The sequence below is a fragment of the Streptomyces sp. NPDC046805 genome, from assembly GCF_040645355.1.
Taxonomy (GTDB): Bacteria; Actinomycetota; Actinomycetes; order Streptomycetales; family Streptomycetaceae; genus Streptomyces.
In genome coordinates, this window is the sequence record NZ_JBEYYC010000007.1 from 57,672 (window position 1) to 173,014 (window position 115,343).

Consider the following 115,343-nt stretch of genomic DNA (forward strand, 5'->3'; position numbering starts at 1 on the left):
CTGCCCGGCCGAGCCGGCCTGGTGAGGGGCCGTGTCGTGCCTGAACGTGTCCGACGTGCCACCGATGGAGTGACAATCAGCTAAATCATCGCGGACGCCCGGTAAGAACCTGGGGGAGCCCCTACCGGTCCCACCGGCCACCGGCTCTACTCACTCCACCCACCCGAGAGGTACCCCATGCCCGCACGCCCCGCCCTCGCAGCAGCAGTCAGTGCCGCCGCGCTGCTGCTCGCCACCTGTGCCGCCGCCCCCGCGATCGCCGCCCCCTCGACAGCAACCCCCACCACCGCCGACTCCGGCGAAACGGTGACGGTCGACTCCATCGGCCGTGTCACGGCGGACGGCACCGTCACCCTGTCCGGCACCTATCGCTGCACCGGCAACACGGAATCCGTGTTCGTCGGCTCCTCGGTCGGTCAGAGTCCGTCCTCGGTCCGCCACGGCATCGGCGCCACGCTGGCCGTGTGCGACGGCGTCGAGCGCCGTTGGGAGAACTCCGGACAGGTGTGGCGGGGCATGATCGCGCCCGGTGAGGCCCATGTCCAGACTGTCGTCATGGAGTTGCGCCCCCAGGGCGGCCTGCCGCTGCCGTACTTCCACGCCGCCCAGCAGCAGGACGTGACGCTCGTCGCCTACTGAGGCGCACCCCTGGCGAACAGCGCACGCCTCACGGCACGCGCCACACGCCGCACCAAAAGGGGCGGGAGCCGGGGCATCGCCCCGGCTCCCGCCAGCGGCGCCCCACCACTCTTTGCAGACGTTCCAGTACGGCCAGCAGGTGCCAGCCGCGGTCGTCACCGGCGAAGGCTGTCAACTCGATCCGGAACGGGGACCGTTGCACGGGACACTTGGGGCACCGCACGCCCGCTTCGGGGATGCCGCCGAGGGGGGTCAGCCGAGCCCGAACTGCTCCCGCAGCAGCCCCGGATGCAGCCGCACGGTACGCCCGTCCGGCAGCGTTTCCAGGACCTGCACGCCGTCGTAGCTGAGCAGCTGGCGTAGGACAGCGGCGAAGCCGTCGGCCCGCGTCGCCGGATGCCCGGCGCGTTGTGCCAGCGCCGTCACGGGCAAGGTGCCACCGGCGTCCAGCAGCGCGGCGACCGCCTTCTGGAACTTGGCCATGTCCCGTTCCGGCGGCTTGCGTGCCAGCAGTTCGGTCTGGCTGTGCAGCGCGTCCGAGGCGAAGAGGCGTGCCACGAGAGAGTCGGCCGGCCTCTGCTGCTCCGTAGAAGCAGCAGACGAGACGCTCGGCACTTGGGAGTGGTCGAAGAGCGAATCGTGTGTCTCGGCGATCTCCGCCTGTGCCTTCATGGCCTGCGTCGGCCGGGTCGGCCGTTGCGCGGGTGCCGCGGGCGACGGACGAGGGGCGACCGGCACGGTGGCCGGCTCGTCCAGGTGCCACCAGGACGGCCGCTGGTCGCCGAGTTCCCGCCAGTCCTTCGGCGCTGCGGCTCCGAACGGCAGGAAGGCCAGCACCGGGATGGCGAACTCGGCGAGGGAGGCGCCCCCGTGGTAACCGGCCTTGAGCGACGTGTATCGGGAGTCGGCGTCCCACAGGGCGACGATCGACGCGCCGGGCTCCGGCCACACCACCCGGGGACCGGTGAGCTCGACTTCGGAGGGCCCGAGGGGACCGCCGGGTGCGCGGTGCCGGGCGGAGCCGGGCGCGGCCGCCTCGGCCTTCGCGCCGTGCCGGTCCACGACGTGGCCGTGATCGCTGGTGACCAGTACGGCCATGCCCTGGGCGGCGGCGACCCGCAGCAGGTCCGGCAGGCCCGGGACGTGCTCGGGCAGCCAGGCGCCGTCGCCGAGCTTCTGTTCCTTGGCGAGCCGGTCGTCGATGGCGTTGAGGACCACCGCGACGTGCGTACGGCCGTCGGCGAGCGCCTCGGTCAGGGCCGGGCCGAAGGTCTCCCCGGCGGTGGCGGCACGCAGGTCGTCCTTGTGGAACACGGCCGCCGGCTGACCGCCCCACAGCTTCAGCGCCGGAAACAGCCGCTTCTCGTCGGCCTGCGAGCCCTTCATCAGAGTGCCGGTCAGTAGCGCGGTGCGGGACACGGCCGTGACGGTGGGCAGCGCGGCGGCCACGGACCGACGGCGCGGCTCGCCATCCGGCAGTGGGTCGAACTCCGCCCAGGTGGCGCGCAGTTCCTCGGCCAGTTCGCTCGCGATGGCCGCGCTCATGCCGTCCAGGACGAGGAGCAGCACGCGCCGTTCGCCGCCCGCCCGCACGACGGGCTTCACGACCCGGCCGAGGAAGCTCTCCACCGTGAGCATGGAGCCGGGCTGTGTCCCCGCCGCCGTCCAGGTGGCCAGAGCCTGGGCGAAGTGCCGGTCGATCTCGTGGCGCCGCTCGCGCACGCGCACGGCGAGCGCGTCGTAGGCCGACTTCAGGACGGGATCGGGGTCCCCGCCCGCCTCGATGTGTTCGAGCGCCTGGTCGACCCAGCCCGTCTCGGCGATCTGGCGCTCTATGGCCGCGGCCACGGTCGCGCACTCGACGGCCGGATCGCCCGCGAGCCAGTGAGCCAGACGGCTGCCCATGCGGGCCCGCTCGATGCGGGCGCGGGCACCGGGGCCGTCGGCGCGCTTGTGGGAGTCCAGCGCGCGCACGGCCTCTGCCACGGTGACCGGCTTGCCCGCCGTCAGGGCGTGCCCCACCGCGGTGAACCGCGCCTCCAGGCCGGCGGGCAGCAGAGGGCTGGTCCGTCCGGCCGACTCGGCGCCGAACTGCCGTGCCAGAGCCGCCGCGCGCTCCAGCACGGTGTCGCTGACGCGTCGCGCCTCACGCGCGTCCTCCGAGGCCGCGGCGGAACCCGGGCGGCGGTCCGCCACGGCGAGCAGCGCGGCGACGTACTCCTCGCAGGCGCGCGCGAACACGGCGGCCCGCGCGTCGAGTTGCTCACTGGTGGCCGACGGCTGCTCCCCGAACCAGCGCTCGGCGCGGCCCCGCGCCCGGTAGGTGTCGGCGTCGGCGGGTGCGTGCAGCCACAGCGCGCCGCAGACCAGCCCGAAGGCGACCGCGTCCGCGCCGTGCTCGGCCTCCACCAGGGCGAGCAGCGCCCGGCCCGTGAGACCGGCCTGGTCCTCCTCGCCGAGGAACTCGGCCAGCCCGGCGCGTTCCGGGCCGCGCAGTTCGAGCAGCAGCTCGGGTCCGCCGGGCGTGAGGGCCCACCGCAGCAGGGAGTGCGGGTCCAGCGTCCCGCCCGCGGGAACACCCGCCGCAGCGCCCGGTGAACGGTCCGCGTCGGTCCCGTAACCGCCCAGCCGCAGCCGTCGCATCGCCAGCGCGGACAGGGCTGTGCGCCGGGACAGGATGCCCCCGGCGAGTGACGGCCAGCCGCCCGGCGGGGTGGCGTCCAGCAGGGCCTCGGCGGCCCAGTCGGCGTCCCGGAGCCGCTGGTCGACCTGCTCGGCGCCGAACGCCTCGCGGACCACGTCCCAGCTGTCCACGGTGTCGATGCGCTGCTTGTGGACGCGGGCCAGGATCGCCGGGTCGAGCTCGCTCTGCTCCCGGTCGGTCAGGACCACCAGCATGGCCGGCCCGGGCCTCTCGGGGCCGGCCGATCGCCCGGCGAGATGGTCCAGGACCAGTTCGTGCACCGCGAGCGGGGACGGGGCGGCGGCGATACGGGCGGTGTGCCCGTCGCCCCAGACCGGATCGGCCGGTCCGTCCCAGACGGGCTCGGAGCGCAGTAGGACCACCCGTCGCTTGTCCTCGCCCCTCAGGGACGCGGCCAGCGACGTGTGCGACGACAGGTACTGCGTGACGGTCGCGAGGTTCAGCCGGATGGCGATCGGCCCGGCCGCCTCGACAGCGGTGACGGTACTCATCAGTCGACGACCCGCCAGGAGATCTCGACAGTGGCGCCGGGCTCCTGTGCCACCAACTCGGCCAGTGACGCCTGGAGTTCGGCGACAGCGCGGGCCGCCGTCGTACGGCCGCCGCCGGACCGGCGGGCCCGGCCGCCGCCCGACGACCTTGCTGCCGCCGACGGCTGCACCGGGATCTCGGGCACCGGCGGGTGGCTGGTGTCCCTCGACAGCGACACGTCCCCCGCGCCGGGCCGCGGCGGGGCGGGCGGCACCGGCAGCGCGGCGGCGCGGTTCCGCTTCACCAGGGCCAGCACCTCGCGCTGGGTGCGGGGCAGCGCCTCGTGCAGCGGGTAGGTCCGCTGGTCGCTCTGCGCCACGTTCCGCAGCGAGTCCAGCAGGGCCAGCCCCTCGGGCCCTTCGTCCGCCGCCAGCTCCAGCGTCGACCAGGACGCCGAGTCCAGCGCCTGCGCGACCGTCCGCGCCTGCTTGACGGACGTGCCGTAGCGGTCCGCCGTCACCTGCCCGAGGTCGAACGACGCCAGCGCCTCCACCGTCTTCTTCGCGCCCGCCGCGCCCTGCCCGGCCGCCTGCGTCAGCGCCTTCAGCAGGTCGACGGAGCGCCGCGCGAGGGCGAGGCGGCCCGCCTCGTCGGTCTCGTCCAGCAGCAGGAAACCGGCGTGTGTTTCCAACTGCCGTACGAGGTCGGCGGCCGGCTCCTGGAAGGCGCGGGCGACGTCGGTGATCCGGCGGGCGAACTGGTTGACGATACGACCGCGGCGCAGCGTCGGCGCCGTCTCGCCGAAGATCGCCTCGAACCGCTGCCGGGCCGCCTCCCAGTCCTCCTCGGACGGCAGCGGCTGGCTGCGCAGCGCGTCCTGCCCCTTGATCTGCGCCGGCTCGGGCGCGGGATCGAGCGGTATACCGCCGCGCACCCACACCCGGTCGTCCATCTCCGCGAACGACGCGACGACGAGCCGGGCGAGGAAGTCGGGCAGACCACGGGGGTGGGGCTCGTCCGTCCAGTCGGTCAGCGTGATCAGGGTCAGGTCGCCGGTGATGCCACGCTCGCGCGCCAGCTTGCGGAAGTGGTCGGCCCAGTACGGCCACAGCTCGAAGTACGCCTCCTTCTGCTGCCCCAGCCGCAGCGGCCCCGCGACCCGCTGCATCAGCCTGCGGTCCACGCTCGGCACCTCGGCACGGCCGTCACGGGCCTCGGCGGCGGCGCGCACGTGCGTGAACACCTTGCGCGCGTCGGCGGGCTTCATCGTCCAGCCCGGGTCGTCGGCCGCGAGGTCCGGGTGGTCGGGGTACTGGCTCACCAGCAGCTTGCGTGCGATGTGCCGCAGCCCCTCGTGCATCGACTGCCCGAAGGACAGCGTGAGCCCGTCGACCTCGCGCAGCGACTGCAGATGGTCGGAGAAGCCCAGCTCGACGTCGGACTCCTTCTTGTCGGCGAGGCCGTAGGCCTGCTTGAAGGCGGCCTTGACGTTCCTGAGCAGCGACTCGCGCTGGGTCTCCAGCAGCCCCTTGGCACGGGCGCGATTGTCGGCGTTGAGGTGGCCGGCGTACTGGCCGTTGAACCGCTGGTCGTCGGCGAGCGCCTTGTCGATGACGACGAGCCGCCGGAAGTCGGCGTACCGCTGCGCGGACAGGTGCGCGGGCAGCCAGGCGGCGGTCCGCGACCGCTCGCCCTGCTGCCGCTCCCGCAGCCGCCGCATCCGGTCGACGTCCTCGGCGGTCCCGTACTCGCTCTCGTCGTACGGCAGGTCGACGACGATCCGCCACAGCCCCTCCTCCTGGGGCGTCAGATCGTGGTCGGGCAGCTCGTCCTCGTCGGCGACGTTCCCGAACACGATCTCGGCGCTGCGCTCGGTGCCCCGCCACACGAAGTCGACGTGCAGCGTCAACTTCCCCTGTTCGACACCCAGTTCCTCGGCCAGCAACCGTTTGGCGAGGGCCTGCCGGTTGGCCGGGTTGTCGTTGACCTGGGCGTTGGCGATGACCGAGTCGACGTCCACGCCGGACAGTTCGAGCCGCACGCCCGGGTTGGCGTCGGTGCCGGTCTCCTTGATCTCCGGGAACCGGCCCGCCCACTCGGCGACCTTGTTCTTCAGGATGCCGTACTCGCGCCCCGGTATCGGGGCCACCACCGAGCCGTAGTTGAGCGCGGACAGCCGACGGATGGTGAGGTCGGACAGCGCGGGCACGCTCGGCGCGAGCGCGGACAGCAGCAGGGTGCCGATGATGCGGTTGTCGCCGACGAAGCTCTTCACTCTGCCGCGCAGATCGGGGTCGGTGATGCTGTCGGGCCCGCGGTGGGTGTACTGCTCGACGTCCTCCTCGGTCACGTTGTAGGTCGCGAGGAGGTAGGGGCGCAGCTTGGTGCGGTACAGCTTGTCCGCGGCCTCGAAGACGACCTTGAGGCTGTCGGTGAACGGCTTGTCACCGCCGGCGGTGATCAGCGGGTACAGGTCGCCCACCGGGATGAGGTCCCCGAGCCGCAGCTCGTCCCGGTGGTCGGCGAGCAGCTGGCCCATGAGCTTCATACCGGTCCGGTTGCGCTGGAGCGCCGAGGACACGTGCACCAGGGTGTCCATGAAGGCGGGCGAGAAAGGGTACGTCAGCCGGAAGCTCTCCTCGTCCGCACCGACCCCGTCGCTGCCCCGCTCGGAGCCCAGCAGCGTGTCCCACACCTCCTGGCGGACCTTGCGGGTCTTCTCGAACTCGGCGTTGATCCGTGCGGCGGCCTCGGGGCTCCTGGGCCGGAGCAGTCGGGCGTGGGCGATCTGCGGCAGGTTGCGGTCCTCGAGCGTGATCTTGTCGAACCGGCCGGAGGCCTGGTTGAGGGTGTCCTGGACCGACGCCTCCGCGGCGCCCGACAGCTCCTCGCCGACCAGCTCGCGCAGATCGCGCTGGCGGGCTATGAAGGACACGATCGGGATGGCCCGGCGCGCGTCGGCCCCCTCCACGAAGTTCGTGATCTTCCCGGCCTCACGCCCCACGAACTTCTGGTCGTGGATGAGGGTGGCGAGCCACAGGATCAGCTCGTCGAGGAAGAGGATCAACCCGTCGTAGCCCAACTCCTTGGCATGGGCGGCGATCACGGACAGACCGGCGTCGAGCGAGATGAACCCGTGCTCGCTCTCGGCGGCGCTCTTGGCGAAGCCGGGCAGCAGGTTGGTGCTCGCGTCCTGTACGAGACGGGCGCGTAACTCGGCTGGCGTGGAAGGGCTGACGAGGTTGAGGGCCTGCCCCGACTCGTGCACCTCCTCCGCGCCGAGCGCGGTGTCGAGGAGGGCGGGCGTCCACGCGAAGGACTCGCCCCACTCGTCGTCCCCGTCCTCGGCGCCCGCCCCGTCGGCCGAGGCGAGCCCCTCGACGATGAACGTGTCGCCGTGGCGGGCCCGCAGCGCGCGGATGTCCTCGAACAGCGCGTCGGTCCGGTACACCTGCGGGGTCGGCGCGTCCGGATGCAGCTTCTTGACGTGGGAGACGTAGCCGCCGAGGACCCGCTGCTCCATCGCCTTCGCACCGAGCATGTGGTACGGCACGAGCAGGAACCTCTTCCCGTCCGTGGTCAGCCACTCGTGCTTGGTGAAGAGCCGGTCGAACTCCTGCCGCCCCCGGGCGGCCGGCCGCCCGCTGAGCAGGGCGTGCAGCACGGCCATGAAGTGCGACTTACCGGAACCGAACGAGCCGTGCAGATAGGCCGCCTTGGAGGTGTGCCCGTCCAGCGCCGACTTGATGAGCCCCAGCGCCTCGTCGAAGTTCTCCCGCAGCCGCTCCGTGACCACGTAGTCCCTGAGCGCGCGTTCAGCGCCGTCGCCTGTGGTCGCCTCGGATAACCGCAGCACGAAGTCCGACGTCGATATCGACTCCTTGATGTCGATCACATCGCGGAGCAGGGACGGCTGTTGGGCCTGAGTCATCAGAGGTCTCGCTCTCCTTCGCCGGGCCGATGACTGGCGGCACGGCGTGTGGTACGTGCCGTGCGCACATTCTCGGGTATGGAGGCAAGGCGGGGGAACTGTGGGGACGGCCCTCATCTCGCCCAGTCCTACGACGAGTTCGGCCACCGTACGGCCGTCACCGATCAGATCGCCGCACGACAGGTGTAACCACCGGCACGACGGCGGCCGGGATGGGCTTGGCCTGCGGCTGACGTCGCTTGTCGAGCAGGTGTTCGGGGTGCGACCATGCGGCTCGTGACAATCTCTTCAAGATCATCCTTTGGCAGTACAGCGCCGCTCTTCCGCTGGGTGGCCGCTGCCCGTAAGGCCCCCATCAGCCCGGCGAAGGACGTGGCCGACTTCCACCAGGGCGTCGAACTCCGCGTACGTGCACTGTTCGTCACGCCGGACAGCAGGATCAAGGCGCAGTGGGGCGAGTTGCGCCTCTCGAACTCCGCGGACGCCGCGTGGAAGGCCAAGGTCGGCAAGGACGCGTTGACGATTCCGCTCGCCACCACCACGATCGCCCCCGCGGCCAACCACATCTACATGGGCACCGCCGCATTCGACCTCACGCTCGCCGACGGGAACGTGCAGCGCATGCGGGTCTACACCCGAGACGCCGCGCTGGTCACTGCCTTGTTCGGCAACGCAGTCGCCTAGCTTGGGCGCCCGGCATCCGCCCCCGCGGCCCGGCGTGATCATGTCACCAGTCTGTGACAGCGTTGTCCTGGAACGGAGGCGCCGCGTCCGTTCGGCTCACAGGCCCCTCATAGTGATCAGGCGACCACCGGGAGCCGAAACGGCTCCAGTCGCAACTGCTGGTGACCAAAGGGGATTTCATGTTCGGCAACCGTCGCAAGGCCCTCCTCGTCTCCGCCGCCCTCGTCGGTGGAGCCATGCTGATGACCGCATGCCAGGACGGGCAGGCGGCCACGGACACGGGTGCCGCACAGGGCTCTTCGTCCGCCACCCCCGTCGGTGACGCGGCCGGTACGTCGGGGGCGGCGGGCAGCGGTCAGGGCACCGGCAAGGGCTCCGGCTCCAACTCCGGCTCCGCTTCCGGTACCGGAAGCGGCAAGGGGGAGCCGGTCGGGCAGACCTGCGGTGCCAACGACATCTCCTGGAGCACCAAGTCCGAGAGCCAGGCCGGCGGGTACATCCTGATCACCGCCAAGGCGAAGCCGGGGATCACCTGCTACCTGCCCGCCGCGCTTCCGACCGTGGCGTTCGGTTCCGACGGCACCGAGGCGCGTGCCGCGGAGCAGGGCGCCGGCAAGCAGATCAAGCTGAGCGGGAGCGCTGCCGCCTACGCGGGGGTGAACCCGAAGACCACCAAGGAAAACGGTGGCAAGGAGCTGGACTCCATCATCGTTGCCATCGGTGACGACGACCCCAACCCGGTTTCCCTGCCCGTCGGCACCATCACCGTCGACGACCCGATCGTCACCAACTGGCACACCGCCCCGGGGGACGCCGTTCCTCTCGGCTGAACTGACCCGCAGCACGTGATCCGTGCCGGAAACGGCCCACCGCCGGGCGGGCGCTTGAGCGCGGTGGTGACCCAGAGGTCGGGCCCTGGTAGGCGCGGTCGGCGAGGACCGGGACGCCTTGTCGCTTGTGCACCGTGTTCACCCTGATGCGTCGCACGGCGGCGGGGCGCGGTGACGCACACGTCGCGGTGTCATTCACCGAAGCCCTTGAGTCAGTGCTCGCGCCCAGCGGTTCGGTCGAGCGGGTCAGGCCGTGGTAGGGGCGGCTCGCCCCGGATGCTGCGGTCCCGGCGGCTGCGTGAGTTCACCTCCGCCAGAAGGGTGCGCAGGTTCTCGGACTGACTGAGCGGCTGAACATGGGCCGGGTCGGCGTCCCACTCCCGCCCTCCGGAGAGCGGGCGGAGCTGGAGTAGGGGCCCTCGGTGCCGCCCATCGGCTGCTGCACCGGCGTTCAGATTTCGGTACCGCCGCCCGCGAGGCGGACGGGAGAGACGAGCGCGATGCGGATCAGGCCCGGTTCGGGCGGCGGAGCATCGTAGACGTAGGTGACGGTGAGGGCTGGCCGGGTATTCGTGGCTTCGAGACGGGTTGTGTAGATCTTCATGCCGCCGACGGCGCTGCGGGCGCGCCGTCCGAGGGTTGGGGACTTCTCCAGTTCGGCACGCAGGGCCTCGACGGCTTCGAGGGCTCCCCCTCCGATGGCCAGACAACGGTCATATGCCTCACGCGTGATTTCGGCGACGACCGGCTGTTGTTCCTCGGTCATTCGGAGTTCCCTCGGACCGCACGGATGTCGGCGATGGCCGCGGCGAGAGCGGTGTCGAATGCGGGATCCTGTCGGGCGACGACCCGGCCGCGGAACTCCTCCACTAGGCGGACGACACCGGAGAGGTCGGCGGGGTCTGCGTGATTGATCTCGCGAGCGAGCTCGGCCTCGAAGTCGTCGGCGTCGCCAGGAAAGCCGTAGCCCATGACCAGGGCCGCGCGGAGTTCCCCGATGGTGCGCATCGGAGGCAGGTGAGGCGCTTCGGAGGCTGCCGGGTGCGTGGTCATGGCGATGCTGGCTCCTTCTTCACGATGTCGGTTTTCACCGTACCTGGGGCATGCCGCGGTATTCACCTGATCCGGGGTCCTGTCTCTGCTGAGGTGCGGGGGAAGGGGGTGCCGGTGCGCAGGGGCATGCCGGCATGGGCGCGGTCTATGGCGGAGGCTGAACCATCGCACCGTTCGACCCGTTCAAGCCCAACTTGGTCCGGCTGTGGTCATTGGCTTCGGCGAGGCGGGCGTGCAGCAGCTCGGCCGGGGTGAGCGGCTGGATGTGATGCGGATCGACGTCCCACTCCCGGCCGCCGGAGAGGGGGCGGAGCTGGAGATACGGTCCCTCGTGGCCCATGACGACGCCGACGCGGTCGCGGGTGGTGTCGCGTACGGCGGTGCCGGGCGGCGGAGGGGGAGGCGCGGGCTCGGGTGTGGGGCCGGCCGGGCCCGTGGTGGTCATCGAGCGGCGCCCTTGGCGATGGCGGCGGCGAGGGCCAGGGCGACCGGGGCGGAGCAGACGCCGAGGTGGACGAGGGCGTAGCGGGCGCTGGCGGGGGTGCGGGCGTAGTCGTCCTCGGCGTTCTCGTCGCCCTGGGCTGTAGGGCGCTCCGGATCATCGGGGAGCGGGTCACCCCACGGCGTACGGACGTCCATCGAAGGGAGCTGGATGCCGGCCTGGGTGAGGGCGGTGGCGAGGGCATCGCGGGCGGCGGTGGCTTCCTGGAGCTTGGGGGTGGGCTTGGGCATGGGTTCCCCTTCGGCGGGCGGGAGTTGGCGTTGCGCCTGGATTCGTGTTTCGACTGCGGCTTTCGTGCTGCGTGAATTACGGTGAGTAGCCGATGCGTTACGAGGATGCCGCCTGGAGAGGGCGGACCGCGTGGTTGGCGCGGTCTCGTTCCCCGTCGGGCGGCGCACGTTCCACAAATTCCACAGGGAGGTCGTGGGCGTGCGGGCAGGTGTGTACGGGTGCAGGTACGTGTGTGTGCGTTGGAGGGAGCCGCGATGCCGCAGCGACGCGTCGTCACGGGCCGCAGTCAGGAACCGCGCCAACGGTTCGCCGAGGAGTTACGGCAGTTGCGGGCCGTGCGGGGAGAGAGCCTGCGGCAGCTGGGGGAGCGGCTGGGGTGGGACTGGTCGCTGTTCGGCAAGATGGAGAAGGGGGAGACGCTGGGCGGCCCCGAGGTCGTTCAGGCGTTGGATACGTACTTCGGAACGCCGGGGATGCTGCTGGCGTTGTGGGAGCTGGCGCGGGCGGACAAGTCCCAGTTCCGGGAGCAGTATCGGCAGTACATGGTGCTGGAGGCTGAGGCGGTTAGCCTGTGGCACTTTGCGGTGAGTGTGTTGCCGGGGCTGCTTCAGACGTCGGGGTATGCACGAGAGGTTCTGGTTACGGGTGGGCTCAAGGGAGCTGAGCTGGACCAGCAGGTCGAGGCTCGGATGGGCCGACGCGAGCTGCTGGAGGGGGTGGAGGCGCCGCCGTTCCGGACGATCCTCTCGGAGGCCGCGCTGCTCACCCCGCTGCGGGACGCGGGCGAGTGGCGTGCGCAGTTGGAGCACCTGTTGGAGATGTCAGATCGCGACAATGTGACAGTCCATGTCCTGCAGAACAACGCCGGACTGCATGCTCTGTTGGGCTTCGACGTGTGGTGTCTGCTTCTGCCCGACGGCCGGACTGTTGCGTATACCGAGAACGGGTACAGGGGTGAACTCATCGGAGAAACAGCACCAGTTGTGAGCCTTCAGAAGGCGTACGATTCGGTGCGCGACATGGCACTGTCCCCAGCCGAGTCGCGGAACTACATCTTGCGCAAGTTGGAGGAAGTGCCATGCGGATCGTCGACTTGAGCGCTGCTTCGTGGCGCAAGAGCAGTTACAGCAACCAGGACGGTGGCGCATGCATCGAGGTCTCCGACGACTTCGCCACTGTCGTTCCCGTACGTGACAGCAAGCACGCTCACGGCCATGTGATTACGTTCCCGTCCGACGGCTGGGCCACGTTCGTGTCTGCCGTGAAGCGTGGTGAGCTGGGCGCCTGACGGGCGCAGTGGCACACGCGACGGCCCCACACTCACCGACTGGGTGAGCGTGGGGCCGTCGGTGTTACTTCTTGGTGGTACGGCGTCCACGGGTCGCCGCAGCCGGACGCCACGCCCTCAGATCCTCATCCGTCAGGCCGTGCTCGCCCTGGGCCATCTGCCGGTCACCCTTGATGAAGACGGCAGGTGAGACACCGAAGGTCGGGTCGACCTCGCTGTGCCACTGGTCGAGCCACGGCTGAAGTTCCAGGAGTCCGGCGAGGAACGGTGTCACATCCTCGGTGCTCATGGCCTCGCGGGTGGCGATGTACGTGTCGATAGCGTAAGCCTGCTCGCGGTGGTCCCAGCCGGCCCAGCCGTAAAGCCCGGGGCTAGGGGCGTTGGCGTTCCCGTACGAGATGAAGCGCTCCTTGGGCACGTCGAGCTTGCCGCGGGCTCGCCAGAAGGAGGGGCGTAGGAAGTCGGCGGAGGTGTACTTCGGCGGTACGGGGATGGAGTTCCGGATCTTCATCTTGGCAGGCTCGTCAGGCGCGGCGTCCTCCTGGCGCTGAAGATCCCAGACGTGCTCCCAGTCCTCGCGCTTCTTCAGCCCGGAGGGCTTGTAGCGCAGGGCGGCGAGGAACGGCACGTGCTCGTCGGGCATCAACTCGGCAACGACGACAGGCAGTTCCTTGCGAGGGGCGTAGATCTTGGCAACGGAGACGAAGTCCTCGTCGCGAGAGAGGATGTCGGTAAGCCGGGAAAGGGTGATGAGGGCGGGCATCCCGTTCTCGTCGTACCAGTGCTCCCGCTTCTCGATCCGATCGAGCAGCCAGGACCGCAGGGCCTTCTCCTGGAGTACGTCCCAACCCTCGGTGGCCCAACGCCGCTTGTACTCGGGCCGCTCGATCATGCCGATGGCCTGGCTGGACTCGATGGCGTCGATCCGCTTCTGCACGACCTCACGGTAGGCGGCGGGCCAGTGGGCCGGGATCTCCGTGATGGGCGTGGACCCGTGCCGCTTGAACCACTCGTCACTGGCCTCGCCAGCGGCCACGCGCCGAGCGAGGACAATCTCGAACGCCCGTTGGCCGAGGTTGAGTTGGGGGATTTCGGGGGAGTTGGGGTCCTCGGAGGCGCGGAGGTCTTCGGGGTGCAGGTTGTAGAGCGAGTAGACCTGCCAGTCCAGCTCCTCTTGGAGGGCGATCATTCGGGCGCGGACGGAACGCCAGGCGTCACGGGCTTTGCGGAGGGCCAGGGTAGTCGGAGCGGCTTCCACTAAGAGGCTGGCGGGGCTCAGTGTTGTGAGCTCCTGGGAGAGATTGTCGATCTCGACGGTCAGGTCGACAGGGAATTGCAGCGGAAGCGGGCATCTTTCCACGTTGCCGCCGTTGAATTGGTAGCTCCAAGACCAAGGTTGGTCGGATTCCCCTCCGCCTGACTCTGGGCTGCCGCCCTTCTTGTGGCAATTCATCTTGAGCCACAATGCTGCCGTGGAGCTGTTCAATACCCCAACCAGCTGCAGGTGTTCTGCTTCGGTAGCATCGACACTGAGCTTTATGACAGGCGCTGTTTGCTTGAAGACCTTGCCGCCCCTGTCGAGAGTGAAGTGGTTGTGCGTAGCAACTTCGGCGAATGTGACAGCCCATTCATGAGCGTCAACATCTTTTGGGAGTTGATGCCATTCCCACCAAGGTCGATGGGCCGCGTAGTAAGTCCCTCCGGAGAAGGTTGCTCGGTTGCCGAGCTCGGTCCGGTATGGCCACAGACCTGGCGCCTCAGCGATTGCCGGTGGCAGTTGTGCCAGAGATCTATCCGAAGAGTAGGGGTAGAAGACCTGATTGCTGGTTGAGGCAGTCCAGTCTCGAACCTCTTCCCCGGCGGTGATCTGGCGAACGAAGCTGGCAAACTCGGCTGGCCATGCTCGACGTGCCCGGATCATTACGTCATCTGCATGAGTCATTCCGACAAATCCGATGCGCGCTGCCCGCTCCCTCAGCGTGCAGATGGAGTGCCGACTGACAGCATCGCTTAGTTCTTGGCCTCCGTCGACCAGAATCCACGGCCGCTTTCTGAAGTAGCGCTTCCGCTCCAAGTCATCAACGGAGACCCACTGGCTGACCGACCCCGGCTTGTCAATCTGCTGCTTGATGGCATTCCAAACCAGCCCTTCCCCGTTTTCCGGCGCAGAAGGCTCCCCTTGGATGCTGCGCACCGTTCGGACTGTAACTGCACGGCTGGATCCCCCGTGGCGCCTGCCGATGAGGATGATGGTTGGGGTTCCGTGCCCCGGAATGTAGGCACCGGAGGTATCAATGACTTCTGTTAGCTCTACTTCGTGGCCGAAGTAAGTTTCGGTCAGTCGTGTCCCGAATTCCCGTTTCATGAAGGAATTGGCGGTGATTTGCCCGACCGAGCCATATCCGAGACTGCTCTCGGTATCTCCGACCTTCGCAAGCTCAAAGAATCGCTGTGCGAACGGAACCGATAGCGCATATGTCCCTGTGCATGCGTCATAAAGTCCCCGATAAAGCTCATTGAGCTTCTTGTCCTTAACCGTTATATAAGATTCCCCACCACCACGTGATACCGCCCCGGCGTCAAAATATCCGGGTGTTCATGCACATCCTCAGTCTCATACTTGAAGTCGGCGAGTTCGTCCGCGCCCTCCTCCACAAGCCCGTCAAACAAGTTGCCCTGCTTGTGCCGGTGCTTGATGAGAGAGTCACCCACCGCCAGATGAATCGGCCACTCATACTTCCCGGCCTCGGCCATGCTGGTCACCCCACTCGCAGCCATAGCCGCCACCAATAACCGGAACCGAGCAATAGCCACAGCGAACGGATTCAGGTCCACCCCGTGCACCGAATCCAGCGCAGCCCGCACCCGCTCGTGAACATCCCGCCCAGGCTGCCCTTCCCCCCACAGCCGAACCAGCCGCCGAAACGCGCCCAGCACGAAGTGACCCGACCCGCACGTGGGGTCGATCATCTTCAGGCCCTCGTAGCCGAACTCCCGCACCGCCGGATCCATGGTCCGGTCGAGGATGAACTCCTCAACGAACTCCGGCGTTTGAAGCAGCGCGTACGTCTTACGAGCCGCCTCGCTCAAGTCCTGATACAGGTCACCCAGGAACCGCGTGTCCCAGCCTCGCGTGCCGTCGCCGTCCTTCTCCAGCGGGTCGGTGAAGTCGTGCACCAGCGCGCCTGACTCGTCCCGCTCCCGCCAGAAGTTCACCAACTCCTGCGCACCGTCATGGGAAAGGGGTATCTGGTACAGCGGGTTGTGCCTGCGGTCGAACAGCAGCCGACCCGCCTGCCCCGACCCCAACTCCGCGAACGCCAGCTCAAGCCAGCCGCGGTACGTCGGGTCCGGCGAGCTCGACACGTACTCGTCGAAGCGGGCACGCGCCAGCTCACGCTCGTCGTCGTCCGGTGCCGTGACGTACGGCTCGGGGATGAGGCCGTTGTCCTCGCAGAAGCGTATGAAGACCGTGCCCAGCACCCACGCCACCGCGACCTGCGTGACGCGCTCGTCGAGCCACGAGTTCCACGTCGCCCCCGTACGGCCCAGCTTGCGGGCCTTCTCGTACTCGAACCTCAGGCGCGTTCCGACCTCGGTGATCGCCCTCACCTGTTGGCCGAGGTCGGTCTCGACCGCCTTGACCTGCTTCTTCAAGTCCTCTAACAGGGCCTTGCGGTCGATCACTTGTCGTCTCCCTCGCTCAGTTCCCCACCCACGACGGACCGGTGGGCGTTGTTCACCCACGAGTCCGGAAGTTCGATCCACTCGCTCAGGCCGGCCTGATACGGCACCGCCACCTGCCCGAGCCTCGGCTCGCGCGCCGGGTCGCCCTGCGGCACCAGCAGCCACAGCCCGCGCCCGCCCTGCCGAGCGACCTCCGCCAGCCGGTCCAGGACGCCCATCGCGTCGTACCGCGAGAACACGGCCGCGTCCGTCAGGAGCACCGGACCCGAAGCCGCACCCGCCACAGCCCCCGCACCCTCCAGAAGCTCCCGCACCCGAGGCTCCACCGCCCCCCAAGCCGTCCGCGCGTACTCCGCGAACTTCACCGCTCCCCGCGAACCGGGCTCCGCCACATCCGCCTTGAGCAGCGTCCCCCACGTCGGCTTGGTCCCCGGCGGGACGAGCGCGTGCATCGCCTCCAGGAACAGCTCCGTCACCGAGACGACCTCCGCCCCGGTGCGGTCCGCGCGGCCCAACTGCTCCACCGCCGTGCGGGAACGCTCGACCCGCACCGTCAGCACCCGGTAGCCGTCCCGCCGCGCCGACGCCGCCAGGCGTTCCTCCGCACGGACCGCCCCCGCCAGGGTCGGGTCGTCGGAGTACCGCGTTATCGCGCCCACGTCCGTCGTCCGTCGACCGGCGCGCGTCGTCACGTAGCTCGACGCGTTGTCCATCCGGGTCGGCAGGTAGCGCAGCGTCTTCTCGCCCTCGTGGGTCGAGAGGGCCAGGTCGAAACCCGCGTCCCGCAGGGCCTTGGTGAGGGCGCCGCCGAGCGGCAGGTCGTGCGTGACGCCACCCCGGCCGTCGGGGACGACCAGCTTCGGGAAGCGCGCCCGTATCCGCTCGTGGACGGCGTCGGGCGTCAGGCCCGGCTGGAGCCCTTCCCGCATGCCCGGCGTGAGCCGGACCAGGCCCGCCTGCGTCAGCCGCAACGCCCGTACGAGAGACAGGTCGCGCGGGTAGATCTCCAGGCGAGGCGTCGCCGCCGCGTTGAGCGAGGCCGCCGCGGCCAGCTCCACCAGGCGGCGTTCGTCCCACTCGATCGCGCCCGGCGGCGGGGTGAGCGTCGTCAGTTCGCCGAGCACGGTGGCCGCCGTCGGCAGCGTGTCCAGCTTGGCCAGGGCATCGGCCTTCCTGCCCAGCCGCATCGCGTAGTCCAGGAGACCCGGAGCCGTCGGGGTGTCCGGCGGGTCGCCGGGCGTGCCTGCCTCCTCGTCCGCCTCGCGGACGTCCAGTGCGAGCAGGCCCGCGCCCAGGGACTCCTCCGTCGCCCTCCGGTTGGGTATGTGCTGGAACTGGGCGCTCTCCGGGTCGAGTTGCTCGACCTGCACGACCGCACGCACCGCCGCCAGGGCCAGCGCGCGCCGCTGCTCGCGCTCGGCGAGCTGGGTGCCCCGGCGCACCGCCAACGCGTCGGCGATCTCCGCCGCCGAGGCGACCCGGCCCAGGCCCTCCAGCAGCTCGATGATCTCCGCGCGCAGCGCCTGCACCGCCGGGTGCTTCTTCCAGCGCTTGCGTTCCTCCTTCATCAGCCGCGACACCTGGGGCGCCGACTGGCCGATCCGGTCGGCCACGTCCTTCTGGAACGGCCATACCCCGATGTCGGGCAACTCGCCGCGCTCGTCAGGCATGCGCAGCAGGAGGCTCACGGTCTCGACCTTGTCGCGGTTGGCGCCGTTGTTGTTCAGTTCCGGGACGAAGAGCGTGGCCAGGGTGTCCAGGCTTAGTCCGCGCAGGGGCGATCCGGGCCGGGTGCCGGCTGCCTCGCCGGTCGGCGGCGCACCGGCCACGGCGGACTCCGCGCCCGTCACCTGCTCCAGTTCCTCCTTGCTCTCCGCCCGGCCCTTCGGCGTCAGCGGCGACACCGGTGCCGTTCGCAGAAGTTGGCCCCACTCGCGCTGGCGGCGCTGCAACTCGGCGCGGGTCGTTCGAGTCGTACGCGGTGCGCGTCAGCGTGCCGATGAACGGGTCCAGGTAGCCGTCGGTGCCCGCCTCGTAGTCCTTGGCCGGGTAGCCCGCCAACGAGAAGTCGATCAGCACCAGTTCGCGGGTGCGGTTCGGGCGGACGCGGATGGCGATGTTGTCCGGCTTGATGTCGCGGTGCCAGACGCCCTCGCCCTCCAGGAAGTCCACGGCGCCGAAGAGGTAGTCGCCGTACGCCTCCAGCTGGTCCATGGACAGACGGCCCTGTTCGCGCAGTTGGCGCGCGACGGTCTCCTCACGGCGGCGCGTGCGGCTGCCGCCGGACTCGGCCTCCTCGGCCGACTCCTCGCGCTCGTCGCCGACGTACTCCAGGACGAGGACGGTACGGCCGCCGATGCGCAGCGGCTCCGGCTCGACCAGGCGGATCACGCGGGAATCGGGGCGCAGCCGGCCCATCACCTCGGCCTCGCGGGTGAGGATCTCGCCGCGCGCGTCGGTCAGTGCCACCTTCAGCACGGCGAACGTACGGTTCCTGCGGGCCTCCGCCTCTAGGTCGCGGACGAGGAAGGCGCGACTGGTGGAGCCGGTGCCGAGGCGGCGCAGTACCTCCCAACGGCCCGCGAGGACATCGCCCTTGGCCGCCTCCAAGGGGTCCTTCTCGGGCGTCTCGGGGACGGCGGCCGGTGCGGTCAGCGCGTCCTCGACGCACTCCAGCATCTCCAGGAACTCGTCGACCGTGGACAGCCGTTGCTCGGGACGGTACGCGGTGGCCGCCTGCACGAGGTCGTCGATGTCCTCCGACAGATCGTCCACCAGCGAGCTGGGCCGCAGGCCCTCGCCGGCCTCCAGCCGGGCCAGCAACTCGGCCTGGCTCGCGGCCGGGGCCTTGCCGGTCACGAGGAGGTACGTGAGGACGCCGAGTCCGTACACGTCCAGATACACCGGGTCGGCCTTGAGGGCGGTCAACTCGGGGGCGAGGTACGGGTCCGCGTCGTCGGACAGGTGCAGTGCGGACAGCGCCGTGGGTGCGAACCGCGTCATGCCGTGGCCGGTGCCGCGCTGCGTCGCTATCTGCCAGTCGGATATCTGCAGGTGAGGGGTGAGCCAGGCGGCCTCCTCGCCGTTCGCGTCGCCGCGGGGGCGGCGGCCGCGCGGTACGACGTGCACGGAGCGGGCGGCCAGCGCGCGGTGGTAGATGCGGCTGGAGTGGGCCGACCGCATCGTCTCCGCCAGCTGCCGCACCAGTGCCATGCGGCCGAAGACGTCGAGCTTCGCACCGTACTGGAGCAGGTAGTCGTCCAGGCGGAGGGTCCCCGGGTGGTAGTCGAAGATCAGGGCCGGTCCCGCGGAGTGCCCCGAGGGGTCGTACTGCTTGAGCTGGACCACGCCGGGGTGCTTGAAGCGGCGCAGGACCGCCGCCTCGCGCCGTGCCGCGTTCTCCACGGACTGCCGCATGGCGGCGTCGGAGCCGCGCTCACGCAGATAGATGCGCACGCGCGCGGTCTCCGGTAACTCGCTGTGCCGGGCCGAGTAGTCGGCCCAAGTCCGGCCGGTGTCCAACGCCTTGCGTTCGAGGAGATAGGGGCCGACCTTGTACTCGGCGTCGCTGCGCCGGATGCCGACCCGTTCCAGCGCGGCCTTGATCTCGCGGGAGTCGATCGCGGTGATCCGATGGCGTGCGTCGCGCGGCGGCTGCTTCAGCATGGCCACCAGGTCGTCGACCTTGTACACGCCGTTCTGGTCGTGGGCCGTGAGGCGTATGCGCAGGGAGCCCTCGGTGAAGCAGACGGCCTCACCGACCCACACCCGCTTGCCGTTCTGGCCGAGCAGGCCGGCCAGTTCCTTCGCCTTCTTGTTGACCAGGTGCAGCGGATTGCCGTGCGGGGCGCGGCGGCCGCCCGGCGTGATCTGCACCCAGGTGCCGTTCTCATGGGTGACCGAGCCGTGCCAGTTCTTCAGCTCGATCATGTAGACGCCACCAGGGGCGACGACGAGGAGGTCCACCTCGCGGACGTGCCCCGTGGTGGCGGTGAACGTGAAGTTCGACCAGGCACGCCACGGGTCGGAGTCGGGCAGCCTCTCCCGGATGGCCTCCAGCCCCCGGCGCTCGTGCTCGAACTCGGAGTCAGTGACGGTGCTCCACCGGCCGTCCCGCATGCGTTGCCCCCACCTCTTGAACGTCGTGAACGGCCCCCCTGGCCCACTGTCTGCCCGTAACACGCCGGTCAGGCGGTGATGGTTCGGTGAAATGTCGGTGACGGGTCCGGCACCGGAGAAGCCGCGGGTCGAGGAGCTGGGCGGCTTGCGGTGAACCTCGACCCGACCGCCTTCCCCGAGTCTCACCGCGGGACGGCGCCCCAGCTGGGCCCGAGCCCAGGCACAAGGTCGGCACAAGGTCGCCCCCGACGGTCGGCTCCGTGGGCACCGACCGTCGGTCACGACTTCTCGAGTCCCCGCCGAGTGACGGTCAGCGCCAGCCGAGTGCCGGGGCGACGTGGGTGAGGATGCTCTCCAGTACGTGCGTGTTGTAGGCGACGCCGAGCTGGTTGGGCACGGTCAGCAGCAGCGTGTCGGCCTCCTGGATCGCCTCGTCCTCGGCCAGCTGCTTCACCAGGACGTCGGGCTCGGCGGCGTACGTACGGCCGAAGATCGCCCGCGTCTTGGCGTCGATGTTGCCGACGTGGTCGCTACTGTCGCCGTCGCGTCCGAAGTACGCGCGGTCCCGGTCGTCGGTGAGCGCGAAGATGCTCCGCGACACCGAGACGCGCGGCTCGCGCTCCCAGCCCGCCTCGGCCCACGCCTCGCGGAACGCCCGGATCTGTGCCGCCTGCTGCACGTGGAACGGTGCCCCGCCCTCGTCGTCCTTGAGGGTCGAGCTCATCAGGTTCATGCCGAGCTTGGCCGCCCAGGACGCGGTCGCGTTGGAGCTCGCGCCCCACCAGATCCGCTCCCGCAGCCCTTCGGAGTGCGGCTCGATGCGCAGCAGCCCCGGCGGGTTGGCGAACATGGGGCGCGGGTTCGGCTGGGCGAAGCCCTTGCCCTGGAGCACCGTCAGCAGCACCTCGGTGTGCTTGCGGGCCATGTCGCCGTCGGTGTCGCCCTCGCTCGGCTCGTAGCCGAAGTACCGCCATCCGTCGATGACCTGCTCCGGGGATCCACGGCTCACGCCGAGCTGGAGCCTGCCGCCGGAGATGAGATCCGCGGCGCCGGCGTCCTCGGCCATGTACATCGGGTTCTCGTAGCGCATGTCGATCACGCCAGTACCGATCTCGATACGTGACGTCTTCGCGCCGATCGCGGCGAGCAGCGGGAACGGTGAGCCGAGCTGCTGGGCGAAGTGGTGGACCCGGAAGTAGGCGCCGTCGGCACCGAGCTCCTCGGCCGCCACGGCCAGGTCGATGGACTGCAGCAGGGTGTCCGAGGCCGTCGGGGTCTGGGAGTGCGGCGTGTCGGACCAGTGGCCGAAGGAGAGGAATCCGATGCGTTTCATGTCCCGGCAACACCAGGCCGAACTAATTGATTCCTAAACTACCAAGGCGCCGCTACAGGGATGCGACCACTGGGCGCGTCACGCATACGACCGGTCCGTCACACGCCGAGCACGGTCATCGTGCGCTGCTCGAACAGCCACTCCCCGTCGACTCGCACGACCCGGTCCTCGAACTCGGCGACGGCGGCGACACGCGGCGTGCCTCTCTTCGGAGGCGCGACGGACGTGATGACCAGATAGCTCCACACCCTCGCGGTGTTGTCATCGATCTTCGTGATGAGGTGGTTCACCGTGTAGTGCCGGTTGCCGAGCCGCTCGGCCTCGAAGTCGAGCAGCCACTGCGCGAGCGCGTCGCGTCCCTGTGTGACGCCCGTGAAGTTCTCGAGCTTGCCGTCCTCGGTGAACGTCTCGGCGAATCCTCGCAGGTCACCGTGGTCGACGGCGTTCCAGTAACGGGCTGCCAATTCCAGAATGGCGAGCTGGTCCTCGGCGCTGAGCCGCTCGGCGGCACCACTCACGGAATACCTCCCTGGACCTACTCGAAAAGTCTCGGCGCCGTCCCGCTCCCCCGCAAACGGACGGCGGCGAAGAGGAGTGGCACGAGGAGTAGCACAGGGCGAAGCATCGCCGAATCGGGCATAACGTGCCCATAGCGGATGAAGAGCGGGAGCTGGACCCGCCTCCGCGTTCGGCACTCGACCGCTTTCGACCTGGAAAGTAGGTAGGTGAGCATGAATCAGCCTGTGGCGGTCCTGGGCGCGACCGGGGGCCAGGGTGGTGCGGTTGTCCAGGCTCTGCTGGCGGAGGGTGTGCCGGTGCGGGCAGTCGTGCGTTCGCCCCGTTCGGCACGGGCGAGAGCGCTGCAGGAGCGAGGAGTGGACGTGGTGCCCGGCGACCTCGAGGACGCGGACAGCCTCGTTCCCGCCTTCACCGGTGTGCGAGCGGTGTTCGCCGTCACCACGCCGTTCGAGGAAGGAGTGGAGGCCGAGGTCCGGCAGGGCAGATCGATCGTCGCGGCAGCTGTCAGGGCTCAGGTGCCGCACCTGGTCTTCTCGTCGGTGGCCGGAGCCGACCGTGACTCCGGGGTGCCGCACTTCCAGAGCAAGTACCTCATCGAGACGATGATCGGTGAGACGCGACTCCCCTGGACGGTGATCGGGCCCACCTACTTCTTCGACAACATCCGTGGTGACACGGAAAACCTGCTGAACGGCCTTCTTCCCCTTCCGCTGGAGCCGGAGCAGCGCCTTCAGCAGTCGGCCCGGCCGGATCTGGGGGCCTTCGTCGCACACGTGATCAAGAATCCCGAGCCCCATCTGGGCATGCGGATCGAGATCGCCTCCGACGATCCGACTCTGGCGCAGATGGCCGAGGACGTGGCACGCGTTCTGGGACGGTCCGTGCAGCCCGTGACCGTGCCGGTTTCCGACGTCTACGCCTCCAGCGCCGACATGGGTGCGATGTGGGACTTCCTGCACAGCGAGGGGTACCGGGTCGACATTCCGGCCCTCAAGGCGTCGTATCCGTCCGTGCGCTGGACGAGTTTCGCCTCATGGATCGAAGAGGCGTTCACTCACGCATGATCCATCCATCACCGGGAGCAGGAATGTCGGACGACCTTCGGTACAAGATGCTGATGGCGCTCAGCGCGGCGGACCTCGGTGGTCCCGTGTGTGAACAGGTGGCCGAGATCTGTGCCGAGATCGCCGAGCAGCACTGTCGGCAGTTGCATGTGCCGGGCACGGCTCTGGAGAACGTCCCTGAGGTCGTCGTACCGCCCGATGCCAGAAGCAGCCGCTGAGAAACCGGACGAGTGTCCAGATCACCAGGATTCCAGAACACCAGGAGAGTTGAGGACATCATGGGGTCTCCGGCCTTGCAGCCGACCGTCGACGTCAGGCGCGCCTCGGACCGTTTCGCGACGGAGCTGTCGTGGCTCCGCTCCAGGCACTCCTTCTCGTTCTCGGAACACTTCGACCCGAACAACACCCACCACGGGCTGCTGTTGGTGAACAACGACGACGTCGTCACCTCGGGGCAGGGATTCGAGACCCACCCCCACCAGGACATGGAGATCGTGACGTGGGTGCTGCGTGGCTCTCTCGTCCACCAGGACTCGACCGGCCACTCCGGGGTGATCTACCCGGGACTCGCGCAGAGGATGAGCGCCGGGACCGGGATTCTCCACTCCGAGAAGAATGACGCATGGCGCCTGCAGGGCACGGAGAACACCAACGAACCCGTCCACTTCATTCAGATGTGGGTGGCCCCTGACGAATCCCGCATCAAGCCGGGGTACGAACAACTGGAACTGCCCGACGACTTGCTCCGCGGCAAGCTGGCCGTCGTGGCATCCGGAATGGAACGTGACGCCGACGCCACAGCCATTCGCATCAAGAACAAGTACGCGGCATTGCACGTCGCGCGGCTGAGCGAGAACCAAGCCGTCGAGATTCCGGACGCACCGTTCACCCACCTCTTCGTGGCGCGAGGATCGGTGGACATGGAAGAGACCGGGCAGCTCTACGAGGGCGACGCCGTACGCCTCACGGCGACCGGTGGCCAACGCGTCCGGGCCCTCTCCCACGAGACCGAGATCCTGGTCTGGGAGATGCATGCCACCGTGACGGGTTGGTAGCCCCGACGCTCCGCTCCACCCGCGCCTGCGCCCACCGAAGACGGACACCACGCGGCCGGCACGCTGCCTGCTGATCCGCCACCCCCTCCCATCCGGCGCACACAGGTGTCGTGCCCCCTTGCCTCCAGGGGGCACGACACCGCGCCGTTCAGATGTCCCGGAAGATCTCGATCTGCGCCCCGATCGAGTTCAGGCGCTCGGCGAGATCCTCGTAACCCCGGTTGATGACATACACGTTGCGCAGCACGGACGTGCCCTCGGCCGCCATCATCGCCAGCAGCACGACCACCGCGGGACGCAGCGCCGGCGGGCACATCATCTCGGCCGCGCGCCAGCGGGTCGGACCCTCGACCAACACCCGGTGCGGGTCGAGGAGTTGGAGGCGGCCGCCGAGGCGGTTGAGGTCGGTCAGGTAGATCGCGCGGTTGTCGTAGACCCAGTCGTGGATCAGGGTCTGGCCCTGTGCGACCGCCGCGATGGCCGCGAAGAACGGCACGTTGTCGATGTTCAGCCCGGGGAACGGCATCGGGTGGATCTTGTCGATCGGCGCCTCCAGCTTGGAGGGACGTACGGTCAGATCCACCAGCCGCGTACGGCCGTTGTCGGCGAAGTACTCCTTGGTGCGGTCGTGGTCGAGGCCCATCTCCTCCAGGACCGCGAGTTCGATCTCCAGGAACTCGATGGGGACGCGCCGCACCGTCAGCTCCGACTCCGTCACCACCGCGGCGGCCACCAGGCTCATCGCCTCGACCGGGTCCTCGGACGGGGAGTAGTCCACGTCGGCGTCGATGTTCGGGACGCCGTGGACGGTGAGCGTGGTGGTGCCGATGCCCTCGACGCGGACGCCCAGCGCCTCCAGGAAGAAGCAGAGGTCCTGGACCATGTAGTTGGAGGACGCATTGCGGATGACCGTGACGCCGTCGTGGCGGGCGGCGGCCAGCAGCGCGTTCTCGGTGACCGTGTCCCCGCGCTCGGTCAGCACGATCGGACGGCTGGGGCGTACCGAGCGGTCCACCACGGCGTGGTACTGGCCCTCGGTGGCGGCGACCTCCAGGCCGAACCGGCGCAGCGCGATCATGTGCGGCTCGATGGTCCGCGTGCCGAGGTCGCAGCCGCCGGCGTACGGCAGCTTGAACTGGTCCATACGGTGCAGCAGCGGGCCGAGGAACATGATGATGGAGCGCGTGCGTACGGCCGCCTCGGCGTCGATCGACTCGAGCTCCAGCTCGGCCGGCGGCACGATCTCCAGGTCGACCCCGTCGTTGATCCACCGGGTGCGCACGCCGATCGAGCCGAGCACCTCCAGAAGGCGGTACACCTCCTCGATGCGGGCGACGCGGCGCAGCACCGTGCGCCCCTTGTTGAGGAGCGAGGCGCACAGCAGGGCGACGCACGCGTTCTTGCTCGTCTTCACGTCGATGGCACCGGACAGCCGGCGGCCGCCGACCACCCGCAGGTGCATCGGGCCCGCGTAGCCCAGTGAGACGATTTCGCTGTCCAGGGCTTCACCGATTCGGGCGATCATCTCAAGGCTGATGTTTTGGTTGCCGCGCTCGATGCGATTGACGGCGCTCTGGCTGGTGCCGAGCGCCTCCGCGAGCTGGGCCTGTGTCCAGCCCCGGTGCTGTCGCGCGTCACGGATGAGCTTGCCGATACGTACGAGGTAGTCGTCTGACATGAGGGTGAGGCTATCTCAGATATGAGATGGCGCCTCTTGTGGGGTCCGTGTGGGTGACGGGGCGTCAGTCATTCCTGGTGGTACGGGGGTAGTGCCATCCGAGAGGTGTCAGTTCGTCACGCATTTTAGTGCGATGTCATGTGGTGTCGTGTGAAAGGCGGGCATAGCGGCCTTAGGGGAGGAGTGGGGCATTGAGGGGGTGGCTGTCGCGTGAGCGCGTAGGCGGGGCGCCCGTGTGGGCGGGCGGCCGTCTCGCCGCACGGGCCGGGCATGACCATCCCGGCCCCCATGTACTACAGTTATCTCGACATCGAGATATCTGCCGAGGCGCACCACGGCCGCCATCCGGTAAGGGTCACCTAACTTAGCCTTACCTTAGCGGACGGGCTCAAGAGACATGGCGGCAGGATTGCGGTGGAACGCGCACATCAATGAAGGAGACTGTCGTGTCGGCGAACAGCTTCGACGCCCGCAGCACGCTGCAGGTGGGCGACGAGTCGTACGAGATCTTCCGGCTGGACAAGGTGGAGGGCTCGGCCCGGCTGCCGTACAGCCTCAAGGTCCTGTTGGAGAACCTGCTCCGCACGGAGGACGGCGCGAACATCACCGCCGACCACATCCGTGCCCTCGGCAGCTGGGACTCCCAGGCCCAGCCGTCGCAGGAGATCCAGTTCACGCCGGCCCGCGTGATCATGCAGGACTTCACCGGCGTGCCCTGTGTCGTCGACCTCGCCACCATGCGTGAGGCCGTCAAGGAGCTCGGCGGCGACCCGGCGAAGATCAACCCCCTGGCCCCGGCCGAGCTGGTCATCGACCACTCGGTGATCGCCGACAAGTTCGGCACGAACGACGCCTTCAAGGCGAACGTGGAGCTCGAGTACGGCCGCAACAAGGAGCGCTACCAGTTCCTGCGCTGGGGCCAGACCGCCTTCGACGAGTTCAAGGTCGTCCCGCCGGGCACCGGCATCGTCCACCAGGTCAACATCGAGCACCTCGCTCGTGTCGTCATGGTGCGTGACGGCAAGGCGTACCCCGACACCCTGGTCGGCACCGACTCGCACACCACCATGGTCAACGGCCTCGGCGTCCTCGGCTGGGGCGTCGGCGGCATCGAGGCCGAGGCCGCGATGCTCGGCCAGCCGGTGTCGATGCTCATCCCGCGCGTCGTCGGCTTCAAGCTGACCGGTGAGCTCAAGCCCGGCACGACCGCCACCGACCTGGTGCTGACCATCACCGAGATGCTGCGCAAGCACGGTGTGGTCGGCAAGTTCGTCGAGTTCTACGGCGAGGGTGTGGCCGCGACGTCGCTCGCCAACCGCGCCACCATCGGCAACATGTCGCCGGAGTTCGGCTCCACCGCCGCGATCTTCCCGATCGACGACGAGACCCTGAACTACCTGCGCCTGACCGGCCGCTCCGACCAGCAGGTCGCGCTCGTCGAGGCCTACGCCAAGCAGCAGGGCCTCTGGCTGGACCCGGCGGCCGAGCCCGACTTCTCCGAGAAGCTCGAGCTGGACCTGTCGACGGTCGTCCCGTCCATCGCCGGCCCGAAGCGCCCGCAGGACCGCATCGTCCTCGCGAACGCCGCCGAGCAGTTCAAGACGGACGTCCTCAACTACGTCACCACCACCTCCGACGAGGCGGGCGAGGAGTCCTTCCCGGCCTCCGACTCGCCGGCGGTCCACCCCAACGGCGGCCCGTCCAACCCGGTCACGGTCACCGCCCCCGACGGCACGACCTACACCCTGGACCACGGTGCGGTGACGGTCGCGGCCATCACCTCCTGCACCAACACCTCGAACCCGTACGTCATGGTCGCCGCGGCGCTCGTCGCCAAGAAGGCCGTGGAGAAGGGCCTGACCCGCAAGCCGTGGGTCAAGACCACCCTCGCCCCGGGCTCGAAGGTCGTCACCGACTACTTCGAGAAGGCGGGCCTGACCCCGTACCTCGACAAGGTCGGCTTCAACCTCGTCGGCTACGGCTGCACCACCTGCATCGGCAACTCCGGCCCGCTGCCGGACGAGGTCTCCAAGGCCGTCAACGACCACGACCTCGCGGTCACCTCGGTCCTCTCCGGCAACCGGAACTTCGAGGGCCGTATCAACCCCGACGTCAAGATGAACTACCTGGCCTCCCCGCCGCTGGTCGTCGCGTACGCCCTCGCGGGTTCCATGAAGGTGGACATCACCAAGGACGCCCTCGGCATCGACCAGGACGGCAAGCCGGTCTACCTGGCCGACATCTGGCCGACCGAGGCCGAGGTCAACGACGTCGTCGCCAACGCGATCGGCGAGGACATGTTCGCCAAGTCCTACGAGGACGTCTTCGCCGGCGACGCCCAGTGGCAGTCGCTGCCGATCCCGACCGGCAACACCTTCGAGTGGGACGCCGAGTCGACGTACGTCCGCAAGCCCCCGTACTTCGAGGGCATGGGCATGGAGCCGGCCCCGGTCGGCGACATCGCCGGTGCGCGCGTCCTCGCCAAGCTGGGCGACTCGGTCACCACCGACCACATCTCCCCGGCCGGCGCGATCAAGGCCGACACCCCGGCGGGCCAGTACCTCACCGAGCACGGTGTGGAGCGTCGTGACTTCAACTCCTACGGCTCGCGCCGAGGCAACCACGAGGTCATGATCCGCGGCACGTTCGCCAACATCCGCCTGCGCAACCAGATCGCGCCGGGCACCGAGGGCGGCTACACCCGCGACTTCACGCAGGAGGGCGGCCCGGTCGCCTTCATCTACGACGCCTCGCAGAACTACCAGGCCGCCGGCACCCCGCTGGTCGTCCTGGCCGGCAAGGAGTACGGCTCCGGCTCGTCCCGCGACTGGGCCGCCAAGGGCACCGCGCTCCTCGGCGTCAAGGCCGTCATCGCCGAGTCCTACGAGCGCATCCACCGCTCGAACCTCATCGGCATGGGCGTGCTCCCGCTCCAGTTCCCGGAGGGCGCCACGGCCGAGGCCCTCGGCCTGACCGGCGAGGAGACCTTCTCCTTCACCGGCGTCGAGGAGCTCAACAACGGCACCACGCCGCGCACAGTCAAGGTGACGACGGACACGGGCGTCGAGTTCGACGCGGTCGTCCGCATCGACACCCCCGGCGAGGCGGACTACTACCGCAACGGCGGCATCATGCAGTACGTGCTGCGCAACCTGATCCGCAAGTAAGCCTTACGGAACAGCAGTCGAGGGCCGCATCCCCGGTGACGGGGGTGCGGCCCTCGTGCGTGCTGTGTGCCCTCAGCCCAGCAACTCCACCTCCGCCAGCGTCGCCTTCCCGCTCAGGACCAGCCGGTACTCCGTGTACGAGCCCGGGTCGGCGATCGTGAACGCCCGGGTCTGCCGGTTCCAGGCGAACGACTGGCCGGAGCGCCGGTCCAGGGTCTTCCAGGCCGTGCCGTCCGTCGAGCCCTGGAGGGACCAGCCCTGGGGCGCCGTAGTGCGGTCGGTCGACGACGTCAGCGTGTACTGGACCGGCTTCACCGCCCCGCCCACCGGCAGGCTCACGGACGTCACCGTCGCCGCCGTCGCCGACGTGTTGTCGAACAGGGCGCCGGAGCCCTTCAGCACGTCCGCCCGCGGCGTCGGGACCTTGTCGTCCCGGGTGACGGAGACCGGGGCCGCGTTCGCCCCGGTGCCCCAGGTCGAGGGCTTCGAGCCCATGCGGAAGTCCAGGACTCCGCCCTTCGCGAGCAGCGAGTGGGGGAGTGAAGTCGACGTCCAGGCAGTGCCGTTGACCTTCAGGCTCTGCACGTAGACGTTCTTCGCGCTGTTCGCCGGTGCGTTGATCACCAGGTCCTTGCCGTTCTCCAGGTGGACGGTCGCCTTCTTGAACAGCGGGGAGCCGATGGCGTATTCGCCGCTGCCCATCACCAACGGGTAGATGCCGAGCGCGGAGAAGAGGTACCAGGCCGACTGCTCGCCGTTGTCCTCGTCGCCGTGGTAGCCCTGGCCGATCTCGCTGCCCGTGTAGAGGCGGGAGAGCGCCTCGCGGACGCGCTGCTGCGCCTTCCAGGGCTTGCCGGCCGCGTCGTACATGTAGATCACGTGGTGCGCGACCTGGTTGGAGTGGCCGTACATGCCCATCCGTACGTCCCGCGCCTCGGTCATCTCATGGATGACGCCGCCGTACGAGCCCACGAACTCGGGGGAGGCCGTCTCCGGCGTGGCGAAGTACGAGTCCAGCTTGTCGGCCAACGCCCCTCGCCCGCCGTACAGGTTGGCGAGGCCCCGGCTGTCCTGCGGGGCGGTGAAGGCGTAGCCCCAGCCGTTGGTCTCCGTGTAGTCGTAGCCCCACACGCGCGGGTCGTACGAAGCCGAGTCCACGCGCCAGTTGCCCTGCGCGTCCCGGCCCTGGAAGAAGCCGGCCTTCTTGTCGAAGAGGTTCACGTAGTCCCGGGCGCGGTTGCGGAAGTACTGGGACTCCTCCTGGTAGCGCTTCTCGCCCGTCTTCTTGTACAGGGCGTCGCCCATCTGCGCGATGCCGTAGTCGTTGACGTAGCCCTCCATCGCCCAGGACAGGCCCTCGTGCGTGTCGGTGCTGGTGTAGCCGAGGAAGGGTGAGGTCGACATGCCCTTGCGGCCCACGCCCGACGACGGGGGGACGACCGTGGCGTTCTTCAGGGCCGCGTCGTACGCCGCCTTCGCGTCGAAGTGGACGCCCTTGACGTACGCGTCGGCGAACGCGACGTCCGAGGAGGTGCCGGTCATCAGGTCGGCATAGCCGGGGGAGGACCAGCGGGAGGTCCAGCCGCCGTCCTTGTACTGCTGCACGAAACCGTCCACCATCTCGCCTGCCTGACCTGGCGTCAGGAACGAGTACGCCGGCCATGTCGTCCGATAGGTGTCCCAGAAGCCGTTGTTGACGTACACCCTGCCGTCGACGATCTTCGCCCCCGTGTGGGTCGGGGTGTCCGGGGCCGGCATGGGGGAGAAGGGCGAGGCGTACTTGTACGTCGAACCGACCTTCTCGAAGCCCGAGTTGGGGTACAGGTACAGCCGGTAGAGGCTGGAGTACAGGGTGGTCAGCTGGTCCGGGGTCGCGCCCTCGACCTCGACCTTGCCGAGCAGCTTGTCCCAGGCGCTTCGGGCACGGGACTCGACCGTGTCGAACGAGGTGCCGTCGGGGATCTCCTGGCGCAGGTTGTCCTTCGCCTGGTCCACGCCGATCAGCGAGGTCGCCAGGCGCAGGGTGACGGTGTGGTCGGCGCCCGCGGCGAAGCGCATGTAGCCCTTGACGCCGCTCGACGTGCCGTCCGTCACCGGCTTGTCGAAGACGCCGTACACGAAGAGCCGCGTCGCCCCCGTCGACAGGCCCGACTTCACGTCGGAGTAGCCGGTGACGATGCCGTGCTCCTTGTCGAGCGTGAGGCCCGCCTGCTCGGTGACGTTGTCGAACAGCACGCTCGCGTCGGTGCCCGGGTAGGTGAAGCGCAGCGCGGCCGCGTGGTCGGTCGGCGTCATCTCCGCCTTCAGGCCGTTCTCGAACCGCACCCCGTAGTAGTACGGCCGTGCCGTCTCGTTCTCGTGGCGGAAGGCGAGGGCCCGTGCCGCGCGGCCGGTGTCGGGAGTGCCCGACGCGGCGGACGGCATCAGCTGGAAGGTCTGCCGATCGCCCATCCAGGGGCTCGGCTCATGGCTCGCGCTGAACGCCTGGATCGTCGGCAGGTTGGCGTCGTTGTTCGCCCGCGCGTACTCGTACAGCCAGCTCAGCGAGGACGCGTTGGTCACCGGCGTCCAGAAGTTGAAGCCGTGCGGCACCGCGGTCGCCGGGAAGTCGTTGCCGCGCGAGAAGCTGCCGCTGGAGTTGGTGCCGCGGGTGGTCAGCGCGTAGTCGGCGAGGTGGGCCTTGGGCTTCTCGGGCGCGACCGCTTTGATCGCCACGTCGTCGAGCCAGCCGCGGAACTTCGCCGGGCCCTTCGGGGAGTCGTACGCCACCAGGATGCGGTCGACGGTCTTGCCCGCGGCGACCGAACCGATCCGCGAGGCCACGTTGTTCCACTGGTTGACGTACAGCGCCCTGGACGCGCCCTGCCCCTGCGGGGACAGCCGGAAGCCGTGCTGGTCGGTGGCGCCCAGGTCGCTCAGGTAGGTGCCGTCGGTGAAGGCCAGGTCCACGGAGACGTTCGTGGCGTCGTAGTCGCGGTCGCCGTCGGCCATGGACGGGAAGATGCGGTACGACAGCCCGGTGTCCGCGCCGACCGGCACGTTCACGTCGAAGACCTTGTTGTACGAGTACGCTCGCCCGTCCGCCGTGTGCCGCCCGGCGTATCGGAGGGCCCGCTTGCCGGTGAAGCCGGCGCCCGCCTTCGCGGTCGGCGAGCCGCTCGGGCCGCGGTCGACGAGCGAGAGCATGTCCTGCGGGACCGGTCCGCCGCTGCCGCCCGTCGAGAACTGCACGTCGGCCAGTTGCAGGATGTTCGAGGCGCCGTTGTTCCCCGTGACGTCGAGCCGGAAGTGCTGGTATTCGGCGGTGGGTTCGGCGAGGTCGTACGTCTTCGTCTGGAAGCGCTCGGAGAAGGTCTCGCCGGAGCGGCCGTCGACGGTCTTCCAGTCCTTGCCGTCCGTGGAGCCCTGGAGGGTCCAGTCCTTCGGGTCGCGCTCGGCGAAGTCGTTGGCCGAGGTGAGCGCGTACGTCGCCAGCTTGATGGGCTTGTCCAGGTCGAACTCGACCCAGCCGGTGGGCTCGAACGTCAGCCACTTGGTGCCCGGTTCGCCGTCGACGAGGTTCTCCTTCACCTCGCCCGCGCCCGCGTTCTCGCCGCTCGCCCGTACGTCGGTGACGTGGTCGGTGACATTGCCCGGGATGCCGGTGCTGTAGCCGCCGTCGACGCCCGAGGAGCGCGGGGTCCCGTCCGGTCCCGTGTCGACGGTGTTCAGCCAGTCCGGCTGCGGGTCGCCCGTCTCGAAGGAGGACGTGAACGTGCCGCCGTCCGCCGGACCTTCGGCAGGCCGGGCGACCGCCGCCCCCTGCGCGCCCACCGCCATGACGAAGGCGGCCGTCAGCACGACCGCCCTGCCGTATCTGTGCCGAGCTCTCCGCTGCATCGGTCGACACCCTCCCTGAGCTCACGTCGGACAACGTTGTCAACTTCCGTGCGCAGTACTCAGTAGGGCGTCAAGTGGCCAGTGATGTCAAGGGTGTTGGCCGTGGCATTCGAGGGTCTATGTCCGCGGATTTTTCCGGCAACGCGGTCGCGGGGGGTCCGAATGGCCGTGAGGTCTCAACTCGGAAAAGACCGATGGCCAACCTTGCGTTCGATCTTGCTCCGTCGACGGGAAATGGACTATACCTGTCGGCGTTTCCTGCATGACTCTGCACGACCCAGCACGACCCGACCGCGGTGCCGGGGAGGATCCGGTTCACCGCCTGAGTCCTGGAGAAGGCGAGGACTTGAGCATGGGATCCACGTCCGCAGCGAACCACGGTGCCGGGGGCGTCGGCCGCCGTGATCTGATCAAGCGGTCCGCCGCACTCGGTCTGCTCACCGTTCCCACGGCGGGCTTCCTGTCCGCGTGCGCGAGCGGTGGCGGCGGCAGCCAGGACAAGGCCAAGGCCGGCAAGAAGACCGCGAAGAACCCACTCGGCGTCAACGACACCGCACAGATGGAATTCGTGCTGTTCGACGGCGGCTTCGGCAAGGAGTACGCCCAGGACGCCGTGAAGATCTACCAGAAGGACTTCCCCAAGGCGAAGGTGAAGTTCTCCGCGACCCAGAAGATCCAGTCCACCCTCCAGCCCCGGTTCAACCAGGGCAACCCGCCGGACCTCATCGACAACTCCGGTGCCGAGCAGATGGACATGGGCGTCCTGGTCGGCAAGAACCAGCTCGCCGACCTCACCCCGCTGCTCGACGCCCCGTCGTACGACGACCCGAACAAGAAGGTCCGCGACACGCTGCGCCCGGGCATCGTGGAGATGGGCCAGTTCGACGGCAACCCGGTCTGGATCCTCTACTACGCCTACACGGTGTACGGCGTCTGGTACTCGCAGAAGGCCCTGGACTCGCTCGACGAGCAGTACCCGGAGACCTGGGACCAGATGCTCAAGGTCTGCGAGAAGGCCAAGAAGAAGGGCATGGCGGGCTGGACGTACGCGGGCAAGTACCCGTACTACCTCCCCTTCTCGCTCTACCCGATGATCGCCAAGGTCGGCGGCCGCGAGGTCCTGGAGGCCATCGACAACCTGGAGCCGAACGCCTGGAAGCACCCGGCGGTCAAGGCCTGCTTCGAGGCCTACTACGAGCTCTACAAGAAGGGTTACGTCCTCAGGGGCACCCCGGGCCTGGACCACATCCAGTCGCAGACCGCGTGGGCCAAGGTCAAGGCGCTGTTCATCCCGAACGGCTCCTGGGTGGAGAACGAGTCGGCGAACGTCATCCCGAAGGACTTCGACCTCGCGGTCTCCGCGCCCACCGGCATCGACAGCTCCGACAAGATGCCGTTCGGCACCATCTGGGCCTCCGGTGGTGAGCCCTTCGTGGTCCCGGCCAAGGCGAAGAACGGCGCGGGCGGCATGGAGCAGCTGCGCATCATGCTCAGCGAGGCCTCCTCGAAGAACTTCACGTCCAAGGTGAAGTCGCTGACCGCCTTCAACGGCGGCACCACCGGCATCCCGCTCACCCCGGGCCTCAAGTCCGGTGTCGCGGCGCTGGACAAGGCCGGCCAGAACGTGGTGAATCCGCGGATCCAGGACTGGTACGTGCAGCTGGAGAAGGAGAAGATCGGTGTGGCCGGTCTCGGCGAGATGATGGCGGGACGCCTCACCCCGGCCGAGGCCGTCAAGAAGATCCAGGGCTTCGCCGACGAGGCCGCCAAGGACACGTCGATCAAGCACTACAAGCACCAGTAAGCGCCTGTGAGGATCCGTCACCAGCGGCGGCGGCCGTCCGCAGATCGGGGTCGGTAGCAATGCAGCACGGCAAGTACCGGTTCATCGTGGGGTTCCTGGCGGCTCCCCTGGGGCTGTACGCGCTCTTCGTCGTATGGCCGTTCATCCAGTCCATCTACTACTCGTTCACGGACTGGACGGGGCTCAGCCCGGACTTCAAGATGGTCGGGTTCGCCAACTACAGAAGGATGCTCGACGACGAGATCTTCTGGAAGTCGTTGCAGCACAGCCTGCTGTTCGCGTTGCTGCTGCCGCTGGTGACGATCAGTTTCGCCCTGTTCCTCGCCTTCATGATCAATGTGGGCGGGCGGAGAAGGAGGGGCGGCCCGGTGATCTCGGGCGTCCGCGGCTCCTCCTTCTACAAGATCGTGTACTTCTTTCCCCAGGTGCTGTCGATCGCGATCGTCTCGCTGCTGTTCGCGTTCGCGTACAACCCGGACAGCGGCGCGATCAACTCGATCCTGCGCGGGGTCGGGCTCGACAGCATCCAGCCGCTGTGGCTCGGCGATCCGAGTCTGGCCCTGTGGGCCGTGATGGGAGTGCTCGTCTGGTCGACGGTCGGCTTCTTCGTCGTCCTGTTCTCCGCGGGTATGGCCTCCATACCTTCGGATCTGTACGAGGCCGCCCTGCTGGACGGGGCGAACCGTTTCACCACGTTCTTCCGCATCACCCTGCCGCTGCTGTGGGACACCGTGCAGTCCGGCTGGGTCTACATGGGCATTCTCGCCCTGGGCGCCGAGTCGTTCGCGGTCGTGCACATCATGACCGTCGGGCCGGGCGGCCCCGACTACTCGACCACCGTCATGGTCCTGTACGTGTACCAGAAGGCGTTCCGGGACGGTCAGGCCGCCTACGCCACCACCATCGGCGTCGCCCTGCTCGTCGTCACGCTCGCCTTCGCCGCGATCGTGATGCGGCTGGGCCGTCGCGAGCGGCTGGAGTTCTGAAGCGATGAAGACGACCGAGACCCCCGCCCCCGTACCGGCCGAGTCCGGCGACGGTGTGTCCGTCGTGAAGGTCGACGTCCCCGCGGGGCGACGGCCTGCGGGGAAGAAGGAGGGAGGCGTCCTCAACGTCTTCTCGCACGGCATCCTGATCATCTGGGCGTTCATGGTGACCATGCCGCTGCTGTGGGCGGTGATGACGTCCTTCAAGGACGACAGCTCGATCTTCGGCTCGCCCTGGGCGCTGCCGGACAAACTGCACTTCGGCAACTGGGCGCGGGCCTGGACCCAGGCCAACATGAGCGACTACTTCCTCAACACCGTTCTGGTGGTGGGCGGTTCACTCATCGGCACGCTGATACTCGGCTCGATGGCGGCCTACGTCCTCGCCCGCTTCGACTTCCCGGGCAACCGCTTCATCTACTACCTGTTCATCGGCGGCATGAGCTTCCCGATCATGCTGGCGCTGGTCCCGCTGTTCTACGTCGTGAACAACATGGGCCTGCTGAACACGATCCACGGCCTGATCCTCGTCTACATCGCGTACTCGCTGCCGTTCACGGTGTTCTTCCTGACGGCGTTCTTCCGCACGCTGCCCACGTCGGTGGCGGAGGCGGCCTTCGTCGACGGCGCCTCGCACACCCGCACCTTCTTCCAGATCATGCTGCCGATGGCCAAGCCCGGCCTGATCAGCGTGGGCATCTTCAACTTCCTCGGCCAGTGGAACCAGTACATGCTGCCCACGGTCCTCAACACCGACCCCGACAAGCGCGTCCTCACCCAGGGCCTGGTCCAGCTGGCGGTCAGCCAGGGCTACAAGGGCGACTGGTCGGGTCTCTTCGCGGGCCTGGTGATGGCCATGCTGCCGGTGCTGGCCGCGTACATCGTCTTCCAGCGCCAGGTGGTCCAGGGGCTCACCGCGGGTGCGCTGAAGTAGGCGGAGGGCCGGCGGCCGGGGCGTACGGCCGGCAGGCCGGGATTTGCACGCGCACATCACTCCGTGGTCACTCCGGGACGGCACCCGAGCCCGGACGGTGACCCTATGGAGCAGGGAGAGCGATTTCCGTCAAGGACTTGACTGCGGTAACCCGTTCAGCAGAGCTTGGAGTTCACAACTTGTAAGTGGCCCGGGTTCCGCAGGCGTGACCTGGGCCACGGGCGGCATCGTGGCCGCCCGGCCGAGGGCAGGAATGGATGGGTCGATGGAGACTCCGGGGTCGCAGTCGTCGCTGCACCGAGCCAACCTGGAACGAGTCGTGCGGGCCGTGCGGCTGGCCGGGTCGCTCACGCAGGCGGAGATCGCGCGGACGACCGGCCTGTCCGCGGCGACGGTCTCCAACATCGTCCGGGAGCTCAAGGACGGCGGAACCGTCGAGGTCAGGCCCACCTCGGCGGGCGGACGGCGGGCCCGCAGCGTCTCCCTGAGCGGCGACGCCGGCATCGTCATCGGCGTGGACTTCGGCCACACCCACCTGCGCGTCGCGATCGGCAACCTGGCCCACCAGGTGCTCGCCGAGGAGGCCGAGCCCCTCGATGTGGACGCCTCCTCCACGCAGGGCTTCGACCGGGCGGAAGAGCTGGTCAACCGGCTGATCGAGGCGACCGGAGTGGACCGCGCCAAGATCGCGGGCGTCGGGCTCGGCGTCCCCGGGCCCATCGACGTGGAGTCCGGCACCCTGGGCTCCACCGCCATCCTGCCGGGCTGGACCGGCACCAACCCGGCCCAGGAGATGCGCCGCCGGCTGGGCGTGCCCGTGCACGTGGACAACGACGCCAATCTGGGCGCCCTCGGTGAGCTGGTGTGGGGCAGCGGCCGGGGCGTGCGCGACCTGGCGTACATCAAGGTCGCCAGCGGGGTCGGGGCCGGTCTGGTGATCAACGGGAAGATCTACCGCGGGCCCGGCGGCACCGCGGGCGAGATCGGGCACATCACGCTCGACGAGTCGGGCCCGGTCTGCCGCTGCGGCAACCGCGGCTGCCTGGAGACCTTCGCGGCCGCGCGCTACGTGCTCCCGCTGCTCCAGCCCAGTCACGGCGCCGACCTGACGCTGGAGGGCGTCGTACGGCTGGCGCGTGACGGCGACCCGGGCTGCCGCCGGGTGATCGCCGACGTCGGCCGCCACATCGGCAGCGGCGTGGCCAACCTCTGCAACCTGCTGAACCCGAGCCGGGTGGTCCTCGGCGGGGACCTCGCCGAGGCCGGTGAGCTCGTGCTCGGGCCCATCAGGGAGTCCGTCGGCCGCTATGCCATCCCCAGCGCGGCGCGCCGGCTCACCGTTCTGCCCGGGGCTCTCGGGGGCCGCGCGGAGGTCCTCGGGGCGCTCGCCCTCGCGCTCAGCGAGATGGGTGATTCGACCCTTTTGGACGGGACACTGGCCGTGGCCGCGCCTGCCTTCACTTAGAGAACGGATGGCACCGTTGCCATCTCGTTAAGTATTTACTTCTTGACGCCGCACGAGCGGCCGAGTTGACTTCCAGCCACCTCGGCCGCAACGACGCGGCCTCGTCAGGGAGGTTTCTGTAGTGAACACGCGTATGCGTCGTGCCGCCGTTGCCGTTGTCGCTGGTGCGATGGCCGTCTCGCTCGCCGCCTGTGGCAGCGCCAAGCAGTCCGGCGACAAGGCCTCTTCCTCGTCCGCGAAGAAGAAGGGCGACAACATCAAGGTCGGCCTCCTCCTTCCGGAGAACCAGACCGCGCGCTACGAGAAGTTCGACCGCCCGTTGATCGAGAAGAAGGTCAAGGAGCTGACGAACAACAAGGGCCAGGTCGTCTACGCCAACGCCACCCAGGACGCGACCAAGCAGAACGCCCAGGTCGACTCCATGATCACCAACAAGGTGGACGTCCTGATCGTGGACGCGGTCGACGCCAAGGCCATCAAGGGCTCGGTGCAGAAGGCCAAGGACGCGGGCATCCCGGTCGTCGCCTACGACCGCCTGGCGCAGGGCCCGATCGACGCCTACACCTCGTTCGACAACGAGACCGTCGGCAAGACGCAGGGCGAGGCCCTCCTCAAGGCCCTGGGCTCCAAGGCGAAGTCCGGCAAGATCGTCATGATGAACGGCTCCATCACCGACCCGAACGCCGCCCAGTTCAAGAAGGGCGCCCACGAGGTGCTCAAGGGCAAGGTGAACATCGGCAAGGAGTACGACACCAAGGAGTGGAAGCCGGAGAACGCCAACTCCAACATGGAGGCGGCCATTTCCGCGATCGGCAAGAAGAAGATCGTCGGCGTCTACTCCGCCAACGACGGCATGGCCGGCGGTATCATCACCGCCCTCAACGCCGCCGGCATCAAGGTCCCGGTCACCGGCCAGGACGCCGAACTCGCGGGCGTGCAGCGCATCATCGCGGGTGAGCAGTACATGAGCGTCTACAAGCCGTACGCCCCCGAGGCCGCCGCGGCCGGTGAGATGGCCGTCGCGCTCGCCCAGGGCAAGAAGCTGGACTCCGTCGCCAAGGACAAGGTCGACAGCCCGACCACCAAGGCGGTTCCGTCGGTTCTGGTCCCGGTCACCTCGCTGACCAAGGACAACATCAAGGACACCGTCATCAAGGACGGCGTCTACACCGTCGCCGACATCTGCACGGCCAAGTACAAGAAGGCCTGCGACACGCTCGGCCTCAAGTAACCCGACCTCAAGTAACCCGGCCTCGGGCAAGCCGAGTCCGGCTTCACCCAGGCAGCGTCAAGTCCCTTGCCGGTCACGGGGATTCGGTTCACGATCCCCGTAACCCGTCCGGACCGCTGCTCCAGGCTCCTCCGGCGCCCCACTCATCGGACAGCCCCGCAAGCTCGTCGCGGGGCGCCGGACGGAACATCCCCCCAAACTTCTGCACAACCTCCCGCCGGGTCAGGCGGCGAAGGAGTTGGTTCACGTGTCCGCTACGCCCGTGCTGGCGTTGCGCGGGGTCTCGAAGCGATTCGGTGCCGTTCAGGCGCTCACCGACGTAGAGCTTGAGGTCCACGCCGGAGAGGTGGTCGCCCTCGTGGGCGACAACGGCGCCGGAAAGTCCACGCTGGTCAAGACGATCGCCGGCGTGCATCCCATCGATGACGGCGTCATCGAATGGCAGGGCGGGTCCGTCCAGATCAGCAAGCCGCACGACGCCCAGGTCCTGGGCATCGCGACGGTGTACCAGGACCTCGCGCTGTGCGACAACATCGATGTCGTCGGCAACCTCTACCTGGGCCGGGAGATCCGCAAGCGCGGCATCCTGGACGAGGTGGAGATGGAGCGCCGTTCACGCGAACTGCTCACCACGCTGTCGATCCGCATCCCCAGCGTCCGCATCCCGATCGCCTCGCTCTCCGGCGGTCAGCGCCAGACCGTGGCCATCGCCCGCTCCATGCTCGGCGAGCCCAAGCTGGTCATCCTCGACGAGCCCACCGCGGCCCTCGGTGTCGAGCAGACCGCCCAGGTCCTCGACCTCGTGGAGCGGCTGCGCGAGCGCGGCCACGCCGTGATCCTCATCAGCCACAACATGGCCGACGTCAAGGCCGTCGCCGACAAGGTGGCCGTCCTGCGCCTGGGCCGTAACAACGGCGTCTTCGAGGTCAAGTCGACCTCGCAGGAAGAGATCATCTCCGCCATCACGGGCGCTACGGACAACGCCGTGACCCGCCGTGCGGCCCGCAGCAACGGGGAGGCCCAGAAGTGAGCAAGACCGAGAACGCGGCCTCCGTGCCGCAGGAGCACAGCGTGGAGAACCTGGACGCGGCGGCCGGCGCGGCCACCGTCGTCGACCCCCGGCTGCTCGTGCGCGAGCAGGGCTTCGCGGGCTATCTCACCGAGTTCAAGCGCAAGATGAAGGCCGGTGACCTGGGTTCCATCCCGGTCGTCATCGGTCTGGCCATCATCTGGATCATCTTCCAGAGCCTGAACTCCAACTTCCTCACCGCGGGCAACCTGTCCGACATCTCCGTCGCCATGGTCGGCACGGGCATGATCGCCGTCGGCATCGTCTTCGTGCTGCTGCTCGGCGAGATCGACCTGTCGGTCGGCTCGGTCTCCGGTGTCGCGGGCGCCGCCTTCGCGGTGCTCCAGGTCACCAACGGCATGAACGAGATCCTCGCGCTCGTCCTGTCGATCCTCACCGGCACGGTGGCCGGCGCGCTCAACGGTTTCTTCTTCGCGAAGATCGGTGTGCCGGCGTTCGCCGTCACCCTGGCCGGTCTGCTGTTCTGGAACGGCTTCATGCTCAGGATCCTGGGCGACAACGGCACCATCAACCTGGACAGCGACGGCCTGGTCGCCCAGCTGACCAGCTACTACTTCTCCGACGTGGCCGCCGCCTACGGTCTGGCCATCGTCGCGACGGTGCTGTTCTTCCTCAGCTCCTACTTCGGCAACAAGCGGCGCGAGGCCGCGGGCGTGCCGTCCCGGCCGCTGAGCGAGATCATCCTGCGCGCCGTGCTGCTGGGTGTCGTCTCCCTCGTCGTCGCGGCCGTCTACAACCAGTACAAGGGCCTGCCGCTGGCCGTCGTGATCTTCATCGCTGTGCTGCTGGTCACCGACTTCGTGCTGCGCCGCACCACGTACGGCCGTAAGATCTTCGCCCTCGGCGGCAGCGTCGAGGCGTCCCGGCGTGCCGGTATCAACGTGGAGCTGGTCCGGATCTCGGTCTTCGCGATCTCGGGCATGTTCGCGGCGATCGGCGGTCTGTTCATCGCCTCGAAGATCGCGTCCGCCAACCAGGGCGCGGGCAGCGGTGACCTGCTGATGAACGCCATCGCCGCGGCCGTCATCGGCGGTACGTCGCTCTTCGGCGGCCGCGGCCGCACCTGGAACGCCCTGCTCGGCGTCCTGGTGATCGTCTCCATCCAGTACGGCCTCGCCCTGGAGGGCATCGCCTCGCCGGTCCAGTACATGATCACCGGTGGCGTGCTGCTGGCGACCGTGGTCATCGACGCGGTGACCCGCAAGACCCAGAAGACGGCCGGCCGCGCGTAAGCGCTCCGCATACCGTCGCGAACCCGTCCCGTGCCCGGCGCCCATGGAGGCGCCGGGCACGGTCGCGTCATAAGTGGATCCGATCACGTGATCGGAAAGTCCATCCGGGGTACGGCTGTTCGCGTGACCCGAGACCCCCTGCCCGAGCGCGGAGGGCAACATCGGAACATTAGACTCGTCGGACCCGGCAACAGCTCGATCAGTTCTACTGCAAGGAGGCACGGGTGCCGCTGCTGACCCGCATCAGGGGACCGCGCGATCTGGACCGGCTCAGCCAGGAGGAGCTGGCCCAGTTGGCAGAGGAGATCCGCACCTTCCTCGTCGACGCCGTAGCCAAGACCGGTGGCCACCTCGGCCCGAACCTGGGCGTGGTCGAGCTCACCATCGCCATGCACCGGGTCTTCGAGTCACCGAAGGACAAGATCCTCTGGGACACCGGCCACCAGTCCTACGTGCACAAGCTGCTCACCGGGCGGCAGGACTTCTCGAAGCTGAAGCAGAAGGGCGGCCTGTCCGGCTACCCCTCGCAGGCCGAGTCCGAGCACGACGTGATCGAGAACTCGCACGCCTCCACGGTCCTCGGCTGGGCCGACGGCCTCGCCAAGGCCAACGAGTTGCACGACCGGGACGCCCATGTCGTCGCGGTCATCGGTGACGGCGCGCTCACCGGCGGCATGGCCTGGGAGGCGCTGAACAACATCGCCGACGCCAAGGACCGCCCCCTGGTCATCGTCGTCAACGACAACGAGCGGTCGTACGCGCCGACCATCGGCGGCCTCGCCAACCACCTCGCGACCCTGCGCACCACCGACGGGTACGAGCGCTTCCTCGCCCGGACCAAGGAGGTGCTCCTCGAGCGCACCCCGGTCGTCGGCAAGCCGCTGTACGAGACGCTGCACGGCGCCAAGAAGGGCTTCAAGGACTTCATCGCCCCGCAGGGCATGTTCGAGGACCTCGGCCTGAAGTACGTCGGCCCGATCGACGGCCACGACGTCGAGGCGCTGGAGTCGGCGCTGGCCCGCGCCAAGCGGTTCGGCGGCCCGGTGATCGTGCACTGCCTCACCGAGAAGGGCCGCGGCTACCAGCCCGCCCTGCAGGACGAGGCCGACCGCTTCCACGGCATCGGCCCCATCCACCCCGACACGGGCCTGCCGATCAAGGCCTCGGGCGCCGACTGGACCTCCGTCTTCGGCGACGAGATGGTCCGCCTCGGCCATGAACGGGGGGACATCGTCGCGATCACGGCGGCGATGCTGCAGCCGGTCGGCCTGAAGAAGTTCGCCGACGCCTTCCCCGACCGCATCTACGACGTCGGCATCGCCGAGCAGCACGGCGCCGTCTCCGCGGCCGGCCTCGCGACGGGCGGGGTGCACCCCGTCTTCGCCGTGTACGCCACCTTCCTCAACCGCGCCTTCGACCAGGTGCTGATGGACGTGGCCCTGCACAAGTGCGGGGTGACCTTCGTCCTGGACCGGGCCGGCGTCACCGGCACCGACGGCGCCTCCCACAACGGCATGTGGGACATGTCGATCCTCCAGGTCGTGCCGGGCCTCAGGATCGCCGCCCCGCGCGACGCCGACCAGGTGCGCGCCCAGCTGCGCGAGGCCGTCCAGGTCGACGACGCGCCGACCGTGGTGCGCTTCTCGAAGGGCGCCGTCGGTCCCGCCGTACCGGCCGTCGGCCGTGTCGGCGGCATGGACGTGCTGCGCGAGCCCGGCACCGTCACCCCGGACGTGCTGCTGGTCTCCGTGGGCGCCCTCGCGCCGATGTGCCTGGAGGTCGCCGACCTGCTCGACAAGCAGGGCATCACCACCACCGTCGTCGACCCGCGCTGGGTCAAGCCCGTCGACGAGGCCATGGCCCCGCTCGCCGAGCGGCACCGCGTGGTCGTCACCGTCGAGGACAACTCCCGTGTCGGCGGCGTCGGCTCGGCCGTCGCCCAGGCCCTGCGGGACGCGGGCGTCGACGTCCCGCTGCGCGACTTCGGCATCCCGCCGCGCTTCCTCGACCACGCCTCGCGCGCCGAGGTCCTGGCCGAGATCGGGCTGACCGCGCCCGACATCGCCCGCCAGGTCACCGGTCTGGTCGCCAAGCTGGACGGCAGGTTCGACCGCACGGCCGCCGAGGTCGACTCGGTCGAGGCGGCGCGCGACTGACGCGTCCAGGCCTCCACATGGGCCGGTTTCTCCATCCGCAAAGGGTGGTGAAACCGGCCCATCTGCGTGAATCCGACCGCGCCGGGGCATACGTACCACGCCCCCTCTCGATCATGTCGAGGACGCCGAGCGTGGGAGGTAACCCCGTGAGCAGTACCCTCTTCCGGACGAAGAAGGTCGAGCAGTCCATCCTCGACACCGAGGAGCCCGAGCACGCGCTGAAGAAGTCGCTGTCCGCGCTGGACCTGACCGTCTTCGGCGTCGGCGTCATCATCGGCACCGGCATCTTCGTCCTCACCGGCAAGGCCGCCAAGGAGAACGCGGGGCCCGCGGTCGCGCTGTCCTTCGTCGTGGCCGGCATCGTCTGCGCCCTCGCCGCGCTCTGCTATGCCGAGTTCGCCTCGACCGTCCCGGTGGCGGGCTCCGCGTACACCTTCTCGTACGCCTCTCTCGGGGAACTGCCCGCCTGGACCATCGGCTGGGACCTGGTCCTGGAGTTCGCGCTCGGCACGGCGGTGGTCGCCGTCGGCTGGTCCGGTTACGTCCGCTCGCTCCTCGACAACTGGGGCTGGCATCTGCCCGCCTATCTCGCCAGCCGCGACCAGGCCCACGGCTTCGGGTTCGACATCCTCGCCGCCGTACTGGTGCTGGTGCTCACCTGCATCCTCGTCGTCGGCATGAAGCTCTCCGCCCGCGTCACCGAGGTCGTCGTCGCCATCAAGGTGACCGTCGTCCTGATCGTGATCGTGGCCGGCGCCTTCATCGTCAACGCCGACAACTACCGGCCGTTCGTTCCCAAGGCTCAACCGGTGGAGGCGGGTGGCACGCTCAGCGCCCCGCTGATCCAGCTGATGGTCGGCTGGGCGCCGTCCAACTTCGGGGTGATGGGCATCTTCACCGCCGCCTCCGTCGTCTTCTTCGCCTTCATCGGATTCGACGTCGTGGCCACCGCCGCCGAGGAGACCAAGAACCCGCAGCGGGACATGCCGCGCGGCATCCTCGGCTCCCTGCTCATCTGCACCACGCTGTACGTCGCGGTGTCGATCGTCGTCACGGGCATGGAGCACTACAGCAAGCTCTCCGTGGACGCCCCGCTCGCCGACGCGTTCAAGGCCACCGGGTACCCCTGGTTCGCGGGCGTGATCAGCTTCGGCGCCGCGATCGGCCTGACCACGGTCTGCATGATCCTGCTGCTCGGTCAGACCCGGGTGTTCTTCGCGATGAGCCGCGACGGCCTGCTGCCCCGTTTCTTCTCGCACGTCCACCCGCGCTTCAGGACCCCGCACCGGCCGACCATCCTGCTCGGGGTGCTCATCGCGATCATCGCGGGCTTCACCAGCCTGAGCGAACTCGCCGAGCTCGTGAACATCGGCACCCTGTTCGCCTTCGTCGTCGTCGCGCTCGGCGTCATCATCCTGCGCCGCACCCGCCCGGACCTGCACCGCGCCTTCCGCACCCCGTGGGTGCCGTTCCTCCCGATCGTGTCCGTCCTCGCCACGCTCTGGCTGATGCTGAACCTGCCGGCGGAGACCTGGATCCGGTTCGCCATCTGGATGGTGATCGGCTTCGTCGTGTACTTCCTGTACGGCCGCTCGCACAGCCGCCTCGGACGGCACGAGGAGACCACGGTCGAGGAGGTGCGCGGGAACCATCCGCCGGAGGGCAACCGCCCGTAGACCGCCCTCCCCTCGACCCGCTTGTCGTTCCGGCCCCGTATGCCCCGGTTCGGGGCGCGGGGCCGGATAGCGTGCTCACCATGCTCGCCGCGCTGCTCGCCCCACCACGGTCCGCAGCCGCCCGGACGGCGTACTGGACGCGGCTGCTGCCCCTGCTGGCGGCGCTGGCCTGCGTGACCCGTGCCCCGTCGTTCGCCCGGCCGCTGTGGAGTCCGGACGAGGGCTATCTCGCCGTACAGGCCCGGATACTCGCAGGGGGCGGCCGGCTGTACGAGACGGTCGTGGACCGCAAGCCGCCGATCGTGCCGTGGCTGTACGAGGGGGCGTTCGCGGTGTTCGGCTCCGACTCCCTCACCCCGCTGCGCGTCCTCGCGGTCCTCGCCCACCTGCTCACCGCGGCCCTGCTGGCCGGGGTCGCCCGGCGCCGCTGGGGCGACACGTCGGGCCGTACGGCCGGGGTGCTGTACCTGCTGATCTCCGTCGGACTCAACCCCGAGGACGCGCAGGCCGCCACCTTCGAGGTGTTCATACTGCCGGGCACCGCCGCCGCCCTGTGGTGCGCGGACCGCCGCCGCTGGGGCGCGGCCGGGGTGGCCGTCGCCTGCGCCTTCCTCGCCAAGCAGACCGGCGGGGCGGTGCTGGTGCCGGTGCTCTGGCTGCTGCACCGCGGCGGCGCGCCGCGCCTCGCGGGCCTGCGCCTGTGCGCCGGGGTGGCGGTCCCGGTGCTCTGTGCGGCCCTGGTCACCGATCCGGCGGGCTTCGTGTTCTGGACGGTCACGGGATCGGGCACGTACGCCACCTTCAGCGGCTCAGAACTCCACTCGCTCGTAAGGGGGTTGACCAACGCGGCGATCCTGTCCGTGGCCTGCGCGGGGCTGATCCCGCCCCTGGTGCGGGCGCCGCGGGCGGCCCGTGCGGGAGTCGCGGACCTGTGGCTGTGGCTGGCGTCCTCGGTCGTCGCCGTGCTGCTCGGCTTCCACTTCTTCGGCCACTACTTCCTGCAACTCACCCCGGCGGTGGCCCTGTTGGCGACGGCCGCGCTGCGCGGGGCGCCCCGGGAGCGCCGGACGGCCGCCGTCCTGACCTCGGCCTGCTGCTGCGCCTTGTTCCTGACCTGGGGCCTGCTGGCCCCGCGTCCCGAACTCACCCACGCCCAGCGCCTGGCGGCCGCGGTCGCCCACCGCACGTCATCGGCCGACCGTGTGCTGGTGTGGGGCATACACCCGGAGACGTACTGGCTGGCCGCCCGCACCCCGGCCAGCCGCTACCTCACCGCGGGCCTGCTCACCAACTACAGCGGCGGCCGCGACGGCCCGCAGGTCGGCGAGAAGTACGCCGTCCGGGGCGCCTGGCCCGTCTTCCGCGCGGAGATGGCCGCGCACGCCCCGGCCTTGGTGATCGACGACTCCCGCGGAAAGCCGTACGCCCCCACCCGTCTGCCGACGCTGCGCCGCCTGCTGGCGGAGCGATACGAGGCGGTGGGGGAGGTGGACGGGGCCGTGCTGTACGCGCGCGTGGGCGCCGAGCGGGGCGGGGGCACGGCAGGCGGCCCGGTCAGCCGAGCACCGTCCGCGGCCCGGTGACCTCGGCGCCCAGGTCCGTGACCCTGCGGCGCAGTTCGCGGTCGGCCGTGACGACCAGGCGGGGGCGGTCGCCGGCCGTCTCGACCAGCTCGACGATGTAGTCGTCGCCGCTCTTGGGCGCCGACTTCACCTCCACGCCGGGCACGGACTCCACGCCGCGGGCCGCGCCCTCGACGACGAGCACGAGCTCCACGGGGGAGGGGCGGCCGGGCAGGCCGTCGGCCGCCAGCCGGTCCCGCAGCCGCTCGGCGGCCCCCTTCCGGTCCCGCCACCAGCCGTCGGGCACCGACCCGACGACGTTCGCGGCGTCGACGATCACGAGCACCGGGGCTTCTTCGTTCATGTCCCCAGGGTCGCACGGCGCACTGCCGCAGGCGCGTCCATGCGGTGACCATGCCGCGTTCACCGAACGCTCACCTATGATGAGCGCGCTCGGCCGCCCGTACAGAGGTTCGGGGGAGAGGCGGATCCGCCGCGCCGAGGCCAGGGGAGGGGCAGGACACCTTATGCGGACGAGATCCGGGCGCGGCGCCATGCGCGCAAGAGCGGTCGTCGCGACCGACGGCGAGGCGACGCGGTACGCCGCGCAGAACACCGTCGGCGGACGCCGGCTCGTCCTGGGCAAGGACGGCAGGCTGACCGCCTACGCGCGCACCGGCGAGGGAGTGTTGCGCTGGACGGAGCTGCGGCCGGGCGGACCCGACTGGAGCGGGCCCGACTTCTTCCCGGTGGCCGGTCTCACCCATCTGACGGTGGTCCAGGGCGCCGACACCTACGTCCACTTCCTGGGGCGGCGTGAGGTGCCCAGGCCCGAGGGGCCGCCCGCGGTCGACGTCGTGCACGCCGTCCAGTACCAGACCGGCCGCCCGGTCACCGAGTGGCGCTCGCTCGGCAATCCGCACCAGGACCGTGAGAAGGCGGCGCGCTTCGGCGTGCCCGTGGCCGCGGTCAGCGGGTCGGGCCGGGTGCACGTCTTCGCGCGCAACGCCGGCCGCGGTGTGATGCTGCGGAGCGAGGGCCCCACCGGGAAGTGGGAGCCGTGGACGGACCTCAAGGGCAGCGGGGTGCAGGACGGGCTGGCCGCACTCGCCCACGCCTCCGGCCGCATCGAACTCCTCGCGGGTGGCGAGGGGGACGCCATGTGGTGGCGGCAGGGCGATGCCGACGGGGACTTCCGGCAGGAGCAGAACATCCCGCTCCGCGTGGCGCCCGGCACGGTCGCGGCGCTGGCGACCGGGCCCGACCGGACGACGTACTACTGGGCCGATCCGGACCACGGCGGCTTCGTCGCGCACCGGCCCGGCGGGTGGGTGGTCCCGCTCGGCGGCGCTCCGGCCGGAGAGCCGCTCACCGCGCTGCGCGCGACGCTGGACGGCTACGACTGCACCGTGCTGGCCCACCGCGACCTCGACCGGCAGGTCATGCTGGCCGCGTGCGCTACGGAGAACGAGCAGGGTGGCCTGTGGTGGTCGCCGACCGGTGAACGCTCCCTGGGCGCACCGGCGTTGGCGCTGGACGGCTACGGGCGGGTCGTGCTCGCCGTGCTCGACGCGGACGGCGCCCTGCGCATCGCCCGCCAGACCGACGCCCCGGGGCTGTCACTGGCCCCGTCGGTCCGCGTCTGACGGCGGGGTCGGCGTGGGCCTTCGGTAGATCAGTACGCGGGCGCGCCACGGGAGTTCACCACCGTGGCGCGCTTCCGCATCGCTCACGGGGTGGCGCCGCCCTTGGCCGGGGACTTCTTCGCCGACGCGGGAATGGTCTCGTCGCGGCGCAGGGCCTTCCACAGCCGGTTCGCCTGGGGCTGGGCGGCCACGACCCGGTTGGGGTCCTGGGCGTCGTACCGGACCGGGAGCATGATCGTCTCCATGGTCGACGGGTCGACCCCCTGCATGCTGCGGCCGAACTCGGCGAGCTTGGTGAGGGAGGCGAGGCCGGAGTCGGTCGTCAGCGACGCGGTCAGCTGGTCGGCGACGGTGTAGAGCTTGGTGGGGCTGCTCAGCAGGTTCTGCCGCTTGATCTCGGCGAGCAGGGCCATCAGGAACTTCTGCTGGAGTCCGATGCGGCCGAGATCGCTGCCGTCCCCGATGCCGTGCCGGGTGCGGACGAACTGCAGTGCCTGAGTGCCGTTCAGCCGGTGGGTGCCGGCGGTCAGGTTCAGGCCGCTGGAGGAGTCGTGGATGTCCTGGTCGACGGTGACGGGCACGCCGCCTATCGCGTCCACGAGCCCCTTGAACCCGGCGAAGTCGATCTCCACGAAGTGGTCCATCCGCACCCCGGAGATCTTCTCCACCGTCTTGACCACACAGGCCGGACCGGCCATCGAGTAGACGGAGTTGAACATCACGCGCTTCGCCGAGGGCAGCGTGGAGCCGTCCGCCTTGGTGCACTCGGGCCGGGTCACCAGGGTGTCGCGCGGGATGCTCACGGCGATCGCCTGCTGCCGGCCCTCGGGTATGTGGATCACCAGCGCGGTGTCGGAGCGCGCCCCGGACGCCTTGCCCGTGTGCAGGGCGGCGTTCGCGCCCGCGCGTGAATCGGAGCCCAGGACAAGGAGGTTCTGCCCGGACGTGGGCAGCTTCTGGGGCCGGTCGTCGCCGAGGGCCGGGCCGAGGTCGACGCCCTTGATGTTGGAGTTGAGGCTGCTGTACATCCAGTAGCCGGTGCCGCCCGCGGCCAGCACCAGCACGAGGGCTCCCCCCGCGATCCAGCGCAACGCGCGACGGCGGCGGCGCGGCGGTTTGCTCGCGCGGCGGCCCTGGGGCGCACGCCTCGATCCGCGGGTGCCCGATTCCGTAGGAGCCTGCGTCATACCGCGGTCCTCTCTCTCACTCGGTGGCTCGATGCCTGGATGCCTGGATGCCTGGGGGCGTAGGTGGGGCAGGGCGCGAGTGGGGGGAGAGACCGGGCCCGTGCGGCGGTCGAGCGCCGCGGTGTGGCGAACTATAGACCGAATGTCAGATGAGATACGGACGGGCTTTGTTGTCCGTCCGTCACCTCATATTCCGTCCCTCGTCGCCTGAGCGTCTGTTTTGTACCCTCTGTGCGTACAGTTGACAGCTAAATGAATATCTGACAATGATGTGCGCGACCTGTGAAGGTTAAAGCGTTATGTGAGAGTGGCACCGCTGTCGGCACGGTTGTCGGCAGGTGCCGAGTGGTCGCGGATTCGAGCCCGGGGGGGCTCAGAGGGCCCACGACCGCTGGTGTTCACCCGGCCCTGGCCGGGGAAAGAGGGAGGGTGGCTGTGCTGCTGCGTGCGTTGGTCCGCGAAGGGCGGCGGTGTGACGGCCGTATCTGATCACGTCGTCGGGCGCGCCCCGGATGTGGTCGGCACGCTCCCGCGCGAGCGTGCCGCACAGCGGCGCCCCGCGGACACCGGCGCCTCGACCCTCACCGTGGAACACGGCGACGTCTACGTGGTGCCGGGGCTCACCCCGCTCGCGGCCCGGGAGGCCAACCGCTCGGCCCTGTGCGCCCTGCTCGACGCGGCCGGCGTCGGCTACTTCGCCGTCCGCGGCACCGTCGACCACGGCACCGTGGTCGCCGTCGCCGAGGAGGACCGGGAGCGGGTGCTCTCCGTGCTGTTCCGCGGCCTGGGCCAGTACCCCGGACATCTCAGCGTGATCGACCCGGACGCGCCCCGGCCGGCCAAGCCCGTCTCCACGCGCGACCCCAAGGCATGGCGCGAGGTCGCCGAGGCCCGCGTGCTCCGGATCAGCTGGTCGCGCACCGACCCCGGCCGGCATCTGCTGCTCGGGCACGAGTACGGCTGCGCGATCGAGTTCTGGCAGCGGCGCGGCACCCATCTGGTCGCCCCCCGCGCCAACCGCGTGACCTGGGCGGTCGCCGCGGACGGCCCGCATGTGCCGGGCGCCGCCCGGCTGTTCAGCCACTTCGTCTCCGACTGGACCCCGCCGCACCAGGCGCCCGCGCTCGCGACCCGGCCCGAGTTCCTGGTCCCCTGCGCGGACGACATCGACTTCGCCGTCGACGCCGTCTACACCTGGGTCGACGGCGACGACCCCGCCTGGAAGCAGCGCAAGGCCGAGGCGAAGGGCGAGGTCTACCACGCCGAGTCGGCCAGCGACGCCCGCTTCATCAGCCGGGACGAACTGCGGTACTCCGTACGCTCGCTGCACCTGTTCGCGCCCTGGATCCGCAACGTCTACATCGTCACCGACGACCAGGTCCCCGCCTGGCTGCGCGAGGACCTGCCCGGACTGCGGATCGCCACGCACCGGGAGATCTTCCGCGACCCGGCCGACCTGCCCGTGTTCAACTCGCACGCCATCGAGAGCCAGTTGCACCGCATCGAGGGCCTGGCCGAGCACTTCCTGTACTTCAACGACGACATGTTCATGGGCCGCCCGGTCGCGCCCCACGCCTTCTTCACGCCCTCCGGCACCGCGCGCTACTTCCCCTCGCGCAACCGCATCCCGCAGGGCCCGGTCGTCGCCACCGACACCCCGGTCGACGCGGCGTGCAAGAACAACCGCGCCCTGCTGGAGGAGCGCTTCGGCAGGGTGATCACCCAGCCCATGGAGCACATCCCCTACGCCCTGCGCCGCACCGCGATGGAAGAGGCCGAGCGCGACTTCCCCGAGGCCTGGGCGCGCACCTCGGCCAGCAGGTTCCGGGCGATGACCGACCTGTCCCCGACCTCGTCGTTCGCCCTCTACTACGCGGCGCTCACGGGCCGGGCCCAGCCGTCCTCGATGCCCTTCACCTACATCCAGCTCGCCGTGCCGGACCTCGCCGACCGGCTGCGCCGGCTGCTGGAGGGGCGCGACAGGGACAGTTTCTGTCTCAACGACGCCTTCTCGACCCCCGAGGACATCGAGGCCCAGCAGGAGCTGCTGGACGGATTCCTCGACGCCTACTTCCCCACCCCCAGCCCGTACGAACGATGAAGCGGAGTTCATGACGTGCCCGACCCGACGTCGATGAACTCAGCGGTTCACGTCTACAAGAGGTTCGTCCCCCAGCCGGTGCGCTCCGCCGCCTCGACCACCGTGCCCGCCGGCGTGCGGCGCAAGGTCAAGGGGCAGCTCGCGCGCACCCTGCGGCGCCGCGAGGCCCGCCTGCACCGCCGGGCCCTGCGCAGGGTGCGCCGGGCCGGGCTCGGCATGTCCGAGCGCCGGACCACGGCGCCCGACGGCCGTATCGGCCATGTGCACCCCGGTCTCACCGCCGACCTGGCCCGCCGGTTCGATCTCGACCTGGTGACCCAGGCCCTCGACCTCGCCGAGATCCCGTGGTTCGCGGTCCCGGCCCTCGACGACCGGCGGATCTGCCTGGCCGTCGACCAGCGCGACCGGGGCGCGGTCCGGCGCGTGCTGCGCGCGCTCCTCGAGGAGCACACCGGCTACCTGGTCTCCGTCTCGCCCGCCCAGAGCGACACCCGAGAGATCCCGGGCAGCCAGGTGAAGGCATGGAAGCACTACGGCAAGGCCCGGGTGATCCGCCTGACCTGGCTGCGCACCGACCCCACCGAGAACCTGTGGGTGGGCGAGGACCAGGGCATCGAGATCGAGTTCTGGGCGGCCAACACCGACCTGGCCACCGAGCGCCTCATCGGCCCGCGCCCCAACCGGGTCCAGCGCGCCGTGCCCAGCGACGCGGCCGGCATCGAGATCGGCCTCGACCGGCTCTCCGGCTACTGCGACATCGACGGCGACCTGGAGCCCACCATCACGCTGGAGACCTTCGACGTCGTACGGCTCGAGGAGATCGGCTTCCCCGTCGACGCCGTCCTGCTGTGGCAGCACCCCACCCCCTGGGGCGAGGAGCTGCTGCGGGCCGGGCTGCGCTCCCTGCACCAGTACGCGCCCTGGGTCGACGTCGTCCATGTCGTCGCCGAGGCCGAGCCGCCGGCCTGGCTGCGCTCCGGCGAACGGCTCAGCGTGGTGCGCGCACGGCCCGGCGCCGAGTGGTACCTGCACCAACTGCCGGACCTGGCCGAGCACTTCCTGCTGCTGCGCCCCGGCGCCCTGCTCGGCAGGCCGGTCCGGCCCTTCGACTACTTCATGCCCAGCGGCGCGAGCCGCCCCCGGCGCGGCCCCTGGAACGCCGAGGAGTCCTTCGCCCCCTGGACGCGAGCGGCCTACGCCGCCACCGGACGGATCACCGCCCACGGCTACGCGCACGGCCCCCAGCCGCACCGCGTCCAGACCCTGGCCCGGCTGGCCGAGGCGGGCAACCCGCCCCTGGAGGCGGCCGACGCCCAGCGGGCACCCGCCGTCCCCGGCACCCATCCGCTCGACGGCGTGGCCCACCACTACGGCTACGTCGGCGGACTCGCCGACCCCTCCGGCGAGACGTCCGTGGCCCTGCACGCGGCCCTCCCCGCCCTGCGCACCCGCCTCGAACGGCTCCTGGTGCGCCGGGACACCCAGCAGATCCAGCTCCTCGGCCTGGGCACCGACCAGGCGCGCGACCGGCGCGGCGACGCGGCGGTGGCCGGCTTCCTGCACCGCTACTTCCCCGTCCCCAGCGTGTTCGAGCTCGACCACGCCCCGGCCTCCCCGACGTCCGACGAGGCGGTTGATCACCCGTGAGCATCGGCAACCCCGAGGCATCCGCCGCGGTCGGGGCGTACCGCACCCTGGTCCCGGCCGGTCTCAGACAGCGCATCGCCCGCCGCGTCCCCCTCCGGCTGCGCACGGTGCTGAAGCAGCTGCTGCGCCGACTGCACGTCTTCGGCGCCGGCATCCGCCTGTTCCGCGGCGTGCGGGCACGCCGCCGCTGGCCCCAGCTGTCCGGCGGCGGCGAGCGGCTCGTCGCGCTGGCCGGTCCCGGGGCCCGGATCGCGCTCGTACGGCCCACCGTCTCGCCGCTCGGCCTGCGCGAGGCCAACCTCGAACTCGTCGTCACCGCCCTGGAGGAGGCGGGCATCGATTACTTCGCCGTCCGCGGCGCCTCCGATTTCCGCTCCTGCCTCGCCGTCGCCGAGACCGACCGCGACCGCGTCGCCCCGGTCCTCGAGAACCTCGCCGGCCTCGGACCCGTCTATCTGCGCGCCTGCCGCGGGCAGGCTGCCCAGGGCCGGGGGGCGCTGTGCGGGTCGCGGCGCGCCCGGCGCCTCGGCCGGGAGGCGCGCGTGCTGCGCGTCGGCATGGTCTGGAGCGACCCGGCCGGTTCGCTGGTGCTGGGTCTGGAGTACGGCTGCGACGTGGAGTTCTGGCAGCCGGACGAGGGCCGGCTGGTCGCCCCGCGCCCCAACCGCGTCACCGAGGACGTCGCCCCGCACGAGCCCCGGGTCACCGTGCCCATCAGCCGGCTGACCGGCTTCGCGGCCCTGCACACCCGGCGCACCCGGGCGGTACGCACCATCCGGCCCTGCGCCGAACCCCTGCCGGAGGACGTGCGCTTCCCGATCGACGTCGTCTACACCTGGGTCGACGGCAGCGACGCCGCCTGGCAGCAGCGGCGCGCCGCGTACGGCGAGGGCGGCTACCACACCGAGTCCGCCAACGCGGCCCGCTACATCAGCCGCGACGAACTGCGCTACTCCCTGCGCGCGCTGGAGCAGCACGCGCCCTGGGTGCGCCACGTCTACCTGGTGACCGACCGCCAGCGGCCGTCCTGGCTCAACGAGGGCTCCCCGCGGCTGACCGTCGTCGACCACTCCGAGATCTTCGACGACCCGGCGGCGCTGCCCACCTTCAACTCGCACGCCATCGAGAGCCGCCTGCACCACATCAAGGGCCTGGCCGAGCACTTCCTGTACTTCAACGACGACATGTTCCTCGGCAGCCCCGTCACCCCGCAGGACTTCTTCCTCTCCAACGGCATGACCCGCACCTTCTTCTCCCCCTCCCAGGTGCCCCGCTGGGACCTCACCCCCGTCGACCGGCCCGTGGACGCGGCCGGCAAGAACAACCGGCGGCTGGTGCTGGAGCACTTCGGCACCGCGATCGTGCAGAAGCTGCGGCACGCTCCCTACGCGCTGCGCCGCAGTGTGCTGCACGAGATCGAGCGGGAGTACGCGCAGGAGCACCGGCAGACGTCGTACAGCCGCTTCCGCAGCCCCACCGACATCTCGATCCCCTCCTCGCTGTACCACTACCACGCGTATCTGACGGGCCGCGCCGTGCCCTCCCAGATCGACTTCGCCTACCTCGACCTCGCCAAGCCCGAGATCCAGCGCCGGCTGGGCATCCTGCTGGCCCGCCGCGACCGGCAGGCGTTCTGCATCAACGACACCCTCTCCGACGGCCACGACGTGGCACGCCAGACCGCCATGCTCAGCGCGTTCCTCCAGGCCTACTACCCCGTGCCGAGTCCCTTCGAGCGGAAGGAGCGTGAGGTCCGATGAAGATCTCCTTCCTGATCAACAACATCTACGGCATCGGGGGCACCAACCGCACCGTCATCAACCTCGCCGAGGCGCTCTCCGTCCACCACGACGTCGAGATCGTCTCGGTGTTCCGGCGGGCGAACACCACCAAGTTCGACATCTCTCCGCGCGTCACCGTCCGCGCCCTGGTCGACCTGCGGCCCGGCGGCGCCGACCGCGGCGCGCCCGGCAGCGACGAACCCAGCGAAGTGGTGCCGCGCCAGGAGGAGTTCTACGCCCAGTACAGCAGGTTCACCGACGGGCGGATCATCCGCGAACTGCAGCGGACCACCGCGGACGTCGTCGTCGGCACCCGGCCCAGCCTCAACCTCTTCGTCGCGGCCCACACCCGCGACGGCGCCCTGCGCGTCGCCCAGGAGCACATGACCCACCTCGCCATCCCCGCGGCCGTACGCGCCGAGATGGCCCGGGTCTACCCGCGGCTGGACGCGATCACCACCGTCACCGACGCCGACGCCCGCTCCTTCCGCGCCAACAGCCCGATCCCCGGCATCCCCGTGGTCGGCATCCCCAACAGCGTGCCCGAGCCGTCCGTGACGCCGTCCGACTGCACCCGCAAGGTCGTCGTCAGCGCCGGACGCATGCACCGCATCAAGCGGTACGACCTCCTCGTCCGTGCCTTCGCCCAGGCGGCCGAGGAGTTCCCCGACTGGCAGCTGCGCATCTACGGCGACGGCGGCGAGGCCGGCACCCTGCGCGCCCTGGCCACCGAACTCGGCCTGAGCGGGCGGGTGTTGTTCATGGGCGGCTTCTCCCCGATCGAGTCCGAGTGGGCCAAGGGCTCCATCGCCGCCGTCACCTCCAGCGAGGAGTCCTTCGGCATGACGCTGGTGGAGGCGATGCGGTGCGGACTGCCCGTGGTCTCCACCGACTGCCCCGTCGGCCCCCGCGAGATCCTGAGCCACGGCGACGACGGCTTCCTCGTTCCCAACGGCGAGGTGGAGGGCATCGCCTGGGGCCTGCGCCGCCTCATGGCCGACGAGCCGCTGCGCCGCGCCATGGGCGCCGCCGCCCTGCGCAACGCGGCCCGCTTCGACCCGGCGGCCGTGGCCGACCGCTATCTGGACGTCTTCGCCGAGGCCGCCCGGCGCCGCGCCGTCACCGGCCGCGGCTACCGCGCGCCCGCAGGCGCCCGCAAGGAGGGCGCCGAACGCCTCACCGTGCCGCCCGTCTCGCTCGGCATGGCCACCGTCGACGTCACCGCCGACGACGCGGGCTGGCTGCGGCTGGCCGCCCAGGGCCCGGGGGAGGGCCGCCGGCGCTGGCAGTTCGTCCTGCGCCACAAGCCGTCCGACGACGACCCGCGTCCCGACCTCCCCCTGCGCACCTCGCGCAAGGCCCTCGACAACGGCGGCACCCAGTACACGGCCGTCCTCACCCCCACCGCCCTCGACGAACTCGGCGACGGACGCTGGCAGGTGACCATGCGCACCGCCAAGTCGGCCGCCGTCCACATGAAGGCGGGCCTGCGCGACACCCGCGCCCTCATCGACGCCCGCGCCCGGCTCGTCGGCCGCCCGCCCACCGGCTCCGTCGTCTGGAACCTGCCCTACGCCCAGCCCAACGGGCGCCTGATGCTGCGCACGGTGCTGCGCGAACAGCACGCCGAGTGCACCGGCGTCGAGGTCGGCGACGGACGGATCACGCTGCGGGGCGTGCTGTGCGGCGGACGCCGGATCGAGCCGGGCGCCCTGTTCGTCGTCAGCCGGCGCGGACCGCACACGCAGAACGTCACCGTCCCCGTCGAGGTCACCGGCCGCCAGGCGTTCCGGGCGGAGGTGCCCGTACGACGCGTGGTCGACCACCGGCTGGAGCGCTGGGAGGACTGGGACTGGTGGCTGCAGCCCGACCCGCACGACCGGCGCAAGGTGCGCGTGTGCCACCTGCTGGAGGACTTCCCCGACGTCAAGGGCGCCTACGCCTACCCCTCCCTGCCGCTCGTCGGCGACGAGGACTCCGACTTCGCCGTGGTCCACCCGGCCCGTCCGGTGTGGGTACGGCCGTACTGCTCGGCCTCCGGCGCCATGGCGATGAACGTGGTGGACCGATGAAGGCCCCCGCACGACCGACGTGTTCCGCGACGACCCTGGAGCCCCGATGACCGCTACGCCCCGCTCCGTCCTCCACATCGTCGCCCACCACGACGACGACCTGTACTTCATGAACCCCGACCTGGTCCGCGCCCTCCAGGACGGCGACCCGGTCACCACGGTCGTGCTCACCGCGGGCGAGGGCGACGGCGTGAACGTGGACACCGGCGACGCCGGGCGCACCGCCGTCGCCCCCGACTTCGCCCGCTACAGCACCGAACGCGGCTGCGGACTGCGCTCCGCCTACGCCCGCATGGCCACCGGCGACCGCGACCGCCCCTGGCAGCGCGAACCCGTGGACCTCGTACCGGGCTTCACGGCCGAGCGGTTCACCCTCCCCGGCCACTCCGTGTGCCTGTACTTCCTCCAGCTCCACCAGGGTGCCCCCACGCACGGCGGCTCCCGCACCCGGATCCACGACCTGTGGGACGGCGCCCTGCGCACCCAGGCCACCCTCCCCGCGCACGGCAGCACCGTCGGCGAGGTCCAGCACGTCACCCGCGAGCAGGTGATCGCCGCACTGACGGCCCTGCTCGCCCACGTCCGCCCGAGCACCGTACGCACGCTGGACCCGGATCCCGAACACGACGGCGGGAAGCAGGAGTTCGTCTGCTCCGACCACGTCGACCACAGCACCACCGCCCAGTTCGCGCTGGCCGCCCTGACACGGCACCGGGAGGCCGGCCACAACCCGGTCGTCGAGCACTACCGCGCCTACGCCAACCGCTTCTGGGGCCAGAACCTCGACTCGGCCGCGCTGACGGAGAAGGCCGAGTACCTGGCGACGTACGCCGGACTCGACGCGCCCGCCGTCTGCCCGCACGGCACCTGCGAACGGTGCGGCGACCGCCAGCTCGGCCCGAACCCCTACCGCAGCACGCATATGAGGAGCACCGCCTACCGCTACTCACCGGCCACCGGTTGGCTGCGCCTGGGCCCGGGCGGCCGGCTCAACGCCTTCGCCGTGCTGGCAGGCCGGCTCGCGTTCTGGACCGAGACGGCTGCGGCCAGTGGTGAGTGGAAGGGGCCGTTCGTCCTCGGCGACGGCTGGCTGAGCCCCACGCTCGCGGTCACCGGGCTGCCGGGCGGCCCCGCCGAACTGGTGGGCCTGCGCCGTCAGCACGTGGTCGGCAGCGGGGTGACCGTCGACGTCGTGCACACCGTGCAGGACCCCGGCGGCAACGGGTTCGCCGGCTGGCAGACGCTGCAGAACCCGGACTGGACCCACGGCGACGGCCGCCGCCAGCGCGAGGCGGGCGTGCCCTCGGCCGCCGTGGACGCGGCGGGCCGGCTGTACGTCTTCGTCCGGGACTTCGCCCAGGGCATCAGCATGCGCCGCCGGGAGGCGAACGGCGCCTGGCTGCCCTGGGAGCACATCGGCGGGCGCTTCGTGCAGGACGCGGGCACCACTCTGGTGACCGAGCGCGGAACCGTCGAACTGTACGTGCCCGGCAAGAAGACGGTGTGGCGCTGGCATCAGACCGAGCCCGGCGGCCCGCTCCTCCTCGACGACACCCTGCAGACGGGCCGGCCCGCCACCGGCGGCGTCACCGCCGTGGACTCGGGCGACGGCCGCACCTGCCTCTACTTCCGGGAGGCCGGCACCCAGCAGGTCATGGCCTACCGCCAGCACGCCGACGGCCGCTGGCCGGGATCCGGCGCCGGACTCGGCGGCCACGGCGGCACCGGCCCGGTGGCCGGTCTGTGGGCACCCGAGCGCGGCGCCCGCGAGGCCTACCTGGCGCACCGCGGCAGCCGCGGCCGGCTCGTCGTCTCCCTGCCCGACCGGAGCAAGGACGTCTCCGGCACCCACTGGCGCGAGTCCGGCGAGATGGTCACGCACGCCCCGGCGATGGCGTACGACGCGGCCGGCGCGGTGGTGGTCGCGGTCATCGGCACGGACGGCCGGCTGCATGTCCGCCGCCAGCTGACGCCCGCGGTGGGCGGCCCGCTGGGCCCCTGGCGCACCTGACGGCGCGGCGACGGGAACACGAAAGAGGGCCTCCGCGCGGAGGCCCTCTTCCTGCGTCGTCAGGACGTGTTACGCCGGGACGCTCGCCAGCCCCTGCTCCAGGAACCGCTTGCCGTTCACGCGCTCCGACACGCCCTCGCGGTCCAGGTACGGCGTGATGCCGCCCAGGTGGAAGGGCCAGCCGGCGCCGGTGATCAGGCAGAGGTCGATGTCCTGGGCCTCGGCGACGACACCCTCGTCGAGCATGAGCCCGATCTCCTGGGCGACGGCGTCGAGCACGCGGTCCCGGACCTGCTCCTCGGTCAGGACGGCATCGCCCTGCTTCAGGAGCGCGGCGACCTCGGGGTCGAGCTCCGGCTTGCCGCTGTCGTAGACGTAGAAGCCGCGCTTGCCCGCGTCGACGACCGCCTTGAGGTTCGGGGAGACCTCGAAGCGGTCGGGGAAGGCCCGGTTGAGGGTCTCCGAGACGTGCAGACCGATCGCGGGACCGACCAGCTCGAGGAGGACCAGCGGCGACATCGGCAGACCGAGCGGCTCGATGGCCTTCTCGGCGACCTCGACCGGGGTGCCCTCGTCGATGACGTTCTGGATCTCGCCCATGAAGCGGGTGAGGATGCGGTTCACGACGAACGCCGGGGCGTCCTTGGTGAGGACCGCGGTCTTCTTCAGCTTCTTGGCGACGGCGAACGCCGTGGCCAGCGAGGCGTCGTCCGTCTGCTCGCCGCGCACGATCTCGAGCAGCGGGAGGATCGCGACCGGGTTGAAGAAGTGGAAGCCGACGACCCGCTCGGGGTGCTTCAGCTTCGACGCCATCTCCGACACCGAGAGCGAGGAGGTGTTGGTGGCGAGGATCGCGTGCGCCGGGGCGACCGCCTCGACCTCGGCGAACACCTGCTGCTTGACGCCGATCTCCTCGAAGACGGCCTCGATGACGAAGTCGGCGTCCGCGAAGCCCTCGGCCTTGTCCAGGACACCGGTGACCAGCGCCTTGAGGCGGTTGGCCTTGTCCTGGTTGATACGGCCCTTGCCGAGCAGCTTGTCGATCTCGGCGTGGACGTAGCCCACACCCTTGTCGACGCGCTCCTGGTCGATGTCGGTCAGGACGACCGGCACCTCCAGGCGGCGCAGGAAGAGCAGCGCGAGCTGGCTGGCCATCAGACCGGCGCCGACGACGCCGACCTTGGTGACCGGGCGGGCCAGCGACTTGTCGGGGGCACCGGCAGGACGCTTGCCGCGCTTCTGGACGAGGTTGAACGCGTAGATGCCCGCGCGCAGTTCGCCGCCCATGATGAGGTCGGCGAGCGCCTTGTCCTCGGCGTCGTAGCCCTGCTGGAGGTCGCCGTTCTTCGCCGCGGCGATGATGTCCAGCGCGCGGTAGGCGGCCGGGGCCGCGCCGTGCACCTTGGAGTCGGCGATGAAGCGGCCCTTGGCGACGGCCTGGTCCCATGCCTCGCCGCGGTCGACGACCGGGCGCTCGACCTCGGTGTCGCCGCTGAGGACGTTCGCCGTCCAGATCAGCGACTGCTCCAGGAAGTCGGCACCCTCGAACAGCGCGTCGGCGATGCCGAGTTCGAAGACCTGCTTGCCCTTGAGCTGCTTGTTCTGGTTCAGGCTGTTCTCGATGATGACCGAGACGGCCTTGTCGGCGCCGATCAGGTTCGGCAGCAGTGTGCAGCCGCCCCAGCCGGGGACCAGGCCGAGGAAGACCTCGGGCAGCGAGAACGCCGGGAGCGCCTTGGAGACGGTCCGGTAGGTGCAGTGCAGACCGACCTCGACGCCGCCGCCCATCGCGGCACCGTTGTAGTACGCGAAGGTCGGGACCGCGAGGCCCGCGAGGCGCTTGAAGACCTCGTGGCCGCCCCTGCCGATGGCGAGCGCGTGGTCGTGCTCCTTGAGGATCTCCACGCCCTTGAGGTCGGCGCCGACCGCGAAGATGAACGGCTTGCCGGTGATGCCGACGCCGACGATCTCACCGGCCGCGGCCTCCGCCTCGACCTGGTCGATCGCCTTGTCCAGGTTCGCGAGCGAACCCGGGCCGAAGGTGGTCGGCTTGGTGTGGTCGAAGCCGTTGTCGAGCGTGATGAGCGCGAAGCGCCCGGCGCCGAACGGCAGGTCGAGGTGGCGGACGTGCGCGGACGTCACGACCTCGTCGGGGAAGAGTTCCGAAGCCTGCTTCAGAAGCTCGGTGGTGGTGCTCACTTGTCCCCCTCGAAGTGCGGGTTCTCCCAGATGACCGTCGCGCCCATGCCGAAGCCGACGCACATGGTGGTCAGGCCGTAGCGGACGTGCGGCTGCTCCTCGAACTGGCGGGCCAGCTGCGTCATCAGACGCACGCCGGAGGAGGCCAGCGGGTGACCGAAGGCGATGGCGCCACCGTACTGGTTGACGCGCGCGTCGTCGTCGGCGATGCCGTAGTGGTCGAGGAAGGCCAGGACCTGGACGGCGAAGGCCTCGTTGACCTCGAAGAGACCGATGTCCTCGATGGACAGGCCCGCCTGGGCGAGCGCCTTCTCGGTCGCCGGGATCGGGCCGTAGCCCATGACCTCCGGCTCGACACCCGCGAAGGAGTACGAGACGAGGCGCATCTTGACCGGCAGGTTGTTCTCGCGGGCGAAGTCCTCGCTCGCGATGATCGACGCGGTGGCACCGTCGTTGAGACCGGCGGCGTTACCGGCGGTGACGCGACCGTGCACACGGAACGGCGTCTTCAGACCCGCGAGGCTCTCCAGGGTCGTACCCGGGCGCATCGGCTCGTCGGCCGTGACCAGGCCCCAACCGGTCTCGCCGGCCTCGGGGTTGGTGCGGCGGACCGAGATCGGCACCAGGTCCTGCTGGATCTTGCCGTCGGCGTACGCCTTCGCGGCCTTTTCCTGCGAGCGCACGGCGTACTCGTCGGCGCGCTCCTTGGTGATGTGCGGGTAGCGGTCGTGCAGGTTCTCCGCGGTCATGCCCATGAACAGGGCGGACTCGTCGACCAGCTTCTCGCTCACGAACCGCGGGTTCGGGTCGACGCCCTCGCCCATGGGGTGGCGGCCCATGTGCTCGACGCCACCGGCGATGACGGCGTCGTACGCACCGAAGGCGATGGAGCCCGCGGTGGTGGTGACGGCGGTCAGAGCGCCCGCGCACATGCGGTCGATGGAGTAGCCGGGGACCGACTGCGGCAGACCCGCGAGGATTCCGGCGGTACGGCCCAGGGTCAGGCCCTGGTCACCGATCTGCGTGGTCGCGGCGATGGCGACCTCGTCGATCTTCTTCGGGTCGAGACCGGGGTTGCGGCGCAGCAGCTCCCGGATCGCCTTCACGACCAGGTCGTCGGCGCGGGTCTCGTGGTAGATGCCCTTCGGGCCCGCCTTGCCGAACGGGGTGCGGACGCCGTCGACGAAAACGACGTCCCTGACGGTACGAGGCACGATGGCTCTCCTCCAGGGTGCGGGATGGCACTGCTGCGACGCGCAGGCACAAGTGCAAGCACAAGTGCTGAGCGCGCGCTCAGGCTCATGCTACTTGTCGGTAACGTAGCTGCACACCCCTACCCCGGGGAGCGGCGAAGGTCACATCAAGGGACCCGCGCTCCAAGGGGGGCGCGGGTCCGTGTGCCGACGGGGGTGCCTAGGCGTCCTTGGCCGCCAGCGCGGTGACGAGCAGCGGCGTCACCAGCTCCACCTGCCAGGGCCGAGCGCCGTAGCCCACCAGGGCGGCGGCGACGGCTTCCGGGTCGGCGGACGGCGGTTCCCAGCACACGCGCCGCACCGTGTCCGGAGCGATCAGGTTCTCCTGCGGCATGGCGAGCTGCTCGGCCAGTGCCGACACCGCGGCGCGGGCCGCCGAGAGCCGGGCCGCGGCCGCGGGGTCCTTGTCGGCCCAGGCGCGCGGCGGCGGGGGTCCCGTGACGGGCTGACCGGGCTGCGGCAGCGCGGACTCCGTCAGTGCCTTGGCGCGGTCCACCGCGGCCTGCCACTGCTCCAGCTGGCGGCGCCCCATCCGGTGGCCGAAGCCGTTCAGCGCGGCGAGCGCGTGCACGTTGGACGGCACGGACAGCGCTGCCTCGACGATGGCGGCGTCCCCGAGCACCTTGCCCGGCGACACGTCGCGCCGCTGGGCGATCCGGTCCCGCGTCTGCCACAGCTCCCGCACCACGCCGAGCTGCCGGCGCCGGCGCACCTTGTGCATGCCGGACGTACGGCGCCAGGGGTCCTTGCGGGGCTCCGGCGGCGGGGCCGAGGCGATCGCGGCGAACTCCTGCAGGGCCCACTCCAGCTTGCCCTGCCGGTCCAGCTCCTTCTCCAGCGCGTCCCGCAGATCGACGAGGAGCTCGACGTCCAGGGTGGCGTAGCGCAGCCAGGGCTCGGGCAGCGGCCGGGTCGACCAGTCGACGGCGGAGTGGCCCTTCTCCAGGACGAAGCCGAGGACGTTCTCGACCATCGCGCCGAGGCCGACCCGCGGGAATCCGGCGAGCCGCCCCGCCAGCTCCGTGTCGAACAGGCGGCTGGGCACCATGCCTATCTCGCGCAGGCAGGGCAGATCCTGGGTGGCGGCGTGCAGCACCCACTCCACGCCGGACAGCGCCTCGTGCAGGCCGGAGAGGTCGGGGCAGGCGACGGGGTCGATGAGCGCGCTGCCCGCGCCCTCGCGGCGCAGCTGCACGAGGTAGGCGCGCTGGCCGTAGCGGTAACCGGAGGCGCGCTCGGCGTCGACGGCGACGGGGCCGGAGCCGGCGGCGAAGGCGGCGATCACCTCGGCCAGCGCGGCCTCGTCGGCGATCACGGGCGGGATGCCCTCACGGGGTTCGAGCAGCGGGACCGGCACTCCTGTCGCAGGAGATCCGCCGTCGTCCGGAGGGGTACCTCCGGGGGTGCGCAGTGGCAGGTCGGCTGCGGTCTCTTGGGCGTCGGTCACATGTCAAGGGTATCTGTGTGTGGACAGCACCCGTCGACGGAACGTTCCGCCGACGGGGGTCCGAGGTCGTAAACCAGTCAGGTCGGTGAAATGGCAACGAGCCAGGTCCGTGAAATGACCTGCTCATGATCGGTGTTCAGTGGATGATTCCGGTCCGCAGCGCGACGGCGACCATGCCGGCGCGGTCACCGGTGCCGAGCTTGCGGGCGATGCGGGCGAGGTGGCTCTTGACGGTCAGGGCGGACAGGCCCATCGAGACGCCGATCGCCTTGTTCGACTGGCCCTCCGCGACCAGGCGCAGCACCTCGACCTCGCGGCCGGACAGCTCGCGGTAGCCACCCGGGTGGCTCGGGGTACCCGGGGGGCGGCGGTGCATACGGGCGGCGGCGGAGCCGATGGGGGCGGCGCCGGGTCGGGTGGGGAGCCCGATGTTCGTACGGGTGCCGGTGACGACGTAGCCCTTGACCCCGCCGGCCAGGGCGTTGCGCACGGCACCGATGTCGTCGGCCGCGGACAGCGCCAGCCCGTTGGGCCAGCCCGCGGCACGGGTCTCGGACAGAAGGGTCAGGCCGGAGCCGTCGGGCAGGTGGACGTCGGCGACGCAGATGTCGCGGGGGTTGCCGATGCGGGGACGAGCCTCCGCGATGGACGAGGCTTCGATGACATCGCGCACACCGAGCGCCCACAGATGGCGGGTGACGGTGGAGCGGACGCGCGGGTCGGCCACGACCACCATGGCGGTCGGCTTGTTCGGGCGGTAGGCGACCAGGCTTGCGGGCTGCTCGAGGAGAACGGACACCAGGCCTCCTGGGGGGCGGGTCGGGGGGCCGGCTCTGGGGATGAAGCCGGGGCGAACCGTGCTTTCAAGGTCACAGTCGTCTTCGGCACCAAACCCGTCCGCCTTTAGAGAATGATCACGATCTGGTGAGTACTTATCCGAGCAATTCGGACACGCGATCGATCATCCGAAGATCGAATCGGTTCGAGCGAGTGCACATGTCGGTTCGAGCGCGTGCGCTTACGGGATCGAAAGTGGCCGTATCGACAAAGAGATGGTCAATGGTTGGTGATCGATCCGGCGGGCGTGCGTGTCAGCGGGACTGCGGTCCCCTGCGCTGCGGCAGAGTCACCACCGACGCGTCACCCGGCGCCGCCGGCGGCAGACCCGCGACCTGAGCCAGCAGGTCGCACCAGGCCGCCAGGTGGGCCGCGGTGTCCGGCACGCCGCCCAGGCCCTCGCGCGGCGTCCAGGACGCACGGATCTCGATCTGCGACGCGGCGGGGCGCGCGGCCAGCCCGCCGAAGTAGTGCGAGCTCGCGCGCGTGACCGTGCCGCTCGGCTCGCCGTACGACAGCCCGCGCGTCTGGAGCGCGCCCGTCAGCCACGACCAGCACACCTCGGGCAGCAGCGGATCGGCCGCCATCTCCGCCTCCAGCTCCGCGCGCACCAGCGTCACGAGCCGGAAGGCGCCGTGCCACGCGTCGTGCCCGTCGGGCTCGTGCAGCAGGATCAGACGCCCGTCGGCCAGGTCCTGGTCGCCGTCGACGACCACCGCCTCCAGCGCGTACGCGAAGGGGGCCAGCCGCTTGGGGGCCGGTGTCGGATCCACCTCGATCTGCGGCCGCAGCCGCGCGGTCCTGAGCGCCTCGACCGCGGCCCGGAACGCCGGAGGTGCCGAACTGTCCGTATGCCGGTCCGCCTTCCCCGTCTCCTTCGCGTCGTCCATCCCGCCAGCGCCGTCCGACAGTCGTCCCTGAGCCGCAGCCATGCGGGGAAGATTAAGGGGAACGGTGGCTTCGCGCAGGGAGAGACACCCTTAACGGCGCGGGTATGGGCGCGGGCGGTCCGGCTCGCGTGTCGTGCGAGACTTTTCGTCGTGAGTGCCAACGGAAGCCCTTCGGGCCAGCAGCCGACAGCGACGTACGACAGCGCCTTCCTCAAGGCGTGCCGGCGCGAGCCCGTACCGCACACCCCGGTGTGGTTCATGCGCCAGGCCGGCCGCTCCCTGCCCGAGTACCGCAAGGTGCGCGAGGGCATCCCGATGCTCGAGTCCTGCACGCGCCCCGAGCTGGTCACCGAGATCACGCTCCAGCCCGTGCGCCGGCACGGCGTGGACGCGGCGGTCTACTACAGCGACATCGTCGTACCGCTCAAGGCCATCGGGGTCGACCTCGACATCAAGCCCGGTGTCGGCCCGGTCGTCGAGCGCCCGATCCGTACCCGCGCCGACCTCGCCCAGCTGCGCGACCTCACGCCCGAGGACGTCTCCTACGTCACCGAGGCCATCGGCATGCTCACGCGCGAGCTCGGCGCGACCCCGCTGATCGGCTTCGCCGGCGCCCCGTTCACGCTGGCCAGCTATCTGATCGAGGGCGGTCCCTCGCGCACGTACGAGAACGCCAAGGCGATGATGTACGGCGACCCCGAGCTGTGGGCCGACCTGCTCGACCGCCTCGCCGACATCACGGCCGCCTTCCTCAAGGTGCAGATCGAGGCGGGTGCGAGCGCCGTCCAGCTCTTCGACTCCTGGGCCGGCGCCCTGGCCCCCGTCGACTATCGCCGCTCGGTGCTGCCCGCCTCCGCCAAGGTCTTCGAGGCCGTCGCCGGGTACGGCGTCCCGCGCATCCACTTCGGTGTCGGCACCGGTGAGCTGCTCGGCCTCATGGGCGAGGCCGGCGCGGACGTCGTCGGCGTCGACTGGCGCGTCCCGCTGGACGAGGCCGCCCGCCGCGTCGGCCCCGGCAAGGCGCTCCAGGGCAACCTCGACTCGACCGTCCTGTTCGCCGGCACCGAGGCCGTCGAGGCCAAGACCCGCGAGGTCCTGGACGCGGCCGCCGGCCTGGAGGGCCACGTCTTCAACCTCGGCCACGGCGTCATGCCGAACACCGACCCCGATGCGCTGACCCGCCTCACCGAGTACGTCCACACGCAGACCGCCCGCTGACTCACCACGTGTGCCGGGGCCGGGCCCGCCTGCCGAACAGCAGGCGGCGCGGTTCCGGCGGGGGCGGGGTGCCGGGCTTGAGCGGCCAGGCGATCAGCATGCCGACGACGAAGCCGACGACGTGCGCCGCGTACGCCACCGTTCCGGTGCCGGAGACGCCGTGGCCGGACGAGTACACCGCCTGCAGCCCGAACCAGAAGCCCAGCACCAGCCAGGCGGGCAGCCGCAGCGGCAGGAAGACCAGGAACGGGACCAGCACCCAGACCCGGGCCCGCGGATACAGCACCAGATAGGCGCCCAGCACTCCGGCGATCGCCCCGGACGCGCCGATCAGCGGGTCGCCCGAGTCGGCGTTGAGCAGCGCGAAGCCGTAGCCCGCCGCGTAGCCGCAGACGACGTAGAAGAGGAAGTACCGGATGTGGCCCATCCGGTCCTCCACGTTGTTGCCGAAGATCAGCAGGAAGAGCATGTTGCCGAGCAGGTGCAGCCAGCCGCCGTGCACGAACATCGCCGTGAAGACCGACAGCGGCGGCGACTTGGCGTAGGCGGCCGGGCCCACCACACAGCCCGGTCCGTGCGGGCCCACCCCGGTGCCACCGGTCGGGACCAGCCGGGGCATCTGATGGTGGATCAACTCACGGGGGACGGCCGCGTAGTGGTCCATGAAGGCCTGGAGATGGCACAACTGGGCAAGGTGGCCCGCTCCCGCCACGGAACCGCCCATGCCGGGCGTGGCCAGGAAGACGAGGACGTTGGCGGCGATGAGTGCGTACGTCACCCACGGGGTGCGTCGTACCGGGTTGATGTCATGGACGGGGATGACCACACAGGAGTAGTGCCCGCGATCCGGCGATCGAACCGGTGAACGCCGAGGGGCGCGTGCGCGTATGTCTCCTCGACCGACGCGGCTCCGCAACCGACGTGAGGACCAGGCCATGAACGACCGAGTCACTCCTGCGATGCAGGCCCTGCCCGACGGCGAGGCGGAGATCTCCCTTGTCGTGCGGCTCCCTTGGGAGGACGTCGCACGGCTCGGCCAGGAGGCGGGACGGCTCGCCTCGCAGAGGCAGCGGCCGGTGACGCTCGACGAGGCCGTCAGCCACCGGCTGCGGTCCAACCGGGCGTCCGCCGCCCACGCCAAGCCGGCCGGGGAGCAGCCGGCGGCCGTGACGTCCAGCACGTCGCTGACCTCGCTGCCGAGGATCAGCGGGACGGCGTAGGCACTCCCGGGCGACCTGGGTGATCTGAGTGACCTGGGCGACCTGGGCGGCGCGCCGGGCGCCCTGGCGTCACCCGGCCTCGCGCACCTTTGCCGTCGCCTTGCGGGCCGCCACCAGCACCGGGTCCCACACGGGGGAGAACGGCGGGGCGTAGCCCAGGTCCAGGGCGGTCATCTCCTCCACCGTCATCCGCGCGGTCAGCGCCACGGCGGCGATGTCGACCCGCTTGCCCGCGCCCTCCCGGCCGACGATCTGGACGCCGAGGAGGCGGCCCGTGCGGCGCTCGGCGAGCATCTTCACGGTCATGGGGGAGGCGCCGGGGTAGTAGCCCGCCCGGCTGGTCGACTCGATCGTGACCGTCTCGTACTGCAGGCCGACCCGGCGCGCGTCCTTCTCGCGCAGGCCGGTGCGCGCGATCTCGAGCTCGCAGACCTTGCTCACCGCCGTGCCGACCACGCCCGGGAAGGTGGCGTAACCGCCGCCGATGTTGGTGCCGATGACCTGGCCGTGCTTGTTGGCGTGGGTGCCGAGGGCGATGTGCCGCTCCTGTCCGGAGACCAGGTCGAGGACCTCGACGCAGTCGCCGCCGGCCCAGATGTTCTCGTGCCCGCGCACCCGCATCGCGCGGTCGGTGAGCAGCCCGCCGTACCGGCCGAGCGGGAGGTCCGCGGCCCGTGCGAGGGCGGTCTCGGGTCGTACGCCGATGCCCAGCACTACCACGTCCGCCGGGTACTCGGCGTCCTCCGTGGCCACCGCGCGCACGCGCCCGTCCGGCCCGACGAGCAGCTTGGTGACCTCGGCGTCGTCGACCATCGTGATGCCCATGCCCTCCATGGCGCGGCGCACCAGGCGGCCCATGTCGGGGTCGAGCGTGGACATCGGCTCCGAGGCGCGGTTGACGACCGTCACCTCGTAGCCGCGCCGGAGGAGCGCCTCCGCCATCTCGACGCCGATGTAGCCCGCCCCGACGACGACCGCCCGACGCCCGTCGGTGCGCGCCAGGCTGTCCAGCAGGGCCTGGCCGTCGTCGACGGTCTGCACGCCGTGTACCCCGGGGGCGTCCATGCCCGGCAGGTCCGGACGGACGGGGCGGGCGCCGGTGGCGATCACGAGATCGTCGTACGACGTCCAGGACTCGGCACCGGAATCGACGTCACGCGCGCGTACCCGCTGCCGGTCCACGTCGATCTCCGTGACCTCGGTGCACAGCCGTACGTCGATGCCCCGCGCGCGGTGCTCCTCGGGCGAGCGCGCGATCAGCTCCTCCCGGTCCGGGACGTCACCGCCGACCCAGTACGGGACGCCGCACGCGGAGTAGGAGGTGAAGTGGCCGCGCTCGAACGCCACGATCTCCAGCTCGCCGGGGTCCCGCATCCGGCGCGCCTGCGACGCCGCGGACATCCCCGCGGCGTCGCCACCGATCACGACGAGTCGTTTCATGCCGATGCCCATGTGAACACGCTACGGGCACAGGGCATTTCAGTCCGTCCGGCCCTCCTCGGCGCTGGGCTGGGGTCGGGGGTACGGCTGGATGGTGGGCGTGGACGTGGGGGCGGGAGCGGATGCGGAGGGGGCGCGGCGCGTCAGGCGGGGGCGTACGACCCGCAGCCACAGCAGCGCGAGGAGGGCCGCCAGCGCGGCGAAGGGGGCTACGGCGCCCAGGACCAGGGCTATCCAGCGCAGCATGGTGACGAAGGCGTGCCAGCCGCCGGACACCGCGTCCAGGAAACTCGGGTCGTCGTCCTTCGCGGCCTTCTTCACCGGCGTTTCGGACAGGGTGAGGGTGATGGTGGCCAGGTCGGTGCGGTCCTTCAGGGACGCCTGCTGGGCGAGCAGCGCTTCCAGGTCGGCCTCGCGGTGGCTCAACTCCCCTTCCAGCGTGACCACGTCACCGAGCTTGGTCGCCCGGTCCATCAGCGCGCGGATCCGGGCCACGCTCGCCCGCTGCGACTTGATGCGGCTCTCCACGTCCACGACCTGGTCGGTGACGTCCGTGGCCTTGGCGGTGCGGCTGATCAGCTTGCCCGCGCCCTGGAGGTCGGTGAGGACCTTGTCGTACGCGGAGCCGGGGACGCGCAGGACGATGCGGGTGCGCTCGTGGCCGTCGGAGTCGCGGAGGGTGTTCTCGTCGCCGACGTAGCCGCCCGCGTCCTCGGCCGCGGCACGGGCGTCGTCCAGCGCCGTGGGGACGTCCTTGACCCGCACCCTCAGGGAGGCGGTGCGGATGATGCTGCTCGTGGTGAGCCGGGGCGCCTTGGCGGCCTTGCCGTCGCCTGCCCTGCCGCCGCCCGGCATGCCGCCGCCGGCGCTGCCCGCCCCTTCCTGGGCGGCCGGCCCCGCGGCGGCCTTGTCGGAGCTGGTGCCCCCGGAGTCGGCGCTGCTGCACCCGGCGAGAGCGAGCGAGGCGGCGAGCAGGGTCCCGGCCAGGGCCCGGGCGGGTCGTACGGAATGTCGTGCGCGCATGGTGGCGGTACCCCCAGAGGTCGTGACGACTGACGTTCTTTCGACGCGCGACCCGCCCCGAACGTTGGCCGAAAACGGTCCCGATGCGGTCACGGTCCGGACTCACGGCGGACACCGCGGACACGGCGGATACGGCGACGCAGCGGCGCCGGTGCGGGGCGAGCCGGGCTGTCGGTCCGGTTTGAGAGAGTGGGGGCATGAGCGCAGAGGGCAGCAGCATGGGGCACGTCGTCGTCATCGGGGCCGGTGTCGCGGGGCTGGCCGCCGCGCATCGGCTGCTCGGGCGCGGGGCGAGCGTGACCGTGCTGGAGGCGTCCGACCGGGTCGGCGGCAAGCTGCTGCCCGGCGAGGTCGCGGGGGTGCGCGTCGACCTGGGGGCCGAGTCGATGCTCGCCCGGCGCCCCGAGGCCGTGGCTCTCGCGCGTGAGGTGGGCCTGGCCGAGCGTCTTCAGCCGCCGGGCACCGCGACGGCGTCGATCTGGACCCGCGGTGCCCTGCGCCCGATGCCCAAGGGGCATGTGATGGGCGTCCCCGGCACCGCCGCCGCCCTCACCGGCGTCCTCTCCGACGAGGGGCTCGCCCGCATCGAGCGCGACGCCGACCTGCCGCGCACGGAGGTCGGGGACGACGTGGCCGTGGGGGAGTACGTGGCGGCCCGCCTCGGCCGCGAGGTCGTCGACCGTCTGGTCGAGCCCCTCCTGGGCGGGGTCTACGCGGGCGACGCGTACCGCATCTCGATGCGCTCGGCCGTTCCCCAGCTCTTCGAGGCCGCGCAGGCCCACGACTCGCTCACGGAGGCGGTCCGCGCCATCCAGGAGAAGGCGGCCGCCCGGCAGCTGACCGGCCCGGTCTTCATGGGCATCGAGGGCGGTGTGAGCCAACTCCCGCTCGCGGTCGCCGAGTCGGTGCGGGCCCGTGGGGGCGAGATCCTGACCGGGGCGCCGGTGACGGAGCTGCGCAGGACGGCGCAGCCGCAGGGCGCCGGCTGGCGGATCGTCGCCGGGAGCCGCGTGCTGCGGGCCGACGCCGTCGTCGTCGCGCTGCCCGCAGCGGCCGCCGCCGGTCTCCTGCGCCCCGAGGCGCCCGCCGCCGCAGCCGAACTCGCCGCCGTCGAGTACGCCTCCATGGCCCTGGTCACCCTCGCCTACCGCCGCGCCGGCCTCGACCTCCCGCAGGGCAGCGGCTTCCTCGTCCCGCCCGTCGACGGACGCACGATCAAGGCGTCGACCTTCGCCTCCCAGAAGTGGGGCTGGATCGCCGACCAGGACCCGGACGTGGTCGTGCTGCGCACCTCCGTGGGGCGGTACGGCGAGACGGAGATCCTCGGCCGCGGGGACGCCGACCTGGTGGACGTCTCGCGCCGCGACCTGCGCGCGGCCACCGGCCTCGACAGCGCGCCCCTCGAAACCCGCGTCACCCGCTGGACCGACGGCCTGCCCCAGTACCCCGTCGGCCACCACGCGCGCGTGGCCCGCATCCGCGAGCACGTCGCCAAGCTGCCGGGCCTCGCGGTCTGCGGCGCCGTGTACGACGGCGTCGGCATCCCGGCGTGCATCGCGAGCGCGTATGCGGCGGTGGATCAGCTCGGCGGTGACCTGGAGGGAGTGGAGGAACTCACGGCCCACCCGGTGCAGAGTCTGCACGGCGGAGCGGGAGAATAGGGACCATGAGTGACGACGCCTCCACCACCGCGACCCCCGAGTCCGGCAGGATCCCGAACAAGGGCAAGCTGGCCAAGGACCTCAACGAGGTCATCCGCTACACCCTGTGGTCGGTCTTCAAGCTGAAGGACGTGCTGCCCGAGGACCGCTCCGGCTACGCCGACGAGGTCCAGGAGCTGTTCGACCAGCTCGCCGCCAAGGGCGTGACCATCCGCGGCACGTACGACGTCTCCGGCCTGCGCGCCGACGCCGACGTCATGATCTGGTGGCACGCCGAGACGAGCGACCAGCTCCAGGAGGCGTACAACCTCTTCCGTCGCACGAAGCTGGGCCGCGCGCTGGAGCCGGTCTGGTCGAACATGGCGCTGCACCGCCCGGCCGAGTTCAACCGCGCGCACATCCCGGCGTTCCTCGCCGACGAGACGCCGCGCGACTACGTCAGCGTCTACCCCTTCGTGCGCTCCTACGACTGGTACCTGCTGCCGGACGAGGACCGCCGCCGCATGCTGGCCGACCACGGCAAGATGGCCCGCGGCTACCCGGACGTGCGCGCCAACACGGTCGCCTCGTTCTCGCTGGGCGACTACGAGTGGATCCTCGCCTTCGAGGCCGACGAGCTGTACCGCATCGTCGACCTCATGCGCCACCTGCGTGCCTCCGAGGCCCGCCGGCACGTCCGCGAGGAGGTCCCGTTCTACACGGGCCGCCGCAAGGACATCGGGGACCTCGTCGCGGGCCTCGCCTGACCAGTCTGCTCAGCCCGACCAGTCCTGCGGCTCGGCCTGCTCAGCCCCGTTCGGCCTTGCCCTTCATCGAATCCCGCAGGGCCTGCCGGTCGTCGGCGCCACCCGGTGCCTTCGTATCCGCATTCGGATCCGCCTTCGCATCCGTCGTCGGCTTCGTCTTCGGTTCCGGCTTCGGCTCCGGGTGGGGTGAGCAGGTCGCGCGCCGCACCGGGAGGCGTCCCTCCAGCAGGTACGCCTCCAGGTGCGCGTTGACGCACTGGTTCGGGCCGCCCGCGATGCCGTGCGTCCCGGCGTCCCGCTCGGTCACCAGGACCGAACCGCCCAACCGCCGGTTCATCTCCAGAGCTCCGTCGTACGGCGTGGCCGCGTCCCGCTCGGCCGCCAGGATCAGCGTCGGAGGCAGCTCACCGGGCGCGGTGCGGACGTCGAGGGGCTGCTGCCGGGGCGCCGGCCAGTAGGCGCACGGCAGGTTCATCCAGACGTTGTCCCAGGTCTCGAAGGGCGCCACGCGCGCGAGCCGCGTGTTGTCGCGGTCCCACACCTTCCAGTCCGTCGGCCAGGGGGCGTCGTTGCACTCGACGGCGGTGTAGACCGCGCTGCTGTTCTCGGCGTCGGTGGCCGTCTCCGGGCTCGGCGAGGCGAGCCGCACCAGCGGCTCCGCGTCGCCCTTCAGGTACGCCGACAGTGCCTCGGCGCGGTTCGGCCAGAGGTCGTCGTAGTACCCGGCCGCCAGGAACGCGCCCTGCAGCTGCTCGGGCCCGACCTTGCCGCCCGCGGGCTTCCTGGCCAGCCGCGACCGTGCCGTGTCGTAGGAGTGCTGCACCTTGGCGGCCGTGTCGCCGAGCCCGTACACGTCGTGGTGCCGGGCGACCCACTCGCGAAAGTCCGTCCAGCGGCTCTCGAAGACGGCCGACTGCTCCAGGTTGTTGCGGTACCAGATCTGCGCGGGGTCCGGGTTCACCGCCGAGTCCAGCACCATCCGCCGCACGTGCGAGGGGAACAGCGTCGCGTACACGGCCCCGAAGTAGGTGCCGTACGAGGCCCCCATGAAGGTCAGCTTCTCCTCGTGCAGCGCGGCGCGCAGGACGTCCAGGTCGCGGGCGTTGTTGAGCGAGTTGTAGTACTGCAGTGCCTTTCCGGACCGCTCGGCGCAGCCGCGCGTGTAGGCCTTCGCCTCCGCGATGCGCTTCTTCTTGTACGCCTCGGAGGGGTGCGTCGGCGCCTGGGAGGGCGCCTTGAAGAAGTTCTTCGGGTCCTTGCAGGACAGCGGCGCCGAGCGGCCCACCCCGCGCGGGGCATAGCCGACGAGGTCGTACGAGGCCGCGATCCGCTTCCACTCGGCCACCCGGCCGACCAGCGGGAACTCCATGCTGGAGGCGCCCGGACCGCCCGGGTTGTAGACGAGGGCACCCTGGCGGGGCACCCTGCGCTTGCTGTTGCGCGGGTCCGTGTGGGTGGCCCGCACCCGGCTGACGGTCAGTTCGATCTGCTTGCCCCGCGGCCTCGTGTAGTCCAGCGGGACGGACACCGTGCCGCACTCGAGGATGTCCGACGGCTGATCGTCCGGGCACGTGCCGAAGTCGATGCCGGCGGCGCGGGCGCGCTCGGCGGCCACCGCGGTGCCGCGCACCTCGGCCGCCGCCCGCAGGGCAGCCGGCGTGTCCGGTGCGCTGCCCGCCGAGGCGGCGGTGAGGGTGGTCAGGAGCAAGGACCCGGCGGCCGAGTAGAGGGCGGCAGCTCTCATCGCATATCCCTTCGGTGCACGCTGGCGACAAAAGGGATGGTTCGTCCGGCGGTTGACGAAGGCAAGCACCGCCCGCCGGTGTCGGCGTCAATACTCCCTGTGCGCCCCCTGGGAGTGCGCTCACTCCCGCCAGGGCTGGTCGCGGTGTGTGAGGGCCGCGCGCAGTTCGGGCTCGCCGATCGCGCGGATGCCGCGTACGGCGACGGAGGTGAGGTACGTACGGTCGTCGCCGTCACCGGTGGTGCGCCGCGTCAGCGCGCCGAGCAGCCGCTGCCCGGCGGGGGAGGCCCAGCGCGCGTACGGCTGCACCTCGACGCGGGTGATCGCGAGACAGCTCAGGGTCAGGGTGAGCGGGAGCGTGAACCACAGGGCCACCAGGTGGCGCGGCATCTCGGTCTGAGCGGGCATCAGCAGCGCCGCCACGCCCAGCGCGGCCACGCCCACGGCGGCGGCCCGCACCTGGCGGATCCCGGACGCCACGGTCGTACGAGCCCCGTCGGGCACCGCCAGGCCCGCCCGCACCAGTCCCTCGGCGAGACGCCGCACGGCGTCCGCGCCCGCCGCGGCCGCTCGCACCGGCGCTATCCGGGACTGCCCCTCCGGTCCGATCGCCCCTATCACCGACCGCTCCATGTCGTCCCGGCCGCGCGGGTCGACGACGGTCGCCCAGCCGGTGTGCGCGAGCAGCAGCCGCCGCTGCCGCGCCATGGAGACCATGGTGAGCTCGGCCACGCGCGCGGGGCCGCCCGACAGGAACGCCGCCTCGTACAGCGTCAGATCGTGCTCGCGGCCCGCGGCCGGGGCGCCGGTGTCGACGGCTGCCGCGCGTACGGCGGCCAGACACAGTCGCGTACACGCCGTACCGGCGACCGCCCAGGCCAGCAGCAGGAGAAGGACCCAGAACATGACGCGTTTCTATGCCAGCGGTCTGGGAAACGCCATGCCTTGTTCAGCATCCGGACGGAGTGTTGCCGGTATGTGACGTTCCGTATTTTGCGGCTAAACCGCCGCCGCTCTCGCGGACGTGGTTGCTCGCCGCGGGGGTTGGCCAATTAGTTGGTTGCGGTATCGGGTCGCCTTCTTGGGCTCGGCGCCGTTTCAAGGTTGCTGTGGGGGCGGGCTGAACGCCGCCGGTGGCAGTGGGTAGCTCGGCGACGCGGACGGGGTCACCGGGATCGCCGCACTCGGATCGACGGCGGGCACGGGGGAGTTGGCCGCCGACGGGGCGCCGGTTGCCGCCAACTCCCTTGCCAGCGCGGCGAAGTCGACGTATCCCGTGGCCTCCAGGACCTTGATGTGGTCCAGCACGGTGTCGTTGGCGTCGTCGGCGAGGTCGCGCACCAGGGAGTTCTGGGTGCTCGCCCGTATCTGGGCGACCACCGGAAAGACCCTGCCGTGCGCCAGCCGCACGATACCCACGAACTCGCGGTCGAAGTCCCGTCCGCGCGCCGCGCGGAGGCTCGCGAGCCACTGCTTCTGCTGCGGAGTGGGCTCGTTGGGCAGCGCGAGACCGAGCCGGGACGCCACGTCGCGCACATGCGCGTCCAGGGACGTGTGGCCGTCGACGAGATGCCGCCCGGCGGTGCGTACGGCCTCGGTGGTGCCCCTTTGCTCCGCCAATTCACCGGCGGGCAGCTCCCACAGCCCGGCCAGCCGGACCTTGGTGACGAAGTCCCGGTCCTGCGGGGAAAGCGGACCGTACGGCGTCGCCACGGTCGGGGCGTTCAGCACGTCCGCACCGGCCGACCCGGAGCGGTCGGCGTACGACCAGATCGGGAAGAGCAGCGCGACGACGGTGGCCGCCATGCCGGTGACGAGGATCCCGGTACCGCTGAAGATGCCTCGGCCCTTGATCGGGGGACGCGGTCGCATGGTGCCTCCTGCTTGCGGCACCGCACGCAAGGGTGCTGTCGAATGGGTGCGGGATGGGCATCGTACTGCGCGGTGCGCGTGCCCTGACGGCGCCCGTCATGTCCTCCCGGCAGCACCCGTCACCCCCTCCGCGCCAGCGCCCTCCGTGCCGCTCGGGCGACCCGGACGACCGGCCGCCGGGAACGCGGCATCGGCCCCGACCGGTCCAGCCACCACTCCCGCAACTCCCGCCGTACGGCCGCGTCCTGGGGCCGCCCCTCGGCCAGCAGGCGCCCGGCGAAGTCCAGCGCGTCCCGTCGGTATCCCCCGGTCATCGGCTGCCCCTGCGCGTACCGGAGGAACATCGGCCGGTATCCCTCGCCCAGGATCTCCGGCAGCTCGGGTGCGACCTGGGCCACCACCTGCGCCCGCTTCACGGTGAGCGCCCGCGCCTGTACGCCCATCCGCACCCGGTCGAACCCCTCGGGCACGGGCGTGCCGGCCACCAGCGCGGACAGCACCGCGGCCTGCGCGAGACCGAGCCGCTCCCTGACGGTCTCGGTGACCGTCTCCGTGGCCGTCTCGGCGGCTGCTTCAGCGGCGGGTGGCTGGGGCGGCGGGGCGACCGGCCGCGGCGCGGGGTCGTCGTCGACGCGTCGGAGCGCGGCGCCCGCCGCGACCGCCTCCCGAATGGCCGCTGTCTCCCGTATCAACTCCCTTTCCACCTCGGCCGGTTCGGGGAAGTTGTCGTCCCGCTCCAGCAGGACCCCGGGCGGTGCGACGCGAGCGGCGAGGTCGGTCAGGATGTCGAGGACCGGCTGCGGGACGGGGTGGGCGTGACTGTCGTGCCATACGCCCTCACGCTCGACGCCGCCCGCGACATGCACGTACGCCAGGGCCTCCAGGGGCAGTTCGGCGAGCGCCTTGGCCGGGTCCTCGCCCCGGTTGACGTGGTTGGTGTGCAGGTTGGCCACGTCGATCAGAAGCCGCACCCCGGTCCGCTCGACCAGCTCGTACAGGAACTGCCCCTCCGTCATCTCCTCTCCCGGCCAGGAGATCAGCGCGGCGATGTTCTCCAGCGCGAGCGGCACGGGCAGCGCGTCCTGCGCGATGCGCACGTTCGCGCACAGCACGTCGAGGGCGTCCCGGGTGCGCGGCACGGGCAGCAGGTGGCCCGCCTCCAGGCGCGGGGAGGCGGTCAGCGGCCCGCCGGCCCGCACGAAGGCGATGTGCTCGGTGACCAGCGGCGCGCCGAGCGCCGTCGCCCGCTCGGCGAGGGCCGTCAGCCGCCCCGCGTCGGGCCGGTCCGCGCCGCCGAGACCGAGGGAGACGCCGTGCGGGACCACGGTGACCCCGCGCTCGCGCAGGCGCAGCAACGACGCGGGAAGGTGCCCGGGGCACACGTTCTCCGCGACGACCTCGACCCAGTCGATGCCCGGCATCCGCTCCACCGCGTCCGCGGTCTCCGGCCGCCAGCCGATCCCCGTCCCCAGTCCCCGCATGACCGTTCCCCCTCCGTCAGGTGACCGGGGTATCGCCCCGGCGCCCGGGCCCGAACCTCGCTCACCGCACCTTCAGAGCAAGATTTGAGGTTCCCTCGGACCGGCGCGCGCATGGTTAATCGCGCGAGGTGAGTGATCTGCGTCACGATTGGCCGCTTCCCCGTGATGTTCGCCCCTCGGGGCGCGCTGGAGGGGTGGGGCATGTGTGTGACAGGTGTGCCTCAAGTGACCTTTTCCTGTGGCCTGCTTCGGCCTATTTGGGGTGGATTCTTCGTGAGTCGTCGTACGACACGTGCGTATAGACCGTTGAGCATGAAACGGCGGGCCTGGCTGACGCTGGGCGCGGTGGTCCTGGGGGGCGGCGGCGTGGTGACCTACGCGGTGGCCAGCCCCTCCGGCGATGGTGGCCGGCCCAAGCGGCCGGTGAAGGTCTACGACCTCGCGCTGAAGGGCACCGCGGCCGACAAGCGCGAGCTGTCGCGCACGGACACCGAGCAGTTCTCGATGCTCGGTGTCTCCTGGACGGGCGCCGCCACGCGGCTCCACGGCACCGCGCAGGTGAGCACTCGCAGCAGCGACAGCGGCCAGTGGAGCGCCTGGCACGACCTGGAGGTGAACGCCGACCCGGTGGAGCATCCCGGCCCCGGTATGCGCGGCTCGTCCGAGCCGATGTGGGTCGGTGCCTCCGACGGCGTCCAGGTCCGGGTCGTCCGCAAGGACGGCACGACCGGCGCGCTGCCCAAGGGACTTGAGGTCAACCTGGTCGACCCGGGCGTGGTGACCGACGCCGAGACGAAGACCGGCGGCAGCGGGTCCGAGCCCGCCGCGTTCGCCGCCGACGTGACCCCGGGCGCCACGGACAGTACGTCCGCCGACCCGGCCGCACCGAGCGACTCCGCGTCCGCCGCGCCGACGGACGCAGCGACCGACACCACGTCCGCCGACCCGACCGCCTCGGGCTCCGCGGCCCCGTCGGACAGCGCGTCCGCGAGCCCCTCGGACAGCGCGCCGTCCGTGCCTCCCGCGCCGCCGTCCACCGTGCCCGAACCGCCGATCACCTCGCGTGCCGGATGGGGCGCAGACGAGTCGATCAGCTCCGACCCGTCGGAGTACAACGCGGACGTGAAGGCCGTGTTCGTGCACCACACGGACGGGGCCAACGACTACTCGTGCGCCGACTCGGCCTCGATCGTGCGCGGCATCTACGCGTACCACGTGCAGGTCAACGGCTGGAACGACATCGGCTACAACTTCCTCGTCGACAAGTGCGGCACCATTTTCGAGGGCCGCAAGGGCGGCGTCGACCGGCCCGTGCTCGGCGCGCACACCTACGGCTGGAACCGGGAGTCCGCGGGCATCGCGGTGCTCGGTGAGTACACCTCGACCAGCGCCACGAACGCCGCGATGACGTCGATCGCCCGTATCGCCGCCTGGAAGCTCGGCCAGTACGGCGCCGACCCGGGCAGCACGGTCGACCTCACCGCGGGCGCCACCCAGACGAACGGCCTCGGCAAGAGTTTCACGGCGGGCAGCAAGTACACCTTCCAGCGCATCTCCGGCCACCGCGACGGCTACAACACCGCGTGCCCCGGCAACACCCTCTACTCCCAACTGCCCGCCATCCGCACTCTCGCGGCCGGTCCGGTGCAGGGCCTGAAGGCCACCTCGGTGGACGGCGCGGGCCTGTCGGGCTCGACGTACTACACCAAGGGCGCCATCACGGTGCACTGGACGGCGACCACGCCGGCCTCGCTGATCTCCAAGTTCGAGCTCCTGGTCGACGGCAAGAGCGTCGCGACCGCCGCCGGTACGGCCACCTCCGCCGGTGCCACGCTGCCCCTGGGGACCCACACGGTCGCCGTGCGGGCCGTGCACCAGTCGGGCAAGGCGGCGACCAGCGCCGCGCTGAACGTCGTCGCCGAGACGACCGCACCGACCTTCACCACGTCGCCGAAGCTCTCCCTGCGCGGCGGCACCGTCAACACCAGTGCCGTCCCGGTCACCCTCGGCTGGAAGGCCACCGACGACAAGGCCCTGCGCCAGGTGAAGCTGCTGTCCCCCACGGCGGTCACCTACGGCCCGACCACCACCAGCTCCAGCCGTACCGCCGCGTCCGGCACCGCCACCACCTGGTCGATGCGCGCCTATGACTACGCGGGCAACTACCGCACGTCCTCGCCGTCGTACACGCCGATGATCCTGCAGGAGACCTCGGCCACCAAGTCCGGTACCTGGACCGCCCGTTCCTCCTCCAGCTACCTCGGCGGCAAGTCCTACTCGAGCGGTTCCAAGGGCGCGAGCCTCAGCTGGACCTTCACCGGTCGCTCCGCGGCCTGGGTGGTCTCCCGCGCCTCCGGCTCCGGTCAGGCGTACGTCTACGTCGACGGCACCAAGGTCAGCACCGTGGACCTGAAGTCCACCAGCACCCTGTACCGCCAGGCGATCTGGACCAAGACGTGGTCCAGCAGTGCCGCGCACACCGTCAAGATCGTCGTGGTCGGCACCAGCGGCCGTCCCACCGTCACCACCGACGGTCTCGTCTACATCAAGTAACACCCGGGCAGGCAACGCCTGTCGGCACGAAGAAGCCCCGGTCTTCACGACGCGTACTGCGAGTACGGCGTCGTGAAGGCCGGGGCTCTTTGCCGGACGGGCGCCGGGATCAGTCCTTGCCGCCCTTGTGCCCGCCCTTGCGCTCCTTCGCCTGCTCGGGGTTCCGCGCCCCCGGGCCGCCGTCCCCGTGGTGTTCCCCGTCCTCGCCGCCGGCCGGTACGGCGGCCGGGCCGGACGGCGTGGCCGCGGGTGCGCTCGGCTGCGACGCCTGGGCGGGAGCCGTGGTGTTCTGCGCGTCCGTCGGGGGCGTCTGCGCCGAGCTGTCGTCGGGGGAGAACCAGGCCATGCCGAGCAGCAACGCCCCGGCGAAGAGCGCCGCTCCGGCGACGAGGCCCACCGCTCTCGGCCGGCGCGCGACGGAGTCGCGGACTCCCGGCCGCTGCTTGCGCCGCGTAGACCGCGACTGCCCGGTGCCGCCGACGGCCGACGGGAGCGCGTACGTGGTGGCGGATCCGGAAGATCCGGAAGATGCGGAGCCGGGGACCGTGGAGTGCGCACCGGTCCCGCGCCGTGCCCCCGTCCCGGTCCCGCGTCGTGCCCCGGTCCCGGGCCGTGCCCCGGTCCCCGTCGCGGTCGTACGCGGCGCCCCTGCTCTTGAGGCGGCGGACGGCGCGGCGGCCGGGAGCGGCTCGGGGCGTCCTCTCCAGGCACCCGCGGTGAACCACTCGGCCGCCTGACGCGCCGTCGGGCGGTCCTCGGGCTGCTTGGCGAGGAGACCGAGCAGGTAGTTCTCGAAGGCGGGCGGCAGCGCGACGCCGAGCTCACGCAGCGGTACGGGGGCCTTGTCGAGGTGCTGGTGGAGGACCGCGACGGCGTTGTCGGCCTGGAACGGCGGGCGCCCGCTGAGCAGTTGGTAGAGCACGCAGCCGAGCGAGTAGACGTCGGACGGCGGTCCCGCGGGCTTGCCGAGGGCGCGCTCGGGCGCGAGGTACAGGCTCGTTCCGACGATCTGCCCGGTCGCGGTGAGCGCGGCGCCCGGGTCGTCCACGAAGCGCGCGATGCCGAAGTCGCCGATCTTCACGGAGCCGTCGGCGTCGACGAGCAGGTTGCCGGGCTTGATGTCCCGGTGGACGATGCCCTGTTCGTGCGCGACGGCGAGCCCGGCGGCAGCCTGGGCGGCCATACGGGCCACCTCGTCGGCCTGCAGCGAGCCCGCGTCCGAGAGCACACGGGCGAGGCTGTCGCCCTCGACCAGCTCCATGACCAGGAACAGCCGTCCCTCCTGCTCGCCGAAGTCGAGGACGCCGACCACGTGGGGGTGGCTGAGCCGGCCGGCGGTCTCGGCCTCCAGACGGAAGCGGGAGGCGGCGGTGGGGTCGGAGTCCTGGGAGAGCAGGAGCTTGACGGCGACCGCTCTGTCGAGCATCTCGTCCTGCGCCCGCCAGACCTCCCCCATCGCGCCTCGCCCGATGGTCGTGTGCAGCCGATACCGGCCCGCTATCAGCACCTGTTGTTTCATCCTCACGCCGTGAGACGACTCGACCGCTGTCGGCCATGCCCCTGTAAGGGACACGTGAAGAAGGTGGGGGTGCCGCAGCAGGCACAGCCTACTGGCATGGCGGAGGTGTCGATGACATGAGATCGGGAACCGCCGGCCATACCGCCCGGCGCGATGCGCGCACACCGGGTGGTGCGGCGCTTTTGCCCCGAACGCCGGGCGGGCCAGGCCGACTTCAGGACTGCGGCTGGACGATGTTGACCATCCACGGGACGCCGAACCGGTCCGTGCACATGCCGAACACATCGCCCCACATCTGCTTCTCCAGCGGCATGGAGACGGAGCCGCCGGCCGACAGCTTCTCCCAGTAGCCGCGCAGCGCGGCATCGTCGTCGCCGCTCACGCTCACCGTGATGCTGCTGCCCGAGGGGCGCTCCATGCCGGGCGGGGTGTCGGCGCCCATGAGGGTGAAGCCGCTCGGCGTCTCCAGCATCGCGTGCATGATGCGGTCGGCCTGCGCGTCGTCCGCGTGGCCGAACTGGCCGAAGGTGTGCATCGTCAGGGTGCCGCCGAAGACGTCCCGGTAGAACTCCATCGCCTGCCGGGCGTCACCGCCGAAGCTCAGGTACGGGTTGAGACGTGAGGTCATGAAAGCCTCCCGGAGCTGGGAAAACGGTCAGATGTCGGCACAGTAGTCCCTGGCACTGACAACGCCCCGGACCGCTCGGCCGGACCGTCCCCCACGTGCGCCGTTCACTCCGGTCCGGCGAGGCGGCGACGAGCCCGGCGGCCTCGCCTCCTCGCCGCCGCGTCCGGGTTCAGCTGACCGGCCGTCGCGCGTGATCGCGCAGGGCGCCGACGCGGTCGTGCCCCTCGACCGCGATCGTCAGCCCGGGCGCGATCTCGGTGAAGCCCGCGTCCCGGACCAACGGCCCTGATCCGGCCGCGAGTTCCCGCCAGGTGGCCGGGTCGGCCGTGCGTACGGCGAGGGGGAAGCCCGCGTCCCGCCAGGCGGCCCGCTCCTCGTCGGACAGCTCCCACCAGGCGAGTTGGGCGCCGTGGCCGGCCTGGGCCATCGTCTTGCCGGCCGACATGTCCAGGTCCGGGTTGATCCACAGCAAGGGCTGCGCGGGGTCGGGCGCGGCCGGGGGCTCCGGGTCGTCGAGTTCGGTGCCGGACACCTGCAGCTTGACCAGGTCCTTGGGCCAGCCGTCCAGCGGAACGGGCGGGAAGACCCGTACCTCCGCGCTCTTCCCGGTGACCGTGATCCCGGGCAGCGCCTCGGCCCGCCGCCACTCGGCCCCGCGGGCCCGCCGCACCACCTTCCGGATCCGGGCGTCCTCCCAGTCCCGCATGGCCTGCGCCCACTCTCCCTCGCCCAGCGACCGCTCGTCACTGAGCATGACGAGCACGGCCCGGGCGGCGGTCTCCGGGGCGTCGGTACGGGCGGGCGGCGCCCCCTTCTCGATCCGTACGACCAGCGGCAGCACGAACTGCGGCGCCTCGTCACGCGCCGTGCGCGAGGAGTGGAAGGGGCTGTCACCGGTGGACGTCGAAACTAGGCTCACGTCAGCCCACCCTACGGGGCGCCGCGGGCCCCTCACCGATGGGCGGCGGTCTCCCCGATGAGCTGGGACACCTTCACGAACTCGAAGCCCCGTTTACGCAGCTCCGGCACGACCGTGCGCACCACCCGCTCCGTCGTCGGGGCGGCGCTGCGGGTGCAGTGCATGACGACGACCGAGCCGGGCTTCACGCCGTCCAGCACCTGCTTGGCGACGGCGTCGGCGTCCGTCGCGAACGCGTCCCCGCTCACCACGTCCCACTGCACCGCGGTGACGCCCAGACCGCTCAGCGCGCGCAGCGCCTGCCGGTTGTAGCAGCCGCCGGGGAAGCGGAAGTACGGCATCGCGTGCGGCACGCCCGCCTTGCGGATGGCGGTGTACGCCCGCTCCACGTCCGCCCGCATCTTGTCCGCGGAGACGGTCGGCAGGCCGTAGCAGTCGCCGGTGAAGGCGTAGTGGCTGTAGGAGTGGTTGGCGACCTCGAACAGCGGGTCGCGGCCGATGGAGCGGGCCTCGGCCGGGTACTGGTCGGCCCACCGGCCGGTCATGAACACGGTGGCGGGGACCTTCAGCCCGCGCAGCGTGGTGATGAGCGCCGGGTTGTCGAAGTGCTCGCCGGAGGCAGCACGCCGCCCCTCGTCGGCGGTCATGTCGGCGTCGAAGGTGAGGGCGACGGTCTTGCCCCGCGTGCGCGGGCCGTTCATGAAGACCGGGGTGAGCCCGCCCTTGCCCGGGGCGAGCGTGGGCGGGCGGGCAGGTCCGGGGGCGGGTCTGTCCGGAGCGGCGAGTTTGGCGGGGGCGGGGTGGCCGGCGTGCGGGGCTTTGGTCGTGCCGCAGGCGGCGAGCGTGGCGAGGGCGGCGCTCAGGGCGCAGGCGAGGGTGACGCGTCGTACAAGAGCGAACATCGTACGAAGATATGACTGCGAAAAGGCCGAAGCGTCCGACCGGGCCCGTGCCTCCCGCCGAGGTCACCCGCCCGGCCGTGGCGTCGGGGGCTGAAGGGGCGGCTGCAGGGCCTGTATGTGGGCAGCGTTGGTCCCGTCGCTGACGGGCGACGGCGTCGGCGGCGACTGCCCCTTCTCCAGGAACCGCAGCAGCTCCACCGGGATCGGCAGCACGAGCGTGGAGTTCTTCTCCGCCGCCACCGCCATCACCGTCTGGAGCAGGCGCAGCTGGAGCGCGGAGGGCGTGTCGGCCATCTGCTGGGCCGCCTCCGCCAGCTTCTTGGACGCCTGGAGCTCGGCGTCGGCGTTGATGATCCGGGCCCGGCGCTCCCGGTCGGCCTCGGCCTGGCGGGCCATGGACCGTTTCATGGTGTCCGGCAGCGAGACGTCCTTGATCTCGACCCGGTCGATCTGCACGCCCCAGCCGATGGCCGGGCTGTCGATCATCAGCTCCAGGCCTTCGTTGAGTTTCTCGCGGTTGGACAGCAGATCGTCGAGCTCGCTCTTGCCGATGATCGAGCGCAGCGAGGTCTGCGCCATCTGGGAGACGGCGAACCGGTAGTCCTCGACGTTGACGATCGCGGCCGAGGCGTCGACGACCTTGAAGTACACGACCGCGTCGACCCGGACGGTGACGTTGTCGCGCGTGATGCCCTCCTGCGCGGGGATCGGCATCGTCACGATCTGGAGGTTGACCTTCCGCAGCCGGTCCACCGCGGGAATGATCAGGGCGAGTCCGGGCGCGCGTACGTCGCCCCGCAGCCGGCCGAGGCGGAACACGACCCCGCGTTCGTACTGCTTGATGACGCGCACGCCCGCGGCCAGGTACACCAGGCCGACAACACCCGCGCCGATGATGGCCCCTACCACTTCCTGAAGCATCCCGACCTCCTCCATGAGAGGTCTCGTTTGTCTGCTCCTGCAACGATATGCCCGGTGTCCGGTCCGGGGCCATGGTGCCGGCCCCGGACCGGACACCGGTCCGCCGCGGCTACGCCGCCATGAGCCTCACCGGCTCGGTGCCGGCGGCGCTGTGCCGCTCGGCCCAGCCCTCCAGCGCCGTACGGCAGGCGTGGTCGAGATGGTGCAGCCCGGACAGGTCCAGCCGGACGGGCCGGTCCTGGGGGAGCGCCTCCAGACTGTCGAGGATCTTCGGCAGCCGCAGGAAGGTCGCGTTGCCCGACAGGTGCGCCTCGACGGGGCCCGCGCCCTTGTCGACGACCTCCAGCCGGATGTGCGAGGCGTCCCAGGCCGTCTTGGCCACGGCCAGCGCGAGCCCGAGGAGCACGCCCTCGAACATGCTGACCGCGACGATCGACACGGCCGTGACGACCAGGATCAGCACCTCACCGCGGTGCCCGCGCCACAGCGACGCGATCTGGCGGACGGGGACGAGCTTGGCGCCCGAGTACACCAGGATGCCCGCGAGGGCCGGGATCGGGATGTAGCCGAGCGCGTCCGGCAGTAGGGCCGCGAACAGCAGCAGCCACACGCCGTGCAGCACGCGGGACGCCTTGGTCCGGGCGCCCGCCCGCACATTGGCCGCGCTGCGCACGATCACCGCGGTCATCGGCAGCGCGCCGAGCAGCCCGCACACCGTGTTGCCGGCGCCCTGGGCGAGCAGCTCCTTGTCGTACGCGGTGCGTGGGCCGTCGTGCATCCGGTCCACGGCCGCCGCGCTGAACAGTGACTCGGCGGACGCGATCAGGGTGAACGCGACGATCGTGCCGAGCACCGCGACGTCCGCGAGCTCGCCGAAGGCGGTCAGCGGCGGCGGCTGGAGCGAGCCCAGCAGCCCTTGCACCTCGACCGTGGCCACCGGCAGATCGAGGACCAGGGCGGCCAGGGTCGCGAGGCCGACCGCGGCGAGCGGACCGGGCAGCGTCCGTACCCTCGCGGGTGCGTGCCGCCACAGCACGAGGACGGCGATCGTGCCCGCGCCGAGCGCGAGCGAGGCCAGTGCGTCGGCGCTCCCGAAGGCCGCCGCGAACGCCCCGGGCAGCCCGGCCAGCTTGCCGGGACCCGAATCGGGAGCCTCGGCGGCGAGGACCGGGTACAGCTGCCCGGCGATCAGCACCAGGCCGATGCCGGCCAGCATCCCCTCCACCACGGAGACCGAGATGGCCCGGAACCAGCGCCCCAGCCGCAGGGCGCCCATGAGCACCTGGAGCAGCCCGCTGGCGAGCACGATCACCCCGAGCGCGGGCAGCCCGAACTCACGCACCGCCTCGAAGACCAGCACGGTCAGACCGGCCGCCGGTCCCGACACCTGGAGGCTGCTGCCGCGCATCAGCCCGGTGACGATGCCGCCCACGATGCCGGTGACCAGGCCGAGTTCGGCCGGCACACCCGAGGCGACGGCCACGCCCACGCACAGCGGGAGCGCGACGAGGAAGACGACGAGCGAGGCGGCGAAGTCCTGTTCGAGCCAGGGCAATCGCGCCGATATCGCTGTCCTGGCTGTCGTCATCGGGCCGCTCACAGCGCCTCGAAGGTGTCGCTCTGCGAGTGGTACGTCCGTACGGCGCCGGTGTGCACCTCGTAGTACCAGCCATGCAGGGTGAGCCGCCCCTGCTCCAGCTTCCTGGCGACGCACGGGTACGAGCGCAGTCGCAGCAGTTGGGCCAGGACATGGCTCTGGACGCCCTCGGCGACGCACGGGTCCTCGGGCGCTCCCGCGGGGCGCGGCTCGGCGCGCGCGAGCCAGTCGCGCACGGCGGGTACGGCGGTCAGGTCGTCGCCGCGCACCAGCGCGCCGACGGCACCGCAGTGGGAGTGGCCGCAGACGACGACGTCGCTGACGCCGAGCACCTCCACGGCGTACTCGATGGTGGCCGCCTCGCCGCTGGGGTGCTCGGAGGCGTACGGCGGCACGATGTTGCCCGCGGTGCGCAGTTCGAAGAGCTCGCCGGGGCCGGCACCCGTGATCAGGGCCGGGACGACCCGGGAGTCGGAGCAGGTGACGAACAGCACCTGTGGGGACTGGCCTTGGGCGAGCTCGGCGAACTCCTCAGGGCGTTGTCCGAACGTACGGGCGTTGTCGATGAGGGGCTGCATGGTCTGTGGATTCCTCCTGGCGCGCCGCTGCGGCGCGTCGGGCTTGCACGACAGTCGAGGGGGGAGGGACTGCTCGTCGCTCAGCAGCGGAAGACCTGAAGTGCTGCGGGAGAGAGGGCTCTTGAGGGGCTGGCGGTGCGGTGGTGCGAGGGGCCGTGCAGGTCCGCCGCGTGTATGGCCGATGCCTCCCGGGCCGGGGCCGGGTGGGGATGCTCCCAGCCGGCGGCCGTGGTGCGGCGGCGCTCGCGGGCCTGCGGAGTGCCGCCGGGGTGACCGGAGTGGTCGAGGTCGCGGAACGTGTCGGCGCCGTGGCGCGCCGTACTCGCGGAGGGATCGAATCCGGGCAGGTCGTCGGCCGCTGCCTGGCCGACGGTGTGCGCGGGTGCGAAGGATCCCGCGGGCGCGGCGGAGGACTGCGGGACGAGCAGGGTGAGGAGGGAGGCGAGAGTCGCGGCGAGGAGTGGGATGACTGCCCGCACCGTCGTCGTTCTGCGGAACATGCGCCCCCTCCCGACGGTCGACGCCTCGGCCGGCGCCTCTTGCGCACACCAATGAATGGTCAATGGATGGTCAAGAACCACGTTAACCCTGCAAGGTCGTTTGCAGGGTCAACTCGGCGCTACGTGTTGAGGAGAGCGTGAAAAGCGCGGGTGATCTGGCCGGAACTGGCCCTTGACCCGCGGTGACCGGTTGCCCTAGTGGGCCGCGGCGAGTCCCTTGGCGTCCCGGGCCAGCGCGGTGAGCCGGGATATCGCCCGGAAGTACTTCTTGCGGTAGCCGCCGTTCAGCATCTCCTCGCTGAACAGCTGGTCGAAGGGCAGCCCCGAGGCCAGCACCGGGACCTCGCGGTCGTAGAGCCGGTCCGCGAGGACGACGAGCCGCAGCGCCGTCGACTGGTCGGGGACGGGGCGGACGTCGGTGAGGCAGACGGCCGTGAGCCCGTCGGTCAGCGCGCCGTACCGGCTGGGGTGCACCTTGGACAGGTGGTCCAGCAGATGCGGGAAGTCGTCGAGCGACGCGCCTTCGGTCGCGTACGCCGCCTTGGTCACCTGCTCGTCGGAGTACGGCGCCGGCGCCTCGGGCAGGCCGCGGTGGCGGTAGTCCTCGCCGTCGATGCGCAGGGCGCGGAAGTGCGCGGACAGGCCCTGGATCTCGCGCAGGAAGTCGGCGGCCGCGAACCGGCCCTCGCCGAGCTTGCCGGGCAGGGTGTTGGAGGTGGCGGCGAGCGCCACACCGGCGTCGACCAGCTTGCCGAGCAGGCTCGACACGAGGACGGTGTCGCCGGGGTCGTCGAGCTCGAACTCGTCGATGCACAGCAGCCGGTGGCCGGACAGGGTCTGGACGGTCTGCTGGAAACCGAGGGCGCCGACGAGGTTGGTCAGCTCGACGAAGGTGCCGAACGCCTTGAGGGCGGGCTCGGCCGGGGTGGCGTGCCAGAGGGAGGCGAGAAGGTGGGTCTTGCCGACGCCGTACCCCCCGTCGAGGTAGACCCCGCGGGGACCGGCCGGCGTCTTCGGCGCCTTGGCACGCCCGAACCCGAAGAACCCGCGCTTTCCGGCGCCGCTCGCGTGCGCCCCGCCGAGACCGCCCGCGAACCTTTCGAGCACGCCCATGGCCTCGGTCTGGCTGGGCTGGTTCGGGTCAGGGATGTACGTCGCGAAGCGCACCGAGTCGAAGCGCGGCGGCGGGACCATCTCGGCGACCAGGCGGTCCGCGGGGACGTGCGGCTCGCGCGCGCACAGGGACAGCGGGGTCACGTCGGTCGGAGTACTGAGCCCGGAGGCGGCGGTGGAGGACGACACGGTTCCCCATGGTAATCGCCGTGCCACACTGCACGACATGCGACGCCTGTTCCCTGTGACCGAAGAAACAGCAGTCCAGGCCCTTGGTGAGGCCTCCGAAGGGGCGGGGGCGAGGGGCTCCGGTGGTGCTGACACCGACCGTGAGTGGAGCCTTGCCGAGCTGGCCGCCGCCTACGCCTATCCCGAGGCGGCCGTCGAGGGGCGCGAGCCGTGGCTGCGGACCAACATGGTGTCCACGCTCGACGGCGCTGCCCAGCACGAGGGGCGGTCGCAGCCCATCTCCTGCGCGGCCGACATGCGGATCTTCGGCGTGCTGCGGGCGCTCGCGGACGTGGTGATCGTCGGCGCGGAGACGGTTCGGAAGGAGGGGTACGGGCCCGCACGCGCGCGTGCGGAGTTCGCGGCGGCCAGGGAGGCGGCGGGACAGGGGCCGGCCCCGGCGATCGCGATCGTCACCGCGAGCCTGGACCTGGACTTCTCGCTCCCGCTGTACACCTCGCCCCTGGTGCCCACCCTGATCCTGACCGGGGCCGCGGCGCCCAGGGACCGGATCGCCGCCGCCGAGAAGGCGGGCGCGCGGGTGGTGATCGCGGGCGACGGAGCCGGTGTGGACCCGGCCCGCGCCGTACGGGCCCTCGCCGACCTCGGCCACACCCGCCTCCTCGGCGAGGGCGGCCCCCGGCTGCTCGGCGAGATGATCGCCGCCGAGGTGCTGGACGAGCTCTGCCTGACCCTCTCCCCGATGCTCACGGCGGGCGGCGCGCAGCGCATCGCCGGGGGACCGTCGGTCGCCGTGCCCCGGCGCTTCGAACTCGCGTCCCTGCTAGAAGAGGCCGGATTCCTGTTCGGTCGCTACCGTCGGTCATGAAATCAGCGGAATCTGCTATTCCGCTTAGCTTCTGCCAGGCACACTGAATCCGGTGGAACCCGTGCGATCACGGGGCAGGATGGTTTCCGCAGGGCCTGGTCCGGCCCACGGAGGAACGAGGGTCCCCGGGCCCTCGAGGGAGAATGGGGCGCTGGTGTTCACAAGCGTATTGATGATCGAGAAGGCCCTGACGTCCGCCGACGTGGAGTTCGTCACCACCTTGCACGGGGAAGAGGAGGTCTCCTTCCACGTGCTGCTGGAGCCTCGCGGCGACCAGGCCGACCGCCTGCTGCGGGCGATCGACGACATCGCCCTCGGCGAGCTGGACGACGCCGCCCGCGAGCGCGAGAGGCCAGAGGGCGAGGCGGCGAAGGAGCCTGCCGAGCAGGCCCTGGACGTCTCCCTGACGGCACTTCGCCTGGCCGGCAGCCAGGCCGAGGGCCGTCTGGTGGAGGACCATCCGCTGGACGCGCTGAGGGAGCTGGTCGAACAGGTCGAAGCCGACGAGGTGATCGTCCTCACCGATCCCCACTATGTGGAGGAGTTCTTCCACCGTGACTGGGCGTCCAGGGCGCGGCACAAGGTGGGGGTGCCGGTGCTGAAGCTGTTCTCGCGCAGCAAGGCGTGAGCGCTGCCGCTGGGCTTGGCCGGGGGGTGTGGTTCGGGGGGCGGTGCGTTTCGGGCTGCGGGTGCGTCGTGGCTTGTCGCGCCCACGCGGCGGAGCCGCACAATGTCACCGCCCCGCGCCCCTGGGTGGGCTGCAGCTCGGTTCCTTGTGAGGTGCCCGGTACCGCACCTTGCGATGTGGGGCGGGTCGTACCGCATAGGCTTGGGGCGCGCTCGTCTCGTGGGGGCGTGGTCAGCTCGTCTCGGATCTTGGGGAGAAACGCACATGGCACCCGGCCTTCCTACCGCCATGGACCGACCGCACTTCATCGGCATCGGCGGCGCCGGAATGTCGGGGATCGCGAAGATCCTGGCCCAGCGCGGGGCCCGGGTGGCGGGCAGTGACGCGAAGGACTCGGCGACCGCCGAGGCGCTGCGCGCGCTGGGCGCGACCGTGCACATCGGCCACGCCGCCGAGCACCTCGCCGGCGACGCCAGCTGCGTCGTGGTGTCGTCCGCGATCCGCGAGGACAACCCCGAGCTCGCCCGCGCCGCACAGCTGGGCATCCCGGTCGTCCACCGCTCCGACGCCCTCGCCGCCCTGATGAACGGCCTGCGTCCGATCGCGGTCGCGGGCACCCACGGCAAGACGACCACCACGTCGATGCTCGCGGTGTCCCTGACCGCACTGGGCGCGAGCCCGTCGTACGCCATCGGCGGCGACCTGGACGCCCCCGGCTCCAACGCCCTGCACGGCGACGGCGAGATCTTCGTCGCCGAGGCGGACGAGTCGGACCGCAGCTTCCACAAGTACACGCCCGAGGTCGCGATCGTCCTCAACGTCGAGCTCGACCACCACGCGAACTACGCCTCGATGGACGAGATCTACGAGTCCTTCGAGACCTTCGCGGGCCGCATCGTCCCCGGCGGCACGCTGGTGATCTCCGCCGACCACGAGGGCGCCCGCGAGCTGACCCGGCGGCTGGCCGGCGCGGTGCGGACGGTGACGTACGGCGAGGCCGACGACGCCGACGTGCGGGTGCTGTCGGTGGTTCCGCAGGGGCTGAAGAGCGAGGTCACCGTCCTCCTGGACGGCGAGGAGCTCACGTTCGCCGTCTCCGTCCCCGGCCGCCACTACGCGCTCAACGCGGTGGCCGCCCTGGCGGCGGGCGCCGCGCTCGGCATCCCGGCCGCGGAGCTGGCGCCGGCGCTGGCCGCGTACACCGGTGTGAAGCGGCGCCTGCAGCTGAAGGGCGAGGCGGGCGGCGTCCAGGTGATCGACTCCTACGCCCACCACCCCACCGAGATGACGGCCGACCTGGAGGCGATGCGCGCGGCCGCGGGTGAGGGCCGCATCCTCGTCCTCTTCCAGCCGCACCTGTTCTCCCGCACCCAGGAGCTGGGCAAGGAGATGGGCCAGGCCCTGGCGCTCGCGGACGCCTCCGTCGTCCTCGACATCTATCCGGCCCGCGAGGACCCCATCCCGGGCGTGACCAGCGACCTCATCATCGAGGCGGCACGCGCGGCGGGCGCGGACGTCACTGCCGTACACGACAAGGCCGAGGCCCCCTCGGTGATCGCGGGAATGGCGAAGCCGGGTGATCTCGTTCTCACCATGGGCGCGGGCGACGTGACCGACCTGGGCCCGCACATCCTCGACCGCCTGGCACAGCAGTAAAGGGGCTGAGACTCATGTCGTACGACGTCGAGAAGCCGGACGAGCAGTGGCGGGCGGACCTGACTCCGGCCGAGTACGCGGTGCTGCGTCAGGCAGGCACCGAGCCGGCCTTCGTCGGTGAGTACACCGACACCAAGACCGAGGGCGTCTACTCCTGCCGTGCCTGCGGCGCCGAGCTCTTCACCTCGGACACCAAGTTCGACTCCCACTGCGGCTGGCCCAGCTTCTACGACCCGAGGGACTCGGACGCGGTCGAGCTGGTGTCCGACACCTCGCACGGGATGGTGCGGACGGAGGTGCGGTGCGCGCGGTGCGGGTCGCATCTCGGGCACGTCTTCGAGGGCGAGGGCTACCAGACGCCGACGGACCAGCGGTACTGCATCAACTCGATCTCGCTGCGGCTTCAGCCGAACGAAGGCTGAGACGGGAGCCGCACCCGAAGGCGGCACGATGGACGTCCTGGGGGTCGACGCCTGCGGGAAGCAGGGGTGGGCGGGGATCCGTCTCACGGACGGCGCGTACGCGGGCAGCCTGGTGGACGTCCGGCTCGACGCGCTGGTCGAGCGTGCCGCCGGGGTACAGGCGGTCGCGGTGGACATGCCGCTGGGCCTGGTCGAGACGGGCTGGCGCGCCGCGGATCTCGCGGCCAGGGCGCTGCTCGGGGCGCGGCGCGGAAGCGTTTTCCTCATCGGACCGCGGCCCGTGTGGCAGGAGCCGGACCACGCGGCGGCCGCGGACCGCTGCCAGGAGCTCACGGGGCATCGGCTGAGCCGGCAGGCGTGGACGCTGGCTCCGAAACTCCTGGAGGCCCGGGCGTGCTGGCTCGCCGACGAACGGATCCACGAGGTGCACTCCGAGGTGTCCTTCCGCGCCTTGGCCGGCGGGGTGTCGCCGACCCACGCCAAGAAGACCTGGCGCGGCCAGATTCTCCGCCGTGCCCTGCTGGCCGAGGCCGGGCTCGTGCTCCCGGACGAGCTCGGTGAGGCGGATCGCGTTCCTGCGGACGATGTGCTCGACGCCGCTGCCGCGGCCTGGTCGGCACAGAGGATCGCGCTCGGCACCTCGGGCCGGATTCCCGAGGTGCCGGAACTGGACGCGGACGGGCGTGTCGTCGAGATCCGCTACTGATCGTCCGTCGCGTCTCGACGACTGGTGCAGGGGGCTGCCGCAAGATTCGGGAACGACTCTCCCGCTGAGCTGCAGCCCGCCCGGCGTCCGGCTCAGCCCCTCCTGCGTTTGAAGAACGGGGTCCGGGACGCAGCCCCGGTCCGGGAAGCCCGCCGCGGGCGCCAGACCCGCCGGACACGCTCCGGCCGCGGGGGCCTTTCTCCGAACTCCGCCTGCCTCGGCGGTACCGGGACGGCCACCTCCTTCTCCTGTCCCTCCCAGGAGACCCAGATCTCGGTCGGGACCGAGCCGCCGTCCTTGTGCCGGTCGTCCCCGGCCATGAGGAACTCGACGGCCTCGTTCGGCCACACCACCGCGTCCTCGGGCAGGTTTCGCACGACGGGCGGAAGCTTCGCGGGGTTGATCCGCACCTTCTCCAGGACCTCGCCGCCGGTGTTGCGCAGCGCGTACGCGTCATGGCTCCGGCGTTCCAGTGTCCAGGGAACGTACGGACGACGGCCGCCGTCCGCCTGCGGACCGCGGGAACCGGGCTGAGCGAACGGAGGCAGGGGGGCGGACCCGTAAGCGGGAGGAGACTGCGCGTCCGGAGGGGACCCCGGAGGCGGGCCGTACTGCGCGGGGGCCGCCGGCGGGGCGTACCCGTACCCATACCCGGGGCCGGGGTCGGACGGGGGTGCGTCCGCCTGCGCCGCCACCGGCTCGGGAGCCTCGCTCGCGGTCCGTGTCGCGCCGCCGCCCGCGCGAACGTCGCCCCGATCGGCCGACAGACGCACCAGCATCTCCTCCATCACCAGCGCACGACGTTCCGCAGCCTCGATCTGCCGCCGCTGCAGCTGGGATGCCTCCGACTGCAGCTCGTTCTGCCGCGCCAACTCCCCTCTCTGCACCTGACCTTGATAGATCGTCAGGAGTACAGAACCCACGGCCACCACCGTGCTGCCCCATGTGGCGGCGTCCCCCGCCTGCAGTGCCAAGCTCACCATGAGGAGATCATTTCAAAGCCCCTGTCGTGGCCTGCACCTGCCCTGGGCGGCGTACGGGCCGGCGTACGGCGACGGGGTCGGTCCCCTCGAAGGGACCGACCCCGTCGCCATGCGGAGCGGGAACGGATCAGGCCGTTCGCTGCGGCTGTCGCCGGGCCGCCATCACCGCGTAGATGACGACGCCCACGAAGAGGAACAGCACGCCCTGGTACACGGCCGCGTAACCGGCGCCCGCGACGAGCCACAGCGAGAAGCCGGCGGCGATCGCCGCGATCACGGAGTCCCGGATCAGGCGCGCCCGGTCGACCTGGTCGCGGCGGCCCGAGACCAGGTGGAAGATCTGGGCGGCGGCGGCCAGCAGGTACGGCACGGTCGCGGTGAACGTGGTGATCAGGATCAGGGAGTCGAAGACCTTGCCCGAGCCGGACATGTAGTTGTAGACGGTGAGCAGCGAGGCCAGGACGGTGGTCACGACCACACCGACGGTCGGCACGCCACGCTTGCGGCGCGCGAAGGCGGCGGGGAACAGGCCGTCCTGCGCGGCGGCGTACGGGGTCTGGGCGCTCAGCAGGGTCCAGCCGTTGAGACAGCCGACCATCGACACGAGCGCGGCGAGCGCCACGGCCCAGCCGCCCCAGGTGCCGCCGAACATGGCGTTCACGGCGTCCGAGAAGGGCGCGGTGGACTTCACCAGGTGGTTGTGCGCGACCGTGCCGAAGACGGACACCGTGCCCAGCAGGTAGACCAGCGCCGCGCCCGCGGTGCCGATGACCGTGGCGCGTCCCACGTTGCGGCGGGGGTCCTTGACCTCGCCCGCGCTGACGGCGGCGGACTCCACACCGAGGTAGGAGAAGAGCAGGAGCGCGGCGGAGGCGGACACGGCGCCGATCGGGCTGCCGCCACCGGGATGGAACGGGCCGAGGTTGTGCTTGTCGAAGAAGAACAGGCCACCGATCGCGACGAGCAGCAGCGGCGCGAACTTCAGCACGGTCGAGACGAGCTGCACGGCGCCCACGTACCGGGTGCCGGCGAAGTTGGAGATCGCGGGCAGCCACAGGATGACGAGCGCGGCCAGGCACGCGGTCCAGCGGTGGCCGCTCACCGGCATCAGCACGTCGAGGTAGCCGACGGCGGCGACGGCGAGTGCCGCGTTCGACACCCAGGTGGTGATCCAGTACGACCAGGCGGCGAGGAAGCCGGCGAAGTCGCCGAAGGCCCCGCGGGCGTAGACGTAGGGGCCGCCGGTGCGCGGGTCGCGCTGGGCGAGCCGGCCGAAGACCAGGGCGAGGGCGATCGCGCCGACGGTCAGGACACCGAAGGCGACCAGGCTGACCGTGCCGAACGGGGCGACCGAGGCCGGAAGCAGGAAGATGCCGCCGCCGATGATGTTGCCCATGACCAGGGCGGTGGCCACGGGCAGCCCGAAGCGGCGGGCATGCTTGCTGGCATTGCCGGCGGGGGCCTCGGGGGTCTCCTGCGGGGCCGGAGCCGACTGGACGGTCCCGGTGGTGTGCATGGGGTGGTGCGCCTCTCCTCGAACTGACGCCCGGGATCGCCGGGACGGTTCATGGTCGGGCATCGTCCGATACGAATCCAAATCGCACGGTTTTGTCCTGTGTAGGGGCGTCGAGCACCGTAAAAGGTGCGCTGTCGCGGGGCTTGGGCCGGGAATCGTTCAGCGAGCTGTCGCTGTCACGCTGTGGAGTCGATTCACTCCTTGACGTCACATGTCCATCGGTTTCATGGCGTGGCGGTATATCGGCCACCCAACTGACCGTGTGCGGCCCGCGGTTGGGGCGATTGCTCGCCTCCCCTTCCCTCAACTCCTTCCGTTTTTCCCTTTGTTCACCGGAAGTTGACGGGTTGACGCGCGTAGGTGGGGCTTCCGCTGCTAATACTTCCGGCGTCGGTTTTCGCTCGCGGTCGGGAGGACCCAGTGCGGCAACGTCCAGTGCGGCAACGAAGAAGAACGGTGCGCCGATGTGCGGCGGTCGCGGGGAGCGCGGCCGTCGTCGGCGCTCTGCTGGCACCGTTCCAGGGCACCGCGTACGCGGTCTCCCCGGACGTCGTGATCAGTCAGGTCTACGGCGGCGGGGGCAACTCGGGAGCCCCGTACACCAACGACTTCATCGAGCTGTACAACCGCGGGACCAGCACCGTGTCCATATCCGGCTGGACCGTGCAGTACGCCTCCGCGGCCGGGTCCGCCTGGTCGACGACGCCCCTGTCGGGCAGCATCGCGCCGGGCCACCACTACCTGGTCCAGGAGGCCGCCGGCGCCGGGAGCGGCGCGGCGCTGCCCACCCCGGACGCCACGGGCACCATCGCCATGAGCGCGACCTCCGCGAAGGTCGCCCTGGTCACCAACGCCACGGCGCTGACCTGCGCCACCGGGTGCGCGACCCAGGCCGGGGTGCGGGACTTCGTCGGATACGGCAGCAGCGCCAGCTCGTCCGAGACCGCGCCGACCGGCACCCTCTCCAACTCCACCGCCGCCCTGCGCGCCGGCGGCGGCGCGACTGACACGGACAACAACTCGGCGGACTTCACCGTCACCGCGCCCACCCCGCGTAACTCCAGCTCCGGCGGCGGTGGCGGCAGCGGCGTCCGTATCCACGACATCCAGGGCGCCTCGCACCTCTCCCCGCTCAACGGCCAGCAGGTCAGCGGTGTGTCCGGCGTGGTGACGGCCAAGTCCGGCAGCGGCTTCTGGATGCAGGACCCGCAGCCCGACGCCGACCCCGCCACCAGCGAGGGCGTCTTCGTCTACACCAGCTCCGCCCCCACGGTCGCCGTCGCCGATTCGGTGACGGTCGGCGGGACCGTCAGCGAGTTCCGTCCCGGCGGCACGGGCGGCACCACCAACCTGACCACCACCGAGATCACCGCCCCGACGATCACCGTCGTGTCCAGCGGTGCGGCGCTGCCCTCGGCCACCCTGGTCGGCTCCGGCGGCCGTGTTCCGCCGGCCGCCGTGATCGAGGACGACGCCACCGGTGACGTGGAGAACAGCGGCACCTTCGACCCGGCGAGCGACGGCATCGACTTCTGGGAGTCGATGGAGGGCATGCGCGTCGAGGTCGACAACGCCGGCGTGGTCGGCCCGCGCACCGTCAACGGCGAGATCCCGGTCGTCCCGCAGGGCAGCACCACCCGCACCAACCGCGGCGGCATCGTGCTGCAGTCCGGCGACGCCAACCCGGAGCGGGTGGTGGTGGACGACACGCTCGCGGCCACCCCGGCCGCCAATGTGGGCGACACCCTGTCCGGTGCCACCACCGGCGTGCTCGACTACTCCTTCGGCAACTTCAAGCTGCTCCCCTCCAGCAGCCCCTCGGTGACGAGCGGTGGCATCGCGCCGGAGACCACGGCGACGCCCACCGCCGGGCAGCTGTCCACCGCCACCTTCAACGTGGAGAACCTCGACCCGTCCGACGCGCAGTCGAAGTTCGACGGCCTCGCCGGGCAGATCGTCGCCAACCTCAAGGCGCCGGACCTGGTCGCCTTGGAGGAGGTCCAGGACAACAACGGTGCCACGGACAACGGCACGGTCGCCTGCGACCAGACGATGAGCAAGCTGATCGCCGCCATCACCGCGGCGGGCGGCCCGAGTTACTCCTACCGGCAGATCAACCCGCAGAACGACGCCGACGGCGGCGAGCCCGGCGGCAACATCCGCCAGGTGTTCATGTACCGCACCGACCGCGGCCTCGCCTTCGTCGACCGCGCGGGCGGTACGGCCACCACGGCGAACGCGGTCGTGAACACCGGCGGCGTGCCGTCGCTGAAGTACTCGCCCGGCCGCATCGACCCGACCAACACGGCCTTCTCCGCGAGCCGCAAGCCGCTGGCGGGCGAGTTCACCTGGAAGGGCCAGCCGGTCTTCGTCATCGCCAACCACTTCAACTCCAAGGGCGGCGACCAGCCGCTGTTCGGCCACGCCCAGCCGCCGACCCGCCCCTCGGAGACGCAGCGGCACAATCAGGCGACCGCCGTGAAGGGCTTCGTCGACCAGATCCTGGCCGTCGACCCGAACGCCTCGGTGGTCGCGCTGGGGGACCTGAACGACTTCGAGTTCTCCCAGACCGCCGACATCCTCACGGCGAACAATGCCCTGACGGACCTGCCCCGCACGCTCCCCACCGCGGAGCGGTACACGTACGACTTCGAGGGCAACTCCCAGGTGTTGGACCACATCCTGCTGTCGCCCGGTCTCGCCGCCAAGGCGTACAGCTATGACGTCGTCCACGTGAACTCCGAGTTCGCCGCCCAGCTCAGCGACCACGACCCCCAGGTCGTGCGCATTCCGCTGCCGTGACGCGTATCTCATAATCCCGCTGTCGGGGGGTGTTCCGCTCAGCGCGGTACACCCCCCGATGTGCTGGTGAATATCAAGAGGTGGTAAATTCGCAGGATTCACACACTCTCATCACGCCCTGGTTTCGAAATTCCGCCCGCCAAAACGCCGAAACACACGCCGTCTACACTCCTCCGGCAATGGGCTGCGCAAGACATCCGCGGCCGAAGCGGGCAGCTCTCTGCCAAACGAAGGGCATTCGGCGTTTTGATACGCATAGAATCAGTCACCAAGCGGTACCCGGACGGAACGGTGGCGGTCGACCGGCTGTCGTTGGACATCCCGGACCGTGCGATCACCGTCTTCGTCGGGCCGTCGGGCTGCGGCAAGACGACGACCCTGCGGATGATCAACCGAATGGTGGAGCCGAGCGAGGGCACCATCTCCCTCGACGGCGTCGACATCCAGCAGCAGCGGGTCAACACGTTGCGCCGGTCCATGGGCTACGTCATCCAGAACGCCGGTCTCTTCCAGCACCGCACCATCATCGACAACATCGCCACCGTGCCCCGGCTCCTCGGCTGGAGCAAGGCGCGGGCCCGCGAGCGTGCGGTGGAGCTGATGGAGCGGGTGGGGCTCGACTCCGCGCTCGCCAGGCGGTACCCGTACCAGCTGTCGGGCGGCCAGCAGCAGCGCGTCGGCGTCGCGCGGGCCCTCGCCGCCGATCCGCCGGTGCTGCTCATGGACGAGCCGTTCTCCGCCGTCGACCCCGTCGTGCGCAAGGGCCTGCAGGACGAACTGCTCCGTATCCAGGAGGAGTTGGGCAAGACGATCGTCTTCGTCACCCATGACATCGACGAGGCGATCAAGCTCGGCACCATGGTCGCCGTGATGCGCACCGGCGGCCGGCTGGCCCAGTTCGCGCCGCCCGCCGAGCTGCTGACCGCGCCCGCGGACGCCTTCGTCGAGGACTTCCTCGGGGCGGACCGGGGCATCCGGCGGCTGTCCTTCTTCCCGTCCGGCGGCCTGGAGCTGCTGACCGACCCGGTCGTCGCGATCGACGCCGACGCGGAGACGATCGCCGCGGCCACCGCCGACGCGCCCTACCTCCTCGTCACCGACGCCGACGGCAAGCCCCTCGGCTGGGGCGAGCCGAAGGACCTCACCGCGGGCGAGATCGCGCCGGAGCGGCTGCTGTCGTACGGGCGGCCGTTCGTGCACGGCACCGACTCGCTGCGGGCCGCGCTCGACGGCGCCGTGCTGTCGCCGACCGGCTGGGCCGTCGCCGTGGACGACGCGGGCAAGGCCATCGGGGTCGTCTCGCAGCAGGTCATCGGCGCCGCGATCCGCACCGCCCACACGCAGGGACGTACCGACGCGGCCGAGGTGTCTGCCGATGCGGCCGAGGCGCGTACCGACGCTCCGCTCGTGAGCCATACGGGCGGGGAAGCGGAGGACGACGGGTGAACGGCTTCTTCGACATCCCCAGCGACCTCCAGCAGAGCTACATCGGCCTGATCGGCCTGCACCTGCGCGAGGCCCTGCTGCCCGTGCTGGCGGGACTCATCGCCTCGCTGCCGATCGCCCAGCTGTGCGTGCGCTTCCGCTGGCTGTACCCGCCCGTCCTGGGCGTGACCACCGTGCTCTACGCCATTCCTTCGCTGGCCTTCTTCGTCGTCCTCATCGACTACACCGGCCAGAGCGAGACGAGCGTGATGATCCCGCTCGCCCTCTACAGCCTGGTGGTGCTCGTCCCGGCGATCGTGGACGGGGTGCGGTCGGTGCCGCAGGAGACGCTCGCCGCCGCCACCGCCATGGGCTTCGGGCCCGTACGCCGGTATCTGCAGGTGCAGTTGCCGATCGCCGTCCCCGCCATCATCGCCGGACTGCGCGTGGCCACCGTGTCGAGCATCTCGCTCGTCAGTGTCGGCGCGCTCATCGGCAACCAGGGCGCCCTCGGTAACCTGCTCACCGACGCGATGTTCTACCACCGGCCCGTGCTCGCGGTGAACGCCGTCGTCACCACGGCCGTCCTCGCCATCCTGGTCGACGCCCTGCTGGTTCTGGTACGCGTCCTGCTCACCCCCTGGATGCCGCGGAGCACGCACAGGAAGCCGAAGGCCGCCACCGCGGCCGCCCTGGAAGAGGCCGCCCTGTGAACGTTCTCAACTTCGTCAACGCCTTCTTCAGCGACAGCGCCCACTGGCACGGGTACGACGGCATTCCGCACCGCTTCCTCGAGCACGTCGAGTACTCGCTGCTCGCGCTCGCCATCGCCGCCGCCGTCGGACTCCCCGTCGGCCTGATCACCGGGCACACCGGGCGCGGCGGCAACGCGCTCGCGCTCGTCGCCACCGCCGCTCGCGCGCTCCCCAGCTTCGGCCTGCTGGTGCTGATGTTCGTGGGGCTCGGGCTCGGACTGCTGCCCGTGATGATCCCGCTGGTGGTGCTCGCCATTCCGCCGATCCTCGTCACCACCTACGAGGCGGTGCGCTCCGTCGACCCGTCCCCGGTGGACGCCGCCCGGGGCATGGGCATGGCCGAGTCGCGCATCCTGTTCCAGGTCGAACTGCCCGTCGCGCTCCCGCTGATCCTCAGCGGCCTGCGCTCAGCGGCCATCCAGATCGTCTCCACGGCCACCATCGCCGCGTACGTCAGTCTCGGCGGCCTCGGCCGCTACATCGTCGACGGGCTCTACCAGCGCAACTTCGAGAAGGTCGTGGGCGGCGCCACCCTGGTGGCCGTGATGGCCCTGATCACACTCGGCATCTTCTGGACGGTGAACCGGATCGCGGTGTCGCCCGGGGTACGTCGTTCGGCGTGAAAACGCAACGGACGTAAGGCAATTGCTTAGCCGGGCCTCTTGACTGAAAGAGAACCGGCTGGATTGGATCAATACCGTGAATTCCCACCTCCGCACCAGCAGGTCAATCCCCATGAAACGAGGCGCGGCAGCCGTCGCGCTCGCCGCGGCAACGGCCCTGCTGGCGGGCTGTTCCTCCGGCACCGGCAAGGCCGACGATCCGCTCGCCGGCGACAAGCCGAAGGACGGCACGGTCGTCGTCGGCTCCAACAACTTCGCCGAGAGCATCCTCATCGCCGACATCTACGGCGAGGCCCTCAAGGCCAAGGGGATCAAGGTCAGTTACAAGCCGAACATCGGCAGCCGCGAGACGACCTACGGTCTGCTGAAGAACGGCACCATCTCGGTGCTGCCCGAGTACAACGGCGCGCTGCTGGCCTACCTCGACGCGAAGGCCGCCCCGAAGTCCGTCGAGGCGACCACGTCGGCCATCGAGGCCAAGCTCGATCCGAAGCTGACGCTGCTGAAGCCCTCGCCCGCGCAGGACAAGGACTCGGTCACCGTCAACGCGGCCACCGCGAAGAAGTACCACCTCACCGACAAGTCGTCCATCGCCGACCTCAAGGACGTCGCGAAGGACCTGGTCATCGGCGGCTCGCCGGAGTTCCAGACCCGGCAGCAGGGCCTGACCGGCCTGAAGTCGGCGTACGGCCTGCAGTTCAAGTCCTTCAAGGCCCTCGACGCGGGCGGTCCGCTGACCGAGGCGGCATTGAAGAAGAACACCGTGCAGGCCGCGGACCTCTTCACCACGGACCCGACCATCTCCAAGGAGAAGTTCGTCGTCCTGCAGGACCCGAAGAACCTCTTCGGCTTCGAGAACGTCCAGCCGCTCGTGTCCAAGAAGGGCCTGCCCAAGAAGGGCGCCGACGCGCTCGACGCCGTCTCGGCCAAGCTCGACACGGCGACCCTGCTGGACCTGGGCACCCAGGTGCAGGCCCAGAAGAAGGACCCGCTGGCCGTCGCCCAGGCCTGGCTGAAGTCGGCCGGCCTGGCCTGACACCGGCACGGACGCGGGCGACGCGGCCCCCGGCATCCAGGGCGCCGCGTCGCCCGCGTTCAGGCGGTCTCCCCGGCGCCCTCCGGAAGGTCGGCCGCCGGGGCTTCCTTCTTCCGGCGCCGGCGACTCACCCGTGGCTCCTGGTCAGGGAGCCAGCCGAAGGCGAGGCAGCTGCCGGCCACGCCCAGGAGCAGGCCGACGAGGAACCCGCCGAGGTTCGAGGTGATCCAGGTGCCGAGGGACACCAGGACGCCGGTGAGGGAGTAGAAGAGGCGCTGGCCCGGGCTGAAGAGGATCAGCAGCCCGCACAGGAGCATCAAGGCCGGCAGCAGATAGCCGGCCACTCCCTGCATGCCGACGTGTACGACGACCTTCATCGACGCCCGCTCGGTGAGCAGCACCTCCGCTCCGCCCAGGGCGAGCAGCAGCCCGCCCCAGAAAGGGCGTCGGCCCCGCCAGCGCCGGAACGCGGGCCGTATCCTCCCCGCCCGGCTGCGCTCCGCCATCAGCACCCCGAGTCGCTGAAGCGCAGTTTCAGACCGGGCAGCCTGAACACACCTGCCGTGGTAGCGTAGTTGGTCTGCCGCAGACGGTCGATGTGCACGTGGTCGGCCTGCTGGCTGAACACGCCCGGCTTGCCCTTGACCCCGGCCTCGGTGAGCGTGCTGGCGTCGTTGCCGATCTCGATGTGCCGGAAGGCGGCGTCGCCGGACAGCTCGGTCGAGTCGGTGGTCAGGTCGGCGGCCCGCACCTTGTGGCTGCCGCCCCCCGCCGTGATGAGCAGGTTCGTGCCCCCGAGGTCGACGCTCTGGCACAGCCGGGTGAGCGTCGCGTCCTTGATCGCGGAGGTGACGACGAGCACCTGCCCGCCGGTGTCACCCGCGTTCGGACTGCCGTCGATCATGTGGTCGAGGTCCCCGAACTGCTCGAAACCGGTGCCGTCGAGCTGCGTCGCGGTGACCGTGAACGGCATGCCGGAGATGGCGAACTGCACACCCAGGGCTCCCTGGGCGGTGAAGATCGCCAGGCCCGCGGCGACGAGGGCGGCCGGTACCGCCATCACCGCGGCGCGCCGCAGCCGGACCCGCCCCGGTCGCCCGCCGCCCACGGCGGCTCCTGATGCTTGAGTTGCCTCGGATGCCATGTCTGCTCCCCTGGGCGAAGTCACTGCGAGCTGGGGTTTCGTGGCGCGTCGTCCTGGCGCGGACGGTACTTACCGACGAGGAAGTTACTGCGGGTTACTTTCACGGGTCAAGAGAGTTGTGAGAACCAGGTGACGATCACGTGTGCCATCGATGAATGCGCGCCAACTCTCGTCAACTCCCGTGCCACGCCTTGACGTTGACCGAAGCGGAGGTCTACAACTCTGCGGCGTTGCACTGCACTGCGGCCCCATCCACCCCCACGTCAGGAAGAGGCACCCGCATGCACAGCAGATCTCTCTTCGCCGTTGCCGCGGCCGCCGCGGCCCTCACGCTCGCGGCAGCCGTCCCCGCCTCGGCCGACGGCGCCCCCGTGCTCACCACCGGCGGCGTCGGCGGCACCCCCGTCGCGGCCGGTGACGTCCTCACCGCACCGCTGGCCGCCGGCACCAGCGCGGCCTTCTCCTCCAGCCCGGACGGCACCAGCGGCGTCAGCTGCGCCTCGTCGACCTTCACCGCCACCGTCACCGACAACCCCGCCGCCCCCGGTACGGCCACCGAGTCGGTCACCGCGCACACCTTCGGCAACTGCACCAGCAACGTCACCGGCGTGACCGGCGTCGACAGCGTCACGGTCGACAACCTGCCGTACGCCGCGACCGTCGTCTCCGACGGCACGCTCACCGTCCGCCCCGCGAGCGGCTCCGTCGTCCAGACCACCGTCAGGCTGCGCACCCTGCTGGGCGGCGTCACCTGCGTCTACCAGGGGCCGAGCCTGACCGGAAAGGCCGACAACGCCGACAACGGCATCGGCTTCACCGGTCAGCAGTTCACGAAGAGTTCCGGCTCCTCGCTGTGCTTCGCGAACGGCTACTTCACCGCCAGGTACGCCCTCGTCACCGACGCGAGCGCCCCGGTCTACGTCAACTGACCACCCCCTGCGCCGACCAGCGGAGCTGACGAAGCCCACGGCTCTGACCAGCTCAGATGCCGTGGGCTTCTGCCGTTGCCGGTCGGCTTCGGCTGACCCCGGACTGGCCCGGAGACGTCCCGGACTTCGTTCGGACACTCCGCTGCGCTCGGCCAGACGGGCACGGCCACTTCTCGTCACGATCGAGCTTCTCGTGCTTGCCGGACAGCGTGTCCGCCAGCCTCGGCAGGTCGGCGACCTCCAACGTCCGCAAGCGCCAACGAGAGAACCCGGTCCCTGAGTGGGGCCCTTGCTTCATCCTGCAGATCTCCACCCGGTTGTACGCGGCGGGCAGCAACACCCTTCGCGCCCGGGGCCCGTATGAATACAGCAACTCCTCGCCACGGACTTTGCGGGTCGCCGACCGGTACAGAGCGTGGAGCTTGAACGAGGTGGTCAACCCTCCCCTTGAACTCCAAGAGCGCGAGACCCCGCTGCCCGTCGGGGCGCGGTATCTCAACCTCGCGTCCTCGCCACCCGCTCGCTTGGAACTGCCCCTCAGTAGGCATGGTCCCCCTTCGCCGGCACAGCCCCCCGGCTGATCTCAACTGCCGGCATCCCGGCGCTTGTCGCGTCTGACGCCTTTGATCCAGTCCCGAACACCGAGCATGTCCACCACGAAGGACAGCACGCCCAATACGCGAGATATAACCGACGCTGCCAGATCTTCCATGGCTCCCCCTGATCAGTAGGGGCATCTTACTTATGTGGGGAGCGCGGTCGTCGGACACAACGCCCGCTCCTCAACCCACCATTCGCCCCTGCTCCCACCCCGTACGCCGTCGACCCACACACCGTGGAGCGGGCGTGGTGCTGGGATTGAAGTCGTAGGCAAAGGCAAGGAGAGCCGACCCGAGAAAACGCCCTCGTATGCCGGGAGTTCACCGTCGGCGCAGACGCATGGCCAGGGCGGCGCCCCCGGTGAGCAGCAGCACCGCGGCGGCGCCGCCCGCCATCAGCGGCGCGGACGGGCCCGACCCGGTGCCCGTGTCGGCGGCCACCGGGGTGCCGTCGGCAGCGGTGGCCGCGGACCTCGGCGCGGACGACGGCGCACCGGCCGTCGCCGAGGGGACTCCGGCGCTCTTCGACGGGCCGTGCCCGGCGGCACCGGGCTCGGCGGTCGGCGCCGAACTGCCGCCGCCCACCCGCTCCTTCGCCGTGCCGGTCGCCGCCGGACCCGAGGTCCGGGCCTTCGGGAAGACCACGTCGGAGCACGAGTAGTACGTGTCCGGCGTGCTGCTGTTCTGCCAGATCGTGTACAGCACTTGGTGCCCGGTCCGGTCCGACGGCAGGGTCGCCCGGATGTGGTACGCGCCGTTCGTCAGCGCCGGGTCCTTGGCCTCGGCGAACGGCCGCGCGGGCAGGTCGGACCACTTCAGCGGCTTGGCGGGGTCGTAACCGGGCCTGGTCAGATACAGCTTGAACGTGCCCGTGTGCGCGATCGTCGAGGCGTACGTCATCGTCAGCCGGCCGCCCGGGGTCAGCCGCGTGCTCGGCCAGTCCGTACGGGCGAGGTCGAGGCCCTTGTAGGCGGGCAGGCCCCCGCTGCACAACCTGCCGTCCGGAATCGTCTGCCGGTCCCGGCCGGCCACGCCCGCCACCCGCAGGTTGTCCCATGCCGTGAACGGCCCGCCGTTCGCCGCGATCGCCGCCCGGCACGCCCCCGATCCGGCGCTGCCGCCGGCGGGGGAGCAGGCGTACACCCGGCTGACCGGGTTCGTGGGCGCACCGTGGGCCAGGGCGGGGGACGCCGTCCACAGCGACAGCGAGGACAGCAGGGCCGCGGCGGCCACGGCGGCCCCCGTGACCCTGAGGGGTGCGGGCATCCGAGTCATCGGGGACGTCTCCTCGGCGGGCGCGGGAACGGGGTGCTCCCGTGCAGTACGGGAAACGGGGGCACCGCGTTCAAGTGGGCGCCCGTCACCGTCGGTTGAGTCGAGGGCACGGGCGCACCGACCGGACCGTACGTTTCGCGGGCGGGCCGAGGAGCCATTGAGAACGGCACGCGCGCCTCGTATCGTGGCGATCACCGGTGCGGCGGTCCGCCACCCGCCATGGCCTCCGGAAACCCGGAGAGAGCCGAGGGAGGGACGTGTATTGACCTCGTCCGCTTGCGCAGGACCGAGGGCGGTCGCCGCGGTCCGCACACCGCTCACACGTGTCGACCACCGGGGGCCGCCCGCCCGGTCACCGCTGCCGCACGGTGAACCACCGTGCGCGGAGGGTGAGAAACAAACGGCACGTCCCGTCCGTTTCCGGCCGCCGAGGAGTACCCAGCCCATGGCGAGGCAGTTACGCGCCGAGCAGACCCGAGCCACGATCATCACCGCAGCCGCCGACCTGTTCGACCGGCAGGGCTACGAGTCCACCAGCCTCAGCGACATCGTCGAACACGCCCAGGTCACCAAGGGGGCGCTGTACTTCCACTTCGCCGCCAAGGAGGATCTGGCGCACGCCATCATGCAACTCCAGTCCAGAGCCGCCGCGCAGGTGGCGAGAGACACGGACAGTCGTGGCTGCTCCGCGCTGGAGTCCCTGATGCGCACCACGTTCGGGATCGCCCGGCTCGCCGTCGAGGGCCCGATCCCGCGCGCCGGACTCCGCCTGGCCACCGCGGACATCGCCGTACGGCCGCCCCTCGCCCACCCCTTCGCCGAATGGCTGGACCTCGCCACCCGCAAACTCCTCGCCGCCGTCCAGGAGTCCGACGTGCACCCGGACCTCGACGTGGACGCCGCCGCCCACGCGCTGGTCTGCTTCTTCGTCGGCGCCCGTGTCGCCGGCCGCTCCCTCGAACCCACCGGCCGACTGCCCCGCAGGGTCGCCGAGATGTGGCACCTGATGATCCGGGGCCTCGTGCCGGTGCCCCGCCGCGCCCGCTATCTGACGCTCGCCTCGCAGCTGGAGCGGGAGATCAGAACCGTCTGACCCCGCGCGATACGGTGACGGACATGCCCGACACCCCAGCTGCACCGTCATCGCCTGTCATCCTCGGCAACGTACCCGGCTCGTTCCCCCACAGCGTGCTGGCCGAGCGGCACCCGGCGATCATCCGGCAGGTCCGGGACGCCTTTCCGTACGGCCCCGAGCAGCATCGCGCGCTCGACGCGCTGCTGCACAGCTGCACCGAGGGCACGATCGAACCGCTCCCGGCCGACGCGCCCGACCGTGACCGCTGGCGGGAGTGGGGCATGGACGCCTGCGCGGGCCGGTCCTGGTTCGACGTGCCCTGGCTGTGGTCGGAGAGCTACTTCTACCGTCAACTCCTCGGCGCGGTCGGCTGGTTCGGTCCCGGGGCATGGCAGGGCATCGACCCCTTCCGCCCCTTCAAGCTGGCCGAACTCGACGCCAAGGAGACCGACGAGGAACTGGCCGCGCTCGACGCGCTCCAGGACCGGACGGAGGACGAGCGGGCCCGGGCCCTGCTGCACGGCTCGCTCTGGGGCAACCGTGCCGACCTCGGCTTCCGTCTCTCCGCGGCGGGCGCCGAGGCGCAGGAGGCCGCCCCGGCACTGGTCGCCGACGACAGCGACATCCTGTGGTCGCTGCTCCCGGCCTCCGGTACGGGCACGCTGTGTCTGGTCGCCGACAACGCGGGCCGCGAGCTCATCCCCGACCTGCTGCTGATCGCCCACCTCCTCGCCGAGGGGCGCGTGGGACGGGCGGTCCTGCACGTGAAGCCGACCCCGTACTACGTCTCCGACGCCACGACCGCCGACGTGGTCGACGCGCTGCGCCGGCTCACCTCGGCGCCGGGCGCGGCCGCGGCGTACGGGCGGCGCCTGTGGTCGGCCATGGCCGACGGGCGGCTCACCGTGCGGGCGCACCCCTTCTCCTGCGCCCCGCTGCCGTACGCGGACATGCCGGACGACCTGCGCGCCGAGTTCGCCGCGGCGGCGCTGACCGTCGTCAAGGGCGACCTCAACTACCGGCGCCTGGTGGGCGACCGGCTGTGGCCGGCGACCACCTCCTTCCAGGAGGCCACCGCCTACTGGCCCGGCCCCGTCGCCTCCCTGCGCACCCTCAAGTCCGATGTGATCACCGGCCTCGACGCGGGCACCGAGGCGGCACTGGTCGCCGCGGAGGGGCAGCGCTGGCGCACCGCGGGCACGCACGCGCTGATCCAGGTGAAGCCGTGAGGGGAGACGTCAAGTCAGCTGCAGGGGAAGCGACTTGATGCCGTTGATGAAGTTCGACACCAGGCGCTCGGCGGGCCCCGCCAGGCGTGGCGCGGGCAGCGCCCGCAGCGCCTCCTCGTACAGCAGCCGCAGCTGAAGCCGGGCGAAGTGGGCGCCCAGGCACACGTGCGGGCCGTCCCCGAAGGACACGTGCGGGTTGGGCATGCGGGAGAGGTCCAGGCGGTCCGGGTCGGCGAAGGCCCGCTCGTCGCGGTTGGCGGAGGCGTGGAAGACCACCACCTTGTCGCCCGCGCGGATGCGCCGCCCGGCCAGCTCGGTGTCCTGCGCGGCGGTACGGCGGAAGGTCAGCACGGGCGGATGCCAGCGCAGCAACTCGTCGACTGCCGTGTCGAGTTGCACCGATCCGTCCCGCAGTCGCTCGTACGCCCGCGGGTGTTCGGCCAGCGTCAGTAGACCGCCCGGGGCCGCGCTGCGTACCGTGTCGTTGCCCGCGACGGTGAGCAGGAAGAAGAACATCTCCAGCTCGGCCTCGGCGAGTTCGGCGTCGTGGGCGAGCGTCGTCATGACGTCGTCGGCCGGGTGGCGCCGTTTGTACGCGGCCAGCTGCCTTGCGTACGCGAACATGTCCCGCAGCATGGCCGGCGAGCGCGGATTGACCGGCCTGCCCTTCCCGTCCCGTACGGCCGGACCGGCCTCGTCCGGGTCCTGGTAGCCGATGACCCGCTGCGTCCAGTGCAGCAGGAGCCGTCGGTCCTCCTCCGGGACGCCGAGCAGATCGGCGAGGTTGAGCAGCGCGTACTCGTCGGTGACGGCGGCGACGACGTCGACCGTGCCATGGCCGGCGGAGGCCGACTCCAGAGCGGCGGTGAACAGCGTGCGCGCCCGCTCGCGCGCGACCGCCGCGAACCGGTCCACGCGCCCCGGCGTGAAGGCACGGCTCACCAGCCGCCTCAATCGCCCGTGCCCGGGCGGATCCTGGTTGAGCATCATGCGCCGGATGAAGGGAAGGTCCGCCGGATCGGGGTCCCGGATCTGGGTCGCGCCGAGGTGGGAGGAGTACGTCGCCGAGTCCTTGAGCACCCGCACCACGTCCGCATGCCGGGTCACCGCCCAGAATCCGGGCCCGGCCGGCCAGCCCAGCACCTCGGACTCCTCCTGCCACGCCACGGGGTGACGGTCGCGCAGGACGCGGTAGTCGGCGTACGGCACCCCGGCGGCGTACCGGCGGGGATCGAAGACGTCGGGGACCGCCTCATCGGGCGGCGCGTACGAGGGCATGCGACCACGGTGGCCGGTGGGCCGCCGCGTCGGCAAGGAGGCGGACGGGTCTTGCGGAAAGGTGCCGCGGTTCACGCGATGGTGTGATCATGTTCCGCCCCGTGGATGGCAGTTGGGGGCCACGGGTAGGGCCGGCCCATGAAGCAGCCGTTCGTACTCCCGCACTTCTACATGCCGTACCCCGCGCGGCTGAACCCGCATCTCGACGAGGCGCGCGCCCACTCGACCGCGTGGGCCCGCGAGATGGGCATGCTGGAGGGCTCCGGGATCTGGGACCGGGCCGACCTCGACGCGCACGACTACGGGCTCCTGTGCGCCTACACCCACCCCGACTGCGACGGACCCGCCCTCTCGCTGATCACCGACTGGTACGTGTGGGTGTTCTTCTTCGACGACCACTTCCTGGAGAAGTACAAGCGCACCCAGGACCGCGCCGGAGGCAAGGCGCATCTGGACCGGCTGCCGCTGTTCATGTCGCTCGACCTCTCCACGCCCGTACCGGAGCCGGAGAACCCCGTCGAGGCGGGCCTCGCCGACCTGTGGGCGCGCACGGTGCCGAGGATGTCCGCCGACTGGCGCCGGCGGTTCGCCGTCGCGACCGAGCATCTGCTCAACGAGTCGATGTGGGAGCTGTCCAACATCGACGAGGGGCGGATCGCCAACCCGGTCGAGTACATCGAGATGCGCCGCAAGGTGGGCGGCGCTCCCTGGTCGGCGGGGCTCGTGGAGTACGCGAACGCCGAAGTGCCCGCGCGCGTGGCCGGGTCGAGGCCGCTCAGGGTGCTCATGGAGACCTTCGCCGACGCCGTGCACCTGCGCAACGACCTGTTCTCCTACCAGCGGGAGGTGGAGGACGAGGGCGAACTCAGCAACGGCGTACTCGCGTTGGAGAGCTTCTTCGGCTGCACCACCCAGGAGGCCGCCGACACCGTCAACGACATCCTCACCTCGCGCCTCCACCAGTTCGAGCACACCGCGCTCACCGAAGTGCCCGCGCTCGCCCTGGAGAAGGGGCTCACAGCGGGCGAGGTCGCGGCGGTGGCGGCCTACACGAAGGGGCTGCAGGACTGGCAGTCCGGCGGCCACGAGTGGCACCTGCGCTCCAGCCGCTACATGAACGAGGGCGCGGCACCGGACGCCTCGTGGCCCCGGCTGACCGCACCCGGCACCTCCGCCGCCGACGTCGGCGCCCTGCTCGCGTCGGCCGCCGCCGAACGCTTGCGCGCGTACTCCCATGTGCCCTTCGAGCAGGTGGGCCCGTCCCTGATCCCCGACCTCTACATGCCCTACCGGGTGGAGCTCTCCCCGGAGTCGGACGCCGCCCGCCCCCGCCTCACCGTCTGGATGCACCGAATGGGGCTGCTCCAGGAGGGCGTCTGGGACGAGGACAAGCTCACCGCCTACGACTTCCCGCTCTGCGCGGCGGGCATGGACCCGGACGCCACTCCCGAGGCCCTGGACCTCACCTCGCAGTGGCTGGCCTGGGGGACGTACGCCGACGACTACTACCCGCTCGTGTTCGGCCACCGGCGCGACCTGGCGGGCGCGAAGCCGGCCCTGGCACGCCTGTCGGCCTGCATGCCGCTCAACGGCGAGCCGGTCCCCGCCCCGGCGGGCGGCATCGAGCGCGGACTCACCGACCTCTGGGCCCGTACGACGGCGGAGATGACCCCCGATCAGCGATGCACCCTGAAGCGGTCGATCGAGGTGATGACCGAGAGCTGGTTGTGGGAGCTGTCCAACCAGCTGCAGAACCGCATCCCCGACCCGATCGACTACCTGGAGATGCGCCGTGCGACCTTCGGTTCCGATCTCACCCTGAGCCTGTGCCGTATGGGCCGGGACCCCGCGATCCCGGCGGAGGTGTACCGCAGCGGGCCCGTGTGCTCCCTGGAGAACGCCGCCGTCGACTACGGGTGCCTGGTCAACGACGTCTTCTCCTACCAGAAGGAGATCGAGTACGAGGGCGAGATGCACAACGCCGTCCTCGTCGTGCAGAACTTCTTCGGCATCGACTACCCGACCGCACTCGGCGTCGTCCACGACCTGACGACCCAGCGCATGCAGCAGTTCGAGCACGTCCGCGCGCGCGAACTCCCAGTCATGTACGGGGACTTCGAGCTCACGGACGAGACTCGCGCCGCCGTGGAGGGCTACGTGGCCGACCTGCAGAACTGGATGGCGGCCATTCTCCACTGGCACCGGCAGGTCGCCCGCTACAAGGCCGACTACCTGGCCCGCCGGACCCACGGTTTCGTGCCGGACCACGCGTCCGCATCACCGGCCGGCGACCTCAGGCCACTCGGCTCCCCGCTCCCCGGCTGACACCCCGGACGATCAGTCGACCGTCGTGCCCGGTGCCCTCGTCCGACCCGCGGGACCGAGGAGCCGTAATCGGCTCGCGTTGCCCTCCGTGTCCCGGCAGGATGCTGCGCGCAGGCCTTTGTCCCGCTCCCGCACGCGCCCTCGGAGGTCCGATGACCGGTACCGCGCCCCTGGCCGGTGGTACGCCCGCCCCCTTCACCGCCGACGACTACCGGGTCCGCATGGAGCGCGCGGCGCGCTCCGCCGCGGACGCCGGGCTGGCGGGGCTGGTGGTGGCTCCCGGGCCCGACATGGTGTGGCTCACCGGCTACACGCCGCCCGCCGACACCGAACGGCTCACCGCGCTGGTCCTCGTGCCCGGGCAGCAGCCGGTGCTCGTCGTGCCCACGCTGGAGGCGCCGGACGCGCGGAAGGCGGCCGGAGCCCCCGGCATGTCGCTGCGTGACTGGACCGACGGCGTCGACCCGTACGCCGTCGCCGCCGGTCTCGTCGGTGGCGACGGGCGGTTCGGCATCAGCGACAACGCCTGGGCGATGCACCTGCTCGGCCTGCAGAAGGTGCTGCCGGAAGCCTGCTTCGCCTCCCTCACCGACGCCCTGCCGATGCTGCGCGCCGTGAAGGACGCGGCGGAACTGGAGCTCCTCGCGGCAGCGGGCGCGGCCGCGGACCAGGCGTTCGAGGAGATCCGGAAGGTTCCCTTCGCCGGGCGTCGCGAGTCCGACATCGGGCGCGACCTCGCCGATCTGCTGCTGCGCTTCGGGCACTCCCAGGTCGACTTCACCGTCGTCGGCTCCGGACCCAACGGTGCCGACCCGCACCACGAGGTCGGCGACCGCGTCATCCAGCGCGGCGACATGGTCGTCCTCGACTTCGGCGGTCTCAAGGACGGCTACGGCTCCGACACCACCCGCACCGTGCACGTGGGCGAGCCGACCGACGAGGAGCGCCGGGTCCACGACATCGTGCGAGCGGCCCAGGAGGCGGGCTTCCGGGCGGTACGGCCCGGCGTCGCCTGCCAGGAGGTCGACCGCGCCGCCCGCGCGGTGATCGACGACGCGGGGTACGGGGAGTACTTCATCCACCGCACCGGCCACGGCATCGGCGTCACGACGCACGAGCCGCCGTACATGATCGAGGGCGAGGAGCAGCTCCTCGTGCCCGGCATGTGCTTCTCCGTGGAGCCCGGCATCTACCTGCCCGGCCGCTTCGGGGTGCGCATCGAGGACATCGTCACGGTGGCCGAGGACGGTGGCCGCCGCCTCAACAACACCACCCGCGAGATGGTGATAGTGGACTGAGCGCACTTCGCAGGCGTTATATAGGAGACTTATCCTCGCCAACACCCCTGAACGAACACGGCTCGATCATGACCCAGGCACCGACTCCCACCGCGGACACCGTCCGCCGACTGGTCCGCTCGCTGCTCAAGGACGGCGCGGACGCGGACTCCGCGCCCGACGTGCGGCCCGTCGTAGAGGGCGAGCACTCCACCTGGTGGGTCGGTGCCCGCCATGTGCTGCGCCTGGCCCCCGACCGGGACGCCACGCTGCGGCAGCGCCGCGAGCTGCGTCTGCGCGAGCTGGTGCGCCCGCACGTGCCCGTCGCCGTCCCGGCGAGCGTGGCGCACGGCGAGTGGGCGCCGGGGCTGAGCTACACGCTCGACGCGCTGGTGCCCGGCGGTACGGGCGCCGAACACGATGTCTCGGCCCTGGGCGAGGCCGATCTGGCCGGGCTGCTCACCGGCCTGCGCGAGGTGCCCGTACGGCAGGCGGAGACGCTCGGCGTGCCGCGCGCGGCCCCGCGCTCGCTGGAGGCGCTGCGCCGCATGGCCGTGCCCGCCGCCGAACACCTGGGCGCCGCCGACGAGTTCGACCCCGCCCGGCTCCAGCAGCTGACCCCGGCAGGCGCGGCCCAGCTCGCCGCCCAGTCCGGTACGGCGGTCCTGGTGCACCACGACCTCAAGGGCGAGCACGTCGTGGTGAGCGCAGACGGGCGGGTGCGCGGCGTCCTCGGCTGGAGCGACGCGGCCGTCGGCGACCCCGCCGAGGACATCGCCGGGCTCGCCCTCGCCGTCGGCTCCGGCGCCGCCGTCCGTGCCGCCACGCTCGCCGGGTACGGCCCCCGCCCCTGCCTGCGCGGTCTGTGGCTGGCCCGGTGCGACACCGTCATCCGCCTCACGGACTGCCTCGACGGCCGCGACGCGG

At 70.8% G+C, this 115,343-nt stretch carries 86 protein-coding genes and 2 pseudogenes (1 of these 88 only partly in view); 46 read left to right on the forward strand and 42 right to left on the reverse strand.

The window, feature by feature from the left end; genetic code table 11:
* Positions 1–177: 177 nt before the first annotated feature.
* Positions 178–639, forward strand: coding sequence for a DUF6299 family protein (locus tag ABZ910_RS10095; RefSeq protein ID WP_361361532.1), 462 nt, complete (start codon positions 178–180; stop codon positions 637–639).
* 252 nt (positions 640–891) lie between these two features.
* On the opposite strand, the gene pglZ is transcribed toward ABZ910_RS10095, so the two are convergent.
* Entirely contained in the window at positions 892–3,834 is a 2,943-nt protein-coding gene (pglZ, locus tag ABZ910_RS10100; RefSeq protein WP_361361534.1) for a BREX-2 system phosphatase PglZ, read from the reverse strand.
* Positions 3,834–7,745: a phage resistance protein gene (locus tag ABZ910_RS10105; protein WP_361361536.1), complete on the reverse strand. Its 3,912-nt coding sequence runs from the start codon at positions 7,743–7,745 to the stop codon at positions 3,834–3,836. Before ABZ910_RS10105 ends, pglZ begins: the two co-directional genes overlap by 1 nt.
* Before the next feature lie 330 nt (positions 7,746–8,075).
* Between ABZ910_RS10105 and ABZ910_RS10110 the strand changes: the two genes are divergently transcribed.
* Both ABZ910_RS10110 and ABZ910_RS10115 read left to right on the forward strand, forming a co-directional pair.
* Positions 8,076–8,429: a hypothetical protein gene (locus ABZ910_RS10110; protein WP_361361538.1), complete on the forward strand. Its 354-nt coding sequence runs from the start codon at positions 8,076–8,078 to the stop codon at positions 8,427–8,429.
* 179 nt (positions 8,430–8,608) lie between these two features.
* Positions 8,609–9,259 (forward strand): DUF4232 domain-containing protein, encoded by a 651-nt coding sequence (locus ABZ910_RS10115; protein ID WP_361361540.1) that lies wholly within the window; start codon positions 8,609–8,611, stop codon positions 9,257–9,259.
* A gap of 451 nt (positions 9,260–9,710) precedes the next feature.
* Here ABZ910_RS10115 and ABZ910_RS10120 read toward each other — a convergent pair whose 3' ends face one another.
* From ABZ910_RS10120 to ABZ910_RS10135, 4 genes are all read right to left on the reverse strand, one after another.
* Complete coding sequence (locus ABZ910_RS10120) at positions 9,711–10,025, reverse strand: hypothetical protein (protein WP_361361542.1); 315 nt, start codon at positions 10,023–10,025, stop codon at positions 9,711–9,713.
* Positions 10,022–10,312: a hypothetical protein gene (locus ABZ910_RS10125; protein ID WP_361361544.1), complete on the reverse strand. Its 291-nt coding sequence runs from the start codon at positions 10,310–10,312 to the stop codon at positions 10,022–10,024. Before ABZ910_RS10125 ends, ABZ910_RS10120 begins: the two co-directional genes overlap by 4 nt.
* 145 nt (positions 10,313–10,457) lie before the next feature.
* Complete coding sequence (locus tag ABZ910_RS10130) at positions 10,458–10,652, reverse strand: hypothetical protein (RefSeq protein ID WP_361361812.1); 195 nt, start codon at positions 10,650–10,652, stop codon at positions 10,458–10,460.
* A gap of 101 nt (positions 10,653–10,753) precedes the next feature.
* Positions 10,754–11,044, reverse strand: coding sequence for a hypothetical protein (locus ABZ910_RS10135; protein WP_361361546.1), 291 nt, complete (start codon positions 11,042–11,044; stop codon positions 10,754–10,756).
* Positions 11,045–11,299: 255 nt separating this feature from the next.
* On the opposite strand from ABZ910_RS10135, the gene ABZ910_RS10140 reads away from it, so the two are divergent.
* Positions 11,300–12,142, forward strand: a complete 843-nt coding sequence (locus ABZ910_RS10140) for a helix-turn-helix transcriptional regulator (RefSeq protein WP_361361548.1) — start codon at positions 11,300–11,302, stop codon at positions 12,140–12,142.
* The gene (locus ABZ910_RS10145) at positions 12,124–12,333 is read left to right on the forward strand and encodes a DUF397 domain-containing protein (RefSeq protein ID WP_361361550.1); all 210 of its coding nucleotides are present in this window, start codon (positions 12,124–12,126) and stop codon (positions 12,331–12,333) included. Before ABZ910_RS10140 ends, ABZ910_RS10145 begins: the two co-directional genes overlap by 19 nt.
* Positions 12,334–12,397: 64 nt before the next feature.
* Here ABZ910_RS10145 and pglX read toward each other — a convergent pair.
* The 4 genes and pseudogenes from pglX to ABZ910_RS10165 form a co-directional block, all read right to left on the reverse strand.
* Positions 12,398–16,020 (reverse strand): annotated as a pseudogene (pglX, locus tag ABZ910_RS10150) (BREX-2 system adenine-specific DNA-methyltransferase PglX).
* Positions 16,017–20,139, reverse strand: a pseudogene (locus tag ABZ910_RS10155) (NERD domain-containing protein). Before ABZ910_RS10155 ends, pglX begins: the two co-directional pseudogenes overlap by 4 nt.
* A 310-nt stretch (positions 20,140–20,449) precedes the next feature.
* Positions 20,450–21,472 (reverse strand): LLM class flavin-dependent oxidoreductase, encoded by a 1,023-nt coding sequence (locus ABZ910_RS10160; protein WP_361361552.1) that lies wholly within the window; start codon positions 21,470–21,472, stop codon positions 20,450–20,452.
* Positions 21,473–21,570: 98 nt separating this feature from the next.
* On the reverse strand, positions 21,571–21,990 hold the full coding sequence (locus ABZ910_RS10165; RefSeq protein ID WP_361361554.1) for a nuclear transport factor 2 family protein: 420 nt from the start codon (positions 21,988–21,990) through the stop codon (positions 21,571–21,573).
* A gap of 213 nt (positions 21,991–22,203) precedes the next feature.
* Here ABZ910_RS10165 and ABZ910_RS10170 point away from each other — a divergent pair, with 213 nt between their 5' ends.
* Genes ABZ910_RS10170 through ABZ910_RS10180 form a run of 3 tightly spaced genes read left to right on the forward strand, consistent with a single transcriptional unit; the run spans position 22,204 to position 24,110 of the window.
* Positions 22,204–23,055 carry an NmrA/HSCARG family protein gene (locus tag ABZ910_RS10170; protein ID WP_361361556.1) on the forward strand — a complete coding sequence of 284 codons (852 nt, stop codon included), beginning with the start codon at positions 22,204–22,206 and terminating at the stop codon, positions 23,053–23,055.
* A gap of 23 nt (positions 23,056–23,078) precedes the next feature.
* A complete protein-coding gene (locus ABZ910_RS10175) occupies positions 23,079–23,273 on the forward strand; it encodes a hypothetical protein (protein ID WP_361361558.1) in 195 nt (64 codons plus the stop codon).
* A gap of 60 nt (positions 23,274–23,333) precedes the next feature.
* Complete coding sequence (locus tag ABZ910_RS10180; protein ID WP_361361560.1) at positions 23,334–24,110, forward strand: pirin family protein; 777 nt, start codon at positions 23,334–23,336, stop codon at positions 24,108–24,110.
* A gap of 148 nt (positions 24,111–24,258) precedes the next feature.
* Here ABZ910_RS10180 and ABZ910_RS10185 read toward each other — a convergent pair whose 3' ends face one another.
* Positions 24,259–25,788 carry a UDP-N-acetylglucosamine 1-carboxyvinyltransferase gene (locus ABZ910_RS10185; protein WP_361361562.1) on the reverse strand — a complete coding sequence of 510 codons (1,530 nt, stop codon included), beginning with the start codon at positions 25,786–25,788 and terminating at the stop codon, positions 24,259–24,261.
* Positions 25,789–26,234: 446 nt separating this feature from the next.
* Here ABZ910_RS10185 and acnA point away from each other — a divergent pair, with 446 nt between their 5' ends.
* Positions 26,235–28,955 (forward strand): aconitate hydratase AcnA, encoded by a 2,721-nt coding sequence (acnA, locus tag ABZ910_RS10190; protein ID WP_361361564.1) that lies wholly within the window; start codon positions 26,235–26,237, stop codon positions 28,953–28,955.
* A 72-nt stretch (positions 28,956–29,027) separates the two neighbouring features.
* On the opposite strand, the gene ABZ910_RS10195 is transcribed toward acnA, so the two are convergent.
* Positions 29,028–32,834, reverse strand: a complete 3,807-nt coding sequence (locus tag ABZ910_RS10195) for a GH92 family glycosyl hydrolase (RefSeq protein ID WP_361361566.1) — start codon at positions 32,832–32,834, stop codon at positions 29,028–29,030.
* 352 nt (positions 32,835–33,186) lie between these two features.
* Here ABZ910_RS10195 and ngcE point away from each other — a divergent pair, with 352 nt between their 5' ends.
* The 10 genes from ngcE to ABZ910_RS10245 all read left to right on the forward strand — a co-directional run bounded on the left by ngcE (position 33,187) and on the right by ABZ910_RS10245 (position 46,991).
* The gene (gene ngcE / locus ABZ910_RS10200; protein ID WP_361361568.1) at positions 33,187–34,638 is read left to right on the forward strand and encodes an N-acetylglucosamine/diacetylchitobiose ABC transporter substrate-binding protein; all 1,452 of its coding nucleotides are present in this window, start codon (positions 33,187–33,189) and stop codon (positions 34,636–34,638) included.
* Between the two features lie 59 nt (positions 34,639–34,697).
* Complete coding sequence (locus ABZ910_RS10205) at positions 34,698–35,624, forward strand: sugar ABC transporter permease (RefSeq protein WP_361361570.1); 927 nt, start codon at positions 34,698–34,700, stop codon at positions 35,622–35,624.
* Positions 35,625–35,628: 4 nt separating this feature from the next.
* Complete coding sequence (locus ABZ910_RS10210; RefSeq protein ID WP_361361572.1) at positions 35,629–36,558, forward strand: carbohydrate ABC transporter permease; 930 nt, start codon at positions 35,629–35,631, stop codon at positions 36,556–36,558.
* Between the two features lie 265 nt (positions 36,559–36,823).
* The gene (locus ABZ910_RS10215; RefSeq protein WP_361361574.1) at positions 36,824–38,023 is read left to right on the forward strand and encodes an ROK family transcriptional regulator; all 1,200 of its coding nucleotides are present in this window, start codon (positions 36,824–36,826) and stop codon (positions 38,021–38,023) included.
* 133 nt (positions 38,024–38,156) lie between these two features.
* Positions 38,157–39,254, forward strand: coding sequence for a substrate-binding domain-containing protein (locus ABZ910_RS10220; protein ID WP_361361814.1), 1,098 nt, complete (start codon positions 38,157–38,159; stop codon positions 39,252–39,254).
* A gap of 238 nt (positions 39,255–39,492) precedes the next feature.
* Positions 39,493–40,284: an ATP-binding cassette domain-containing protein gene (locus ABZ910_RS10225; protein ID WP_361361576.1), complete on the forward strand. Its 792-nt coding sequence runs from the start codon at positions 39,493–39,495 to the stop codon at positions 40,282–40,284.
* Between the two features lie 23 nt (positions 40,285–40,307).
* Positions 40,308–41,576 carry a sugar ABC transporter permease gene (locus tag ABZ910_RS10230; protein ID WP_361361816.1) on the forward strand — a complete coding sequence of 423 codons (1,269 nt, stop codon included), beginning with the start codon at positions 40,308–40,310 and terminating at the stop codon, positions 41,574–41,576.
* Between the two features lie 224 nt (positions 41,577–41,800).
* Positions 41,801–43,732 carry a 1-deoxy-D-xylulose-5-phosphate synthase gene (dxs, locus tag ABZ910_RS10235; RefSeq protein WP_361361578.1) on the forward strand — a complete coding sequence of 644 codons (1,932 nt, stop codon included), beginning with the start codon at positions 41,801–41,803 and terminating at the stop codon, positions 43,730–43,732.
* Between the two features lie 146 nt (positions 43,733–43,878).
* Positions 43,879–45,408 carry an amino acid permease gene (locus tag ABZ910_RS10240; protein WP_361361580.1) on the forward strand — a complete coding sequence of 510 codons (1,530 nt, stop codon included), beginning with the start codon at positions 43,879–43,881 and terminating at the stop codon, positions 45,406–45,408.
* A gap of 80 nt (positions 45,409–45,488) precedes the next feature.
* Positions 45,489–46,991, forward strand: a complete 1,503-nt coding sequence (locus ABZ910_RS10245) for a glycosyltransferase family 39 protein (protein ID WP_361361581.1) — start codon at positions 45,489–45,491, stop codon at positions 46,989–46,991.
* On the opposite strand, the gene ABZ910_RS10250 is transcribed toward ABZ910_RS10245, so the two are convergent.
* A complete protein-coding gene (locus tag ABZ910_RS10250) occupies positions 46,963–47,334 on the reverse strand; it encodes an NTP pyrophosphohydrolase (RefSeq protein ID WP_361361583.1) in 372 nt (123 codons plus the stop codon). The two genes, ABZ910_RS10245 and ABZ910_RS10250, sit on opposite strands and share 29 nt — an antisense overlap.
* A 163-nt stretch (positions 47,335–47,497) precedes the next feature.
* On the opposite strand from ABZ910_RS10250, the gene ABZ910_RS10255 reads away from it, so the two are divergent.
* Positions 47,498–48,616, forward strand: a complete 1,119-nt coding sequence (locus tag ABZ910_RS10255) for a hypothetical protein (RefSeq protein ID WP_361361585.1) — start codon at positions 47,498–47,500, stop codon at positions 48,614–48,616.
* A gap of 83 nt (positions 48,617–48,699) precedes the next feature.
* On the opposite strand, the gene ABZ910_RS10260 is transcribed toward ABZ910_RS10255, so the two are convergent.
* On the reverse strand, positions 48,700–49,803 hold the full coding sequence (locus tag ABZ910_RS10260; protein ID WP_361361587.1) for an LCP family protein: 1,104 nt from the start codon (positions 49,801–49,803) through the stop codon (positions 48,700–48,702).
* A gap of 472 nt (positions 49,804–50,275) precedes the next feature.
* Between ABZ910_RS10260 and ABZ910_RS10265 the strand changes: the two genes are divergently transcribed.
* From ABZ910_RS10265 to ABZ910_RS10285, 5 genes are read left to right on the forward strand one after another with little or no spacing between them, the layout of a single operon-like run.
* Entirely contained in the window at positions 50,276–51,904 is a 1,629-nt protein-coding gene (locus ABZ910_RS10265; RefSeq protein ID WP_361361589.1) for a stealth family protein, read from the forward strand.
* A 15-nt stretch (positions 51,905–51,919) separates the two neighbouring features.
* A complete protein-coding gene (locus tag ABZ910_RS10270) occupies positions 51,920–53,551 on the forward strand; it encodes a sugar phosphotransferase (protein ID WP_361361590.1) in 1,632 nt (543 codons plus the stop codon).
* A complete protein-coding gene (locus ABZ910_RS10275; protein ID WP_361361592.1) occupies positions 53,548–55,311 on the forward strand; it encodes a stealth family protein in 1,764 nt (587 codons plus the stop codon). The genes ABZ910_RS10270 and ABZ910_RS10275 overlap by 4 nt, the downstream gene beginning before the upstream one ends.
* On the forward strand, positions 55,308–57,404 hold the full coding sequence (locus ABZ910_RS10280; RefSeq protein ID WP_361361594.1) for a glycosyltransferase family 4 protein: 2,097 nt from the start codon (positions 55,308–55,310) through the stop codon (positions 57,402–57,404). Before ABZ910_RS10275 ends, ABZ910_RS10280 begins: the two co-directional genes overlap by 4 nt.
* Before the next feature lie 46 nt (positions 57,405–57,450).
* Positions 57,451–59,415, forward strand: coding sequence for a hypothetical protein (locus tag ABZ910_RS10285; RefSeq protein WP_361361596.1), 1,965 nt, complete (start codon positions 57,451–57,453; stop codon positions 59,413–59,415).
* A 69-nt stretch (positions 59,416–59,484) separates the two neighbouring features.
* On the opposite strand, the gene ABZ910_RS10290 is transcribed toward ABZ910_RS10285, so the two are convergent.
* From ABZ910_RS10290 to ABZ910_RS10310, 5 genes are all read right to left on the reverse strand, one after another.
* Positions 59,485–61,614, reverse strand: coding sequence for a 3-hydroxyacyl-CoA dehydrogenase NAD-binding domain-containing protein (locus tag ABZ910_RS10290; RefSeq protein ID WP_361361598.1), 2,130 nt, complete (start codon positions 61,612–61,614; stop codon positions 59,485–59,487).
* Positions 61,611–62,828 (reverse strand): acetyl-CoA C-acyltransferase, encoded by a 1,218-nt coding sequence (locus ABZ910_RS10295; protein WP_361361600.1) that lies wholly within the window; start codon positions 62,826–62,828, stop codon positions 61,611–61,613. The genes ABZ910_RS10290 and ABZ910_RS10295 overlap by 4 nt, the downstream gene beginning before the upstream one ends.
* Before the next feature lie 199 nt (positions 62,829–63,027).
* A complete protein-coding gene (locus ABZ910_RS10300) occupies positions 63,028–64,314 on the reverse strand; it encodes a ribonuclease D (protein ID WP_361361602.1) in 1,287 nt (428 codons plus the stop codon).
* 136 nt (positions 64,315–64,450) lie between these two features.
* Entirely contained in the window at positions 64,451–65,113 is a 663-nt protein-coding gene (locus ABZ910_RS10305) for a response regulator transcription factor (protein WP_055698706.1), read from the reverse strand.
* Positions 65,114–65,405: 292 nt separating this feature from the next.
* A complete protein-coding gene (locus tag ABZ910_RS10310; RefSeq protein ID WP_361361604.1) occupies positions 65,406–66,083 on the reverse strand; it encodes a DUF3000 domain-containing protein in 678 nt (225 codons plus the stop codon).
* A 108-nt stretch (positions 66,084–66,191) separates the two neighbouring features.
* Between ABZ910_RS10310 and hemE the strand changes: the two genes are divergently transcribed.
* Positions 66,192–67,259 (forward strand): uroporphyrinogen decarboxylase, encoded by a 1,068-nt coding sequence (gene hemE, locus ABZ910_RS10315; protein ID WP_361361606.1) that lies wholly within the window; start codon positions 66,192–66,194, stop codon positions 67,257–67,259.
* A gap of 1 nt (position 67,260) precedes the next feature.
* Here the strand turns inward: hemE and ABZ910_RS10320 are convergent, their stop codons facing one another.
* Positions 67,261–68,085 carry a rhomboid family intramembrane serine protease gene (locus tag ABZ910_RS10320; RefSeq protein ID WP_361361608.1) on the reverse strand — a complete coding sequence of 275 codons (825 nt, stop codon included), beginning with the start codon at positions 68,083–68,085 and terminating at the stop codon, positions 67,261–67,263.
* A gap of 109 nt (positions 68,086–68,194) precedes the next feature.
* Here ABZ910_RS10320 and ABZ910_RS10325 point away from each other — a divergent pair, with 109 nt between their 5' ends.
* Positions 68,195–68,479, forward strand: coding sequence for a hypothetical protein (locus tag ABZ910_RS10325; protein ID WP_361361610.1), 285 nt, complete (start codon positions 68,195–68,197; stop codon positions 68,477–68,479).
* A 69-nt stretch (positions 68,480–68,548) separates the two neighbouring features.
* On the opposite strand, the gene ABZ910_RS10330 is transcribed toward ABZ910_RS10325, so the two are convergent.
* Together ABZ910_RS10330 and ABZ910_RS10335 are read right to left on the reverse strand one after the other, a co-directional pair.
* Complete coding sequence (locus ABZ910_RS10330) at positions 68,549–69,931, reverse strand: FAD-dependent oxidoreductase (RefSeq protein ID WP_361361612.1); 1,383 nt, start codon at positions 69,929–69,931, stop codon at positions 68,549–68,551.
* A 27-nt stretch (positions 69,932–69,958) separates the two neighbouring features.
* Entirely contained in the window at positions 69,959–70,942 is a 984-nt protein-coding gene (locus ABZ910_RS10335; protein ID WP_361361614.1) for a DUF4349 domain-containing protein, read from the reverse strand.
* Between the two features lie 197 nt (positions 70,943–71,139).
* On the opposite strand from ABZ910_RS10335, the gene hemG reads away from it, so the two are divergent.
* Positions 71,140–72,603, forward strand: a complete 1,464-nt coding sequence (gene hemG / locus ABZ910_RS10340; protein WP_361361616.1) for a protoporphyrinogen oxidase — start codon at positions 71,140–71,142, stop codon at positions 72,601–72,603.
* A 5-nt stretch (positions 72,604–72,608) separates the two neighbouring features.
* Positions 72,609–73,349: a hydrogen peroxide-dependent heme synthase gene (gene hemQ, locus ABZ910_RS10345; protein WP_361361618.1), complete on the forward strand. Its 741-nt coding sequence runs from the start codon at positions 72,609–72,611 to the stop codon at positions 73,347–73,349.
* A gap of 40 nt (positions 73,350–73,389) precedes the next feature.
* Here hemQ and ABZ910_RS10350 read toward each other — a convergent pair whose 3' ends face one another.
* The 4 genes from ABZ910_RS10350 to ABZ910_RS10365 form a co-directional block, all read right to left on the reverse strand.
* Positions 73,390–75,093: an alpha/beta hydrolase gene (locus tag ABZ910_RS10350; RefSeq protein WP_361361620.1), complete on the reverse strand. Its 1,704-nt coding sequence runs from the start codon at positions 75,091–75,093 to the stop codon at positions 73,390–73,392.
* A gap of 120 nt (positions 75,094–75,213) precedes the next feature.
* On the reverse strand, positions 75,214–75,999 hold the full coding sequence (locus ABZ910_RS10355; protein ID WP_361361622.1) for a TIGR04222 domain-containing membrane protein: 786 nt from the start codon (positions 75,997–75,999) through the stop codon (positions 75,214–75,216).
* Positions 76,000–76,191: 192 nt separating this feature from the next.
* Positions 76,192–76,965 (reverse strand): DUF4142 domain-containing protein, encoded by a 774-nt coding sequence (locus ABZ910_RS10360; RefSeq protein WP_361361624.1) that lies wholly within the window; start codon positions 76,963–76,965, stop codon positions 76,192–76,194.
* Between the two features lie 119 nt (positions 76,966–77,084).
* On the reverse strand, positions 77,085–78,446 hold the full coding sequence (locus ABZ910_RS10365; RefSeq protein ID WP_361361626.1) for a DUF692 domain-containing protein: 1,362 nt from the start codon (positions 78,444–78,446) through the stop codon (positions 77,085–77,087).
* Positions 78,447–78,758: 312 nt separating this feature from the next.
* Here ABZ910_RS10365 and ABZ910_RS10370 point away from each other — a divergent pair, with 312 nt between their 5' ends.
* Positions 78,759–80,999 carry a peptidoglycan recognition protein gene (locus tag ABZ910_RS10370; RefSeq protein WP_361361628.1) on the forward strand — a complete coding sequence of 747 codons (2,241 nt, stop codon included), beginning with the start codon at positions 78,759–78,761 and terminating at the stop codon, positions 80,997–80,999.
* Between the two features lie 109 nt (positions 81,000–81,108).
* Here the strand turns inward: ABZ910_RS10370 and ABZ910_RS10375 are convergent, their stop codons facing one another.
* The 9 genes from ABZ910_RS10375 to zapE form a co-directional block, all read right to left on the reverse strand.
* Complete coding sequence (locus tag ABZ910_RS10375; protein ID WP_361361818.1) at positions 81,109–82,506, reverse strand: serine/threonine-protein kinase; 1,398 nt, start codon at positions 82,504–82,506, stop codon at positions 81,109–81,111.
* A gap of 226 nt (positions 82,507–82,732) precedes the next feature.
* Complete coding sequence (locus ABZ910_RS10380) at positions 82,733–83,146, reverse strand: VOC family protein (protein ID WP_361361629.1); 414 nt, start codon at positions 83,144–83,146, stop codon at positions 82,733–82,735.
* Between the two features lie 169 nt (positions 83,147–83,315).
* Positions 83,316–84,065: a peptidyl-tRNA hydrolase gene (locus ABZ910_RS10385; protein WP_361361631.1), complete on the reverse strand. Its 750-nt coding sequence runs from the start codon at positions 84,063–84,065 to the stop codon at positions 83,316–83,318.
* 32 nt (positions 84,066–84,097) lie between these two features.
* Positions 84,098–84,967 (reverse strand): polysaccharide deacetylase family protein, encoded by an 870-nt coding sequence (locus ABZ910_RS10390; RefSeq protein ID WP_361361633.1) that lies wholly within the window; start codon positions 84,965–84,967, stop codon positions 84,098–84,100.
* A 63-nt stretch (positions 84,968–85,030) separates the two neighbouring features.
* Entirely contained in the window at positions 85,031–85,888 is an 858-nt protein-coding gene (locus ABZ910_RS10395; RefSeq protein ID WP_361361635.1) for a slipin family protein, read from the reverse strand.
* A gap of 109 nt (positions 85,889–85,997) precedes the next feature.
* Positions 85,998–87,476: a SulP family inorganic anion transporter gene (locus ABZ910_RS10400; protein ID WP_361361637.1), complete on the reverse strand. Its 1,479-nt coding sequence runs from the start codon at positions 87,474–87,476 to the stop codon at positions 85,998–86,000.
* Between the two features lie 8 nt (positions 87,477–87,484).
* Complete coding sequence (locus tag ABZ910_RS10405) at positions 87,485–88,063, reverse strand: carbonic anhydrase (RefSeq protein WP_361361639.1); 579 nt, start codon at positions 88,061–88,063, stop codon at positions 87,485–87,487.
* Positions 88,064–88,143: 80 nt separating this feature from the next.
* Positions 88,144–88,563 (reverse strand): hypothetical protein, encoded by a 420-nt coding sequence (locus ABZ910_RS10410; protein ID WP_361361641.1) that lies wholly within the window; start codon positions 88,561–88,563, stop codon positions 88,144–88,146.
* A 195-nt stretch (positions 88,564–88,758) separates the two neighbouring features.
* Entirely contained in the window at positions 88,759–89,865 is a 1,107-nt protein-coding gene (zapE, locus tag ABZ910_RS10415; protein ID WP_361361643.1) for a cell division protein ZapE, read from the reverse strand.
* Positions 89,866–89,902: 37 nt separating this feature from the next.
* Between zapE and ABZ910_RS10420 the strand changes: the two genes are divergently transcribed.
* The 5 genes from ABZ910_RS10420 (at position 89,903) to ABZ910_RS10440 (ending at position 94,145) form a co-directional block, all read left to right on the forward strand.
* Positions 89,903–90,733 (forward strand): pyrimidine reductase family protein, encoded by an 831-nt coding sequence (locus tag ABZ910_RS10420; protein WP_361361645.1) that lies wholly within the window; start codon positions 89,903–89,905, stop codon positions 90,731–90,733.
* A gap of 154 nt (positions 90,734–90,887) precedes the next feature.
* Positions 90,888–91,361, forward strand: coding sequence for an indole-3-glycerol phosphate synthase (locus ABZ910_RS10425; protein ID WP_361361647.1), 474 nt, complete (start codon positions 90,888–90,890; stop codon positions 91,359–91,361).
* 264 nt (positions 91,362–91,625) lie between these two features.
* The gene (gene murC, locus ABZ910_RS10430) at positions 91,626–93,017 is read left to right on the forward strand and encodes a UDP-N-acetylmuramate--L-alanine ligase (protein ID WP_361361649.1); all 1,392 of its coding nucleotides are present in this window, start codon (positions 91,626–91,628) and stop codon (positions 93,015–93,017) included.
* Between the two features lie 14 nt (positions 93,018–93,031).
* The gene (gene msrB, locus ABZ910_RS10435; protein WP_361361650.1) at positions 93,032–93,439 is read left to right on the forward strand and encodes a peptide-methionine (R)-S-oxide reductase MsrB; all 408 of its coding nucleotides are present in this window, start codon (positions 93,032–93,034) and stop codon (positions 93,437–93,439) included.
* Positions 93,440–93,467: 28 nt separating this feature from the next.
* On the forward strand, positions 93,468–94,145 hold the full coding sequence (locus tag ABZ910_RS10440) for a DUF429 domain-containing protein (protein WP_361361651.1): 678 nt from the start codon (positions 93,468–93,470) through the stop codon (positions 94,143–94,145).
* 92 nt (positions 94,146–94,237) lie between these two features.
* On the opposite strand, the gene ABZ910_RS10445 is transcribed toward ABZ910_RS10440, so the two are convergent.
* Together ABZ910_RS10445 and ABZ910_RS10450 are read right to left on the reverse strand one after the other, a co-directional pair.
* A complete protein-coding gene (locus tag ABZ910_RS10445; protein WP_361361653.1) occupies positions 94,238–95,128 on the reverse strand; it encodes a hypothetical protein in 891 nt (296 codons plus the stop codon).
* Between the two features lie 127 nt (positions 95,129–95,255).
* A complete protein-coding gene (locus ABZ910_RS10450; protein WP_361361655.1) occupies positions 95,256–96,644 on the reverse strand; it encodes an amino acid permease in 1,389 nt (462 codons plus the stop codon).
* Between the two features lie 456 nt (positions 96,645–97,100).
* Between ABZ910_RS10450 and ABZ910_RS10455 the strand changes: the two genes are divergently transcribed.
* The 5 genes from ABZ910_RS10455 to ABZ910_RS10475 all read left to right on the forward strand — a co-directional run bounded on the left by ABZ910_RS10455 (position 97,101) and on the right by ABZ910_RS10475 (position 103,285).
* On the forward strand, positions 97,101–99,446 hold the full coding sequence (locus tag ABZ910_RS10455; protein WP_361361657.1) for a lamin tail domain-containing protein: 2,346 nt from the start codon (positions 97,101–97,103) through the stop codon (positions 99,444–99,446).
* 246 nt (positions 99,447–99,692) lie between these two features.
* The gene (locus tag ABZ910_RS10460) at positions 99,693–100,892 is read left to right on the forward strand and encodes an ABC transporter ATP-binding protein (RefSeq protein ID WP_361361659.1); all 1,200 of its coding nucleotides are present in this window, start codon (positions 99,693–99,695) and stop codon (positions 100,890–100,892) included.
* Positions 100,889–101,584, forward strand: a complete 696-nt coding sequence (locus tag ABZ910_RS10465; RefSeq protein WP_361361661.1) for an ABC transporter permease subunit — start codon at positions 100,889–100,891, stop codon at positions 101,582–101,584. Before ABZ910_RS10460 ends, ABZ910_RS10465 begins: the two co-directional genes overlap by 4 nt.
* Positions 101,581–102,249, forward strand: a complete 669-nt coding sequence (locus ABZ910_RS10470) for an ABC transporter permease (protein WP_361361663.1) — start codon at positions 101,581–101,583, stop codon at positions 102,247–102,249. Before ABZ910_RS10465 ends, ABZ910_RS10470 begins: the two co-directional genes overlap by 4 nt.
* Positions 102,250–102,361: 112 nt before the next feature.
* Positions 102,362–103,285, forward strand: coding sequence for an ABC transporter substrate-binding protein (locus tag ABZ910_RS10475; protein WP_361361665.1), 924 nt, complete (start codon positions 102,362–102,364; stop codon positions 103,283–103,285).
* A 59-nt stretch (positions 103,286–103,344) separates the two neighbouring features.
* On the opposite strand, the gene ABZ910_RS10480 is transcribed toward ABZ910_RS10475, so the two are convergent.
* A complete protein-coding gene (locus ABZ910_RS10480; RefSeq protein ID WP_361361666.1) occupies positions 103,345–103,791 on the reverse strand; it encodes a DUF6114 domain-containing protein in 447 nt (148 codons plus the stop codon).
* Positions 103,791–104,429: a DUF6230 family protein gene (locus ABZ910_RS10485; RefSeq protein WP_361361668.1), complete on the reverse strand. Its 639-nt coding sequence runs from the start codon at positions 104,427–104,429 to the stop codon at positions 103,791–103,793. Before ABZ910_RS10485 ends, ABZ910_RS10480 begins: the two co-directional genes overlap by 1 nt.
* Positions 104,430–104,710: 281 nt before the next feature.
* Here ABZ910_RS10485 and ABZ910_RS10490 point away from each other — a divergent pair, with 281 nt between their 5' ends.
* The gene (locus ABZ910_RS10490; RefSeq protein WP_361361670.1) at positions 104,711–105,358 is read left to right on the forward strand and encodes a Tat pathway signal sequence domain protein; all 648 of its coding nucleotides are present in this window, start codon (positions 104,711–104,713) and stop codon (positions 105,356–105,358) included.
* A 583-nt stretch (positions 105,359–105,941) separates the two neighbouring features.
* Here ABZ910_RS10490 and ABZ910_RS10495 read toward each other — a convergent pair.
* Together ABZ910_RS10495 and ABZ910_RS10500 are read right to left on the reverse strand one after the other, a co-directional pair.
* The gene (locus ABZ910_RS10495; protein WP_361361672.1) at positions 105,942–106,070 is read right to left on the reverse strand and encodes a hypothetical protein; all 129 of its coding nucleotides are present in this window, start codon (positions 106,068–106,070) and stop codon (positions 105,942–105,944) included.
* 208 nt (positions 106,071–106,278) lie between these two features.
* A complete protein-coding gene (locus ABZ910_RS10500) occupies positions 106,279–107,232 on the reverse strand; it encodes a lytic polysaccharide monooxygenase (RefSeq protein ID WP_361361674.1) in 954 nt (317 codons plus the stop codon).
* A 445-nt stretch (positions 107,233–107,677) separates the two neighbouring features.
* On the opposite strand from ABZ910_RS10500, the gene ABZ910_RS10505 reads away from it, so the two are divergent.
* Together ABZ910_RS10505 and ABZ910_RS10510 are read left to right on the forward strand one after the other, a co-directional pair.
* Positions 107,678–108,325 carry a ScbR family autoregulator-binding transcription factor gene (locus ABZ910_RS10505; RefSeq protein ID WP_361361676.1) on the forward strand — a complete coding sequence of 216 codons (648 nt, stop codon included), beginning with the start codon at positions 107,678–107,680 and terminating at the stop codon, positions 108,323–108,325.
* Positions 108,326–108,348: 23 nt separating this feature from the next.
* Entirely contained in the window at positions 108,349–109,536 is a 1,188-nt protein-coding gene (locus ABZ910_RS10510; RefSeq protein ID WP_361361678.1) for a damage-control phosphatase ARMT1 family protein, read from the forward strand.
* 9 nt (positions 109,537–109,545) lie between these two features.
* Here ABZ910_RS10510 and ABZ910_RS10515 read toward each other — a convergent pair whose 3' ends face one another.
* Entirely contained in the window at positions 109,546–110,814 is a 1,269-nt protein-coding gene (locus ABZ910_RS10515; protein WP_361361680.1) for a cytochrome P450, read from the reverse strand.
* 138 nt (positions 110,815–110,952) lie between these two features.
* Here ABZ910_RS10515 and cyc2 point away from each other — a divergent pair, with 138 nt between their 5' ends.
* From cyc2 to ABZ910_RS10530, 3 genes are all read left to right on the forward strand, one after another.
* Positions 110,953–113,139 carry a germacradienol/geosmin synthase Cyc2 gene (gene cyc2, locus ABZ910_RS10520; RefSeq protein WP_361361682.1) on the forward strand — a complete coding sequence of 729 codons (2,187 nt, stop codon included), beginning with the start codon at positions 110,953–110,955 and terminating at the stop codon, positions 113,137–113,139.
* Between the two features lie 152 nt (positions 113,140–113,291).
* Positions 113,292–114,437 carry an aminopeptidase P family protein gene (locus tag ABZ910_RS10525; RefSeq protein ID WP_361361684.1) on the forward strand — a complete coding sequence of 382 codons (1,146 nt, stop codon included), beginning with the start codon at positions 113,292–113,294 and terminating at the stop codon, positions 114,435–114,437.
* Between the two features lie 68 nt (positions 114,438–114,505).
* Positions 114,506–115,343, forward strand: the 5' portion of a protein-coding gene (locus ABZ910_RS10530; protein ID WP_361361686.1) for an aminoglycoside phosphotransferase family protein. It continues 104 nt past the right edge of the window; only the first 838 of its 942 coding nucleotides appear in the window; the start codon lies at positions 114,506–114,508; its stop codon lies beyond the right edge, outside the window.

Coding starts and splice junctions, on each gene's coding strand:
- ABZ910_RS10355 (WP_361361622.1), bottom strand. CDS start 75,999: ATGTTCTGGGTCCTTCTCCTGCTGCTGGCCTGGGCGGTCGCCGGTACG.
- ABZ910_RS10515 (WP_361361680.1), bottom strand. CDS start 110,814: ATGCCCTCGTACGCGCCGCCCGATGAGGCGGTCCCCGACGTCTTCGAT.
- ABZ910_RS10170 (WP_361361556.1), top strand. CDS start 22,204: ATGAATCAGCCTGTGGCGGTCCTGGGCGCGACCGGGGGCCAGGGTGGT.
- ABZ910_RS10495 (WP_361361672.1), bottom strand. CDS start 106,070: ATGGAAGATCTGGCAGCGTCGGTTATATCTCGCGTATTGGGCGTGCTG.
- ABZ910_RS10475 (WP_361361665.1), top strand. CDS start 102,362: ATGAAACGAGGCGCGGCAGCCGTCGCGCTCGCCGCGGCAACGGCCCTG.
- ABZ910_RS10145 (WP_361361550.1), top strand. CDS start 12,124: ATGCGGATCGTCGACTTGAGCGCTGCTTCGTGGCGCAAGAGCAGTTAC.
- ABZ910_RS10095 (WP_361361532.1), top strand. CDS start 178: ATGCCCGCACGCCCCGCCCTCGCAGCAGCAGTCAGTGCCGCCGCGCTG.
- ABZ910_RS10255 (WP_361361585.1), top strand. CDS start 47,498: ATGCGGACGAGATCCGGGCGCGGCGCCATGCGCGCAAGAGCGGTCGTC.
- ABZ910_RS10285 (WP_361361596.1), top strand. CDS start 57,451: ATGACCGCTACGCCCCGCTCCGTCCTCCACATCGTCGCCCACCACGAC.
- ABZ910_RS10260 (WP_361361587.1), bottom strand. CDS start 49,803: ATGACGCAGGCTCCTACGGAATCGGGCACCCGCGGATCGAGGCGTGCG.
- ABZ910_RS10500 (WP_361361674.1), bottom strand. CDS start 107,232: ATGACTCGGATGCCCGCACCCCTCAGGGTCACGGGGGCCGCCGTGGCC.
- ABZ910_RS10365 (WP_361361626.1), bottom strand. CDS start 78,446: ATGCGGGGACTGGGGACGGGGATCGGCTGGCGGCCGGAGACCGCGGAC.
- murC (WP_361361649.1), top strand. CDS start 91,626: ATGGCACCCGGCCTTCCTACCGCCATGGACCGACCGCACTTCATCGGC.
- ABZ910_RS10505 (WP_361361676.1), top strand. CDS start 107,678: ATGGCGAGGCAGTTACGCGCCGAGCAGACCCGAGCCACGATCATCACC.
- ABZ910_RS10250 (WP_361361583.1), bottom strand. CDS start 47,334: ATGAACGAAGAAGCCCCGGTGCTCGTGATCGTCGACGCCGCGAACGTC.
- pglZ (WP_361361534.1), bottom strand. CDS start 3,834: ATGAGTACCGTCACCGCTGTCGAGGCGGCCGGGCCGATCGCCATCCGG.
- ABZ910_RS10480 (WP_361361666.1), bottom strand. CDS start 103,791: ATGGCGGAGCGCAGCCGGGCGGGGAGGATACGGCCCGCGTTCCGGCGC.
- ABZ910_RS10335 (WP_361361614.1), bottom strand. CDS start 70,942: ATGCGCGCACGACATTCCGTACGACCCGCCCGGGCCCTGGCCGGGACC.
- ABZ910_RS10440 (WP_361361651.1), top strand. CDS start 93,468: ATGGACGTCCTGGGGGTCGACGCCTGCGGGAAGCAGGGGTGGGCGGGG.
- ABZ910_RS10330 (WP_361361612.1), bottom strand. CDS start 69,931: ATGGGCATCGGCATGAAACGACTCGTCGTGATCGGTGGCGACGCCGCG.
- msrB (WP_361361650.1), top strand. CDS start 93,032: ATGTCGTACGACGTCGAGAAGCCGGACGAGCAGTGGCGGGCGGACCTG.
- ABZ910_RS10210 (WP_361361572.1), top strand. CDS start 35,629: ATGAAGACGACCGAGACCCCCGCCCCCGTACCGGCCGAGTCCGGCGAC.
- ABZ910_RS10370 (WP_361361628.1), top strand. CDS start 78,759: ATGAAACGGCGGGCCTGGCTGACGCTGGGCGCGGTGGTCCTGGGGGGC.
- ABZ910_RS10135 (WP_361361546.1), bottom strand. CDS start 11,044: ATGCCCAAGCCCACCCCCAAGCTCCAGGAAGCCACCGCCGCCCGCGAT.
- ABZ910_RS10410 (WP_361361641.1), bottom strand. CDS start 88,563: ATGTTCCGCAGAACGACGACGGTGCGGGCAGTCATCCCACTCCTCGCC.
- ABZ910_RS10395 (WP_361361635.1), bottom strand. CDS start 85,888: ATGCTTCAGGAAGTGGTAGGGGCCATCATCGGCGCGGGTGTTGTCGGC.
- cyc2 (WP_361361682.1), top strand. CDS start 110,953: ATGAAGCAGCCGTTCGTACTCCCGCACTTCTACATGCCGTACCCCGCG.
- ABZ910_RS10525 (WP_361361684.1), top strand. CDS start 113,292: ATGACCGGTACCGCGCCCCTGGCCGGTGGTACGCCCGCCCCCTTCACC.
- ABZ910_RS10160 (WP_361361552.1), bottom strand. CDS start 21,472: ATGAAACGCATCGGATTCCTCTCCTTCGGCCACTGGTCCGACACGCCG.
- ABZ910_RS10175 (WP_361361558.1), top strand. CDS start 23,079: ATGTCGGACGACCTTCGGTACAAGATGCTGATGGCGCTCAGCGCGGCG.
- ABZ910_RS10350 (WP_361361620.1), bottom strand. CDS start 75,093: ATGAGAGCTGCCGCCCTCTACTCGGCCGCCGGGTCCTTGCTCCTGACC.
- ABZ910_RS10280 (WP_361361594.1), top strand. CDS start 55,308: ATGAAGATCTCCTTCCTGATCAACAACATCTACGGCATCGGGGGCACC.
- ABZ910_RS10420 (WP_361361645.1), top strand. CDS start 89,903: ATGCGACGCCTGTTCCCTGTGACCGAAGAAACAGCAGTCCAGGCCCTT.
- ngcE (WP_361361568.1), top strand. CDS start 33,187: ATGGGATCCACGTCCGCAGCGAACCACGGTGCCGGGGGCGTCGGCCGC.
- ABZ910_RS10205 (WP_361361570.1), top strand. CDS start 34,698: ATGCAGCACGGCAAGTACCGGTTCATCGTGGGGTTCCTGGCGGCTCCC.
- ABZ910_RS10140 (WP_361361548.1), top strand. CDS start 11,300: ATGCCGCAGCGACGCGTCGTCACGGGCCGCAGTCAGGAACCGCGCCAA.
- ABZ910_RS10130 (WP_361361812.1), bottom strand. CDS start 10,652: ATGGGCCACGAGGGACCGTATCTCCAGCTCCGCCCCCTCTCCGGCGGC.
- ABZ910_RS10185 (WP_361361562.1), bottom strand. CDS start 25,788: ATGTCAGACGACTACCTCGTACGTATCGGCAAGCTCATCCGTGACGCG.
- ABZ910_RS10380 (WP_361361629.1), bottom strand. CDS start 83,146: ATGACCTCACGTCTCAACCCGTACCTGAGCTTCGGCGGTGACGCCCGG.
- ABZ910_RS10450 (WP_361361655.1), bottom strand. CDS start 96,644: ATGCACACCACCGGGACCGTCCAGTCGGCTCCGGCCCCGCAGGAGACC.
- ABZ910_RS10510 (WP_361361678.1), top strand. CDS start 108,349: ATGCCCGACACCCCAGCTGCACCGTCATCGCCTGTCATCCTCGGCAAC.
- ABZ910_RS10400 (WP_361361637.1), bottom strand. CDS start 87,476: ATGACGACAGCCAGGACAGCGATATCGGCGCGATTGCCCTGGCTCGAA.
- ABZ910_RS10220 (WP_361361814.1), top strand. CDS start 38,157: ATGCGTCGTGCCGCCGTTGCCGTTGTCGCTGGTGCGATGGCCGTCTCG.
- ABZ910_RS10105 (WP_361361536.1), bottom strand. CDS start 7,745: ATGACTCAGGCCCAACAGCCGTCCCTGCTCCGCGATGTGATCGACATC.
- ABZ910_RS10215 (WP_361361574.1), top strand. CDS start 36,824: ATGGAGACTCCGGGGTCGCAGTCGTCGCTGCACCGAGCCAACCTGGAA.
- ABZ910_RS10445 (WP_361361653.1), bottom strand. CDS start 95,128: ATGGTGAGCTTGGCACTGCAGGCGGGGGACGCCGCCACATGGGGCAGC.
- ABZ910_RS10115 (WP_361361540.1), top strand. CDS start 8,609: ATGTTCGGCAACCGTCGCAAGGCCCTCCTCGTCTCCGCCGCCCTCGTC.
- hemG (WP_361361616.1), top strand. CDS start 71,140: ATGAGCGCAGAGGGCAGCAGCATGGGGCACGTCGTCGTCATCGGGGCC.
- ABZ910_RS10360 (WP_361361624.1), bottom strand. CDS start 76,965: ATGCGACCGCGTCCCCCGATCAAGGGCCGAGGCATCTTCAGCGGTACC.
- ABZ910_RS10310 (WP_361361604.1), bottom strand. CDS start 66,083: ATGGCTGCGGCTCAGGGACGACTGTCGGACGGCGCTGGCGGGATGGAC.
- ABZ910_RS10120 (WP_361361542.1), bottom strand. CDS start 10,025: ATGACCGAGGAACAACAGCCGGTCGTCGCCGAAATCACGCGTGAGGCA.
- ABZ910_RS10245 (WP_361361581.1), top strand. CDS start 45,489: ATGCTCGCCGCGCTGCTCGCCCCACCACGGTCCGCAGCCGCCCGGACG.
- ABZ910_RS10125 (WP_361361544.1), bottom strand. CDS start 10,312: ATGACCACGCACCCGGCAGCCTCCGAAGCGCCTCACCTGCCTCCGATG.
- hemQ (WP_361361618.1), top strand. CDS start 72,609: ATGAGTGACGACGCCTCCACCACCGCGACCCCCGAGTCCGGCAGGATC.
- ABZ910_RS10485 (WP_361361668.1), bottom strand. CDS start 104,429: ATGGCATCCGAGGCAACTCAAGCATCAGGAGCCGCCGTGGGCGGCGGG.
- ABZ910_RS10405 (WP_361361639.1), bottom strand. CDS start 88,063: ATGCAGCCCCTCATCGACAACGCCCGTACGTTCGGACAACGCCCTGAG.
- ABZ910_RS10180 (WP_361361560.1), top strand. CDS start 23,334: ATGGGGTCTCCGGCCTTGCAGCCGACCGTCGACGTCAGGCGCGCCTCG.
- ABZ910_RS10490 (WP_361361670.1), top strand. CDS start 104,711: ATGCACAGCAGATCTCTCTTCGCCGTTGCCGCGGCCGCCGCGGCCCTC.
- ABZ910_RS10325 (WP_361361610.1), top strand. CDS start 68,195: ATGAACGACCGAGTCACTCCTGCGATGCAGGCCCTGCCCGACGGCGAG.
- ABZ910_RS10390 (WP_361361633.1), bottom strand. CDS start 84,967: ATGTTCGCTCTTGTACGACGCGTCACCCTCGCCTGCGCCCTGAGCGCC.
- ABZ910_RS10195 (WP_361361566.1), bottom strand. CDS start 32,834: ATGCAGCGGAGAGCTCGGCACAGATACGGCAGGGCGGTCGTGCTGACG.